At 64.5% G+C, this 111,202-nt stretch carries 110 protein-coding genes and 1 tRNA gene (2 of these 111 only partly in view); 54 read left to right on the top strand and 57 right to left on the bottom strand.

Translation table 11 applies throughout. From position 1 onward, the window contains the following. The 5 genes from NOF55_RS18270 to alr form a co-directional block, all read right to left on the bottom strand. Positions 1-693, bottom strand: the 5' portion of a protein-coding gene (locus NOF55_RS18270) for an SDR family NAD(P)-dependent oxidoreductase (RefSeq protein ID WP_306412550.1). 54 nt of this gene lie to the left of the window's left edge; only the first 693 of its 747 coding nucleotides appear in the window; it begins with the start codon at positions 691-693; its stop codon lies off the left edge, out of view. A gap of 24 nt (positions 694-717) precedes the next feature. Beyond that, positions 718-2,208 (bottom strand): amidophosphoribosyltransferase, encoded by a 1,491-nt coding sequence (purF, locus tag NOF55_RS18265; RefSeq protein WP_306412549.1) that lies wholly within the window; start codon positions 2,206-2,208, stop codon positions 718-720. 163 nt (positions 2,209-2,371) lie between these two features. Beyond that, positions 2,372-2,956, bottom strand: coding sequence for a CvpA family protein (locus NOF55_RS18260; RefSeq protein WP_306412548.1), 585 nt, complete (start codon positions 2,954-2,956; stop codon positions 2,372-2,374). A gap of 91 nt (positions 2,957-3,047) precedes the next feature. Continuing rightward, positions 3,048-4,451: a DNA repair protein RadA gene (radA, locus tag NOF55_RS18255; RefSeq protein WP_306412547.1), complete on the bottom strand. Its 1,404-nt coding sequence runs from the start codon at positions 4,449-4,451 to the stop codon at positions 3,048-3,050. Between the two features lie 81 nt (positions 4,452-4,532). After that, entirely contained in the window at positions 4,533-5,711 is a 1,179-nt protein-coding gene (gene alr / locus NOF55_RS18250; RefSeq protein WP_306412546.1) for an alanine racemase, read from the bottom strand. Between the two features lie 86 nt (positions 5,712-5,797). Here alr and NOF55_RS18245 point away from each other — a divergent pair, with 86 nt between their 5' ends. The 3 genes from NOF55_RS18245 (at position 5,798) to NOF55_RS18235 (ending at position 7,755) form a co-directional block, all read left to right on the top strand. Further along, positions 5,798-6,652, top strand: coding sequence for an AraC family transcriptional regulator (locus NOF55_RS18245; protein ID WP_306412673.1), 855 nt, complete (start codon positions 5,798-5,800; stop codon positions 6,650-6,652). 90 nt (positions 6,653-6,742) lie between these two features. Further along, complete coding sequence (locus tag NOF55_RS18240) at positions 6,743-7,456, top strand: AzlC family ABC transporter permease (protein ID WP_306412545.1); 714 nt, start codon at positions 6,743-6,745, stop codon at positions 7,454-7,456. Continuing rightward, complete coding sequence (locus tag NOF55_RS18235; RefSeq protein WP_306412544.1) at positions 7,453-7,755, top strand: AzlD family protein; 303 nt, start codon at positions 7,453-7,455, stop codon at positions 7,753-7,755. Before NOF55_RS18240 ends, NOF55_RS18235 begins: the two co-directional genes overlap by 4 nt. Positions 7,756-7,807: 52 nt before the next feature. Here NOF55_RS18235 and NOF55_RS18230 read toward each other — a convergent pair whose 3' ends face one another. Both NOF55_RS18230 and ftrA read right to left on the bottom strand, forming a co-directional pair. Then, a complete protein-coding gene (locus tag NOF55_RS18230) occupies positions 7,808-8,857 on the bottom strand; it encodes a type I restriction endonuclease (RefSeq protein ID WP_306412543.1) in 1,050 nt (349 codons plus the stop codon). A gap of 94 nt (positions 8,858-8,951) precedes the next feature. Continuing rightward, positions 8,952-9,956, bottom strand: coding sequence for a transcriptional regulator FtrA (gene ftrA / locus NOF55_RS18225; RefSeq protein WP_370868999.1), 1,005 nt, complete (start codon positions 9,954-9,956; stop codon positions 8,952-8,954). A gap of 66 nt (positions 9,957-10,022) precedes the next feature. On the opposite strand from ftrA, the gene NOF55_RS18220 reads away from it, so the two are divergent. Further along, a complete protein-coding gene (locus NOF55_RS18220; RefSeq protein ID WP_306412541.1) occupies positions 10,023-10,424 on the top strand; it encodes a rhodanese-like domain-containing protein in 402 nt (133 codons plus the stop codon). Between the two features lie 23 nt (positions 10,425-10,447). Here the strand turns inward: NOF55_RS18220 and NOF55_RS18215 are convergent, their stop codons facing one another. The 8 genes from NOF55_RS18215 to NOF55_RS18180 form a co-directional block, all read right to left on the bottom strand. Next, complete coding sequence (locus NOF55_RS18215) at positions 10,448-10,945, bottom strand: 2-thiouracil desulfurase family protein (RefSeq protein WP_306412540.1); 498 nt, start codon at positions 10,943-10,945, stop codon at positions 10,448-10,450. Positions 10,946-10,976: 31 nt separating this feature from the next. Then, complete coding sequence (locus NOF55_RS18210; protein WP_306412539.1) at positions 10,977-12,473, bottom strand: replicative DNA helicase; 1,497 nt, start codon at positions 12,471-12,473, stop codon at positions 10,977-10,979. 262 nt (positions 12,474-12,735) lie between these two features. After that, positions 12,736-13,317, bottom strand: a complete 582-nt coding sequence (gene rplI, locus NOF55_RS18205; protein ID WP_306412538.1) for a 50S ribosomal protein L9 — start codon at positions 13,315-13,317, stop codon at positions 12,736-12,738. A gap of 28 nt (positions 13,318-13,345) precedes the next feature. Next, positions 13,346-14,311 (bottom strand): DUF2232 domain-containing protein, encoded by a 966-nt coding sequence (locus NOF55_RS18200; protein ID WP_306412537.1) that lies wholly within the window; start codon positions 14,309-14,311, stop codon positions 13,346-13,348. A gap of 289 nt (positions 14,312-14,600) precedes the next feature. Continuing rightward, positions 14,601-14,849, bottom strand: a complete 249-nt coding sequence (gene rpsR, locus NOF55_RS18195) for a 30S ribosomal protein S18 (protein ID WP_306412536.1) — start codon at positions 14,847-14,849, stop codon at positions 14,601-14,603. Positions 14,850-14,874: 25 nt separating this feature from the next. Beyond that, positions 14,875-15,306, bottom strand: coding sequence for a 30S ribosomal protein S6 (rpsF, locus tag NOF55_RS18190; protein WP_306412535.1), 432 nt, complete (start codon positions 15,304-15,306; stop codon positions 14,875-14,877). A gap of 314 nt (positions 15,307-15,620) precedes the next feature. Further along, complete coding sequence (locus NOF55_RS18185; RefSeq protein WP_306412534.1) at positions 15,621-16,757, bottom strand: acyltransferase family protein; 1,137 nt, start codon at positions 16,755-16,757, stop codon at positions 15,621-15,623. Positions 16,758-16,958: 201 nt separating this feature from the next. After that, complete coding sequence (locus tag NOF55_RS18180; protein WP_306412533.1) at positions 16,959-18,002, bottom strand: aldo/keto reductase; 1,044 nt, start codon at positions 18,000-18,002, stop codon at positions 16,959-16,961. A gap of 209 nt (positions 18,003-18,211) precedes the next feature. Here NOF55_RS18180 and fabD point away from each other — a divergent pair, with 209 nt between their 5' ends. The 8 genes from fabD to NOF55_RS18140 all read left to right on the top strand — a co-directional run bounded on the left by fabD (position 18,212) and on the right by NOF55_RS18140 (position 25,762). Then, complete coding sequence (gene fabD / locus NOF55_RS18175; protein ID WP_306412532.1) at positions 18,212-19,156, top strand: ACP S-malonyltransferase; 945 nt, start codon at positions 18,212-18,214, stop codon at positions 19,154-19,156. A gap of 29 nt (positions 19,157-19,185) precedes the next feature. Then, entirely contained in the window at positions 19,186-19,923 is a 738-nt protein-coding gene (gene fabG, locus NOF55_RS18170; RefSeq protein ID WP_306412531.1) for a 3-oxoacyl-[acyl-carrier-protein] reductase, read from the top strand. A gap of 285 nt (positions 19,924-20,208) precedes the next feature. Further along, entirely contained in the window at positions 20,209-20,445 is a 237-nt protein-coding gene (locus NOF55_RS18165; protein ID WP_003502080.1) for an acyl carrier protein, read from the top strand. Positions 20,446-20,651: 206 nt separating this feature from the next. Then, positions 20,652-21,914 (top strand): beta-ketoacyl-ACP synthase II, encoded by a 1,263-nt coding sequence (gene fabF / locus NOF55_RS18160; RefSeq protein ID WP_306412530.1) that lies wholly within the window; start codon positions 20,652-20,654, stop codon positions 21,912-21,914. 243 nt (positions 21,915-22,157) lie between these two features. Then, positions 22,158-23,342: an endolytic transglycosylase MltG gene (gene mltG, locus NOF55_RS18155; protein ID WP_306412529.1), complete on the top strand. Its 1,185-nt coding sequence runs from the start codon at positions 22,158-22,160 to the stop codon at positions 23,340-23,342. A 70-nt stretch (positions 23,343-23,412) separates the two neighbouring features. Next, positions 23,413-24,300 (top strand): YicC/YloC family endoribonuclease, encoded by an 888-nt coding sequence (locus NOF55_RS18150; protein ID WP_306412528.1) that lies wholly within the window; start codon positions 23,413-23,415, stop codon positions 24,298-24,300. A gap of 3 nt (positions 24,301-24,303) precedes the next feature. Beyond that, positions 24,304-24,966, top strand: a complete 663-nt coding sequence (gene gmk, locus NOF55_RS18145) for a guanylate kinase (protein ID WP_370868998.1) — start codon at positions 24,304-24,306, stop codon at positions 24,964-24,966. 25 nt (positions 24,967-24,991) lie between these two features. Then, complete coding sequence (locus NOF55_RS18140; RefSeq protein WP_306412671.1) at positions 24,992-25,762, top strand: aminoglycoside adenylyltransferase family protein; 771 nt, start codon at positions 24,992-24,994, stop codon at positions 25,760-25,762. A gap of 14 nt (positions 25,763-25,776) precedes the next feature. Here the strand turns inward: NOF55_RS18140 and rsmA are convergent, their stop codons facing one another. The 6 genes from rsmA to lptF form a co-directional block, all read right to left on the bottom strand. Continuing rightward, a complete protein-coding gene (rsmA, locus tag NOF55_RS18135; RefSeq protein ID WP_306412527.1) occupies positions 25,777-26,610 on the bottom strand; it encodes a 16S rRNA (adenine(1518)-N(6)/adenine(1519)-N(6))-dimethyltransferase RsmA in 834 nt (277 codons plus the stop codon). Then, complete coding sequence (pdxA, locus tag NOF55_RS18130; protein WP_306412526.1) at positions 26,610-27,644, bottom strand: 4-hydroxythreonine-4-phosphate dehydrogenase PdxA; 1,035 nt, start codon at positions 27,642-27,644, stop codon at positions 26,610-26,612. The genes rsmA and pdxA overlap by 1 nt, the downstream gene beginning before the upstream one ends. A 21-nt stretch (positions 27,645-27,665) precedes the next feature. Next, positions 27,666-28,616, bottom strand: coding sequence for a SurA N-terminal domain-containing protein (locus tag NOF55_RS18125; protein ID WP_306412525.1), 951 nt, complete (start codon positions 28,614-28,616; stop codon positions 27,666-27,668). Positions 28,617-28,853: 237 nt separating this feature from the next. Then, positions 28,854-31,163 carry an LPS-assembly protein LptD gene (locus NOF55_RS18120; RefSeq protein ID WP_370868997.1) on the bottom strand — a complete coding sequence of 770 codons (2,310 nt, stop codon included), beginning with the start codon at positions 31,161-31,163 and terminating at the stop codon, positions 28,854-28,856. Then, the gene (gene lptG, locus NOF55_RS18115; RefSeq protein ID WP_306412523.1) at positions 31,163-32,245 is read right to left on the bottom strand and encodes an LPS export ABC transporter permease LptG; all 1,083 of its coding nucleotides are present in this window, start codon (positions 32,243-32,245) and stop codon (positions 31,163-31,165) included. Before lptG ends, NOF55_RS18120 begins: the two co-directional genes overlap by 1 nt. Beyond that, positions 32,242-33,417, bottom strand: coding sequence for an LPS export ABC transporter permease LptF (gene lptF, locus NOF55_RS18110; protein ID WP_306412522.1), 1,176 nt, complete (start codon positions 33,415-33,417; stop codon positions 32,242-32,244). The genes lptG and lptF overlap by 4 nt, the downstream gene beginning before the upstream one ends. A gap of 265 nt (positions 33,418-33,682) precedes the next feature. Here lptF and NOF55_RS18105 point away from each other — a divergent pair, with 265 nt between their 5' ends. Both NOF55_RS18105 and NOF55_RS18100 read left to right on the top strand, forming a co-directional pair. Beyond that, complete coding sequence (locus tag NOF55_RS18105) at positions 33,683-35,203, top strand: leucyl aminopeptidase (protein ID WP_306412521.1); 1,521 nt, start codon at positions 33,683-33,685, stop codon at positions 35,201-35,203. Between the two features lie 7 nt (positions 35,204-35,210). Further along, the gene (locus NOF55_RS18100; RefSeq protein WP_306412520.1) at positions 35,211-35,660 is read left to right on the top strand and encodes a DNA polymerase III subunit chi; all 450 of its coding nucleotides are present in this window, start codon (positions 35,211-35,213) and stop codon (positions 35,658-35,660) included. Between the two features lie 209 nt (positions 35,661-35,869). Here the strand turns inward: NOF55_RS18100 and NOF55_RS18095 are convergent, their stop codons facing one another. The 3 genes from NOF55_RS18095 to NOF55_RS18085 form a co-directional block, all read right to left on the bottom strand. Then, positions 35,870-37,951, bottom strand: coding sequence for an FIST N-terminal domain-containing protein (locus NOF55_RS18095; protein WP_306412519.1), 2,082 nt, complete (start codon positions 37,949-37,951; stop codon positions 35,870-35,872). 129 nt (positions 37,952-38,080) lie between these two features. Next, entirely contained in the window at positions 38,081-39,967 is a 1,887-nt protein-coding gene (locus NOF55_RS18090) for an ABC-F family ATP-binding cassette domain-containing protein (RefSeq protein WP_306412518.1), read from the bottom strand. A gap of 49 nt (positions 39,968-40,016) precedes the next feature. Next, positions 40,017-40,526, bottom strand: a complete 510-nt coding sequence (locus NOF55_RS18085; protein ID WP_306412517.1) for a DinB family protein — start codon at positions 40,524-40,526, stop codon at positions 40,017-40,019. Between the two features lie 152 nt (positions 40,527-40,678). Between NOF55_RS18085 and NOF55_RS18080 the strand changes: the two genes are divergently transcribed. The 3 genes from NOF55_RS18080 to NOF55_RS18070 all read left to right on the top strand — a co-directional run bounded on the left by NOF55_RS18080 (position 40,679) and on the right by NOF55_RS18070 (position 43,204). Next, the gene (locus NOF55_RS18080; RefSeq protein ID WP_306412516.1) at positions 40,679-41,368 is read left to right on the top strand and encodes a glutathione S-transferase family protein; all 690 of its coding nucleotides are present in this window, start codon (positions 40,679-40,681) and stop codon (positions 41,366-41,368) included. A gap of 78 nt (positions 41,369-41,446) precedes the next feature. Beyond that, positions 41,447-41,869, top strand: a complete 423-nt coding sequence (gene ndk, locus NOF55_RS18075; protein WP_306412515.1) for a nucleoside-diphosphate kinase — start codon at positions 41,447-41,449, stop codon at positions 41,867-41,869. Positions 41,870-42,064: 195 nt separating this feature from the next. Further along, positions 42,065-43,204: a glycosyltransferase gene (locus NOF55_RS18070; RefSeq protein ID WP_306412670.1), complete on the top strand. Its 1,140-nt coding sequence runs from the start codon at positions 42,065-42,067 to the stop codon at positions 43,202-43,204. Positions 43,205-43,379: 175 nt separating this feature from the next. Here the strand turns inward: NOF55_RS18070 and NOF55_RS18065 are convergent, their stop codons facing one another. The 5 genes from NOF55_RS18065 to NOF55_RS18045 form a co-directional block, all read right to left on the bottom strand. Next, positions 43,380-43,847, bottom strand: a complete 468-nt coding sequence (locus NOF55_RS18065; RefSeq protein WP_306412514.1) for a molybdenum cofactor biosynthesis protein MoaE — start codon at positions 43,845-43,847, stop codon at positions 43,380-43,382. A 131-nt stretch (positions 43,848-43,978) separates the two neighbouring features. After that, on the bottom strand, positions 43,979-44,236 hold the full coding sequence (gene moaD, locus NOF55_RS18060) for a molybdopterin converting factor subunit 1 (protein ID WP_306412513.1): 258 nt from the start codon (positions 44,234-44,236) through the stop codon (positions 43,979-43,981). Then, on the bottom strand, positions 44,236-44,823 hold the full coding sequence (gene pgsA, locus NOF55_RS18055; RefSeq protein WP_306412512.1) for a CDP-diacylglycerol--glycerol-3-phosphate 3-phosphatidyltransferase: 588 nt from the start codon (positions 44,821-44,823) through the stop codon (positions 44,236-44,238). The genes moaD and pgsA overlap by 1 nt, the downstream gene beginning before the upstream one ends. Positions 44,824-44,916: 93 nt before the next feature. After that, complete coding sequence (uvrC, locus tag NOF55_RS18050) at positions 44,917-46,944, bottom strand: excinuclease ABC subunit UvrC (protein ID WP_306412511.1); 2,028 nt, start codon at positions 46,942-46,944, stop codon at positions 44,917-44,919. Beyond that, complete coding sequence (locus tag NOF55_RS18045) at positions 46,941-47,708, bottom strand: SDR family oxidoreductase (RefSeq protein ID WP_306412510.1); 768 nt, start codon at positions 47,706-47,708, stop codon at positions 46,941-46,943. The genes uvrC and NOF55_RS18045 overlap by 4 nt, the downstream gene beginning before the upstream one ends. Positions 47,709-48,077: 369 nt before the next feature. On the opposite strand from NOF55_RS18045, the gene NOF55_RS18040 reads away from it, so the two are divergent. Further along, positions 48,078-48,722, top strand: coding sequence for an outer membrane protein (locus NOF55_RS18040; protein WP_306412509.1), 645 nt, complete (start codon positions 48,078-48,080; stop codon positions 48,720-48,722). A gap of 70 nt (positions 48,723-48,792) precedes the next feature. Here NOF55_RS18040 and NOF55_RS18035 read toward each other — a convergent pair whose 3' ends face one another. Both NOF55_RS18035 and NOF55_RS18030 read right to left on the bottom strand, forming a co-directional pair. After that, on the bottom strand, positions 48,793-49,392 hold the full coding sequence (locus tag NOF55_RS18035) for a glutathione S-transferase family protein (RefSeq protein ID WP_306412508.1): 600 nt from the start codon (positions 49,390-49,392) through the stop codon (positions 48,793-48,795). A 10-nt stretch (positions 49,393-49,402) separates the two neighbouring features. Next, entirely contained in the window at positions 49,403-50,140 is a 738-nt protein-coding gene (locus NOF55_RS18030) for a ribonuclease T2 family protein (RefSeq protein WP_306412507.1), read from the bottom strand. A 320-nt stretch (positions 50,141-50,460) separates the two neighbouring features. On the opposite strand from NOF55_RS18030, the gene NOF55_RS18025 reads away from it, so the two are divergent. Next, positions 50,461-51,438, top strand: a complete 978-nt coding sequence (locus NOF55_RS18025; RefSeq protein WP_306412506.1) for a putative bifunctional lysylphosphatidylglycerol flippase/synthetase — start codon at positions 50,461-50,463, stop codon at positions 51,436-51,438. Here NOF55_RS18025 and NOF55_RS18020 read toward each other — a convergent pair. Then, on the bottom strand, positions 51,422-52,273 hold the full coding sequence (locus NOF55_RS18020; protein WP_306412505.1) for a 23S rRNA (adenine(2030)-N(6))-methyltransferase RlmJ: 852 nt from the start codon (positions 52,271-52,273) through the stop codon (positions 51,422-51,424). The genes NOF55_RS18025 and NOF55_RS18020 overlap by 17 nt on opposite strands. Positions 52,274-52,355: 82 nt before the next feature. On the opposite strand from NOF55_RS18020, the gene NOF55_RS18015 reads away from it, so the two are divergent. The 3 genes from NOF55_RS18015 (at position 52,356) to NOF55_RS18005 (ending at position 55,778) form a co-directional block, all read left to right on the top strand. Further along, positions 52,356-54,473 carry a molybdopterin-containing oxidoreductase family protein gene (locus tag NOF55_RS18015; RefSeq protein ID WP_306412504.1) on the top strand — a complete coding sequence of 706 codons (2,118 nt, stop codon included), beginning with the start codon at positions 52,356-52,358 and terminating at the stop codon, positions 54,471-54,473. Position 54,474: 1 nt separating this feature from the next. Further along, positions 54,475-55,083: an NUDIX domain-containing protein gene (locus NOF55_RS18010; protein ID WP_306412503.1), complete on the top strand. Its 609-nt coding sequence runs from the start codon at positions 54,475-54,477 to the stop codon at positions 55,081-55,083. Between the two features lie 152 nt (positions 55,084-55,235). Beyond that, positions 55,236-55,778: a glyoxalase superfamily protein gene (locus NOF55_RS18005; protein WP_306412502.1), complete on the top strand. Its 543-nt coding sequence runs from the start codon at positions 55,236-55,238 to the stop codon at positions 55,776-55,778. Between the two features lie 158 nt (positions 55,779-55,936). On the opposite strand, the gene purN is transcribed toward NOF55_RS18005, so the two are convergent. Continuing rightward, complete coding sequence (gene purN / locus NOF55_RS18000) at positions 55,937-56,596, bottom strand: phosphoribosylglycinamide formyltransferase (RefSeq protein ID WP_306412501.1); 660 nt, start codon at positions 56,594-56,596, stop codon at positions 55,937-55,939. Next, positions 56,593-57,666 carry a phosphoribosylformylglycinamidine cyclo-ligase gene (gene purM, locus NOF55_RS17995; RefSeq protein WP_306412500.1) on the bottom strand — a complete coding sequence of 358 codons (1,074 nt, stop codon included), beginning with the start codon at positions 57,664-57,666 and terminating at the stop codon, positions 56,593-56,595. Before purM ends, purN begins: the two co-directional genes overlap by 4 nt. Positions 57,667-57,862: 196 nt before the next feature. On the opposite strand from purM, the gene NOF55_RS17990 reads away from it, so the two are divergent. The 4 genes from NOF55_RS17990 (at position 57,863) to ppx (ending at position 63,511) form a co-directional block, all read left to right on the top strand. After that, complete coding sequence (locus NOF55_RS17990; RefSeq protein ID WP_306412499.1) at positions 57,863-58,981, top strand: AI-2E family transporter; 1,119 nt, start codon at positions 57,863-57,865, stop codon at positions 58,979-58,981. A gap of 36 nt (positions 58,982-59,017) precedes the next feature. Next, complete coding sequence (gene hdaA / locus NOF55_RS17985) at positions 59,018-59,713, top strand: DnaA regulatory inactivator HdaA (RefSeq protein WP_370868996.1); 696 nt, start codon at positions 59,018-59,020, stop codon at positions 59,711-59,713. 61 nt (positions 59,714-59,774) lie between these two features. Beyond that, the gene (locus NOF55_RS17980; RefSeq protein WP_306412497.1) at positions 59,775-61,979 is read left to right on the top strand and encodes an RNA degradosome polyphosphate kinase; all 2,205 of its coding nucleotides are present in this window, start codon (positions 59,775-59,777) and stop codon (positions 61,977-61,979) included. Positions 61,980-61,990: 11 nt separating this feature from the next. Then, complete coding sequence (gene ppx, locus NOF55_RS17975; protein ID WP_306412496.1) at positions 61,991-63,511, top strand: exopolyphosphatase; 1,521 nt, start codon at positions 61,991-61,993, stop codon at positions 63,509-63,511. A 42-nt stretch (positions 63,512-63,553) separates the two neighbouring features. Here ppx and NOF55_RS17970 read toward each other — a convergent pair whose 3' ends face one another. The 4 genes from NOF55_RS17970 to NOF55_RS17955 form a co-directional block, all read right to left on the bottom strand. Further along, complete coding sequence (locus NOF55_RS17970; RefSeq protein ID WP_306412495.1) at positions 63,554-64,936, bottom strand: GGDEF domain-containing protein; 1,383 nt, start codon at positions 64,934-64,936, stop codon at positions 63,554-63,556. A 207-nt stretch (positions 64,937-65,143) separates the two neighbouring features. Further along, a complete protein-coding gene (locus NOF55_RS17965) occupies positions 65,144-66,157 on the bottom strand; it encodes a DUF2891 domain-containing protein (protein ID WP_306412494.1) in 1,014 nt (337 codons plus the stop codon). A gap of 6 nt (positions 66,158-66,163) precedes the next feature. Then, on the bottom strand, positions 66,164-67,309 hold the full coding sequence (gene rnd / locus NOF55_RS17960) for a ribonuclease D (RefSeq protein ID WP_306412493.1): 1,146 nt from the start codon (positions 67,307-67,309) through the stop codon (positions 66,164-66,166). 93 nt (positions 67,310-67,402) lie between these two features. After that, positions 67,403-68,644 carry an MFS transporter gene (locus NOF55_RS17955; protein ID WP_306412492.1) on the bottom strand — a complete coding sequence of 414 codons (1,242 nt, stop codon included), beginning with the start codon at positions 68,642-68,644 and terminating at the stop codon, positions 67,403-67,405. Positions 68,645-68,687: 43 nt separating this feature from the next. Here NOF55_RS17955 and NOF55_RS17950 point away from each other — a divergent pair, with 43 nt between their 5' ends. Genes NOF55_RS17950 through NOF55_RS17940 form a run of 3 tightly spaced genes read left to right on the top strand, consistent with a single transcriptional unit; the run spans position 68,688 to position 71,143 of the window. Continuing rightward, on the top strand, positions 68,688-68,867 hold the full coding sequence (locus NOF55_RS17950) for a hypothetical protein (RefSeq protein WP_306412491.1): 180 nt from the start codon (positions 68,688-68,690) through the stop codon (positions 68,865-68,867). Between the two features lies 1 nt (position 68,868). Continuing rightward, positions 68,869-70,662: an aspartate--tRNA ligase gene (gene aspS / locus NOF55_RS17945; RefSeq protein WP_306412490.1), complete on the top strand. Its 1,794-nt coding sequence runs from the start codon at positions 68,869-68,871 to the stop codon at positions 70,660-70,662. 7 nt (positions 70,663-70,669) lie between these two features. Then, positions 70,670-71,143, top strand: a complete 474-nt coding sequence (locus tag NOF55_RS17940) for an FUSC family protein (protein ID WP_306412489.1) — start codon at positions 70,670-70,672, stop codon at positions 71,141-71,143. 245 nt (positions 71,144-71,388) lie between these two features. Here the strand turns inward: NOF55_RS17940 and NOF55_RS17935 are convergent, their stop codons facing one another. After that, a complete protein-coding gene (locus NOF55_RS17935) occupies positions 71,389-72,597 on the bottom strand; it encodes an aq_1923 C-terminal domain (RefSeq protein ID WP_306412488.1) in 1,209 nt (402 codons plus the stop codon). Between the two features lie 157 nt (positions 72,598-72,754). On the opposite strand from NOF55_RS17935, the gene parC reads away from it, so the two are divergent. Next, positions 72,755-75,022, top strand: a complete 2,268-nt coding sequence (parC, locus tag NOF55_RS17930; protein WP_306412487.1) for a DNA topoisomerase IV subunit A — start codon at positions 72,755-72,757, stop codon at positions 75,020-75,022. A gap of 54 nt (positions 75,023-75,076) precedes the next feature. On the opposite strand, the gene NOF55_RS17925 is transcribed toward parC, so the two are convergent. The 5 genes from NOF55_RS17925 to hemB form a co-directional block, all read right to left on the bottom strand. Continuing rightward, on the bottom strand, positions 75,077-75,466 hold the full coding sequence (locus NOF55_RS17925) for a type II toxin-antitoxin system death-on-curing family toxin (protein ID WP_306412486.1): 390 nt from the start codon (positions 75,464-75,466) through the stop codon (positions 75,077-75,079). Continuing rightward, on the bottom strand, positions 75,463-75,684 hold the full coding sequence (locus NOF55_RS17920; protein ID WP_306412485.1) for an AbrB/MazE/SpoVT family DNA-binding domain-containing protein: 222 nt from the start codon (positions 75,682-75,684) through the stop codon (positions 75,463-75,465). The genes NOF55_RS17925 and NOF55_RS17920 overlap by 4 nt, the downstream gene beginning before the upstream one ends. 69 nt (positions 75,685-75,753) lie before the next feature. Further along, positions 75,754-76,515: an arginyltransferase gene (locus tag NOF55_RS17915; RefSeq protein ID WP_306412484.1), complete on the bottom strand. Its 762-nt coding sequence runs from the start codon at positions 76,513-76,515 to the stop codon at positions 75,754-75,756. A gap of 145 nt (positions 76,516-76,660) precedes the next feature. Then, entirely contained in the window at positions 76,661-77,119 is a 459-nt protein-coding gene (locus NOF55_RS17910; protein WP_306412483.1) for an RDD family protein, read from the bottom strand. 137 nt (positions 77,120-77,256) lie between these two features. Beyond that, entirely contained in the window at positions 77,257-78,273 is a 1,017-nt protein-coding gene (gene hemB / locus NOF55_RS17905; RefSeq protein WP_306412482.1) for a porphobilinogen synthase, read from the bottom strand. Between the two features lie 201 nt (positions 78,274-78,474). Here hemB and NOF55_RS17900 point away from each other — a divergent pair, with 201 nt between their 5' ends. From NOF55_RS17900 to NOF55_RS17850, 11 genes are all read left to right on the top strand, one after another. After that, positions 78,475-78,876, top strand: a complete 402-nt coding sequence (locus tag NOF55_RS17900) for a DUF6163 family protein (protein ID WP_503128513.1) — start codon at positions 78,475-78,477, stop codon at positions 78,874-78,876. 125 nt (positions 78,877-79,001) lie between these two features. Next, a complete protein-coding gene (ldtR, locus tag NOF55_RS17895) occupies positions 79,002-79,517 on the top strand; it encodes a transcriptional regulator LdtR (RefSeq protein WP_306412480.1) in 516 nt (171 codons plus the stop codon). 333 nt (positions 79,518-79,850) lie between these two features. Then, on the top strand, positions 79,851-81,176 hold the full coding sequence (locus NOF55_RS17890; RefSeq protein ID WP_306412479.1) for a L,D-transpeptidase family protein: 1,326 nt from the start codon (positions 79,851-79,853) through the stop codon (positions 81,174-81,176). Positions 81,177-81,351: 175 nt separating this feature from the next. Then, positions 81,352-82,644, top strand: coding sequence for a serine hydroxymethyltransferase (gene glyA / locus NOF55_RS17885; protein ID WP_306412478.1), 1,293 nt, complete (start codon positions 81,352-81,354; stop codon positions 82,642-82,644). Positions 82,645-82,652: 8 nt separating this feature from the next. After that, positions 82,653-83,132: a transcriptional regulator NrdR gene (nrdR, locus tag NOF55_RS17880; protein WP_306412477.1), complete on the top strand. Its 480-nt coding sequence runs from the start codon at positions 82,653-82,655 to the stop codon at positions 83,130-83,132. Between the two features lies 1 nt (position 83,133). Next, positions 83,134-84,222 carry a bifunctional diaminohydroxyphosphoribosylaminopyrimidine deaminase/5-amino-6-(5-phosphoribosylamino)uracil reductase RibD gene (ribD, locus tag NOF55_RS17875; protein WP_306412476.1) on the top strand — a complete coding sequence of 363 codons (1,089 nt, stop codon included), beginning with the start codon at positions 83,134-83,136 and terminating at the stop codon, positions 84,220-84,222. 2 nt (positions 84,223-84,224) lie between these two features. After that, a complete protein-coding gene (locus NOF55_RS17870; RefSeq protein ID WP_306412475.1) occupies positions 84,225-84,830 on the top strand; it encodes a riboflavin synthase in 606 nt (201 codons plus the stop codon). Positions 84,831-85,045: 215 nt separating this feature from the next. After that, positions 85,046-85,498, top strand: coding sequence for a 6,7-dimethyl-8-ribityllumazine synthase (gene ribH, locus NOF55_RS17865; RefSeq protein ID WP_306412474.1), 453 nt, complete (start codon positions 85,046-85,048; stop codon positions 85,496-85,498). A 2-nt stretch (positions 85,499-85,500) separates the two neighbouring features. Continuing rightward, on the top strand, positions 85,501-85,983 hold the full coding sequence (gene nusB, locus NOF55_RS17860; RefSeq protein ID WP_306412473.1) for a transcription antitermination factor NusB: 483 nt from the start codon (positions 85,501-85,503) through the stop codon (positions 85,981-85,983). A gap of 20 nt (positions 85,984-86,003) precedes the next feature. Then, a complete protein-coding gene (locus NOF55_RS17855) occupies positions 86,004-87,248 on the top strand; it encodes an MFS transporter (protein WP_306412472.1) in 1,245 nt (414 codons plus the stop codon). A 266-nt stretch (positions 87,249-87,514) separates the two neighbouring features. Next, positions 87,515-89,653 carry a sodium-translocating pyrophosphatase gene (locus NOF55_RS17850; RefSeq protein ID WP_306412471.1) on the top strand — a complete coding sequence of 713 codons (2,139 nt, stop codon included), beginning with the start codon at positions 87,515-87,517 and terminating at the stop codon, positions 89,651-89,653. A 186-nt stretch (positions 89,654-89,839) separates the two neighbouring features. Here NOF55_RS17850 and NOF55_RS17845 read toward each other — a convergent pair whose 3' ends face one another. After that, the gene (locus NOF55_RS17845) at positions 89,840-90,352 is read right to left on the bottom strand and encodes an outer membrane protein assembly factor BamE (protein WP_306412470.1); all 513 of its coding nucleotides are present in this window, start codon (positions 90,350-90,352) and stop codon (positions 89,840-89,842) included. A 264-nt stretch (positions 90,353-90,616) separates the two neighbouring features. Here NOF55_RS17845 and NOF55_RS17840 point away from each other — a divergent pair, with 264 nt between their 5' ends. The 8 genes from NOF55_RS17840 to NOF55_RS17805 all read left to right on the top strand — a co-directional run bounded on the left by NOF55_RS17840 (position 90,617) and on the right by NOF55_RS17805 (position 95,807). Continuing rightward, entirely contained in the window at positions 90,617-91,171 is a 555-nt protein-coding gene (locus NOF55_RS17840) for a ubiquinol-cytochrome C chaperone family protein (RefSeq protein WP_306412469.1), read from the top strand. A gap of 1 nt (position 91,172) precedes the next feature. Beyond that, on the top strand, positions 91,173-91,733 hold the full coding sequence (locus tag NOF55_RS17835) for a YceD family protein (protein ID WP_306412468.1): 561 nt from the start codon (positions 91,173-91,175) through the stop codon (positions 91,731-91,733). Between the two features lie 99 nt (positions 91,734-91,832). After that, positions 91,833-92,879, top strand: a complete 1,047-nt coding sequence (plsX, locus tag NOF55_RS17830; RefSeq protein WP_306412467.1) for a phosphate acyltransferase PlsX — start codon at positions 91,833-91,835, stop codon at positions 92,877-92,879. Between the two features lie 20 nt (positions 92,880-92,899). Beyond that, positions 92,900-93,871 (top strand): beta-ketoacyl-ACP synthase III, encoded by a 972-nt coding sequence (locus NOF55_RS17825; RefSeq protein WP_306412466.1) that lies wholly within the window; start codon positions 92,900-92,902, stop codon positions 93,869-93,871. Between the two features lie 206 nt (positions 93,872-94,077). Further along, positions 94,078-94,419 (top strand): integration host factor subunit alpha, encoded by a 342-nt coding sequence (locus NOF55_RS17820; RefSeq protein ID WP_306412465.1) that lies wholly within the window; start codon positions 94,078-94,080, stop codon positions 94,417-94,419. A gap of 172 nt (positions 94,420-94,591) precedes the next feature. After that, positions 94,592-95,137, top strand: a complete 546-nt coding sequence (locus tag NOF55_RS17815) for a MerR family transcriptional regulator (RefSeq protein ID WP_306412464.1) — start codon at positions 94,592-94,594, stop codon at positions 95,135-95,137. A 136-nt stretch (positions 95,138-95,273) separates the two neighbouring features. Continuing rightward, entirely contained in the window at positions 95,274-95,423 is a 150-nt protein-coding gene (locus NOF55_RS17810) for a hypothetical protein (RefSeq protein WP_306412463.1), read from the top strand. Positions 95,424-95,730: 307 nt separating this feature from the next. Further along, positions 95,731-95,807: transfer RNA gene (locus tag NOF55_RS17805), tRNA-Pro, on the top strand. A gap of 106 nt (positions 95,808-95,913) precedes the next feature. Here NOF55_RS17805 and NOF55_RS17800 read toward each other — a convergent pair. From NOF55_RS17800 to NOF55_RS17785, 4 genes are read right to left on the bottom strand one after another with little or no spacing between them, the layout of a single operon-like run. Beyond that, positions 95,914-97,170, bottom strand: coding sequence for an O-antigen ligase family protein (locus tag NOF55_RS17800; RefSeq protein ID WP_370868995.1), 1,257 nt, complete (start codon positions 97,168-97,170; stop codon positions 95,914-95,916). Next, a complete protein-coding gene (locus tag NOF55_RS17795; protein ID WP_306412462.1) occupies positions 97,167-98,729 on the bottom strand; it encodes an undecaprenyl-phosphate glucose phosphotransferase in 1,563 nt (520 codons plus the stop codon). Before NOF55_RS17795 ends, NOF55_RS17800 begins: the two co-directional genes overlap by 4 nt. A gap of 56 nt (positions 98,730-98,785) precedes the next feature. Next, complete coding sequence (locus NOF55_RS17790) at positions 98,786-99,937, bottom strand: glycosyltransferase family 4 protein (RefSeq protein WP_306412461.1); 1,152 nt, start codon at positions 99,935-99,937, stop codon at positions 98,786-98,788. Positions 99,938-99,940: 3 nt separating this feature from the next. After that, the gene (locus NOF55_RS17785) at positions 99,941-100,531 is read right to left on the bottom strand and encodes a polysaccharide biosynthesis/export family protein (protein ID WP_306412668.1); all 591 of its coding nucleotides are present in this window, start codon (positions 100,529-100,531) and stop codon (positions 99,941-99,943) included. 198 nt (positions 100,532-100,729) lie between these two features. Here NOF55_RS17785 and NOF55_RS17780 point away from each other — a divergent pair, with 198 nt between their 5' ends. Then, on the top strand, positions 100,730-102,871 hold the full coding sequence (locus NOF55_RS17780; protein ID WP_306412460.1) for a GumC family protein: 2,142 nt from the start codon (positions 100,730-100,732) through the stop codon (positions 102,869-102,871). Here NOF55_RS17780 and NOF55_RS17775 read toward each other — a convergent pair. The 6 genes from NOF55_RS17775 to rplM form a co-directional block, all read right to left on the bottom strand. Continuing rightward, positions 102,859-104,133 (bottom strand): GNAT family N-acetyltransferase, encoded by a 1,275-nt coding sequence (locus NOF55_RS17775; protein ID WP_306412459.1) that lies wholly within the window; start codon positions 104,131-104,133, stop codon positions 102,859-102,861. The genes NOF55_RS17780 and NOF55_RS17775 overlap by 13 nt on opposite strands. A 140-nt stretch (positions 104,134-104,273) precedes the next feature. Then, on the bottom strand, positions 104,274-104,492 hold the full coding sequence (locus tag NOF55_RS17770) for a DUF2842 domain-containing protein (protein WP_306412458.1): 219 nt from the start codon (positions 104,490-104,492) through the stop codon (positions 104,274-104,276). A gap of 20 nt (positions 104,493-104,512) precedes the next feature. After that, positions 104,513-105,445: an N-acetyl-gamma-glutamyl-phosphate reductase gene (gene argC, locus NOF55_RS17765; RefSeq protein ID WP_306412457.1), complete on the bottom strand. Its 933-nt coding sequence runs from the start codon at positions 105,443-105,445 to the stop codon at positions 104,513-104,515. 70 nt (positions 105,446-105,515) lie between these two features. Beyond that, positions 105,516-106,469, bottom strand: a complete 954-nt coding sequence (gene speB / locus NOF55_RS17760; RefSeq protein WP_306412456.1) for an agmatinase — start codon at positions 106,467-106,469, stop codon at positions 105,516-105,518. 128 nt (positions 106,470-106,597) lie between these two features. Next, positions 106,598-107,065: a 30S ribosomal protein S9 gene (rpsI, locus tag NOF55_RS17755; protein ID WP_306412455.1), complete on the bottom strand. Its 468-nt coding sequence runs from the start codon at positions 107,063-107,065 to the stop codon at positions 106,598-106,600. Positions 107,066-107,067: 2 nt separating this feature from the next. Then, positions 107,068-107,532, bottom strand: a complete 465-nt coding sequence (gene rplM / locus NOF55_RS17750; protein WP_306412454.1) for a 50S ribosomal protein L13 — start codon at positions 107,530-107,532, stop codon at positions 107,068-107,070. 345 nt (positions 107,533-107,877) lie between these two features. Here rplM and NOF55_RS17745 point away from each other — a divergent pair, with 345 nt between their 5' ends. After that, the gene (locus tag NOF55_RS17745; protein WP_306412453.1) at positions 107,878-108,705 is read left to right on the top strand and encodes an enoyl-CoA hydratase; all 828 of its coding nucleotides are present in this window, start codon (positions 107,878-107,880) and stop codon (positions 108,703-108,705) included. Between the two features lies 1 nt (position 108,706). Continuing rightward, complete coding sequence (locus NOF55_RS17740; protein WP_306412452.1) at positions 108,707-109,138, top strand: VOC family protein; 432 nt, start codon at positions 108,707-108,709, stop codon at positions 109,136-109,138. Positions 109,139-109,186: 48 nt separating this feature from the next. Here NOF55_RS17740 and NOF55_RS17735 read toward each other — a convergent pair whose 3' ends face one another. Beyond that, positions 109,187-109,528 (bottom strand): hypothetical protein, encoded by a 342-nt coding sequence (locus tag NOF55_RS17735; RefSeq protein WP_306412451.1) that lies wholly within the window; start codon positions 109,526-109,528, stop codon positions 109,187-109,189. Between the two features lie 70 nt (positions 109,529-109,598). Between NOF55_RS17735 and NOF55_RS17730 the strand changes: the two genes are divergently transcribed. Then, entirely contained in the window at positions 109,599-110,039 is a 441-nt protein-coding gene (locus tag NOF55_RS17730) for a CoA-binding protein (protein ID WP_306412450.1), read from the top strand. Here NOF55_RS17730 and NOF55_RS17725 read toward each other — a convergent pair whose 3' ends face one another. Further along, positions 110,040-110,465 (bottom strand): DUF6455 family protein, encoded by a 426-nt coding sequence (locus NOF55_RS17725; protein ID WP_306412449.1) that lies wholly within the window; start codon positions 110,463-110,465, stop codon positions 110,040-110,042. Positions 110,466-110,703: 238 nt separating this feature from the next. On the opposite strand from NOF55_RS17725, the gene NOF55_RS17720 reads away from it, so the two are divergent. After that, positions 110,704-111,202, top strand: partial view of an O-acetylhomoserine aminocarboxypropyltransferase gene (locus NOF55_RS17720; protein WP_306412448.1) — the 5' portion only. Its footprint extends 785 nt past the window's final position; only the first 499 of its 1,284 coding nucleotides appear in the window; it begins with the start codon at positions 110,704-110,706; its stop codon lies beyond the right edge, outside the window.

The following is a 111,202-nucleotide window of genomic DNA, read 5'->3' as shown; positions in this document are numbered from 1 at the left end:
GCCGGTCTCGGTCTGGGACGGCGCGGTCAGCGGCGCGATGACGGCGGCGACCTCGGACGGGTGCGGAATGGAGTTCGGATCTTCGCCGGGAGCGGCCTTGGCGCGCATCTGCGTGCGCGTCACGCCCGGATCGACCGCGAGCACCCTGACGTTCGAGATGTTCTCGATTTCGGCCGCCCAGGTGCGCACCAGCGCCTCGACGGCGGCCTTGGAGGCGGAATAGGCGCCCCAGAACGGCCGGCAGCGATGCGCGGCGCCGGACGAGAGGACGACCGCGCGTCCGGCGTCAGAGGCTTTCAGCAGCGGCTCGACCGAGCCGATCAGCCGCCATGTCGAGACGACGTTGATGCGCATCACCCTCTCGAAATCCTTGGGGTCGATATGGCCGATGGGCGAGATGGTGCCGAGAATGCCGGCATTGGCGACGAGAATGTCGAGCCTGCCCCAGCGCTCGTGGATCGAGGCGCCCAGCCGGTCGATGGCGTCCATGTCGTCGAGATCGAAGGGCACCAGCGTCGCGGGCTGGCCGCCCGCCGCCTTAATGGCATCGTCCAGATCCTCGAGGCCGCCGACGGTGCGGGCGCAGGCGATCACGTGCGCCCCGGCTTTTGCCAGTTCCAGCGCGGTGAAATAGCCGATGCCGCGTGAGGCGCCGGTGACGAGGGCGATGCGGCCCGAAAGATCGAGGCTCATGAAATCCTCCCGGATATCGTGTTGTCAGCCGTTCGAGGCCAGCAGCGACAGCTTCGAGCCCATCTTCTCGCTCTCCTTGTCGAGAAGGCGGGTCGGGTAGTCGCCGGTGAAATAGTGGTCGGTGAACTGCGGCGCCTTGGGGTTGCGGTCCTCGCCGCCGACGGCGCGGTAAAGGCCGTCGATCGACAGGAATTGCAGCGAATCAGCGCCAATATAGCGGCCCATCGCCTCCAGCGTCGAATACTGGTTGGCGAGCAGCTTGTGGGCGTCGGGCGTGTCGATGCCGTAGAAGTCCGGATAGAAGATCATCGGGCTGGCGACGCGGATATGCACTTCCCGGGCGCCGGCGTCGCGAATCATTTGCACGATCTTTAGCGAGGTCGTACCGCGCACGATGGAATCGTCGACCAGCACCACGCGCTTGCCTTCGATCACCGCGCGGTTGGCCGAGTGCTTCAGCTTGACGCCGAAGGCACGAATCTGCTGCGTCGGCTCGATGAAGGTGCGGCCGACATAATGGTTGCGGATGATGCCGTATTCGAAGGGAATGCCGCTCTGCTGCGCATAGCCGAGCGCGGCCGGCGTGCCGCCGTCCGGCACCGGCACCACGACATCGGCCTCGACCGGCGTTTCCCTGGCGAGGTTGATGCCCATGTTCTTACGGGCGAGATAGACGCTGCGGCCGCCGACCATCGAATCCGGGCGGGCGAAATAGACATATTCGAACAGGCAGAGCCGCTCCGGCTTCTGGTTGCCCGGCTTGCGGGCATCGATGGAGATCGAGCCGTCCGGCTGGATCTCGCAGATGATGACCTCGCCGTTCTCGACGTCGCGGACGAATTTCGCGCCGATGATGTCGAGCGCGCAGGTCTCGGAGGCGAAGATCGGCTTGCCGTCCAGCTCGCCCATGACCAGCGGTCGGATGCCCGTGGGGTCGCGGGCGGCGATCAGCTTGGTGCGGGTGATGGCCAGCATCGAATAGCCGCCCTCCATCTGCCGGATCGCGTCGATGAAGCGGTCGGCGGTCGAGGTGTAGCGCGAGCGGGCGATGAGATGCAGGACGACCTCGGTGTCGGAGGTCGACTGACAGATCGCGCCGCCGGCGATGAGCTGCCGGCGCAGCGTCAGGCCGTTGGTGAAATTGCCGTTGTGGGCAATCGCGATGCCGCCGACTTCGAGTTCCGCGAACAGCGGCTGCACGTTGCGCAGCGCCACTTCCCCGGTGGTGGAATAGCGCACGTGGCCGATGGCGATGTTGCCCGGCAGCTTCGCCAGCGTGGCCGGGTCGGTATAGTGGTCGCCGACGAGGCCCATGCGGCGCTCCGAATGGAAGCGCTGGCCGTCGAACGAAACCATGCCCGCCGCTTCCTGGCCGCGATGCTGGAGGGCGTGCAGGCCGAGCGCCGTCAGCGTCGCCGCATCCGGGTGCCCGAGAATGCCGAAGACGCCGCATTCCTCATGCAGCGTGTCGCCGTCGATATCGAAATCGTGATCGAGCGATGAAAACTGGTTCATGGCAGGGGCCTTCGTTCGCTTTCGTTTCGGTGCGGTTCCGGGCGGGAAACGGCTTCACGTTCGTCCGGGGTTGCTCCAGGCAGCCGGGTTCGGGTTAAAATCTCGAAGCCCGGAATGGCTTCCGGGCTTCTCGGGTCTCAGATCGTATGTTTCATGGGCCTTTTCAAGGCCGGGGCACGTTGCCGGAGGGCGCCTCGTCGGCAGGCGCGCCCTGCGGTTCGGTGCCTTCCACGGCGCTGCCGTGCATGCGTTCGCTCACCCAGGGCTCGATGTCGGTGGGCAGCACGGCCTCGAGGCGGGCGACCAGCGTATCGAGGAAGGGTTTCGCCTTCGCCTCCTGGATCCATTCCGGGCTCTGGTCGGCGCCGACGAGCCAGTTCCAGAAGGCGACGGCCACGACCAGGAGCAGCACGCCGCGCGCCACGCCGAACAGGAAGCCCAGCGTGCGGTCCAGCGCGCCGATACGGCTGTCGATGATGAAATCGGCGATCCGGGAGGTGATGAAGGAGATGACGATCAGCGCGATCAGGAACACGATGCCGATGGAGCCGGCAAGCGCGATCTTGGCGTCGCTCGTATATTGCGACACGAAGGGCTGGACCAGCGGATGCAGATACCAGGCCGCCGCGACCGATCCGACCCAGCTTGCGATCGACAGGACTTCGCGCGAGAAGCCGCGCACCATCGCCAGAATGGCGGAGAAGAGCACGACAGCGAGGACGATACCGTCGAAAATCGTAATGGGCATATTATCGCAACTCCGTGACTCGCGGCGGTTCCGGCTGCCGTCGGCGGCAATTCGCGATCCTCTTACACCAGCGTTTCGCCGGGGGAAAGGATCAACTCTCGTCTTCTGCCGCGCTTAAACGGTTTTTCGATCCCGCAATCATCGCGACAAGGTCCGGCAGGCTGCCGATTTCCCTCAGCCGGGTCGGCAGACCCTTCGGTCTGTCGGCGGAAGCCTCGGGCAGCACGGCCGCGGAGAAGCCGAGCTTGTCGGCCTCCTTGAGCCTCTGGGCGCTGTGGGCGACGGGCCGCACGGCGCCGGACAGGCTGATTTCGCCGAAATAGACGCAATCGGCGGGTAGGGCAAGACCGGCGAGCGAGGAAACCAGCGCTGACGCGACCGCAAGGTCCGCCGCCGGTTCGGAAATGCGGTATCCGCCGGCGATGTTGAGATAGACGTCGTGTTGCCCGAGGCGCACGCCGCAATGGGCCTCCAGCACGGCGAGGATCATGGCCAGCCGCGAACTGTCCCAGCCGACCACGGCGCGGCGCGGCGTGCCGAGCGAGGTGGGTGCGACCAGCGCCTGCACCTCGACCAGCACGGGGCGCGTGCCCTCGATCCCGGCGAAGACGGCCGCCCCCGGCGATTTTTCGTTGCGTTCGGAGAGGAACAGCGCCGAGGGATTGTTGACCTCGCGCAGGCCCGAGCCGCCCATCTCGAACACGCCGATCTCGTCGGTTGGCCCGAAGCGGTTCTTCACCGTGCGCAGGATGCGGTAATGGTGGCCCCGGTCGCCCTCGAAATAGAGCACGGCGTCGACCATGTGCTCGACGACGCGCGGCCCGGCGATCTGCCCGTCCTTGGTCACATGGCCGACCAGCACCATCGCCGTGCCGGTCTGCTTGGCGAAACGGATCAGCGCCTGCACGCCGGCGCGCACCTGCGTCACCGTTCCCGGCGCCGATTCGGCCATGTCGCTCCACAGCGTCTGGATGGAATCGATGATGACGAGATCGGGCCGCTTGTCCTCGGCGATGGTCGCCAGAATGTCCTCGACATGGGTTTCGGCGGCAAGCTGCACCGCGGTGTCGGCGGCGCCGAGCCTCTGGGCGCGCAGCCTGACCTGCGCCACGGCCTCTTCGCCCGAAACGTAGATGATCCGGTGGCCGCGCCGGGAAAGCGCCGCTGCGGCCTGCATCAGAAGGGTGGACTTGCCGATGCCCGGATCGCCGCCGATCAGCACCGCCGAGCCGCGCACGAAACCGCCGCCGGTCGCCCGGTCCAGTTCGGAAATGCCGGTCTCGATGCGCGGCGCTTCCTCGATCTCGCCGGAAAGCGAGGTGAGCGCCACGGGCCGGCCCTTCTTCGGCACACGGCCCGGGCCGCCGCCGATCCCGCCGGTCGGGTCTTCCTCGACGATGGTGTTCCACTCGCCGCAGCCCTCGCACTTGCCCATCCAGCGGTTATGCACCGCGCCGCAGTTCTGGCAGATGAATTGGGTGCGGGTCTTGGCCATGCGTCTCGCTCTTTCGTTTCCCATTCGCACATAGATGAGAACAAAACGAGAATCAAGCTATGCCGTGGAAAGTTTCGGCGTCTATTCCGCCTCCAGCGCCAGCCGCTCGTAGCGCAGGCCCGTCGAGGTGAGGATTTCATAGCCGATGGTGCCGGCGGCGCGCGCCACCTCGTCCAGCGGCACGTTGGGGCCGAACAGCTCGATATAGTCGCCGGCCCGGACGGCATTCGCCGGAACGTCGGTCACGTCGAAGATGGTCATGTCCATCGTCACCCGCCCGGCGACGGGGACCTGATAGCCGTTGACGAAGCCGTAGGCGCCGCCATAGCCCATCTCGCGCAAGGGGATGCCGGACCCCGACAGCGAGCGCTGGTAGCCGTCGGCATAGCCCACTGCGGCGATGGCGAGCCGGCTTGCGCGTTGCAGCCGGTATGTGCCGCCATAGCTCACCGTCTGGCCTTCGCCGGCCTCGCGGATCATCACGATCCGGGCCTCGGCGGTCGCGACGGGACGCATCGGGTTCGCCATCCCGTTCACCGCCTCGCCGCCGTAAAGGGCGATGCCGGGGCGGGTGAGGTCGAAGTGGTAGTCCGGCCCGAGGAAGATGCCGGCCGATGCGGACAGCGATGAATCGATACCTTCATAGGCGGCCGCAACCTGTTGAAACGATTCGCGCTGGACCGTGTTCATCGTGGAGGACGGCGTGTCGCCGCAGGCCAGGTGCGACAGCACGAGCACGGGGGAGAAGCTGGCCGGACGGCACGGATCGCCGGCCAGCGACAGCGCGTCTTCCGCCGTCAGGCCCAGCCGGTTGAAGCCGGTGTCGACCTGAAGCGCGCACGGGTGGTCGCCGGCCTGCGCCGCCACCGCCGTCCAGTGCGAAAGCTGCTCTTCCGAGGCGAGAACCGGCACGAGGTCGGAGCCGAGAATATCCGCCTCCTGCCCGGGCCAGACGCCGGAAAGGACGAAAATGCGCGCTTGCGGCGCATAGGGGCGGAGCGTCACGCCTTCGGCAACGGTGGCGACGAAGAAGTCGCGGGCGCCGGCGCGATAGAAGGTCTGGCCGGCATCCTCGATGCCGAGACCGTAGGCATCGGCCTTGACCACGGCGGCGGCGCGGGCCTTGCCCGAGCGCTTCGCCATGTCGCGCCAGTTGTCGGCCATCGCGCCGAGATCGACCGTCAGCCGCAACGGCGCATGCTCGAAGGCCGAGGCGAGCGGAAAATCGTCGTCGGGGGAAAAATCGTCGATATCGGGCATGGCAGGGACCGGGACAGGTGGGAGATGCACCGAGCCTATCACTTTTGTTCAAGACCGTGCGTGAAATCTGTTTTATCTTTTCCGCCATGCACAGCGTATCGCAATGGCAGGCACTGGAAGAAATGCCGCTGGAAGGGCAGGAGGAGAGCCGCTTCTGGCGCGACGAGCGATTCGGCGGCATGGAATGCCTGAGCGCGACCTTCTTCACCCATGAATATGCGCCCCATTCCCACGACACGTTTTCCATCGGCGCGATCGAGGTCGGGAGCCAGGTTTGCAGCATCAAGGGTTGCCGCGCCTATTCGCAGCCGGGCGATCTCTACCTGATCAACCCCGGCGTCATGCATGACGGCGCATCGGCCGAGGGCGGTTATCGCTATCGCATGATCTATCCCGACGCGCGGCTTTACCGCGACATCATCGAGGACATGACGGGACGTGCCTTCAACGGGCTTCCCTCGTTTCCCGACCAGCACCTTTCCGATGCCGGCCTTTCGCGGGCTTTCTTCGCCGCGCACAGGGCTTTGGAGTACGGCACGACGCTGGAAGCGGAGGAAAGCATGTTCACCGTGCTGGCCGCGATCTTCCGCCGCCACGGTGAATGGTCGGCCCCGCCGGTCGACACGCCGGAGCGCAGCGCCGTGCGCCGGGCGCGCGACTATCTGGCGGAGCGTTATGCCGACGAGGTGGGGCTGGAGGAACTGGCGACGGTCGCCGGCCTCAGCCGCGCCCATCTCATCCGCGCCTTCCGCCGCGAATATTTCATCACGCCGCACGCCTTCCAGACGCATCTGCGCATCCGTGCCGCCTGCGGCATGCTGCGGCGGGGCGACAGCCCCACCGATGTGGCGCTCGCCTGCGGTTTCGCCGATCAGGCGCATTTCACCCGCCATTTCAAGGCGCGCATCGGCACCACGCCCGGCCGGTTCCGCGCGGCATGATCACTTTCCTTCAAGACGGCCCCCGCTCCATGCTCTAAACCCCGCCTCTCACGGCGCAGCGGGCGCCGGTTTCGATGTGCGGAGCTGGAAATGACGGTGAATGAAAGCGCGGTGCGGGGCGCGGAGGATTTCGTTGCGGGCATGCGCGCCATCCTGCCGCTGATCGCCGCCGTGGTGCCGGTCGGGCTGGTGTTCGGCGCGGTGTCCGCCACCAAGGGCCTTTCGGCGCTGGAGGCGACGCTGATGAGCGCGCTGGTCTTCGCCGGCGGCTCGCAATTCGTGGCGATGGATATCTGGACGCATCCGGCGAGCTGGACGGGCCTCGGCTTCGCGGCCCTGCTGGTCAATGTGCGCCATGTGCTGCTCTCCGCCTCCATCGGCCAGAAGATGCAGGCCTTTTCCACGCAGCAGAAATATGCCGCCATGCTGTTTCTCGCCGACGAGCTCTGGGCGATGGCGGAGATGAAGGCGCGCGACGCGCGGCTGACGCCGGCGTGGTTCGCCGGCATCGTCGCGCCCTTCTATCTGGCCTGGGTGGTGTCCTCGCTGGCCGGGGCCATCGGCGGCGCGTTTCTGGGCGATCCGGCGCTGATCGGGCTGGATTTCGCCTTTCCGGCCGTGTTCATCGTGCTCATCATGAATTTCTGGCAAGGCAGGCGCACCGGCGCCGTGCTGTTCGCCAGCGCCATCGCCGCCATTTCTGTGAAATCGATGGCGGACGGCGCCTGGTATATCGCCGCCGGCGCGCTGGCGGGCCTCGCCGTTGCAGCGGTTTCGGGCGCGAAGAAGGAGGAAGCGTCGTGACGCTGGAATTTTCGACACTTCTCGCCATCCTCGCTATGGCGGTGGCCACCGTGCTCACCCGCGTCAGCGGCCTCGTCCTGATCCGGCATGTGAAGCTTTCGGCCCGGGCCCGGCAGGCGCTGGAAGCCATTCCGCCCGCCGTGCTGATGGCCGTCGTCGCGCCCACCGCGCTGATGACCGGGGCGGCCGAAACGCTGGCCTGCGCCGTCACCGCACTCGCCGCACTTCGCCTGCCGCTTCTGGCGGCGACGGCCGCGGGCGTGGTGTGCGTGGCGGCGCTGAGGGCTGTCGGCTTATAAGCTATTGCGAAGCCGGTTTCATCAATCTTACAGCTCTTCGGGAAAAGCCCTGCTAAACATACTTTGCGGCGGCGGAGCGCAACCGGTCGGAATAATCGTAGATCTGGTCGAGGGTGTCGATGATCATCCGCTCTTCCGCATCGCCGTCGAAAAGACCGATGTATTTTACCGATCGATTGAAGTGGAGGCGAGCAAGTGGCTTGCGATTGTTATTGTCCACAAGCACGGCGCAATAGGACTTCGCATCGCGCATGACGACACGCTTCGCGGCAATCGTATCACGTACGATGGCCCTTACGATCATGAAGCCCTCTGTCTCTTCGGGAGTGGTCACGATGTCCGTCTCTTCTATGACGGGCTCTTCGATCTTGTCCACCACGTCCTGGGTTTCTGCCAAGGCACTGGTCAACCGGTTTTTCACGGTATCCATGATTACGTCGCGGAAGGCGACTTTCACAACGCCGGTCAGCATTTCTTTGACCTGCGCAGTTAACCGTCCTTCGTAGACGTCCGAAGAAACAATCCTGACAAAATCTTCAGTTGGCTCCTCGATGAGCTGTGCGATGACCTGCTTGATGCCGGATGTGTATTTAAGTCTTTCGGCCGTTGCCAGTATGGCGTCGACGTTGAATGCCGATTTTTCAAACTTCCTGAGTTCCGAGACGGTTGCCGGCTGAATGTCGGAAATGTCGAAGATCAGGAAGGGACGGGTATCGAGTTTGTTCGGCTCTTCGAGGTCTGTGTAGAAATTGAATGTACGCCCGTTCGTGAGTATGGCGAACTTGGCTTTTGTAACCGTGAAGTAGCGGAACAATTGATTCAGATGCCGCTTTTCAAGCACGGTGGAAATTGGCTTGCATTCGATGAGGATGCGAATATCGCCCTCGATCTTTATTGCGTAATCGACCTTCTCGCCTTTCTTGCCGACCGCATCCGCTGTAAATTCGGGGATCACCTCATGCGGGTCGAACACGTCGTAACCCAGCGCGCGTAAAAAGGGCAAGACGACGGCGGTCTTCACGGCTTCTTCGGTTGCCATTGTGCTCGAATGCGATTTGACCCGGTCCGAAAGGATACGGAGGCTTTCTTCCAATGTGCTCATAGGGTTGTGTTCCGGTGCGGCCATAAATTGTATTTTAAGGCGTAAGAGGAAACTATCGGTAATGCAACCGTAAATATGGTGGACTTTAGCCGACCTATATCATCGGTCGTTGAGTTTCCTCGTCCATGAAGCGCGCCCGGAATGCGCTTGGGCTGATGCCCAGTCGGCGGCGGAAATGGTGGCGCAGCGTGTGGGCCGAGCCGAAGCCGGTGGTGGCGGCGATGGAGTCCATCGATGCCGCGCCCTGGCACAGCAGCCGCTTTGCCGTCGAAACGCGCTCCTCCGCCAGCCATTCGCCGGGCGTGGTGCCCGTCGCCTCGCTGAACCGGCGCAGGAAGGTGCGGTCGCTCATGCGTGCCAGCCGGGCCATCGCGGCGATGGTCCAGTTGCGGGCGAGGTCCGCGCGGATCGTGTCGAGCAGCGGCGCGATCTCCGCGCCCTCGCGCAAGGCGACGGGACGTTCCAGAAACTGGGCCTGCCCGCCGGCGCGATGCGCGGGCATGACCAGCCGTCGCGCCACCGAATTGGCGGCGGCGGCGCCGAAATCCAGCCGCACGATCTCGATCAGCAGGTCGATGCCGGCCGCACTTCCTGCCGCGGTGAAGATGCCGTCATGGCCGCGATAGAGGGAGGCCTCGTCGACCGTCAGGCCGGGATGGCGGGCGCGCAGCGCGTCCGCATAGCGCCAGTGGGTGGTCGCCGTCGCGTTTTCCAGAAGCCCGGTCGCCGCCAGCACGAAGGCGCCGGAACACAGCGAAACGAGCCGCGCCCCGCGGCTGTGGGCGGCCCGCAGCCTGTCGGTGAGCGCTTCCGGTACGGGCGCGTCGACGCTCCTCCAGCCCGGAACGACGACGATGTCGGCCTCGTCCAGCAGGTCCGGCCCGCCATCGGCGCGGATGGTGAGGCCGCCCGCCGCCCGCAGCGGGCCGTCATCGATGGCCGCACTGGCGAAGCGATACCAGCCCGTTCCCATTTCCGGGCGTGGCAGCGCGAAGACTTCGGTCGCGATGCCGAATTCGAAGGTGCAGAGCCCGTCATAGACGAGGGCGACGACGAGGGGGCCGGTGGGTTTTGTCATGATGTTTACGGTTATTGTCAATCGCGCCAATTGGCAAGCGCTGGCGGTGCGGCGATGATCCGGCCAACCGCAAAAGGAGACCGTTCCATGCCCACCGCCGTCACCGCCATTCCCGCCGCCGAAAGTCACGTCGCCCGCGCGCATTTCGCCGCCCAGTTCGCCTTCGAGACCGATTGCTGGGACGTCCACGATTCCCTCGCGCGTGGGGCGGATTTCGTGCTGCTCGACGTGCGCGGGCCCGCCCTTTACGCGAAGGGGCACGTTGCGGGTGCCATCAGCCTGCCGCACGGCAAGATCACCCGCAATCGCATGTCGGAATGGCCGGAGGATACCCTGTTCGTTACCTATTGCGCCGGCCCGCATTGCAACGGTGCGGCAAGTGGGGCGCTGCGACTGGCCGAACTCGGCCGTCCGGTGAAGATCATGGCCGGCGGCGTCACCGGCTGGCTGGACGAGGGCTTCGAACTCAGGACAGGCGATGAACCGTAAGGGCGCGACGGGCCGGCCTTGCGTCAGGTCTCCCCCAGCCGCGTCTCCAGCGCCCCGATCTCCCGGTCGGAGAACACTTCGACGCCGTTTTCCCTGAGAAGGGCGGCGGTGACGCCGGCGCCGGGATGTTTTTGACCGGAAAAGGAGCCGTCATAGATGAAGCCGCTGCCACAGGACGGACTGCCGTCGATGAGCAGGGCGAAGCGGCAGCCGTGCGCGCGGGCGAGATCGAGCGCGATCCGCGCCCCGTCGACGAACCGGCGGGTGACGTCGGCTCCCGTCGCGTCGACGACATTGGCCGCGCCGTCCAGAACCGCGGCACCGCTCCCGCTTCCGGCGATTTCGGCGGGCGGGCGCGGAATGCTGAAGCCGGCCATCACTTCCGGACAGATGGAAACGACCCGGCCTTCCGCCTGCCAGCGCTCGAGCGCGGGATGGGCCAGAGGCTTGGCCGCACCGTTGTAGCGCACGGGCCGCCCCATGAGGCAGGCGCTGACCAGTATCTTGTCCGTGGTCGTCATGGTGTCTCCGGCAGGGGAAAGCCCCCCTGCCTCAATGCTCCTCGTATTGCGTGAACGAGGGATCGGCGAGGTCGGCGAAGCGGGTGAACTCCGCCTGGAAGGCCAGCTTCACCGTGCCGGTCGGTCCGTGGCGCTGCTTGGCGATGATCACGTCCGCCGTGCCCTTCACCTTGTCCATCTGCGCTTCCCATTCGGCATATTTCGGATCGTCGGGATCGCGCGGCTCGGCGTTCTTCACGTAATATTCCTCGCGGAACACGAAGAGCACGACGTCGGCGTCCTGCTCGATCGAACCCGATTCGCGCAGGTCGGAGAGCTGCGGGCGCTTGTCTTCGCGGCTTTCCACCTGACGCGAGAGCTGGGACAGCGCGACGATCGGCACGTTCAGTTCCTTGCCGAGCGCCTTGAGGCCGGTGGTGATTTCGGTCACTTCCTGCACGCGGTTGTCGCCGGCCTTCTTGGAGCCGGTCATGAGCTGCACGTAGTCGACCACCAGAACGTCGAGGCCGCGCTGGCGCTTGAGGCGACGGGCGCGGGCGGCGAGCTGGGCGATGGAAATGCCGCCGGTCTGGTCGATGAACAGCGGCACCTTCTGCATCATCTGCGAGCAGGCGACGAGTTTTTCGAAATCGGCCTCGGTGATGTCGCCGCGACGGATCTTCGAGGAGGAGACTTCCGTCTGTTCGGAGATGATACGGGTGGCGAGCTGTTCGGACGACATTTCCAGCGAGTAGAAGCCGACGACGCCGCCGTTCTTCGCCTTCACCGAACCGTCGGGCAGGTATTCCGGCTCGTAGGAGGCGGCGATGTTGTAGGCAATGTTGGTGGCGAGCGAGGTCTTGCCCATGCCGGGGCGCCCGGCGAGGATGATAAGGTCCGAGCGCTGCAACCCGCCCATCTTGCCGTCGAGCGACTGGATGCCGGTGGAAATGCCGGAAAGGTGGCCGTCGCGCTCGAAGGCCGCGCCGGCCATGTCGATGGCCAGCGCCACCGCATCGTTGAACGACTGGAAGCCGCCGTCATAACGGCCGGTTTCGGCAAGCTCGAACAGGCGTCGCTCGGTATCCTCGATCTGCGTCTGCGGCGGCATGTCGAGCGGCGCGTCGTAGGCGATGTTCACCATGTCCTCGCCGATGGTGATCAGCGCCCGGCGCAGCGCCAGATCGTAGATCGCCCGGCCGAAATCCTCGGCATTGATGATGGTGACTGCCTGCGCGGCGAGCCGCGCCAGATATTGCGCGACGGTGAGGTCGCCCACCTTCTGGTCGGCCGGCAGGAAGGTCTTGAGCGTGATCGTGTTGGCGATCTTGCCCATGCGGATGATGTCGCCTGCCACCTCGAAGATCTTCCGGTGCAGCGGCTCGTAGAAATGGACCGGCTTCAGGAAGTCGGAAACGCGGTAGAAGGCGTCGTTGTTGACCAGCATGGCGCCGAGAAGCGCCTGTTCGGCCTCGATATTGTTCGGTGCCTCGCGCTGGAATGCCTCGCCCTTGGCGGGGTCGGTGAGTTTGCGTGCCGCGTCGTTCATGATCCCGTCCCGTTATGATCGCCGGATACTAACCCCTGTGGCGGCGCCGACCTATTGGCCGGCGCACCATTCCACAGCGATTCACAGGCAGCGGAAAAATAAATCTCCTGCCTGTTGACGGCGAATCGCCTGACTTTCCATTCTACCAAAAAGAAAACGCCCGGCGGACCGGGCGTTTTGCATATGTGGCGACCACCCTCTTTTGTCACCCTCGGGTCAAGCCCGGGCACGACGGAAGAGCTGATGGCTAAGGGAGCCTTTCTCAGGCTTCTTCCTCTTCGTCCTCGTCCTGGGCGTCCGGGTCGAAGAAGTTTTCCGGCTTCAGGGCGTCTTCGTCGACGCCGTAGATGGCTTCGGCGGAGGTGAGGTCCTCGCCCTTCAGCTGGCGCTCGGCTTCCTCGGCCGAACGGGCGACGTTCAGCTCGACGGTGATTTCGACTTCGGCATGCAGGTGGATCGTCACCTGGTGGATGCCGATGGTCTTGATCGGCTGGTTCAGCTCGACCTGGTTGCGGGCGATGGTGAAGCCTTCGGCAGCGAGGATCTCGGCGACGTCGCGGGCGGCGACCGAACCGTACATCTGGCCGGTTTCGCCGGCGGCGCGGACGACGATGAACGACTTGCCGTCGAGCTTCTCGGCAACCGTCTGGGCTTCCGACTTGCGCTCGAGGTTACGGGCTTCGAGAACGGCGCGGTCGGCTTCGAAGCGCTTCTTGTTGCCTTCGTTGGCGCGCAGCGCCTTGCCGAGCGGCAGCAGGTAGTTGCGGGCGTAGCCGTCGCGAACCTTCACGGTTTCGCCCATCTGGCCGAGCTTGGCGATGCGTTCGAGGAGAATGACTTCCACGGGATTGTCCTTTCGTTGTTCGGATGTCTCAGGATTCGTTGGTATTTTCGGCCCCGGCGGGTGTCAGGGCAAAGGCGCGCCGCGTATCGGCAAGGCCGATCGCGAGAATGATGAAGGCCGGCAGCACCATGACCGACGACAGGTAGGCGAGCACCAGCAGCGGTGTGCGGAAATCCTTGCCGCGGGTGCGATAGTGCAGCGATGCGAAACCGGCGAGCAGGAAACCGGCGCCGAAGGCCCCGGCGACCGTCGCGCCGAGCATGGCGGGCACGCCGCCGAAGAAGGTCAGGCCCACGCCGGCCAGCATGATGAAGACGGCGTTGCGGTGCATGCGCAGCGACGAGGGCATGTCCTCGCGCGGGCGCACGCCCTGGCCGGAGCGGGAAACGATGCGGGTGGCGAAATAATAGGCGGCGAACAGCATGATCAGCCACATGCCGGCCTGCATCATCGGCAACAGCACCAGCATCGATTTCTGCGTGCTGGCCACGACCTCCGCGTCGAAGGCCACACCGTTCGGCTGCTCGGCGAAGGACGTGATCATCGCCTCGACGAGCCTGTTCACGAATTCCGGCCCGAAGCCGATCATGATGCCGAGAATGATCACGGCGGCGCTGACAAGGCCGCACAGGTGCAGCAGGATGTCCGGCAGGGGATACCAGGCGATCCGGTCGTCGGGACCGCCGACTTCCGATGCGGGCCGCGCCAGATTGGCGAGATGGCTGATCCAGGCCGCGGGCACGGTGGTGAACATCGCCATCGTCAGCGCGAACATCGGCGAGACCAGGAGGCTGCCGGCGACCGCCGCGGAAACGACGGCGACGATGGCCGCGCGCACGCCCCAGCCGAGGCCGGCAATCAGGACGGGCAGGGCGGAGGCGGCATAAAGGACGAAGGACAGCGACGAGCGCGCGCCCGCGCCGAACCCCAGAAGGGCGGCGACGACGCCGGCGAGCAAGCCGGTCAGTAGCACTGTCTTGTCAAGTCCGTTCACGTTCGCTGTCCTGCGTCTTCGGCAGTTAGAGGCATGGTCCGGCGATCCGCGCGGTGCCCCAACATGGGTTTTCTGGCTGTTCCGATCCGCGCCCGACGCGGAAGGGAAGGAAGGTCGCCTGCAAAGGCGACCGTTCAATGTATTGGCAAACTCTCTTCTCCGTCACCCTCAGGCCTGACCCGAGAGTCCAAGCAGCGGGTGCGGATGGATGCCCGGGATCAAGCCCGGGCATGACGAAAGAATGCGGTCGAACTTCAAGGCCGCCCGAAGACGGCGCCCGGCATTCGAATCAGGCGACGACGTAGGGCAGCAGGCCGAGGAAGCGGGCGCGCTTGATGGCTCTCGCCAGTTCGCGCTGCTTCTTCTGGGAAACGGCCGTGATGCGGGACGGAACGATCTTGCCGCGCTCGGAAATGTAGCGCTGCAACAGACGGACGTCCTTGTAGTCGATCTTCGGAGCGTTCGCGCCGGAGAAGGGGCAGGTCTTGCGGCGGCGGTGGAACGGGCGGCGAACCGGTGCGGAGGAAACTTCAGCCATTGTCTTAAACTCCTCTTGTCAGGGCTCAGGCGCGGTCTTCGCGCGGACGGCGCGGGCGGTCTTCACGCGGGCCGCGATCTTCGCGGGGGCCACGGTCGGGGCGGTCGCCATCGCGGCGCGGGCGGTCGTCGCGGTCACGCTTCTGGAGCATGGCGGACTGGCCTTCCTCGTGCGCTTCGACGGAAACCGTCAGGTAGCGCAGGATGTCTTCGTTGATGCGCTGCTGGCGCTCGAGTTCCTGGATGGCGGCTGCCGGAGCGTCGAGGTCGAGCAGGGCGTAGTGAGCCTTGCGGTTCTTCTTGATGCGGTAGGTGAGGGACTTCAGGCCCCAGTTCTCGATGCGGCCGACCTTGCCGCCGAAGGATTCGACGACGCCCTTGTACTGCTCGATGAGCGCATCGACCTGCTGGGCGGACATGTCCTGCCGCGCCAGGAATACGTGTTCGTAGAGAGCCATTACAGCTGTGCCTTTCTTGCTTCTGGAAACGCCGGATGTCCGGCATCTGTTCGTAACGGCCCGATTGCGGCGCCAAGCCTCAACGACTGCTCTTGAGGGCCGCAAGGGCCGGGCAAGAAAAGCGTTTTGTCCGAGACGGTCGAGAGCGGAGACACGGGAGGCCGGACCCTTGTGGTCCTGCGGTTCCTCTTTCCGAGAAAAGAAAAACCGGCCCTCCGTTCAGCCACCAGCCGGAAGACCGGGCGTTGCGAACAGCGCGCTTATACGGATTTCTGGCCGAAAGGCAAGGCTTTCCTTGCGATTGCCGGCGTCCCTTACATATTTCGGGCGGGGCTGTCCGCAAGGAGAGGATTGCCGAGCATCCTGCGCATCTGCTTGTCGTCCGGAATGCGTCCGCCCATGAGCAGTTCCAGCAATTTGGGACTGATCTTCCTGAGAACGTAGACCGAAACAATGCCGGTGGCGAGCGACGTCAGCGGTGCGGTAATGAAGAAAATCATATAAACGGGGTCGCCAATCTCGCTTCCGAGCTGGCGCAGGACTTCCCAGACCAGCCCCATCAGGACAAGGTGGGAGCAGAAAACGAAAAAGATGACCGGCTCGTAGCGGAGTACATAGGGCGCCAGGGCTTTCCGGTAGATCACGAGGGAAAGATACCAGAAGCAAAGCGAACCGCCAATGCGCGACACGAGAACCAGGAAATTGAGCATGAGGCTGCCGTTCTGGCTTCGCCACCAGCCGGGGTCGACGATGGCAAAGGCGATCAGCAGGGGGAAAAGCGCGAGAAACGCGATGGGAAAAAGCGTGCCCATATTGTTGTCGATCGCGCGGATCGACAGCGGAGTCTGGGGCAGGGCAAATGCACAGCCTGCCGCGAAGAACAGGGGAATCTGGCTGTTTATGAACAGTACGCTGTCAAAATTCGCGATACTGTTTGAAGTGAGGATGAGCAGCGTTATCCAGACATTGGCTCTCAGCATGAACAGAATGACGGGAAAAAACAGCCCACAGACAAAGATGTCGCGCAAAAAGTAGAGCTGCGACGATGCAGGATAACGGGTCAGCGCCAGAAAACTGTTGAGATAGTAGAGAGCGTCAGCATCCTGAGGAAGTCCGGAATTCGCAACCGTTAGAACAAATTTGATCAGACTCCACAAGACGAGCGGCAATATGAGTGTCTTGAATTTGCCGCGCATCTGCTGCGTCCAGTTCTTTCTCGCGAGCAACGTGACCATCAGATAGCCTGATACGATACTCAGAAGCGGAACACTGGTGCGTCCAATAAAATATCTGATTTCCTGAATGAAAAACTCGAAGCTGAAGATGTTGTTCGTCATTATGTTCGTATTGGGTGGAATATGAACATATATTACAGCAAGAATACAGATGACGCGCGCGATCTTTATTCGCTCTGAAACGTCTTTTTCTATCAGGATCTGATTTGAATTCATATAGTCGGACTCATCCAAGCCGCTCGCAGTTCATGCAACACTATTATGATGCGCTCATGGATGCAACACACGAAAACGCAAGCGTATTATCCCTCTTTTGCCGATGTGTGCGTCTTGCTTGCGGCAAACCCATGCAAGCCTCGGGACTCGCAGCATTTCCGTTTCTCGAGGGAAACGGAAATGCCATCGGTCGATGCCGGGTCAGATCGTCATCGGGTATTCGCGGTGGATTTTGGCGATGCCTTCGAAAATCTCGGGCGACAGGGCGACGTCGGCGGCGGCGATGTTGGTCTTCAACTGCTCCATCGATGTCGCGCCGATGATGGTGGAGGTGTTGAAGGGGCGCGAGAGCACGAAGGCGAGGGAGAGTTGTGCGAGGTCGAGGCCGTGCTGCCGGGCCAGGTCGGAATAGGCTTCGACCGCCGGTTCCTGAAGCGGTTGCAGGCGTCCGCCGAGGTCGCCGTTGATGGCGCCGCGCGAGCCGGCGGGCTTTGCGCCGCCGAGATACTTGCCGGTCAGGAGGCCGGCGGCGAGCGGCGAATAGGGCAGGAGGCCGACATCCTCGTGCCGAGCCACTTCGGCAAGATCGAGGTCGAATGTCCGGTAGAGAAGATTGTATTCGTTCTGGATCGAGGCGACGCGCGGCAGGCCCTTCTCCTCGGCCAGCCGTATATATTGCAGCGTGCCCCAGGCGGTTTCGTTGGAAAGGCCGATATGGCGGATCTTGCCCACCTTCACCGCCTCGCCGAGCGTGGTCAGGGTGATCTCGATATCGAGCCTGGCGCTCTCCTTGTCCTGCTGGTAGGCATCGAAGCTCCAGGCATTGCGGAAATGGTAGTGCGGACGGTTCGGCCAGTGGATCTGGTAGAGGTCGATATAGTCCGTGCGCAGGCGCTTCAGGCTGGCATCGAGCGCCTCGCGGATGCTCGCGGGGTCGAGCGGGCGGCCGCCGCGGATATAGGCGCGGCCCGGACCGGCGACCTTGCTCGCCAGAATGACCTCGCCGCGTTTGCCGCTCTTGCCGAACCAGTTGCCGATGATCGTTTCCGTATCGCCGTAGGTTTCCGGCGAAGCCGGCGTCGTCGGGTAAAGCTCGGCGGTATCGAAGAAGTTCACGCCGTTGGCGACGGCATAGTCCATCTGCCCGAAGGCTTCCGCCTCGCTGTTCTGGCTGCCCCAGGTCATGGTGCCGAGGCAGATTTCGGACACGGAAAGGCCGGTGCGGCCGAGCGGATTGTGCTTCATGGGAAAATGGCTCCGGGAATGCGGATATTTTGCGGTGCCGCAAATTTAATGCGGAATCGCGTTTGTGCAAGGATATCTGCACCAATTTCGCCCGGCAGCGGAAAATGCCTCTTTCGCGGGCTTGTAGATCTTGTCGCGGGCCTTTCTATTGACTTGCACCTCCAGAATGTGAATGGAAAGGAAAAATCAAAGGGAAGGGACGAACCTCGATGAGCGTTGCATTTACATTTCCCGGCCAGGGCAGCCAGGCTGTCGGCATGGGACGTGAGCTGGCCGAAACCTTTGTGGAGGCCCGCGCCGTGTTCGCGGAAGTCGACGAGGCCCTCGGCGAAAAGCTTTCCGATACGATGTGGAACGGCCCGGAGGACAGACTGACCCTGACCGCCAATGCCCAGCCCGCGCTGATGGCCGTATCCATCGCGACGATCCGTGTGCTCGAGGCGCGCGGCCTCGACCTCAAGGCCAAGGTCGCCTTCGTCGCCGGCCACTCGCTCGGCGAATATTCCGCCCTCTGTGCCGCCGGCACCTTTTCCCTGGCCGATACCGCCCGCCTGCTGCGCATTCGCGGCAACGCCATGCAGGCCGCCGTTCCGGTCGGCGAGGGGGCGATGGCCGCGATCATCGGCCTGGAGGCCGATGCGGTCGAGGCCATCTGCGCGGAAGCCTCCGTCCTCGGCGTCGCCCAGATTGCCAATGACAACGGCGGCGGCCAGCTCGTCATTTCCGGCGGCAAGGCTGCCATCGAGAAGGCAGCGGCGCTGGCCTCGGAGAAGGGCGCGAGGCGCGCCCTGATGCTGCCGGTTTCCGCGCCGTTCCATTCGGCCCTGATGGGACCGGCCGCCGAGGCGATGGCCGAAGCGCTTGCCGGGGTCCCGGCCAAGGATCCGGCCGTGCCGCTGGTCGCCAATGTCCGCGCCGCGCCGGTGAGCGACGCCGAGACGATCCTTTCCCTGCTGGTCGAGCAGGTGACGGGCCGCGTGCGCTGGCGCGAGACGGTGGAATGGTTCGGCGAAAACGGCGTGACGACACTTTATGAAATCGGCACCGGCAAGGTGCTGACCGGCCTTGCCAGACGGATCGACAAGCGGGTTTCCGGCGTCGCCGTGAACGCCCCCGCCGATATCGACACAACGATTGCCGCTCTTGCCGGCTGATCTCGGGTTTACAAGGAAGGATTCCACACATGTTCGATTTGACCGGCCGCAAGGCCCTGGTGACGGGCGCAACCGGCGGCATCGGCGAGGAAATCGCCCGCACGCTTCATGCCCGCGGCGCGACCGTCGGCCTGCACGGCACGCGCAGGGAAAAGCTTGAGGCGCTGGCTGCCGAACTCGGCGAGCGCGCGACGATCTTCCCGGCGAACCTGTCGGACCGCGGCGAAGTGAAGGCGCTCGGCCAGACGGCCGAAGCCGAACTCGGCGGCGTCGACATTCTCGTCAACAATGCGGGCATCACGAAGGACGGCCTGTTCGTGCGCATGAGCGACGAGGACTGGGACGCGGTTCTGGAAGTGAACCTGACGGCCGTGTTCCGCCTGACGCGCGAACTGACGCAAGGCATGATGAAGCGCCGCTACGGCCGCATCGTCAACATCACCTCCGTCGTCGGCGTCACCGGCAATCCGGGCCAGGCCAACTACTGCGCCTCCAAGGCCGGCATGATCGGCTTTTCCAAGTCGCTGGCGCAGGAAATCGCCAGCCGCAACGTCACCGTCAACTGCATTGCCCCCGGCTTCATCGAATCGGCGATGACCGGCAAGCTGAACGAAAAGCAGAAGGAAGGCATCCTCGGTTCCATCCCCATGAAGCGGATGGGAACCGGCGCCGAGATCGCCTCCGCGGTTCTCTACCTCGCCTCGCAGGAGGCGAGCTACGTGACGGGCCAGACCCTGCACGTCAACGGCGGCATGGCGATGATCTGATATGAGGTGCGGCTGGGCGGTCGACACCTGTGTCCAACCGCCTTCCGCCTGTGTTCAGGGCGATTTTCAGGCTTTGCGGCGCGCTTAAACCGTGTTAAGCGGGCCAAGACTGAGATCAGTCGCCCCTGATGAAGAGGGAGGGTACGCCCCGATGCTGGCCCTGTTCTTGAAACAGGGTTGAACGGGGAGTACCTGCGAAAAGGACGACTGTTCTTTTCTCGGTTCAACCAGGTTCCGGGTGCGACTGTCATCCGGGGAATGAAGTCAACGGTCGAGGAAACCGACATGAGCGATATCGCAGAACGCGTTAAGAAAATTGTTATTGACCATCTTGGTGTAGACGCCGACAAGGTCGTTGAGGGCGCAAGCTTCATCGACGACCTGGGCGCAGACTCGCTCGACACCGTCGAACTGGTCATGGCCTTCGAAGAAGAGTTCGGCGTTGAAATCCCGGACGATGCCGCGGACTCGATCCTCACGGTCGGTGACGCCGTGAAGTTTATCGAAAAAGCCCAGGCCTGATCCCTTTCAGGCTTGTTTTCGAGTGCGAACCGGCGGGCGGCTCCCGCTTCGCCGTGTTCCTCGAAAAATGCTCCAATCCGTAAAATACGGTCCGCAGGAACGCCCGGCAGGGTGTTTTCCGGACATGAGTGGAAACTGTTTCGCGCGGTGCGCGCCGCAGGGCAAAGCAAGAATAAAGCAGGAATACTGTCGGGAGGTCGCGGACGATGAGACGTGTCGTTATCACCGGTATCGGCATGGTGTCCCCCCTGGGAACCGGCGCTGAGATCACCTGGTCCCGTTTGCTGGCGGGGGTCAATGCGGCCCGTCTCGTCACCGAGTTCGAAGTGGATGATCTGCCGGCGAAGATCGCCTGTCGCATTCCCGTCGGCGACGGCACGGACGGCACGTTCAATGCCGACCAGTGGATGGACCCCAAGGAACAGCGCAAGGTCGATCCCTTCATCCTTTACGGCATGGCCGCCGCCGACATGGCGCTGGACGACGCCGGCTGGCACCCGAAGACGGACGAGGACCAGGTCGCCACGGGCGTGCTGATCGGTTCCGGCATCGGCGGCCTCGAGGGCATTGTCGAGGCGGGCTACACGCTGCGCGACAAGGGCCCCCGGCGCATTTCGCCGTTTTTCATTCCCGGACGCCTGATCAACCTCGTGTCCGGCCACGTTTCCATTCGCCACAAGCTGCGCGGCCCGAACCATTCGGTCGTCACCGCCTGCTCGACGGGCGCGCACGCCATCGGCGATGCCAGCCGCCTGATCGCGTTCGGCGATGCCGACGTCATGGTGGCCGGCGGGGCCGAAAGCCCGGTGTGCCGCATCGCGCTGGCGGGCTTCGCCGCCTGCAAGGCCTTGTCCACGCGGCATAACGACGATCCGCAAAAGGCTTCGCGCCCCTATGACCGCGACCGCGACGGTTTCGTCATGGGCGAGGGCGCCGGCATCGTCGTTCTCGAGGAGCTGGAACATGCGAAGGCCCGTGGCGCGAAGATCTATGCCGAGGTCGTCGGCTACGGCCTCTCGGGCGACGCGTATCACATCACCGCGCCCAGCGAGGACGGCGAGGGCGCCTATCGCTGCATGAGCATGGCGCTGAAGCGCGCCGGCATCACGCCGGCCGATATCGATTACGTCAACGCGCATGGCACCTCCACGATGGCCGACACGATCGAGCTGGGCGCTGTCGAGCGCCTGGTCGGCGATGCGGCTCCGGGCGTGTCCATGTCGTCCACCAAGTCGGCGATCGGCCATCTGCTGGGCGCAGCCGGTGCGGTGGAGGCGATTTTCGCGACGCTGGCGATCCGCGACAATGTCGTGCCGCCGACGCTCAATCTCGACAATCCCGATGTCGAGACAAGGATCGACCTCGTGCCGCATGTCGCGCGCAAGCGCGAGGTCAACATCGCCGTGTCGAATTCCTTCGGCTTCGGCGGCACCAACGCTTCGGTGGTCCTGAGGCGTTACGAAGGCTGACAGCAGGAAGCCGGCGGGTTTTCCCGTCCCGGCTTCCGCATGCCCGGCCGTTCCGCAGGACGGCCGACGTTGTAGCCGGATCGGGCCGCCATTCGACCGGCCGGCCGGGAATCCGGCCCCGCGGGGTCTGCCGTGCAAACCGTTCCGAAGCGGTCTTCTTCGGGATGACGGTTTCGTCCTCGACTAGTTTTCGCCGCATTACTCCATCATCCGTGGAGCGTGCCTAAAAGAAAAGATTCGCCGGTGAACGAAACAAACGACCTGAACAATGACGAGCCGTTCCGGGAGGCGCAGAACGCGCCCAAGGGACCGATCATTCCGAAGTCGCCCAAGGAGGCGCTTCGTCCCGAGCGCGTGCCCGAACCGCCCCGGCGTTCGCGCAAGGCCCGCAGCCAGTTCGTCATTTTCCTGAATTTCGTCATGACGATGATCGTGCTGGGCGCGGCGGTGGCCGTCGGCCTGTTCGTCTATGTCAACAATGCCTTCCGCGAGCCGGGTCCGCTGGCGGTCAATACCCATGTCATCGTCCGGGCCGGTTCCGGCACGACGGAGATCGCCGCCAATCTGGAGCGCAACGGCGTCATCACGGATGCCCGCATCTTCCAGTACATGTCGAAAATCTATCTCGGCAACCGCACCCTGAAGGCGGGCGAATACGAGGTGAAGGCCGGCGCCTCGATGCAGGAGGTCGTGGACCTTCTGGAATCGGGCCGCTCCATCCTCTATTCGATCACCTTTCCCGAAGGCCTGACCGTCGCGCAGATTTTCCGCCGCCTTGCGGACGATCCGATACTCGAAGGCAACCTGCCGGCGGAAACGCCGGCGGAGGGCTCGCTTCGCCCGGATACGTACAAGTTTTCCCGCGGCACGCGGCGCGAGGAGATCGTCAGCCAGATGCTGGCGCAGCAGGCGCGGATCGTGGACCAGATATGGGAGCGCCGCGATCCCGAACTGCCGCTGAAGTCCAAGGAGGAACTGGTCGTTCTCGCCTCCATCGTCGAGAAGGAGACGGGCAAGGCCGACGAGCGTGCCCATGTCGCCTCGGTCTTCTATAACCGTCTGGCCCGGGGCATGCGCCTGCAATCGGACCCGACCGTGCTTTACGGCATTTTCGGCGGCGAGGGCCGTCCGTCCGACCGTCCGATCTATCAGTCGGACCTCGACCGGGAGACGCCCTACAACACCTACAGGATTTCCGCCCTGCCGCCGGGCCCGATCGCCAATCCCGGGCGCGATGCCCTGGAAGCGACCGCCCTGCCGTGGAAGACGAAGGATCTTTACTTCGTTGCCGACGGCACCGGCGGCCATGCCTTCGCCGAGACGCTCGAGGAACACAACGCCAATGTCCGCCGCTGGCGCAGGATCCAGGCAGAGCAGGCCGCCGGCAACACGCCGCCTGCCGCCACGGCTCCGGCGACCTCGCCGTAAAACATAGCGGAATCGGTCGTACCGGGGCGGTGGCCGGCCATCGCCCCGGTCTTTTCATGGAGGGATAGCAATGGCCTTGCGTTCGATGACCGGATTTGCGCGCAGCGAGGGGGAGAGCGGCCGCTACCGTTTCGCCTGGGAACTGCGGGCGGTCAACGGCAAGGGCCTCGACCTGCGCCTTCGCCTGCCGCCGGGCCTCGAACGTCTGGAAGCCGGGCTTCGCCGTCTTGCCGGTGCGGCGCTCGCCCGCGGCAACGTTCAGGCCGGACTGACGGTCGGTGTCGCCGAGAACCGCATCGAGGCGGTCGTCAATCGCGATGCGCTCGATGCCGTTCTGGCGCTGAAGGCCGAGCTCGGCGCCAGCGTCGACCCGGCGCCACTGCGGTTCGACAGCCTGCTCGGCATTCGCGGCCTCATCGACTTCCGTGAGGCCGAGGACGAGCCGGAGATGCTGGCGGACCGCGACGCCGCCATGCTCGACGCGTTTCAGGCCGCTCTCGACGGGCTGAACGGAATGCGCGAGCGGGAAGGGACCGCGCTCGCAACGGTACTCGCCGGCCAGCTCGACCAGATCGCCGCTCTTGCCGACCGTATCGAGGCTGATCCGTCGCGCCAGCCGGCGGAGATCGTCAGGCGGATCGCGGGTCAGGTCGCCCAGCTCATGGAAGCCAATTCCGCGCTCGACCAGGAACGACTGCATGCCGAGGCGGCCCTGCTGGCCACGCGCGCCGACATCCGCGAGGAACTGGACCGGCTCAGGGCCCATTGCGCCGCCGCGCGCGAATTGCTGGCCGCCGGCGGCCCCGTCGGGCGCAAGCTCGATTTTCTTGCACAGGAATTTAACCGGGAATCGAATACGATCTGTTCGAAGTCGAATGCGGTCGCCGTCACGTCGGCCGGAATCGAGTTGAAGGTCGTGATCGACCAGTTCCGGGAACAGGTTCAGAATCTGGAGTAACCGATGAATATGCCGGCCAAGAAGACGACCGAGATCGCCCGCCGCGGTCTCATGCTGGTCATTTCCTCGCCCTCCGGCGCGGGCAAGTCGACGATTTCCCGCGCCCTGATGGAGGCCGATCCGTCGCTCGGCATGTCCGTCAGCGTCACGACGCGGCAGCGCCGCCCGAGCGAGATCGCCGGCCGCCACTATCACTTCATCTCGGTGCGCGAGTTCGAACGCCTGCGCGACAGCGACGCCCTTCTGGAGTGGGCCGAGGTTCACGGCAATTTCTACGGCACGCCGCGCGAGCCCGTCGAGGTCGCTATGGCCGCGGGCCGCGATATGCTGTTCGATATCGACTGGCAGGGCGCTCATCAGCTTCAGGAGAAGATGGCCGCCGACGTCGTCTCGATCTTCGTGCTGCCGCCGACCATGACCGAGCTGCAATCGCGCCTGCACCGCCGTGCCGAGGACACGGAAGAGGTGATCCGCACCCGTCTCATCAATTCCCGTTCGGAAATCGGCCACTGGCGCGAATACGACTACGTCATCGTCAACGAGGACCTCGACACGGCCTTCGACGCCGTCCATTCCGTCGTGAAGGCCGAGCGCCTGCGCCGCGACCGCCGCCACGGCCTGTTCGATTTCGTGCGGCACCTGCTGGAGGAAGAGCCGGAGTTGTGAGGGGGCGACGCCCGGGGTGGAGAGCATGGAGCAATCGGGAATACCCGTCGAGGCGGAGCGGGCGCTGGAGATCCTTCGACGGGTTTTCACGGATTCGCTGCTTGGCGTCTATCTTCACGGCTCCGCTGTCGCTGGTGGCCTGCGTCCGGACAGCGATGTGGACGTTTTGGCGATCATCGGCCGTTCGGCAACCCCTGACGAGCGTGACCGCTTGCTCGGCGCCTTGATGACGGTTTCGGGCCGTCCGGGAAAGGATGCCGGCATGCGTCCTCTGGAAATGCTCGTTTTCCGTCGTGCCGATCTCTTTCCCGTTTCTTATCCGGCGCGGAGTGAATTCCTATACGGAGAGTGGCGCCGGGAAGCTTATGAGGCGGTGGAGGTGCCGGCGCCCGAAACAGACCCGGAATTCACCCTGATACTGGCGCAGGCCCGTCAGAAAGCCCGGTCTCTGCTGGGACCCGATGTCGGTGAAACCCTTCCGGTCATCCCCGAAGCGGATATACGCCGGGCCATCGGCGATGCACTTCCCGCTCTGCTGGCAACGCTGGAGGGCGACGAGCGGAATGTCCTGTTGACCCTTGCGCGCATGTGGCGAACCCTGGAAACGGGAACATTCGTTCCCAAGGATATCGCGGCGGAATGGGCGGAAGCGCGTTTGCCCGCCGAAGCTGCGACGGTCATGGCCGATGCCCGCGCCGCCTATCTGGGGCTGGCGGGCGACGACTGGCGGAAGCGCCGCCAGGTGGTTTTACACGTAGCAGAGGAACTGCGCCGGCGTGTGAAGGACCTTTTATAAGTTCGGCGCCGGCCTCAAACGCAATTTGTCAGCCGCACGAACTCCTCCACCGACAGCGTTTCCGCCCGTCGGGTCGGGTCGATGCCGGCCTTTTCCAGCAAGGTCTCGCCGCCGAGGGATTTGACGCTCTGGCGCAGCATCTTGCGGCGCTGGCCGAAGGCGGCTTCCGTCACCTTTTCGAGTTTCTTCACGTCGCAGGGCAAGGGGTTGTCGCGCGGGGTGAGATGCACCACCGTCGACGTCACCTTGGGCGGCGGGGTGAAGGCCTGCGGCGGCACGTCGAAGGCCATGTGCGCCTCGGTGCGCCAGCCGGCCAGCACGCCGAGGCGGCCGTAGTGGTCGTCCTCTTCGTCCGCGACGATGCGCAGGCCGACTTCCTTCTGGAACATCAGCGTCAGCGACTCCCAGTAGGGCGGCCAGGCGGGAGGCAGCAGCCAGTTAACGAGAAGCTGCGTGCCGACATTGTAGGGCAGGTTGGCAATGATCTTCACCCTGCCGCCGACGCCCTCGGCCAGCGCCGCGAAATCTGCCTTCAGCGCGTCGCCCTCGATCACCTCCAGCCGGCCCGGATAATGCGCGGCGATTTCGGCAAGCGCGGGCAGGCAGCGACTGTCGCGTTCGATGGCGATGAGCTTCTTCGCACCGAGCGAGAGAATGGCGCGCGTCAGCCCGCCGGGGCCGGGGCCGACCTCGATGACGGTGCAGTCTTCGAGCGGCCCCGCGGTGCGGGCGATCTTCTGCGTCAGGTTGAGATCGAGCAGGAAATTCTGGCCGAGCGCCTTGCGGGCGTCGAGCCCGTGGGCGGCAATGACGTCGCGCAGCGGTGGAAGGCCGTCGATGGCGGCCATCAGACGGGAGCCACCCTCGCATGCCCCGCAAGCTGGCTGGCGAGCTTGAGGGCCGTGACGAGGCTCGTCTCGCGGGCGACGCCCTGCCCGGCGATGCCGAAAGCCGTCCCGTGGTCGGGCGAGGTGCGGATGAAGGGCAGGCCGAGCGTGACGTTCACGGTATCGTCGAAGCCGAGCGCCTTTGCCGGGATCAGCGCCTGGTCGTGATACATGCAGACCGCCACATCGTAGCGGGCGCGGGCTTCGTCGTGGAACATGGTGTCGGCGGGCAGGGGGCCGAAGGCGTCGATGCCTTCCGCGCGCAGGCGGCTGATGGCCGGATGGATGATGTCCTGATCCTCCCTGCCGATGGCGCCGCCTTCGCCCGCATGCGGGTTGAGGCCGGACACGGCAAGGCGCGGCGAGGCGATGCCGAAACGCTCGCGCAGATCCTTCGCGGCGATGCGGCAGGTGTCGAAGATCAGTTCTTCGGACAGCTTGTCTGCGACATCCCTGAGCGGAATATGGATCGTCACCGGAACCGCGCGCAGCTTCGGACCGGCCAGCATCATGACCGGCATGACACGCTCGCCGGTGGCGCGGGCGGCGAGATCGGCCAGAAATTCGGTATGGCCGGGAAACTGGAAACCCGCTTCGTAGAGAACGGCCTTGGCGATCGGGCTGGTGACGACGGCGCTTGCCTTGCCGGAGACCGCAAGCTCCACCGCGGTTTCGATCGAGGCGATCGTGCTGCGCGCGGTGCCGATATGGGGCTGGCCGGCGACGACATCGATGCCGGCGGGGAGGGAAAGGACGGGCAAGGCTTCGGCGAAAGCGCCCGTTGCGGCTTCGGCGCCTGTCTCGGCCAGCGGAACCTCAAGGTCGAGAAGCCGTGCGCGGATCGTCAGGACATCCGGATCGCCGACATAGACGAACGGCGGCAGGCCGTATTCCTTCCGCTTGGTCCAAGCCACCAGCGCGAGATCCGGCCCGATGCCGGCGGGGTCTCCCTGGGTCAAGGCGAGCGGGAGAGGGCGCGGGGCGGAACTCGGCATGAAGGTGTCCTTGGGGCGTTCTCAGCGATAGACAATGTGCGCCTTGGAGCGCAGTTCATCGAGGAATTTCTTCTCGTTCGGGCTGGCGTCGGACGAATTGCCGGCATTGGCCAGATCCTCGGCGCGGAACACGATTTCCGCCGCAAGGTCGTCGTTGACCTGACGCTGGCTACAGATCGCGAGGAATTCGGCGCCCCGTTCCGTCACGCGAACACCGGTCGTCTGCCCCTTGGCGTTTTCCACCAGCGGCTTCCACTCCTCAGGAATCTGCTGGAGCATCATGCGGCCGAGTTCGCGCACGGCCACGTCGTGATAGCCCTTGGCGAACTGCTTGGCCTGCTCGCAGGTCGGGAATTTGGAACGCGCGGCCTCTGCCTCGGCCTTACGCTTGGCGGTGATCGCATTGCGCTTGGATTCCGGCACCACGAAGATGATCTGCTGGAGGATGTATTCCGTCGTGACCGGCTTTTCCTTGGATTCCGCCATGCGCTTGACGATTTCCTGGTTCGAGAGCCTGCCGGAATTGCCGTATTTGGCGTTCACGAGGCGCGGCCAACTCATCTGCACGGCGATGAATGCCTTGAAATGCTCGGTGCCGACGCCGGCCTGATTGAGAATCTGCGTCAGTTGCTGCGGCGTCAGCTTGTTGCCCGCGGCAAAGCGGGCGAAGGAGGCATCGACGTCGGCGGTGCTGACGGAGGCGCCGACCCGGGCGATTTCCTGCCGTTTCAGCGTTTCCTCGACCATCTGCTCGCGAGCTATCTTGCGCAGGTCGCCACGCTGGTTCTGCAACCGCAGAAACGCGGCGCGGCGGGAAATGTCGTTGTTGGTGATCGCGGTGCGGCCGACGACGATCTCGACGGCAGAACTGGTTTGCGCACGGGCCGGTGCGGCGGCGAGAGCCGCAGCGCAGAGCGAAGATGCGACAGCACCCGCCATCAGGGCGCGCAAAGCCTTTTTCCCAACAGCCATCGGCATTTCCTTTCCCTCGCGGGGCTCATGCCCCGAACCCTTCGTTCGTCTTCAGAGTGTCGATAAAACAGTCGTGGACCGGCAGGTTCGCCCGCCCGATCCGTTCATACCGTTCCGGCCTTCGGTATTGCGAAGGCCTTTTCTGTATAAATACGCCGGATCAGTTTCACAATCCTTGCGGCGAAACAATGGCCCGCCGCCGGGATTGCGTTCGATGCCCGTTGTTCGGTGCCATTATTATTCAATGAACGTATCGAACGTGTCCGCGCCCAGATCGACATCGCCCAGCGTGCGGAAGCTCAGGCGGGCGCCAACGGTCCAGTCGTTCGCCTTCTCGTTGCTGGCATCGCGCGTCTCGGAAAACGCCATCGAGAAGATCATGCACTCGTCGGTGTAGCTGAAACCGAGACCGCGGCGGGTCAGCACGTCGGAATTGATGTCCCACGTCACCGCCCCGAACAGAGACCAGTTGTCGTTCAGCCGCAGCGACGTGGTGTTCTGGATGACGTCGTTGTCTTTCTTGTCGCCATATTCGGGCTGCGAGTTGATCCGCGTATAGGTCAGGCTGGCCTGCACCGCGCGCGACGTATAGGCGATGGACGTATCGGTGCGGTTCAGGTCGAGATCGTCCTTGTCGAGACGCACGCTGCTGCTGAGCGATATCCCGTTCGGCATGTCGACGCCTGCCATCGCGACATAATCCGAAACGCTGTTTTCCAGGCCGGAATTGGCGCCGGCGTTCACGAGGTCGTCGGTCGCGAACGAGTTCTGGCCGGCAAGCTGGTAGGACTGCCCGGCGATGGCCTTCAGCGTGAAGCCGTTGTCCAGGGAGCCGGTGTAGCGGAAGCCGATATTGGCGCGCGTTCCGCCCTCGATGCGGTCGTAGCCGGAGAACTTGTCGCGTTCGAACAGGTTGGTCGCGTCGAAGACGAAGCTCTGCGCGTCCTCGTTGGGAAGCCCGCCGGCATGGCTTTCGTTCGGGCGCACGAAGACCTGCGCGATCGGCTCGAAGATGTGGCTGCCGTAGCTGCTGGACACGAGAAGCGGATAGCGCGCCTCGAGCCCCGCCGTCAGCATGGTGCGCGCCGTAAAGCCGTCACCCTCGAAATTGCCCGTGTAGCCGGTGGGCGTGTTGACGTCGAGGCCGTGCAGGTCGCCGCGGGCCGCCAGGATCGGCGTCAGCAACAGTCCCTGCGGCGTGGTGTAGGTGCGCTGCCACTCGATCTCGCCGGTCATGCGGGTGTTGACGCCGGACAGCCCGCGATAGCCGTTCTTGCTCAGGGCGGCGTTGATGTCGGCATTGGTGCGCGAGATGTTGGTGAAGTTGAAGTTCGCGGAAAGCTCGCCGCCTGCGACGGCCTCCGGCGCGATATAGCGATAGTCGATGACCGGGGAGACGATCGCCTGGCGCTTTTCCGCATCGTTGTTCGTGTCGGCGTCCTGAACGTCGAAGTAATAGGCGCGGGCGTCGAAGTAGTTGCGGTCGCCCTTGCCGGTCAGATAGGCCTGATTGGTGTGAAAGGTGTCGTTCAGGCCTTCGATGTCATAGGTGCGCGCGAAATTGTTGTCGCTTTGCAGCATGGCGTTCCAGCCGAACGCCCAGCGCGGGTTGAAGTGGAACTCGCCCTTGCTGGCGACGAGGCCGCGCAGATCCTTCTCGGCGTCGCTGGTGTTGCTGGTGAACATCTCGCTGCGCATCTGGTTGATGCCCGCCACGCGCAACGTGTGTTCGCCGTTTTCGAAACGCTGGCGGAACTCGCCTTCCAGCAGCACGCCCTGCGAGGTGTAGCCGGTCGCCGTGAACGTCGCGTCGGCGTGGTTCGAAAACGCCCAGTAATAGGGGACGGAGGCGCCGAAGCCGAGGTTTTCGGTCAGGCTCATGCGCGGGAAGAGGAAGCCGGACTTCCGCTTCACGGTATGGTCGGGCACTTCCATCGCCGGCACGAAGGCGATCGGAACGCCGAAGGCTTCCACGCGCGCCTTTTCGAGACGGATCGTCCGGGTCTTGCCGTTCTGGACCACGCGCTCGGCCTTCACCTGCCACAGCGGCGCGCGTTGCGGATCGGAGGCGCAGGGCAGACAGGCGGTGTAGACGCCGTTGTTCAGCACCATCGTGTCTTCGTCGATGCGCTCGCCGCTTTCGGCGGCCAGACGGGTATTGTCGATGGTTTCCACGCGCAGGCCGTTGAGGAAGCCGCTGGCGAAATTGTCGGTGATGTCGAGGTTGTCGGCATAGATGCGGTTGCCGTCCGGCTCGATCAGTTCGATATGGCCCCTGGCCGACATGCGGCCGGTGCGCTGGTCGTAATCGACGCGCTGGGCCACCATGCTGTAGCCGTTGTAGTGAATCTGGACCGCGCCGGTCGCGGTCACGACCTCCGAATCGCGGTTATAGACGAGTTCGTCGGATGAAAGCTGGAGCTTCTCGTCGGACGACGCATCCTGGGCGAGCGCTGCGCCTGCCGTCAGAAAGCAGGCACACAGGGCAACTCCCGTCATGAGGCGCGCCATACGCGTTCTGATACTCTCGCGGTTACTGACCGCCACTAGCCGTCCTCCTGATGAAGCAGAATCGTCGCGCCGAGGGCCATCGCCACGATGACGGGAATCCAGACCGCGACAACCGGGGGTACGACACCGCTGCTCCCGAATGCTTTGACAAGCACCGTCACGACATAAAGCACGAAGCCGGACAGGATTCCACCCAGAATCACGGAGCGGGATTGGTTCATCCGACTGAATTTCAAGGATACTGTTGCCGCGATCATCGTCATGGCAACCAGAAGGAAAGGAAGGGACAACAAGGAGTGGAACTGGGTCTCCAGCGCGCGCGTGGGGATGCCGTAGCTTCGGGCGATTTCGATTTTTCTCGAAATCTCATAAAAAGCAACGCTTTCCGGCTGCGTCAGCCGCTCCTGTATGTATTCCGGCTTCAGATTCGTTGGCAGCCTGACCTCGTCGAGATGGCGCGGGATCTCGCCCGGGCTCGTTTCGTTGACGTCGTTAAGCAGCCAGTAACCATTTTCCAACTTTGCCGAGGCGGCATCCTGTCTCAGAATGATGCTTCCCGACGGGGAGAAATGGAAAAGCGCGACGTCGATCAGCATCGTTCCCTCTTCGAGGGCCGTCTTGGCACCGATGATGACGTCGCTGTCGCTGGTCATCTGGTGGATCCACGGCAGGAAGGCCGCGCGGCTCGAATCGGTCTTGCGCCAGCCGTTCTCCAGCGTCAGCGACTGATGCTGTCCCCACGAGGACAGGGGATTGAGCACGAGGACCGTCATCAGCCCGACCAGGAACGCGCCGGTCGCGAACGGCGCCATGAATTGCCAGACGGAGATGCCCGCCGCCCGGGTGACGACCAGTTCGTACCGCCGGTTGAGGGCGATCAGTACCGTCATGCCGACGAACAGAACGATGAAGGGGATGGTCTGGATCAGGATCTGCGGCAGGCGCAGCAGCGTCAACACCATCGCGCCGACCGCCGTATAACCTTCCAGGTCGGAGAAGCGGCGGGCCGTCTCGCTGAAGTCGGCAAGAAAGATGATGCCGCTGACGCCGAGAAGGAACCACATGGTGGTCATGGCATAGCGGCGGAAGAAATAGCGTCCGAGAATCGAGAAGATCACGCCGCGCCTCCATTCGGATCGCGGCGGAAGGGCAGGCGCGCCTGAACGGCCTGCCAGAGCGCCGGAAGGCGGTTGCGCAGGAAGGCCGGCAGGCGCGGCTTTCTGCCGCTGGCGATGACGATGGCCGCCGCAAGCCCGCTCAGAAGCGGCACGGCATAGACGGCGGGAATGAACAGCGGCTGCGTTTCCGCCGCATTCGAGGCCGAGAAGGACAGCCAGCGCAGGAAGAAAGCCGCGATGAGCGAGGAGATGAGCGGGTGCAGCCGCGCCTCGCGGTGCGAGCGCGCGTCGCCGGCGATGGCGAAGGCGATCAGCCCGTAGACGAAGGGAAACAGCCAGTCCGTCAGGCGCGAGTGCAACTCGGCCCGATAGGCGCCCGGATTGGCGGCATAGCCCTTGTCGTCGGGATCGGGAGACAGAAGGAACGACAGGGTCTGCTGGCCCGGCGCCTTGACCTGGGGCCCCTCCGACCGCGTCATGTCGGACAGGTCGAAGCCGTAGGAATCGAAGCGGATGATGGAGATCTTGCCGTCGGGCGTTTTGCGGTGAACCTCGCCGTCCTGCATCGTCAGCGACGTGCCGTTGGCGTCGATCGCGCCTTCGCGGGCGTAATAGACGAGGTCGAAATTGGGGTCGCGCTGGTCGACGATGAAGATCCCGCGTAGCACCTTGCCGGAATGACGCTCGGAAATCTGCACGTAGAGGCCGTCCTGGATGGAGCGGAAGTTCTTTTCCTCGATCATCGAGGAGAGAAGATCGGCATAGGCGGCGGCGATCATCTGCCGGGCCGAGGCGCGCGCCTGCGGCTCCACGAAGTTCGACACCGAGAACGAGAACAGGCTGAGCAGCGCGACGAAGACCAGCACCGGCTTCAGGAGCGTGCTGCGCGGCGCCGCCGCGGCGTCGATGACGGCCAGTTCCGAATCGTTGTTCATCGTCGTCAGCGTCTGGGCGATGCCGATGACGGCGGCGAACGGCAGCACGATCGGGATGATCGTCGGCAGGATGAGCGTCGCCAGCGTCATGAAGGAGCCGATCGACTGGCCGGAATCGGTCACGAGGTTGATGCGGCCCAGAACCTGGATCGTCCAGAGAATCGCCAGCACCGGCAGCAGCGCTGCCAGCGTCATCTGGGTGATCCTTTTGAGGATATAGGTTTCGATGAGCTTCATCAGGTACCTGGTGAACGTTCCGTAAAATTCGTGACTATCTAAGCGGTTCGAGCGCGATTGGCGACTCCGCCTATGTTAAAAAATGTGTCCGGCTTCATTTTTCGCCGTCCCGGGCCTGCGCATTTTTCCGATGACGCTTTCGTGCAGGCGCCTCTGTGGCCTTGAAAAATGGCGGGGAAGGGCCGACAAGAAGGAAAGATGCGGGCGGCGGAACGGCCCGTCCTCCCACGCCGGACGTTTCCGGCTTTTCCGATCTGGAGTAACCATGTCCCTGATTTTCGATATTTCATTCGTCCCCTCGGCGGACATTTCCGGCGGTGCCGCCGTTCTGTTGAAGGCGGCGGGCGATGGCCTGCCCGCCGGCGCGGATGCCGCCGATCCGGACGGCGTGGTCGCCCGGGCCGCGTCCGTGGCCTCCTTCAAGGCGAAGGCGAGCGCCACGCTGGATATCCTCGCGCCGAAGGGCTCCGCCGCCGACAGGCTCGTCGTGGTCGGTCTCGGGCCGGTCGCCGGAATCGGGCCGGAAACCTTCCTCAATGCCGGGGGTGCTGCGGTCGCCGCCGTCAAGGGCGCAACCGCCGTGACCGTTTTCCTCGATGCGCCGGGCGTCGAGACGGGGGGCGATGCCGCTGCCGACTTCGCGCTGGGCATGCTGCTGCGCGCCTACAGGTTCGACAGCTTCAAGACCAAGGCGGGCAAGAGCGTGAAGAGTGCGGCCCGCGACGAGGCGGCGGAGGACAAGGAAGCGGACAGCGTGCGCGTGACGATCGTCACCGCCGCCGCCGAAGCCGCGAAGGCCGCCTTTGCCGAACGGCAGGCGATTGCGGGCGGCGTGGTTCTGGCCCGCGATCTCGTCAACCTGCCGCCGAACGTGCTCGGTCCCGTCGAATTTGCGGAAAAGGCCAAAGCGCTCGAGGCGCTCGGCGCCGAGGTCGAGATCCTCACCGAAAAGGAACTCGGCGAGATCGGCATGCGGGCACTGCTCGGCGTCGCGCAGGGGTCGGCGCGCCCGGCCCGCGTCGCCGTCATCCGCTGGAACGGCGGGCAGAAGGATTCGCAGCCGCTTGCCTTCATCGGCAAGGGCGTCGTTTTCGACACCGGCGGCATTTCGCTGAAGCCGGGCCTCAACATGGAGGACATGAAGGGCGACATGGGCGGGGCCGCTGCCGTCGTCGGCCTCCTGCACGTTCTCGCCGCGCGGCAAGCGAAGGTGAATGCCGTCGGTGTGATCGGCCTTGTCGAGAACATGCCCGACGGCAATGCCCAGCGCCCGGGCGACATCGTCACCTCGCTTTCCGGCCAGACCATCGAGATCGTCAACACCGATGCGGAAGGCCGGCTCGTGCTGTGCGATATCCTCTGGTACGCGAAGGACCGCTTCGCGCCGAAGCTGATGGTCGACCTCGCGACGCTGACGGGCGCCATCGGCGTGGCGCTCGGCAGGCATCACGCGGGCCTGTTCTCCAACGACGACGCCCTGTCCGGTGAACTGACGGCGGCCGGCCTTGCCACCGGCGAAAAGCTGTGGCGCCTGCCGATGGGTCCGGAATACGACCGCATCATCGACAGCCGGTTCGCCGACATGAAGAACAGCGGCGGCCGCCATGCCGGCTCTATCACCGCCGCGCAGTTCCTGCGGCGCTTCGTCGGGGATACGCCCTGGGCGCATCTCGACATCGCCATGACGGCGATGGATTCGCTCAAGACCGACATCAGCCAGGGCTGGGCCTCCGGGTTCGGCGTCCGCCTGCTCGACGAGTTCGTCCGCGCCCATCACGAGGCATGAGCATAGCGTGACCGAGGTTCTCTTCTACCACCTGACGGAATCGAAGCTGGACGAGGCCCTGCCGGCGCTGATCGAGAAAAGCCTCGAACGCGACTGGCGCGTCGCCGTGGAGTTCACCGACCCCGAACGCCGCGACGAACTCGACGTGCATCTGTGGACGTATCGTGACGACAGCTTCCTGCCGCACGGCACGGATGACGGCGAGGAGCCGGAACGCCAGCCCGTGCTGCTGACCGTGCTGGCGGACAACATCAACAAGGCCAACATCCGCTTCTTCGTGAACGGCGCGACGCCGAAGGCGCTCGACGGCTACGACCGGGCGATCCTGATGTTCGACGGCTACAACAACGAGGAAGTGGAAGCCGCCCGCAGCGAGTGGAAGCGGCTGAAGGCCGAAGGCCACGCCCTGACCTACTGGCAGCAGACGCCCGAACGCCGCTGGGTGAAGAAGGCCTGAGGAACGGGGCCCTGAAGGTGGCCGGAGAGGGCTGGTACAGGCGCTCGTCAGTCTTTGTATTGCAACCCTCTCCTTCGTCACTCTCGGCCTTGAGCCGAGGGTCCACGCCGCAGGCGGCGCGGTGGATGGTCGGGTCAGGTCCGACCATGACGAAAGAGAGCGATGAGCCGTTTGTCGGCAGTCCGGGGGGACTCTTTCCGCGAGGGCCCTTATCCCTCGATGCGTTTCAGCCGGGTGATGTCCTGCTCGACCTGGCTCATCATCATGGTTTGCTGGCGTGACATTTCCTCCACGGCTCCCATCACCTCGTTGATGCGCGAAAACGACGTGAAGAGATTGCCGAGCTGGTCGGAAATGGCGTTGTAGCCCTGCTGGGCGCTCTGGATCTTGTTTTCGGAATGGGCGATGTGCTGGCCGAGAACCTTCATGGAGTCCTCGACCTTCGCCAGCGATTCCCGGCTCTTGTCCAGCGTCGACTTGGTGTCGGTGGCGAGGCTTCGCACCTCGTTGGCGACGATGGCGAAGGCCTTTCCGGCCTCGCCGGCGCGGGCCGCTTCGATGGTGGCGTTGAGCGAAAGCAGATTGGTCTGCATGGTGATCTTGTCGATCACGCCGACGATGTCGTTCAGCCGCTTCATCATGGTGGCGACGTTCTGGAACTCCGTTTCGAGAACGCCCTTCCGGTCGTCCGTCGAGACGGCCTTGATCCGCTCTTCCATGTCGCCGCGCACGCTTTCGACGCCGGCCCGGACCTCCTCGGTCTGGCTGACCATCTGGTCGAGTTCGGCGGTGAGGTTCGAGGTGCGCTCGATGAAGTCCGTCAGCCGGCCGATGAGCTTCTTGCGCATGCTGTTCATGAGCTGCTGCTGGCTCAGCCGGGTTTCGGTGAAATAGCCTGCGAAGCGCGCATAGTGGATCGGAAACAGGTCGACGAACGGGTCGTGGAAGGCCTGTCCTTCCTCCACCCGGAAGAACACGGCCGCCGTCAGCGTCTGGTTGACGTTGATGCCGAGCAGTTCGCCGAAGGTCGAGAAGCCGGCTGTCGGCACGGTCCACAGCCCGTCGAGTTCGCGCAGTTGCGGTCCGTTGCTCAGGCGCCGCAGGATGCAGTCGCTGAGGAAGGCGCCAACCGGCTGCGGCTTGCCGCGCAGGAAGGCTTCGAGATCGCGCCGGGTCTGGATGTTGAAATCCGTGGCCTTGACCAGATGCAGCTCGTCGCCCGGATTGACGTCGCAGTAGAAGTTGACCGTGCCCGTTTCGGGATCGATGCCCGAGATCGAGCGGACGAAGAGCTGGCCGTTCATCTTCAGCGCGAAGGTGTAGCCTTCGAGGCGCTTCTGGAGGTCGTGGGGCTGGCAGTTCATCATCCGGCAGAGCGCGTCGATCACCGGAACGATTTCGATGGTGTCGACATTGACGACGGATCTGACTTGCCTGATTTCCGCCGTGGCCTCCATGATCACCAGCGATTTGCCGGTTTCGCTGAAGTTCTGGGTCTTGAAAATGCCGAAACGCATGTCCGGCCGCATCTTCACGAAAATGAGGATGGCGTGGTTTTCGAGAATCCGGCCGTTGTCGAACAGGTAGCTTTCGCGGAAATCGAGCTTGCCGCCCGATGAGCCGCCGATGACGATGCAGGGAAACTGCGCCGCCTCGTAGATGGCTTCCATGAAATAGTTCTCGGACGAGGAAAGACCGTCGACGAGCGCGAAGGCCAGCGTGTCGTCCGACCGGATTTCGAAGGGCGGGCGCACGCCCGACAGGTTGCGGGCGATTTCCGCCACCCGCCGCGCCTGCGGCTTCGACGGCCGGCCGGCGCGGATGTCCTCGTTCGCCAGCGGCACGGTGTGAAAGGAAACCGCGTCGAACAGATCGGGGCCGAACACTTGCAGGACGATATTGTCCCAGCTTCCGTCCGCCCGGCAATAAAGCGGGCCGTCGGACGCCGTCCCGGTGGCGCAAAGCTCGCCCGCCGTCGTCGTGGCGATCAGCGGCGCGGAGCCGCACAGGCGCTTTAGCTGTTCCATCGCCCGGCGGAAATCCACATGCGGCGAAACATAGGCGAAGACGAGCCGGGCCGGGCCGGTTTCGAAGAGGAAATCCTCCGCCGCGACGTTCGCCAGCGCGGAATCGGTGCGGATCACCCGCAAGGCGGCATCCGGCGCCGACGCGATGTCCGCGGGTGTTTCATCTGCGTGCGGCGCGAGCGGAACGGCCGCCGCCTCATCGGAAACGGGAAATTCGGCAGCGGCTTGCAGCGGCTGAACGGATGATGTGCGCAAGGAGAGCAAGGGAGGGGACTCCGGTCGGTAGGAATGCCCCGGATAATCCCGCCGTCTGGTTAATGAAGTGGAAAAATGGCCCGGATCGGGGCGAAATTCGACGAATTTAACGACGCGCGGTTGTGGACTTGCCGGGCGTCAATTCGCCATCGCCGCGTCGTATTCGGCCGAAAGTTCCAGCCACTGTTCCTCCGCATCGGCCAGCTTCGCCGCGGCCTCGCCGCGCTGCCTTGCCTTTTCGGCCGCCCTGGCGGGGTTCTTCTCGTAGAGCTTCGGGTCGGCAAGCTCCGCATCCAGCGCCTGAATCGAACTCTCCAGTTTCTTCGTCAGGGCCTCGATTTCGTTGATCTTTTTCCTGAGCGGCGCCAGGCTTGCGCGCTTGTCGGCGGCGGCCTTGCGCTGTTCGGCCTTCGAGACCGCCTCCTCGCCGGAGGGCTTCGACGCATTGTCCTTCGACTTGCCGCTCTGCACGATCAATGCGCGATAGTCTTCCAGATCGCCGTCGAAATTCGTCACCGTGCCGTCGTTGACGAGCCAGAGCCGGTCCACCGTCGCCTCGATGAGGTGACGGTCGTGCGAGATCAGGATGACCGCGCCGGAATAATCGTTGAGCGCGGTGATCAGCGCCTTGCGGCTGTCGATGTCGAGGTGGTTGGTCGGCTCGTCGAGGATGAGCAGGTTCGGATTGTCGAATACGGCAAGCCCCATCAGCAGGCGGGCCTTCTCGCCGCCGGAAAGGTCCTTCGCCGGCGTGTCCATCTTTTCCGTGGCGAGGCCCATCTGGGCGACGCGGGCGCGTACTTTCGCCTCCGGTTGCTCGGGCATCAGCCGGCGGACATGCTCGACGGCGGATTGCTCCGGCACCAGATCGTCCATCTGGTGCTGGGCGAAGAAGCCGGTCTTGAGGTGAGGGGCGAGCTTCACCGTGCCCGCTTCGGCCTGAAGCCGCCCGGCGAGGAACTTGGCGAAGGTGGACTTGCCGTTGCCGTTCGAGCCGAGCAACGCGATGCGGTCATCGGTGTCGATGCGCAGGTTGAGCCGTTTCAGGATGGGGTGGCCCGGCGTGTAGCCCACCGCGCCGCCCTCGATGGCGATGATCGGCGAGGCGGCCTTGCGCTCCGGCTCCGGGAAGACGATGGGGGCGACATGATCCTCGATGACCGCCGCCACCGTGCCCATGCGTTCCAGCGCCTTGATGCGGCTTTGCGCCTGCCGCGCCTTGGTCGCCTTGGCACGGAAGCGGTCAATGAAGCTTTCCAGGTGTTTGCGGGCGGCGTCGTTCTTCGCCTTGGCCTTCATCTGAAGCTCGTCGGCCTCGGCCTTCTGGCGCTCGAACTGGTCGTAGGGGCCGCGATAGAAGGTGAGCTTCTTCTGGTCGAGATGGACGATCGAGTTGACGGCCTCGTTCAGGAGATCGCGGTCGTGGCTGATGATGATGACGGTGTGCGGGTAGCGCCGCACATAGTCTTCCAGCCACAGCGTGCCTTCGAGGTCGAGATAGTTGGTCGGCTCGTCGAGCAGCAGAAGATCGGGCTCGGAAAACAGCACGGCGGCCAGCGCCACGCGCATGCGCCAGCCGCCGGAAAAGGACGAGGCCGGGCGCTTCTGCGCCGCATGATCGAAGCCGAGGCCGGAGAGGATGGAGGCCACGCGCGCTTCCGCCGAATGCGCGCCGATATCGGCAAGCCGCGTCTGGATGTCGGCGATGCGGTGCGGATCGGTGGCGGTTTCCGCCTCCTTCATCAGCGCGGCGCGCTCCTTGTCGGCGGCCAGAACGATGTCGATCAGCGGGTCTTCCGTGCCCGGCGCTTCCTGTGCGACCTGTCCGATGCGGGCGTTCTTCGGGATGGAGATCGTGCCGGCCTCGGGCGAAAGCTCGCCGGTGATCGCCTTGAACAGCGTCGACTTGCCCGCGCCGTTGCGGCCGACGAAGCCGGCCTTCGCGCCTTCGGGCAGCGAAAGCGAGGCGTTTTCGATAAGAAGGCGTCCTGCGATGCGGACGGTGAGGCCGGAAATCGTGATCATGCCAGCCTTTTGGCCGAACTTGGCGCCGGTGGCAAGACGGTGCAGTGGCTTACTGCCAGTGCCGGCCGTCCGTGCGCAGGAAAGCGAGGAGATCGAGTACGAGGGACGGCTTGCCGAGCGCCGTCAGGATGACGTGCGCCTGACCGCGGTGATGGGTCTGGTGGTTGAAGATATGGGTGAGGACGGGGGCGACAGGCTGGGTGAAATGTGCGGTGCCGGCAACGTTCGAATAGGTCAACGGTTTGGCGAGATCGTCTTGCGTCAGGCCGTCCAGCCAGGCGGCGATTCGCGCGTCTTCCACCTGCCGCGCCGCCTCGAGCGCATCGAAATCCTCGAAGAGAACCGTATCCAGCGCCTCGGGCGCCTCGCCCGTTCCGGTGAGGCGTTTCATCCAGATGCGGTCGGCGACGAGAATGTGGTTGAGCGTGCGCTGAGCGGAACTGAAGAAGGCGCCCTTGTCCGCCCGGAACTCGTCTTCCGACAGCTCGGCGCAGGCGGCGTAGACGCGCTCGTTGGCCCAGCGGTTATAGTCTGCGAACATGCGGAAGTGCCGGAGCATGGAGGCCTCTGGTCGTGCGATGATGGGTCTTGCCGGCAAGCGTAGCAAAACCATGCCTCAACAGGTCTGATATCAGACATGAAATTTCCTGATTTGATTTTGCCGGAGACGTGCCGTTCAATCCGGATGAAACGAAAAAAACGGGAGCCGGTATGACACGCATTCTCTACACCCTTTGCGGCAGCGACGCGGACCGCCCCTTCTCGCCGCATTGCTGGAAGGTGGCGATGGCGCTGGCCCACAAGGGGCTGGAATTCACCGAAAGGCCCGTGCCCTTCACCGCCATTCCGCAGCTGGAGGACGGGTTTTCGAAGACGGTGCCGATCCTGCGCGACGGCGAGCGGCTCGTGTCCGACAGTTTCGCCATCGCCCGCTATCTCGAGGAGGTCTATCCCGACCGCCCGTCGCTGTTCGAGGGGCCGGGCGGCGAGGCCACGGCCCGCTTCGTCGAGGGCTGGTCGCAGACGCAGATCCATCCGGCGGTGACGGCGATTGCGCTGCTGCGCATCCACGACATGCTGGACGACAGGGACCGCGCCTATTTCCGCGCGAGCCGCGAGGCGCTGCTCGGCCGGACGCTGGAAGAGATCGATGCGGAAGCGGCGGACGCGGCGGCGGCTTTTGCCGCACGCCTCCAGCCGCTTCGCCACATGCTGCGCTTCCAGCCTTTCCTGGGCGGGGAAGGGCCGCTTTTCGCCGATTACATCCTTTTCGGTGCGTTGCAATGGCTGCGGATCACGGCCGGAAGTGTGCCCTTCCTGCCGGATGATCCCGCTTCCGACTGGTTCGAACGGATGCTCGACCTCCACGGCGGGCTCGGGCGAAGTGTGACGCCGGCGTGAAATTGCCGCAAGGCCCTTGTTTTCCGGCGGGATGGCGGGTAATTACCGCCCGAATTCCCACCGAGAGGACTGACTGACATGGCGATTGAACGCACCTTTTCGATGATCAAGCCGGATGCCACCAAGCGCAACCTGACCGGCGCCATCACCAAGATTTTTGAAGAAAACGGCCTGCGCGTCGTCGCTTCCAAGCGCGTCTGGATGAGCAAGCGCGAAGCCGAAGGCTTCTACGCCGTTCACAAGGAACGCCCCTTCTTCGGCGAACTGGTCGACTCCATGACTGCCGGCCCGACCATCGTTCAGGTTCTGGAAGGTGAAAACGCCATCCTCAAGAATCGCGAGATCATGGGCGCCACCAACCCGGCCCAGGCTGCCGAAGGCACGATCCGCAAGCTGTTCGCCCTGTCCATCGGCGAAAACTCCGTTCACGGTTCCGATGCCCCGGAAACCGCTGCCGAGGAAATCGCCTACTGGTTCTCCCAGACGGAAATCGTCGGCTGAACCTGTAATATTTCCGCGGAATTCCTTGGAAAAGCCGGGCTCGTCCCGGCTTTTTTGCGTTTATTCGCAAGCCGTTGGCCGCCTGCTAAATTTCTGTAAAACAAGCGTCGCATTCTCGGGGCCAACAAGACAGGAGATATCGATGCGATTCTGTGGCAATATGCGTTCCGTGCTTTCTGGAGCAGGTGCGTGACGATGATGATTCTGGCCCTGTCAGCCTTCCTGGGGCTTGCCCTGTTTGCCCAGATGACCAGCATCGGCCTGGTTCTCGCCCGCCGGCGGCGCCCGGGGCCGGTTCCATTGCCCGGTGACGGGGAGGGCACGACCATCCTGCGTCCGTGCTGCGGCATCGAGAACCATCTCGACGCGACCGTGCGTTCGGTGCTGATGCTGGACCATCCGCGCTACGAGGTTCTGTTCTGCGTTGCCCGGGCGGACGACCCGGTGATCCCTTTCCTGCGCGGCATCCTCGCCGACTATCCGGATCGCGATGCGCGCATTCTGGTCGGGGACGAGCGCATCAGCACCAATCCCAAGCTCAACAATGTCGTCAAGGGATGGAACGCGGCCCGATACGACCGTATCGTCATGTCCGACAGCAACCTTCTCGTGCCGCCCTCCTATCTCGACGAGATAGAGCATGTCCGCGACGCGCGCACGGCTTTCGTCTGCTCGCCGCCTGTCGGAACGCATGTGGAAGGCTTTTCCGCCGAGCTGGAGGCGGCTTTCCTCAATACGTATCAGGCGCGCTGGCAGTTGCTCGCCGATGAACTCGGCATCGCTTTCGCGCAGGGAAAGACGATTGCCATGCGGCGTAGCGACATGGAGGACATGGGCGGTCTGGCCGCGCTTGCGGCGGAAGCGGCGGAGGATGCAGCGGCGACGAAGGCGGCTCACCGTTTCGGCCGCAGGGTCAGGCTTGTGCGCCGGCCTTTCGCGCAGCCGCTGGGCTACCGGCGCTTCGCCGATGTCTGGCGCCGGCAGGTGCGCTGGGCGCGGTTGCGCCGGTCGTCGTTTCCGCTGGCGTTCTTCGCGGAAATTTTCACCGGCTTCGTGCCTGCGGCGGCCGCCGCCATTGCGCTTGTGGCGATGGGGGAACTGGATTTCTGGACCCTGCCGCTGCTGGCCTTCGTCTGGTATGCGGCCGAATATCTTCTCGCCCGCGCCTACCGCTGGCCGGCCGGCCCGTCCATGCTGTTGGCGGCGGTTGTCCGCGACCTGCTTCTGCCCTGCGTATGGGTGGAAGGCTGGGTCGGATATACGTTCGAATGGCGAGGCAACGCCATGAGCACCAACGACGACAAGGAACTGCTTCCGAAGACGACGACGCTTTGAAACGGACGGTATTATTCCTGTGGGATTCGGAAAGTCATCGCATATGGAACGCAGACGGTGCGGCTTCTCCTTCTCCCCCGCGGGGAGAAGGGGAAAGAGCCGCAAGCTTTGCATCATATACAATGATCCGAACGAAACGGCGCCGTCCACCCCGTTTCAAGCGTCGGGATCCGGCTTACGAGCCCGCGTCGTTCCACTGGTCGCGCTCGGCATCGTCGCTCCTGCGCGCCTCCACCCATGCGCCTTCGCCCTCTGCCCCGTGCTCCTTCTTCCAGAACGGCGCGTCGGTCTTCAGGTGGTCCATCACGAAGCTTGCAGCCTCGAAGGCGGCCTTGCGGTGGCCGGCGGCGGCGATGACCAGCACGATGTTGCCGCCTGCGGGAATGACGCCGTGGCGATGGACGACGGCGAGGCCGAGGAGGCCAAAGCGTGCTGCCGCGGCGCGGGCGATGCGTTCGAGCGCCTTTTCCGCCATGCCGGGATAGTGTTCCAGTTCCAGCGCTGAAAGCCGCCCGCCTTCGTCGCGGCAAAGGCCGGTGAAGGACACGAGCGCGCCGGCGCCGGGCGTTCCGGCCCGAAGCGCCTCATATTCGGCGGCGGCGTCGAAATCCTGGGACTGAACGCGGGTGGTGATGATCGCCATTATCCTTTTCCTGCGGTCTCTTCGCCAAGGCTGAGGGCGTTTGTTGCCTGCCGGCCCTTCGCTCGGCTCAGGGCGTTCGTCGCTGCAATCGATTCTCGGGATCGATGGCTTCGGCTTCGCCGAATCGCTCCTCACCCACCCGTCATCGGCGGAAACAGCCCGATCTCGCGTGCGCCGGCGATCGGCTCGTCATGCTCCACCAGTTCCTCGTCGATGGCGGCGCGGATCACCTTCGGCACCTCGAAGGCTGCGGCATAGTCCTCGCCGAGCGTGGCCAGATGCGCAATCAGGTCGCCGACGGTGACGACCGAGGCGGGCAGGGCGAGTTCCTCGTCCCGCTTGCCGATGCGTTCACGAATCCAGGCGAAATAGACGAGCCGCACCGGCATCATTCTTCCACGATGATGTGTTTCAGGCCGGCGCGGAAATAGTCGTAACCGGTATACATGGTCAGCAGTGCTGCGATCCACAGCAGCAGAATGCCCAGTTCGACCGTGTAGGGAAGAACGGTCTCGCCCGCCGGGCCAGCCAGAAGGAAGGCAATGGCCACCATCTGGATCGTCGTCTTCCATTTGGCGATGCGCGTGACCGGCACGGAAACCTTGAGCGCGGCGAGATATTCGCGCAGGCCCGAGACAAGGATTTCGCGGCACAGGATGATGATCGCCGCCCAGACCGACCAGCCTGCGATCGTGCCGTCCGCAGCCATCAGGAGCAGTACGGAGGCGACGAGAAGCTTGTCGGCGATCGGATCGAGCATCCGCCCGATATTCGAGGTCTGGTTCCAGATGCGCGCCAGGTAGCCGTCGAGGAAATCGGTGATCGAGGCAAGCACGAAGATGCCGAGCGCCGTCCACCGGGCGAAGTCGGAACTGGCCAGTCTGCCCTCGATGAAGAAACAGAGAACGATGAAGGGGACAGCCAGAATCCGGCCGTAGGTGAGCAGGTTGGGGATGCTGTAAGCGCGGGATGCCATTATGTGCTCTCTGTCAGCCGGAAGGATGCGTTGCGCGGCCGGGGTCGGTCAACGACTCTCATGTTCCGCAAATATGCAGTGAATACGAATTTTTCAAACTCTGTCTGCACCATTCTCGTTGAAGTGATTGTAAATCTGCCGGGCCACCGTTTCCGAAATGCCTTCGACCGTCATCAGGTCGGTGAGGGCCGCGCGCGAAACCGCCTTCGCCGTGCCGAAATGCTGGAGCAGCGCGCGCTTGCGCGACGGGCCGATGCCGGCGATCTCGTCGAGCGGGTTGCGGACCATCTCCTTCTTGCGGCGAGCGCGGTGCGAGCCGATGGCGAAGCGGTGCGCCTCGTCGCGCAGGCGCTGGATGAAATAGAGAACCGGGTCGCGCGGCGGCAGCGAGAAATCCGGCCGGCCGGCGGCGAAGAACCGCTCGCGCCCGGCTTCGCGGTCGGCCCCCTTGGCGACGCCGATGGCCGTCACGGCGTCGGCGATGCCCAGATCGGTGAGAATCGCCCGCACCGCCGTCATCTGGCCCTGACCGCCATCGATCAGGATCACGTCCGGCCAGGCGGGAAAGGCTTCGTCTTCCGCCGGCGGCTGTGTCCGGTCGGGAATGCCTTCCTCCTTGATGAGCCGCTGGAAGCGCCGCGTCATAACTTCGCGCATCATGCCGAAGTCGTCGCCCGGCGTGATGTCGGTCGAGCGGATGTTGAACTTGCGGTACTGGTTCTTCACGAAGCCCTCCGGCCCGGCGACCACCATGCCGCCCACCGCGTTCGTGCCCATGATATGCGAGTTGTCGTAGATCTCGATGCGGCGCGGGGTGTAGGGCAGGGCGAAGGTTTCGGCAAAGCCCTTCAGCAGCCGTTCCTGCGAGGCGGTCTCGGCCAGCCGGCGTCCGTGCGCCTCGCGGGCATTCGCCTCGACGTGACTGACGATATCCTTCTTCTCGCCCCGCTGCGGCACGAGGATCGAAACCTTGTGGCCGCTCTTTTCCGAAAGGGCGAGCGCGAGCAGTTCGCGCTCCTCGATCTCGCCGGGCAGCAGGATCTGGCGCGGCACCGGCTTGTCGTCGTAGAATTGCGCGAGGAAGGCGCCGAGCACTTCCGCACTCGAAAGCGACGGGTCGGCCTTCGGGAAATAGGCCCTGTTGCCCCAGTTCTGGCCGGTGCGGAAGAAGAAGACCTGGATGCAGGAAAGCCCGCCCTCGTGGTGGATGCCGAAGACGTCCGCCTCCTCGATGCCCGCCGGGTTGATGCCCTGATGGCTCTGGACATGGGAGAGCGCGGCCAGACGGTCGCGGAACACCGCCGCGCGCTCGAAATCGAGGTCTTCGGCCGCCGCGTTCATCGATCTGGCCATTTCCTCCTTCACCCTCTGGCTCTTGCCGGAAAGGAAGTCCTTCGCCTCGCGCACCAGCACCGCATAGTCCTCCTTCGAGATTTCGCCGGTGCAGGGGGCGGAACAGCGCTTGATCTGGTGCAGAAGACAGGGACGGGTGCGGGTCTCGTAGACCGAATCGGTGCAGGTGCGGATCAGGAAGGCGCGTTGCAGGGAATTGATGGTGCGGCCGACCGCGCCGGCCGAGGCGAACGGCCCGAAATAGTCGCCCTTGCGCGCGCGCGCGCCGCGATGCTTGTAGATGGCCGGCGCTTCGTCGTGGCTGGTGATGAGGATGTAGGGAAACGACTTGTCGTCGCGCAGAAGCACGTTGAAGCGGGGCCTGAGGCGCTTGATCAGGTTCGCTTCCAGCAGAAGCGCTTCCGTCTCGGTGCGGGTGGTGACGAACTCCATGTTCGCCGTTTCGCGCACCATGCGGGCGATCCGGTTGGAATGAACGCGGCCCTGCGCATAATTGCCGACGCGCTTTTTCAGCGAGCGCGCCTTGCCGACGTAGAGCACGTCGCCCGCTGCGTTCACCATGCGGTAGACGCCCGGCGCATTCGGCAGGTGCTTGACGAATTCGGCGATGAGGTCGGCGCCGGTCAGGCCGGTCTCGTTCTTCCAGCCCTCGGCCCAGTCCACGGCAGGCGCGGACGCGGGCGTAAGCGATTCGGCCACGCCGGAATCGTCGTCGTCGTCCTTCTCGTCGTAGAGAATGCCCCCGTCCGGGACCTTGCCTGCCGTCATTCCGAAATTCCTGCCACGTCGGGCGTTTCCCAGGCCAGATGCTGGCCGCCGTCAAGCGCGATCATCTGCCCGGTGATCGAAGGCGTTTCATAAAGAAAACGGATCGTCCGTGCAAATTCATCCGGCGCCGGCCCGCGCTTCAGGATGACGCCGTCGACCTGCGCCTGGAAATCGGTCTCCGCCTGCCGCTCGCCCCTCATGCTCGGTCCAGGCCCGATGGCATTGACGCGGATGCGTGGCGCCAGGGCCTGGGCCAGCGTCTGCGTTGCCGTCCAGAGCGCGGCCTTGGACAGCGTATAGGTATAGAAGCGCGGAGTGAGCGCCCAGACCCGCTGGTCGATGACGTTGACGATCAGGCCGTGTCGATCGCCGGGCAGGGCGCGGGCGAAGGCGGCGGCCAGAATGGACGGTGCGCGGACATGCACGGCGAAATGGGCGTCGAAGGTCCGTGCATCGAACGTCGTGGCCTCGTCGTTGCGAAAGGTCGAGGCGTTGTTGACGAGGAGGTCGACCGGCCCCAGCGCCGCGGCGGCGCGGGCGATCAACGTGCCGGTGGCGCCGGTGTCCTCCAGATCGGCGGCGAGGGCGACCGTGCGCCCGCCGGCCCGGTTGAGCGTACCGGACAGTTCTTGCGCTTCGTCAATCGACCTGTTGGCATGGATCGCCACCGCAAAGCCTTGTTCGGCCAATCCTTCGACGATTGCCCGGCCGATCCGCCTTGCGCCGCCCGTTACCAGTGCAGTCGGCTGTCTTACATTCTGCAAAGTCTTGGCCCTCCGCGTCGTTTTACATCGTTAAACGCATATAATTGCTGGAACCTTGGATTGAATAGCGCGTTATCCAGTTGCGTGGAAATTTTATACAGAAAGTCGAGGTGGGGTTGTTGTAGAATAAATTGAGGATCACGAAATATTGCTGTGTTTACACTTTGTTATGGTTAATAAAAAACCTGTTGCGACACAGCAACATCCATTTATGAACATGGATATGCCACAATGATTTCACATTTTGGCTCTTTCAAATCCTCAATTTGATTCAAAATACATCCTCGGACAGACGGGATGATCCGTTAGAGATACCGTAGTTGCCAATGTGATGTGTTCAGAGCGATGCGGTCCGAAAAGGAGAAGACAATGCGTACCATTATTGCAACCCTGCTGGCTTCCACCGTGGCCGCTGCCGCGTTCACCAGCGCCCATGCCGCCGATGCCATCTATGAGGTTCCGGAAGCTCCGGTTGCCAACGAGCCGGTCGCCGCACCGGTCGGTAACTGGGCCGGCGCTTACGGCGGTGTGACGCTTCAGCACGACTGGGGCCGTTTCGGCGGTCAGAAGGACTATGACGCCAAGGCGTTCGGCGGTTCCGTCTATGGCGGTTACAACCTCCAGGACGGTCAGGTCGTCTACGGTGGTGAAGCCGACATCGGCTACAACGGCGAAGACGCTCTTGCCGCTCCGGGCATCGAAGGCAAGCAGGGCGTCAACGGCTCTCTGCGTGGCCGCATCGGTTACGACCTGAACCCCGTCCTCGTGTACGGCACGGCCGGTCTCGCCGTTTCGAACAACAAGCTGAAGAGCGCTGCCGGTTCCGACGACCGCACGGCGGTCGGCTACACGGTCGGCGCCGGTGTCGAAGGCTTCGTCACCGACAAGATCACGGCCCGCGTCGAGTATCGCTACTCGGACTACCAGGCCAAGAACTTCAACCTCGGCGGTACCCGCCACAAGGTCGACTTCGACGATCATTCGGTCAAGGTCGGTCTCGGCATGAAGTTCTGATCCTGATCTGTCATCAGGTACGCAGGAGCCGGGCGCAAGCCCGGCTTTTGTGTTTTCGGCAGGCGGTGTTTCAGGATGCCAGAGGCTTCAGTTCGGTCCAGGCCGGGAAGCGCTTCTCGAATTCGGCGATCCAGTTCAGAAGGTTTGCGCGGCCTTCCTCCCACGGGCCGGGAAAGCGCAGGGCGAGATAGCCGAGCGTGGCGGCGAGGGCGAAATCGCCGGCGGTCAGCGTTTCGCCGAAGGCGGGCGGATTGGCGTTCAGCGCGTCGAGCGCCCGGCCGGCCTTGGTCCATTGCTTGTCGATCCAGCCCTGATAGACCTTCTCGGGCGGACGCATGCGGTGTTCGTACTGGATGGCGAGAAGGCAATCGGCGATCCCGTCGCCCAGCGCTTCCAGCACATCGGCGCGAAGACCTGCCTCGGCGTCGGCGGGATAGAGCTTGCCGCCCGACAGGCGGTCGAGGTGGCGGTTGATCGCCACGCTGTCGTAGACGGACTGGCCGTTGCCGATCACCAGCGTCGGGATCTTGCCGAGCGGATTGTTGTCGATCAGCAGGGCGGGATCGTCACTGGTCACGACCTTCTCGGATTCGATGGCGATCCCCGCATGATGGGCGGCCATGCGAACCTTGGAGGAATAGGGCGACGCGGACGAATAGAGCAGCTTCATGGCGGTTTCCTTATCTGGCGGTTGGAATTGTGACGGTGTCGATCCGGCAGGCCCGCTGGTCAACCTCCCGGCAGTCGCGAAACCGCAGGTCGCGGGTCATGCAGATGCGGATCTCCTCCAGGCGGCGGCCGTCGCAGGTCACGGCGATGCCGCCCGGCGAAAGCCCGGGATTGGCATCGATGAAGGCCTGTTCGAGAGCACCTGGCGAAACAGTCCCCGCCGTTCTGCCGTCCGAATACGGCTTGGGAATTTCGAGCCGTCCGAAGGCGGCGGCCAGCACGGAGAAATATTCGCGCTGCGACAGTCCGCTACAGGTGCCGTGCTTGCGCCACTGATGGCCGATCAGCCCCATCGACGGCATGAAGGTCGACAGTTCGCGGCCGATGGCGGCGGGCACCCGTTGCGGCTCGCTACTGGGGCAGAACTCGGGATATCCGCGCTCGTTCTGGGGCCAGAGCCCGTGTACCACGAAGCCACGCGCCCTGCCCGGGTCGCATTGCGGGTCGCCGTCCCGCGCCTGGCCGCTTTGGCAGAAGGTCGGCGACCACGACAGGGAAAGCACGTAGAAATCGAAACCGGAACCGGCCGGAACCTGTGCGGGCGCCCGGTCCGGCGTCGGGGCGGTGTCGCCGTCGGCAGCCGGCGCATCCGCTGTCCGGTCGGTGCCCGCGCGATCCTGAAGATAGGCGCCGAGCGCGAAGACGGCGGCAAGAACCAGCGGCAGCGCCTTTCTGAGCGTTACGGGCAATGCAGGGCGTCCTTTCCCGTCCGGCTTTCCTGGCGTGGCCGGTTCGGCATTCGATTCCGTACAGGCGCTTCCGGAGAATTTCTGCTTTTCCCGGAAACGCGAGAACGCTCCACTTCTTTGTTTGTACGCATTTCCCGACGCAAAACCGTTTCACATTTTTGCTGGAAATGCTCCTAACATCCTGTTGCCGTGATTTGAAGCGATCGTTGACGTGTTCGTGCTGAGATGGGCAGTTGAAATCCCGATGCGCCGCCGCATACACTGATTCCGAAGCACGATAACGGATTCTCAAGCCCGGAAGGGAACGAAAGCGCAGGATAATGGCAGTGAAGAAATACCTCTGGCCCGTGGTGGGCCTGGCGACGATCGGTTTTTCCGTCTGGCTCCTCTATCATGAATTGAGGGGAATATCCTTTGCCGATCTCAAGGAGGGATTTGCGGCCATTCCGTTGTCCGGCTGGCTTCTGTCCGGGGCCAGCACGCTTCTCGCCTATGCAGCACTCGCAGGCTACGATCATATCGCGCTGCTGCACCTGAAGCGGAAGGTGCACTGGCTTTTCATCACGCTCTGCTCCTTCACCACCTATGCGCTGTCGCACAATGTCGGCGCCTCGGTCGTCTCCGGCGCCGTGGTGCGATACCGGGCTTATGTGTCGCGCGGCCTTTCGGCGGCGGAGATCGGCGTTCTGGTCGCGCTCTGCTCCGGCACGTTCGCGCTTGGAGTGATCTTCCTCGCCGGCCTGATCCTCGTCTTCGAACCGGATATTCTCGCCCGCTTCAGCGAGGTGCTGCCGATGGAGTTCTCGACGGTGACGGGCGTCGCGTTGCTGACCATCGTCGCGCTCTACGTCGCCGGCAGCTTTCTCAAGCTGCGCCCGCTGAAGATCGGGCCTCTGTCGATCGTCTATCCGTCGCCGCCGATCGTCGCCCGGCAACTGGTCATCGGGCCGCTGGAACTGATCGGCGCGGCGGGAATCATCTATTTCGCCCTGCCGGAAGCCGGCAACCCCGGTTTCGTCGTCGTCCTCGGCATCTTCCTGGTGTCGTTCTCGGCGGCGCTGATCTCGCACGCGCCGGGCGGGCTGGGCGTGCTGGAACTGGTCTTCGTCATGGGATTGCCTGACATGGACCCCGCCGACGTCGTCGTCGCGCTTCTGGTCTTCCGGCTGTTCTACCTGATCATCCCGTTCATCGGCGCGCTCTTCGTCATCCTGTTCTTCGAGCGGTCGCAGTTCACGGCAAAGCCGACGGCCGCCGCGGGAATCGTGAAAACGGGCAGGCCTATTCCTCGCCCCTGAGCCAGAAGGCGCGCTGCGACGCGAAGCGGTCGAGCGCCAGCCTGTCCTTGAGGACGGGAAGCAGCGCGTGCAGCTCGTCCTTCAGCGTGTAGGGCGGGTTGACGATGACGAGGCCGGAGCCGGTGAGGCCGGTCGTTTCCCGGTCGGAGCGCACCAGCAGTTCGGCGCACAGCATCTTGGGAATGTCGAGCGCCTTGAGCGCCTCGTGGAACTCCCGGACCGGCGCGCCCTTCTTGACCGGATACCACAGGCAATAGGTGCCGCTGGCAAAGCGCCGGTATGCCCGGGCCAGGCCGTCCGCCAGCCGTTCGTATTCCCCCTCGGCCTCGAAGGGCGGGTCGACCAGGACGATGCCGCGCTTTTCCTTGGGCGGCAGATGCGCGCCGAGCGACAGCCAGCCGTCGAGTTCGGTCACGCGCACCTGAAAATCGCCTTCGAACAGGCGGGCAAGGCGGCGGCAGTCGTCGGGGTGCAGCTCAATGGCCGAAAGCCGGTCCTGCGGGCGCATCAGGATGCGGGCGAGTTTCGGTGATCCGGGATAGTAGCGCACGCCGCCGTCCGGATTGAGGCTCCGCACGGCGTCGAGATAGGGTGCAAGCAGTCCGGCAGCCTTTTCGGGCAGTTCGGCGTCCAGAAGCCGGCCGATCCCGTCGCGCCATTCGCCGGTCTTCTGCGCCTCTTCCGAGGTCAAGTCGTAAAGCCCGATGCCCGCATGGGTGTCGATGATGCGGAAGGCCTTGTCCTTGTTCTGCATGTAGCGGACCAGCAGTGCGAAGACCGAATGCTTCAGCACGTCGGCGAAATTGCCCGCGTGATAGATGTGCCGGTAATTCATGTCGCTGCCCGCCTTGCCGATTTTTCCGGGCCGTGCGCAAATCGCTCTTCTGGCCCGCCTTCGTTTGACTTATACAAAAGCCATGACACTTGCGACCCCGCTTATCCCCAAATCGACCGTCGCCCATACGGTTTGTCCGCACGACTGTCCTTCCGCCTGCGCGCTGGAGGTCGATCTGGACGGGCAGGGCCGCGCCGGGCGCTTCCGCGGCTCCAATGCCAATACGTATACGGCAGGCGTCATCTGCGCCAAGGTGGCCCGCTACGCGGAGCGGCTCTACAGCCCGGACCGGCTGATGACGCCGAAGCGCCGCAAGGGCGGCAAGGGCGAGGGCGGCTGGCAGGAGATTTCCTGGGAGGCGGCGCTGGACGAGGTGGCCGAAGCCTTCGTGAAGGCCGAGGCCGCGCATGGTCCCGAAGCCGTCTGGCCCTATTTCTATGCCGGCACGATGGGGCAGGTGCAGCGCGATTCCATCGAGCGGCTGCGCCACGCCAAACGCTATTCCGGCTTCATGGGCACGATCTGCACCAACATGGCCTGGTCGGGCTACGTCCTCGGCACCGGGAGTTTGCGCGGCCCCGACCCGCGCGAGATCGCCAAGTCGGATTGCGTGGTGCTGTGGGGCACGAATGCGGTCGCCACGCAGGTCAACGTCATGACCCATGCGGTGAAGGCGCGCAAGGAGCGCGGTGCGAAGATCGTCGTCATCGACATCTACGACAACCCGACGATGAAACAGGCCGACCTGAAGCTGGTGCTCAGGCCCGGCACGGATGCGGCCCTTGCCTGCGCCGCCATGCATATTGCCTTCCGCGACGGCCATGCCGATCGCGATTACATGGCGAAATTCGCCGACGATCCCGCCGGGCTGGAGGCGCATCTGAAGACGAAGACGCCGGAATGGGCCGCGGCCATTACCGGCCTCTCCGTCGAGGAGATCGAGGCTTTCGCCCGGCTGGTCGGGCAGACGAGGAAGACCTTCTTCCGTCTCGGCTACGGCTTCACCCGCCAGCGCAACGGCACGGTTGCCATGCATGCGGCGCTGTCGCTCGCCACGGTCCTCGGCTCTTGGCAGCACGAGGGCGGCGGCGCCTTCCACAACAACGGCGAGATCTTCCGCTTCGACAAGGCTATGCTAATGGGCACGGCCTATGCCGATCCCGATATCCGCATGCTCGACCAGTCGCAGATCGGCCGCGTTTTGACCGGCGACCCGGAGGCGCTGCGCCATCGCGGGCCCGTGACGGCGCTGCTCATCCAGAACACGAACCCGATGAACATCGCGCCGGAACAGCGGCTGGTGAAGCGCGGCTTCGCCCGCGGCGACCTGTTCGTCGCCGTGCATGAGCAGTTCATGACCGAGACGGCGGAGATGGCGGATATCGTGCTGCCGGCCACCATGTTCGTGGAGCATGACGACATCTATCGCGGCGGCGGCCATAGTCACATCCTGCTGGGGCCGAAGATCGTCGAGCCGCCGCCAACCGTGCGCACCAATCTCTTCGTCATCGAGGAACTGGCCAGCCGCCTCGGCGTCGCGCACATACCGGGCTTCGGGCTGACGGAGCGTGAGCATATCGCGCAGCTTCTCGGGCCCTCCGGCACGACATTCGAACGGCTGACGGAGGAGCACTGGCTCGACTGCCAGCCCTCCTTCGAGGAGGCGCATTACCTGAACGGCTTCGGCCATGCCGACGGCCGCTTCCGCTTCCGTCCGGACTGGTTGAACGGCCGCGCGCCGAACCGTCCGCCGGCCAATGTTGGCCTGCTCGGGCCGCTGGAAGCCTTGCCGGTCTTTCCCGACCATGTGGAGACCATCGAGAGTGCCGACGAGGAGCATCCGTTCCGGCTGGCGACCTCGCCGGCCCGCAATTTCCTCAATTCCACCTTTGCCGAGACGAAGACCTCGCGGCAGAAGGAAGGGCGTCCGGAAGTGATGGTGAACCCGCAGGATGCCGAGCGGCTGGGCATCGCAAGCGGCGATCTGGTGCGCATCGGCAACCGGCGCGGCGACTTGCGCATCCATGCGAGCGTCACCGAAAGCGTCCGCCCCGGCGTTCTCGTCGCCGAGGGGCTGTGGCCCAACAAGGCGCATGTCGATGGCGAGGGCATCAACGTGCTGACCGGGGCGGACCCGGTGGCGCCGCATGGCGGCGCGGCCATTCATGACAACAAGGTCTGGCTTGAAAGGGCGGAATGACATGAGCGATCGGGCTGGCGGCATTCGTGTGACGGAACGCGAAACCCTTTACCGGGGCTTTCTCCACGTCGAGAAGCTGAAGATCGACCAGACGCTGCCGGACGGCCGCGTCGCGCATCTGGTGCGCGAGGTTCACGATCACGGTCATGGCGCTGCCATCCTGCTTTACGATGCGGCACGCGGCGTGGTCGTTCTGGTCCGCCAGTTCCGCACCGGTCCCTATGTCGCGGGCGACGATCCCTTCCTTCTCGAAGTGCCGGCGGGGCTGCTGGACGGCGAGGCGCCGGGCGAGGCGATCTGCCGCGAGGCCATCGAGGAGACGGGCTTTTTCGTCGCTGAGGCCCATCGCCTGTTCGACGTTTTCGCAAGCCCCGGCACGCTGACGGAGAAGATCACGCTTTTCGCCGCCTTCGTCAGCCCCACCGACCGTGTCACCAATGGCGGCGGGCTCGACGCGGAGAGCGAACATATCGAGTTCGTCGAACTGCCCCTTGATGAGGCCTTCGCGAAGATCGGCAGCGGAGAAATCCGCGACGCCAAGACCGTGATCCTGCTGCAATGGGCAATGATGAACCGCGCTGCGCTGGACGAATGCCGATTTCCGGGCTAGCTTTCCGTCACGGTCGGAGGCGACCGGCAGTCCGCGCCCGCAAGGGCATGGCGAACGCCTCCCCATGATATTCCTTACCCGTTTCAAGGTCGGGCGAAGGCGTCGGCAATGCGGATACTGACGAAGACTTCGCCGTGACGGAGGGAACGGATATGCGCGATTATCGCGATGCAAAAGTCATGGCCAGAACGCTGCGGGAGGAACTGGCCGCCAAGGGCCTGACGGTTGCCCATAGCGAGACGCTGGAGATCGTCGCCCGCCAGTTCGGGCTGGCGAACTGGAACATTTTTTCGGCTCGCATCGAGCGGGACGTCGCGCCGCCGGAAGCGGCGGCGTTCGAACCGGCCGTGCCCATCGTCCGGATTTTCGACGTCGCCAAGGCGCACGAATTCTATCTCGGCTTTCTCGGCTTCAAGGTGGATTGGGAGCATCGCTACGGCGAGAATTTCCCGCTCTACACGCAGGTTTCACGCGGGGGCCTGCGGCTTCACCTGTCCGAACATGCCGGCGACGCAACCCCCGGCGGCACGGTGGTCGTCTACATGAAGGGTATCCACGCGCTTCACCGCGAGCTTTCCGCCCGCGACTACCGCTACATGAAGCCGGGGCTGGAGGACGAGGGAACACGGCTGGAGGTGACGGTCATCGACCCCTTCGGCAACCGCATTCGCTTCATGGAACTGAAGGACGGGTAGGAGGTTGCCGCGGCGCTTGCCGGCGAAAGGTAAAGCAGGGCAATCGCGTGGAGAATGGGAGACATCGAGGCTTCTCCCTTCTCCCCGCCCGGGAGAAGAGGCAAGAGTCGCAAACCTCATGTGCGATTGTTCTGCCCGTAGGAAGGGACAAACGCCGGTCAGGCGCTGACGATCGCCTGCGTTTCGTCGCCCACGAGACCTTCCGTAAACACGGCCTTGCCGCCTTCCATCTTCACCTTACCCTCGGCGAACAGCTTCAGCGCCGCCGGATAGATCCGGTGTTCGACGGTCAGCACGCGGGCGGCAAGCGTGTCGGCATCGTCGCCCGGCAGGACAGGAACGGCGGCCTGCGCGACGATGGGACCCTCGTCCATGCCCTCGGTGACGAAGTGAACCGTGCAGCCGGCGATCCGCATGCCGGCGTCCAGCGCCCGCTGGTGGGTGTGAAGGCCGGGAAACAGCGGCAGCAGGGCAGGGTGGATGTTGACGATCCGGCCCTCGTAGGCGCGGATGAAATCGCCGCTCAGGAGGCGCATGTAGCCGGCAAGGCAGAGGATGTCGGGCGACAGTTTTTCGAGTTCGGCGCGGATGGCCGCCTCGTGCGCGGCCTTGCCGGCGTAATCCTTGCGGGCGAAGGCGGCGGTCGGAATGCCGAGCGCGGCAGCCTTCGCCAGACCGCCGGCGTCCGGCCTGTCGGAGATTACGCCGACGATGTCCGCCGGGTAATCCACCGCCGAGGCGGCTTTCGCCAGTGCCAGCATGTTCGAGCCGCTGCCGGAAATGAGAACGGCGACCTTCTTGCGCGCCGCCCCGCTCATAGGCCGAGCGTGCCCTTGTAGACGACGCCGGGCGCGTCTTCCGCGCGGGCAGTCATGCGGCCGAGCGACACGACCTTTTCGCCGCTCGCTTCCAGCGCGGCGGTCACGGCGCGCTCGTCCCCGGCGGACACGACGGCGATCATGCCGATGCCGCAATTGAAGGTGCGCAGCATTTCGGTCGCCTCCACGCCGCCTGTCTTTGCCAGCCAGGAAAAGACCGGCGGAACCGAAATCGCCGCAAGGTCGATCTCGGCGGCGAGGTGCTTCGGCAGCACGCGCGGAATGTTTTCGGGAAAGCCGCCGCCGGTGATGTGGGCGAGCGCCTTGATGCCGCCCGTCTCGCGGATGGCCTTGAGGATCGGCTTCACATAGATGCGGGTCGGCGTCAGCAGCGCCTCGCCCAGCGTCCTGCCTTCGATGAACGGAGCGGGAGCGGTCCAGTCGAGGCCGGACATCTCCACGATCTTGCGCACCAGCGAATAGCCGTTGGAATGGACGCCCGACGAGGTGAGGCCGATGATGACGTCGCCCTCGGCGATATCGCCCGCCGGCAGGAGGTGGCCGCGCTCGGCCGCGCCGACGGCGAAGCCGGCGAGGTCGTAATCGCCGCCGGCATACATGCCGGGCATTTCCGCCGTCTCGCCACCGATCAGCGCGCAGCCCGCCTCGCGGCAGCCGGCGGCGATGCCGGAGACGATATCGGCGCCCTGGTCCGGGTCGAGCTTGCCGGTGGCGAAGTAATCGAGGAAGAACAGCGGTTCGGCGCCCTGCACCACGAGGTCGTTGACGCACATGGCCACCAGATCAATGCCGACGGTTGAATGGAAGTCGGCGTCGATGGCGATCTTTAGCTTGGTGCCCACCCCGTCATTGGCGGCCACCAGAACCGGATCGGTGAAGCCGGCGGCCTTGAGGTCGAACAGGCCGCCGAAACCGCCGATCTCGCCGTCCGCGCCGGGACGCCGGGTGGAGCGCACGGCAGGCTTGATCTTCTCGACGAGAAGATTGCCGGCGTCGATATCCACGCCTGCGTCGCTGTAGGTGAGGCCGTTCCTGCCCGGCTTGCTCATGGGGCTCTCCGCTCTGAAATAGGGGTCCACGGGGCTTTTCCGTGGCAATTCGCATGAGCGGGGTCTAGATGCAAGGGCCATGCGCCGAAAGCGCCGGTTTTTTCACGGTCCGGAGAGGCCGGGCGGCACGGGCGCTTGACCCGCTTCGGCCTGTCGCCATATCTCATGCAGATGAACCCGCGATGAAGGACAGAAGATGGCGAGATTGATCGACAGCACCAGCCTGAAGCGTCAGGCTCTGTTCTGGGGCATCGCCCTGATCCTCTTCATCGCCTTTCTCATGGTGTTCCGCGCCATTCTCCTGCCCTTCGTGGCGGGCATGGCACTTGCCTATTTTCTCGATCCGGTCGCCGACCGCCTGGAGCGGCTCGGCCTCTCGCGCCTGATGGCGACGGTGCTCATCCTCATCGCCTTCGTCGTGGTGTTCGTGCTGGCGCTCATCATCATCATTCCGGTGCTGGCCGGGCAGGCGTCGGAATTCATAGCGCGGATGCCGGGCTATATCGCGCAGTTGCAGGCGATCATCGCCACGTCGAGCGACACCATCCTGCCGGACTGGATCGGCGATCAGGTCGCCGCGATCAAGGAGAACTTCTCGAATTATCTCGCCGAAGGCGCGGGGTTTCTTGCCACGCTGTTCGGCCAGATCTGGAATTCCGGCAAGGCGCTGGTCGATATCCTGTCGCTCTTCGTGCTGACGCCGGTCGTCGCCTTCTACCTTCTGCTCGACTGGGACCGGATGATCGCCAAGGTCGACAGCTGGATCCCCCGCGATCATCTGGCGACGGTGCGCCGCCTCGCCGCGGAAATGGATGCGGCGATTTCCGGCTTCGTGCGCGGGCAGGGGTCGCTCTGCATCATCCTCGGTCTCTATTACGGCATCGGTCTTTCGCTGGCGGGGCTGAACTTCGGGCTGCTGATCGGCCTTTTCTCCGGCGCGGTCAGCTTCATTCCCTATATCGGCTCCATTCTGGGGCTCGTCCTCGCGCTCGGCGTGGCTCTTGTGCAGTTCTGGCCCGATTACGCGATGATCGCGCTGATTCTGGTCATCTTCTTTTCCGGCCAGTTCATCGAAGGCAACATCCTCCAGCCGAAGCTCGTGGGCAACAGCGTCGGCCTCCATCCGGTCTGGCTCATGTTCTCGCTGTTTGCGTTCGGCGCGCTGTTCGGTTTCGTCGGACTCATGGTCGCCGTGCCGGCGGCGGCGGCGGTCGCCGTCCTTGTGCGCTTCGCGATCGGGCGGTATCTTGACAGCGATCTCTATCACGGCCATTCCGCCATCCCTCCGCAATCGGGCGGCGAAGCGGATCAATAAGGTCTTTCTGTTCCTGTGACGAGCGACGATATCAAAGTGCGAACGAAGCAGCATGCGGCCCAGCAATTGCCGCTTGCCTTCGCCCACGATCCGGCGACGGGCCGCGACGACCTGCTGGTGGCCGATCCGCTGGCGGCGGCGGTGTCGGTCGTCGACGCCTGGCCGCACTGGCCGGCGCCGGTGGTGATCCTGACCGGGCCGGTCGGCTGCGGCAAGTCGCACCTCGCGTCGATCTGGCGCGAGAGGAGCGGCGCGCGCGTCATCCACCCGCTGGCCGGCAGCGATGCGGCGCGCATGGCCGCCGAAGGGCCGGTCCTGTTCGAGGACGCCGACCGCGCGGCCTTCGACGACACCGAGCTTTTCCACGTCATCAACAGCGTGCGCCAGCACGGCACCAGCCTGCTGATGACGGCGCGGCTGTGGCCGATGGGCTGGAACGTCGCCCTGGCCGACCTGAAATCGCGCCTGAAGGCGGCAACGGTTGTGGAAATCGGGGAACCGGATGAGGATCTGCTCGGCCAGATCATCGTCAAGCTGTTCGCCGACCGCCAGCTTTCCATCGACGAGAAGCTGGTGTCCTACATCGTGCGGCGGATGGAGCGCTCGCTGGCGGCAGCCAACGATATCGTCGACCGTCTCGACCGGCTGGCCTGGGCGCGCGGCACGCGCATCACCCGCGCGCTGGCGGCGGAAGTGCTGGCGGAAGCCGTTCCCGGTTCCGTGACCGATTGATTGTCATGTTTCTATCGTAAACCTGCTATACTTGCGCTCAGGCATAGCATGGAGGTTTGTGATGGATTCGGGGCAGCAGAACGTGGAAACGGCGGACGCGGGAGCGCAACCCGTGGATATTCCGGCGGTGGAGGATCTGCTGAACAGCCCGGAGCGCTTCATCAACCGGGAGTTTTCCTGGCTCCAGTTCAATCGCCGCGTGCTTGAGGAGACGCTGAACACGGCGCATCCGCTGCTGGAGCGCGTGCGGTTCCTGTCGATCTCCGCCACCAATCTCGACGAGTTCTTCATGGTGCGTGTCGCCGGTCTCGAAGGGCAGGTGCGCCAGGGTGTGACCATGCGAAGCCCGGACGGCAAGACGCCGGCCGAGCAGCTCGACGACATCCTCAAGGAAATCGACAATCTCCAGATGGAGCAGCAGGCATCCTTCGCGGTGCTCCAGCAGTATATGTCGCGGGAAGGCATCCTGATCGTGCGTCCGGCCGCGCTGTCCCAGGAAGACCGCACCTGGCTCGAGAACGAGTTCGAGGAGTCGATCTTCCCGGTCCTGACGCCGCTGTCCATCGATCCGGCCCATCCGTTCCCGTTCATCCCGAACCTCGGCTTCTCGATGGGGCTGCAACTGCGAAGCCGCAAGACGCAGGAGCCCATGACAGCGCTTCTGCGCCTGCCGACGACGCTCGCCCGCTTCGTCCGCCTGCCGGATCAGGACGGCACGATCCGCTACATCACGCTGGAGGATGTGGTGGGGCTGTTCATCCACCGGCTCTATCCGGGTTATGAAGTGACGGGCTTCGGCACGTTCCGCATCATCCGCGACAGCGATATCGAAGTGGAGGAAGAGGCCGAGGACCTGGTGCGCGTGTTCGAGACGGCGCTGAAGCGCCGCCGCCGCGGTTCGGTGATCCGCATCGAGGCGGATTCGGAAATGCCGCATACGCTGCGCCAGTTCGTGGTGCATGAACTCGGCGTGCCGGAAAACCGCGTGGCGGTCCTGCCGGGGCTCCTGGCGCTCAACACGCTGTCGGAAATCACCAAGGCACCGCGCGACGACCTGAAGTTCGAACCTTACAATGCCCGATTTCCCGAACGCGTCCGCGAGCATGCCGGAGATTGCTTCGCTGCCATCCGCGAAAAGGACATGGTGGTCCACCATCCTTACGAAAGCTTCGACATCGTGGTGCAGTTTCTGCTCCAGGCTGCGCGCGATCCTGACGTTCTGGCGATAAAGCAGACGCTCTACCGCACCTCCAACGACAGCCCGATCGTCCGCGCGCTGATCGACGCGGCCGACGCCGGAAAGTCGGTGACGGCGCTGGTGGAGCTGAAGGCCCGCTTCGACGAGGAGGCCAACATCCGCTGGGCCCGCGATCTCGAGCGCGCCGGCGTGCAGGTCGTGTTCGGCTTCATCGAGCTGAAGACGCACGCCAAGATGTCGATGGTGGTGCGCCGCGAGGACGGCAAGCTGCGCACCTATTGCCACCTCGGCACCGGCAACTACCATCCGGTGACGGCCAAGATCTACACCGACCTGTCCTTCTTCACCTGCAACGCCAAGATCGGCCACGACATGGCCAATGTCTTCAACTTCATCACCGGCTATTCCGAGCCGGCGGAAAGCATGAAGCTCGCCGTTTCGCCCTACACGCTGCGTCCGCGCATCCTTCGCCACATCGAGGAGGAGATCGTCCACGCGGAGGCGGGCCGCCCGGCGGCGATCTGGATGAAGATGAACTCGCTGGTCGATCCGGAGATCATCGACGCGCTCTACCGCGCCTCGATCGCCGGGGTGGACGTCGATCTCGTGGTGCGCGGCATCTGCTGCCTGCGCCCGCAGGTTCCCGGCCTTTCCGAACGAATCCGGGTCAAGTCCATCGTCGGGCGCTTCCTCGAACATTCCCGCATCTTCTGCTTCGGCAACGGCCAGGGCCTACCGTCCGACAAGGCGCTCGTCTATATCGGCTCCGCCGACATGATGCCGCGCAACCTCGACCGGCGCGTCGAAACGCTGGTTCCACTTCTCAACCCGACGGTGCATGAGCAGGTGCTGTCGCAGATCATGCTCGGCAATCTCATTGACAACCAGCAGAGCTACGAGATACTTGCCGACGGAACGTCCAGGCGCATCGAGGTGCGGCAGGGCGAGGAACCGTTCAATGCGCAGCACTATTTCATGACCAATCCGAGTCTCTCGGGACGCGGAGAGGCGCTGAAATCGAGTGCGCCGAAGTTGATCGCCGGCGTCTTGTCCGGCCGCAAGAACTGAACTGGATCGGCATGGTCTTGAGTGAAGCACAGGGGCGGCTGCCCGGCGTGGCCCCTGTTTCCGTCATCGACATCGGATCGAACTCGGTCCGTCTGGTCATCTACGAAGGTCTGACGCGCGCTCCCGTCGTGCTTTTCAACGAGAAGGTCATGTGCGGCCTCGGCAAGGGGCTGGCGTTGACCGGCAGCATGGAAGCCGAAGCCGTCAATCGTGCCCTGTCGGCGCTGGTGCGTTTCCGCGCGCTGTCGTCGCAGGCCAAGGCCGGCTCGCTCTACGTGCTTGCGACCGCTGCCGCCCGCGAGGCGAAGAACGGTCCCGATTTCGTCCGCAAGGCGGAAGAGATACTGGATGCCCCGATCCAGCTTCTGTCCGGCGAGGAAGAGGCGCGCTATTCCGCCTTCGGCATTCTCAGCGGCTTCCATGCGCCCGACGGCATCGCCGGCGACCTCGGCGGTGGCTCGCTCGAACTGATCGACATTCGCGGCCGCGACTTTTCCACGGGCGTGACCCTGCCGCTCGGCGGCATCCGGCTGTCCGAGCAGAGCGAGGGGTCGCTGACCAAGGCGCGCAATTTCGCCCGCAAGCAGATCCGCGCCCACAAGTTCCTCGAGGAAGGGCAGGGCCGCATCTTCTACGCCGTCGGCGGCACCTGGCGAAACATCGCCAAGCTGCACATGGAAACCACCAAATATCCGCTGCACATGATGCAGGGCTACGAACTGCCTCTCGACACGATCCGGTCCTTCCTCGAAGACATCGTCGGCAACCGTGGCGGCAAGGATGCGTCCTGGGCCTCGGTGTCCAAGAGCCGCCGCCAGCTTCTGCCCTTCGGCGCCATCGCGATGGCGGAAGTGCTGGATGCGATGCGCCCGGCGCGGGTGGCCTTTTCGGCGCAGGGCGTGCGCGAAGGCTATCTCTATACCCGGCTGACGGACGCGGAGCAGGAAAGCGATCCGCTGATCGCCGCCGCCGACGAACTGGCCATCCTGCGCGCCCGCTCGCCGGAGCATGCCCGCGAACTGGCCGACTGGACCGGCCGCATGCTGCCCTTCTTCGATATCCGCGAGACCGGGGAAGAGGAGCGCTACCGCCATGCCGCATGCCTGCTGGCCGACATAAGCTGGCGCGCGCATCCCGATTACCGCGGCCTCCAGGCGCTGAACATCATCGCCCACTCGTCCTTCGTCGGCATCACCCATCCGGGTCGCGCCTTCATCGCGCTCGCCAATTACTATCGCTACGAAGGCCTCGCCGACGACAGCGCCACCGGCCCGCTGGCGGCGATCGCCTCGCCCCGCTTCGTCGACCGCGCCAAGCTGCTCGGCGGCCTGCTGCGCGTCCTCTATCTCTTCTCGGCCTCGATGCCGGGGGTGATCGATTCGCTCACGTTCCGCCGGTCGTCGTCGCCGGACGTCGATCTGGAATTCGTCGTGCCGCCGGCCTGCCGCGTCTTTGCCGGCGAGCGTCTCGAAGGACGGCTCCAGCAGCTTGCCAAGCTGACAGGCAAGCGGCTCGCCTTCCGTTACGAATAGCCCCGCACCCTCGCGGCGAGCCCGCGTGCCGGTTCCGATGCCTCAGGCCTGCGCGCTGGCCTGCGGAAGCGTCGCGTAGTCCACGGTCCGGTTCCGGCCCGTGGCCTTGGCGTGATAGAGCGCCTGGTCGGCATGCTGGATCAGCCGGTGATAATCGGGATGCCCGTCATAGGTCGACAGGCCGACGCTGAGCGTCACCCGTATCCGGGTCTGGTCGGGCAGTTCGATGGGCCGGTTCTCGATTTCGCGGCGTATCCGCTCGGCCACGATATGGGCCCGGGCGGCGTCGCATTCGGCGCAGACGATCAGGAATTCCTCGCCGCCGTAGCGGAACAGGAAATCGCCGCTGCCGGTCAGGCGGCTCAGCGTCTGCGCGATCTGCTGAAGGGTCCGGTCGCCGGTTTCGTGGCCGTACTGGTCGTTGATCGTCTTGAAATGGTCTATGTCGAGCAGGAGCAGCGAGAAAACGATGCCTTTCGATCGCGCAAGGCCGATTTCACGGCCGAGGATGGTCGGCAGGAAGCGGCGGTTGAGCAGGTGCGTCAGCGCATCGCTGCCCGATTCCATGCGCACCAGATGGTCGAAAAGCGTGTCGAGCAGATGCCGCACCTGTTCCACCTCGCCGATGGCGAGCCGCGTGAGACGCCGCACGGCCGGCATGTCCTCGCGCGCGATCGCCGCCTCCAGTTCCAGCAGGTGCCGCTCGTCGATCGTGTCCATGCTGGCGCGGATCGTCTCGAGTTCCCGTGGGCCGATGAAGATGGCCGGCGCCTTGTGGCGGATCCACAGGCCGAAGGGCGAGTGACCGATGCGCGAGAGTGGAATGTCGCTGCCGCCGATCATCACGTCCTGAAGCAGCCGGTTCGACCAGTCGGAAAGCGCCGTGCGCTGGCATTCGCGCTCCAGCGACATGTTCATCGTCGCCGCGTAATTGCGATAGGCCTCGTCGGTGCGTGTGACCGAATCGTGCGAATCCGCGTACTGCGCCGACATGATTTCCATCGCCACGTCGGTCAGCCCCATCGCCAGGATCGCCGCCTCCAGGCGCGCCTTGTAGCGCCCCGGATGGCTCAGGATCGCCTCCAGAACGACCTCCTTCATGCGGCGGCTGGCGCGCAGCACGAGTTCGATCGGAATGTTGAGACGCGCATGGATGATGCCGATCTGCTGCTGATCGGCGATGAGGGCGGGGACGTCCTCGATGGAAAGGCGTGTCAGAAGACTGGTGATCCAGCGCTGGAAGGAGGCGTGCAGGCGTGTATCGACCGCCTCATGCGTGACGAACACGCTCGCCCTGGGGTCGGCCAGCAGCGTCTGGTAGAATTTGCGGGAAAATTCCGTTGCGTGTTGTTCGGCCAGCGTTGCCAGCAATGCCGCCACATCCGGCGATACGCCCCCGAGAAGCTGTTTCCACTGTTGTTCCATGTTCCACCGATCTGCACAGGTGACGATCCCGGGCGCCCAGGCGCGTTCGGCCCGATCATGGCATCGTCCCGATGCTTCCTCGTGAACTCTTTCGTCGAGGAAACATGAAGGAGAGCTGAATATTTCGGCGTGACCTCGATACGCCCAAAAATACGATGTTCACCGTGGCCGCCAGTCCCGGATTTGGGAAGCGTTTGCGCCGCACGATTACCGTGCATCCAGCGCCAGGGTTGCGAAGCTGGCCAGCCAGTGCTCGCCCATGTAGTCCCCGGCGACATGCGGAAGGCTCGCGGCCAGATGGCGGTCGGCAGCCTTGAGCATCGCGGCGATGCGGTCGTCGCCGGCGGGCAGGGCGGACGCCAGAGCGCGCCAGCACCAGGCGCGGCTGAGGTTCAGGCCGTCGAGATGGGCGATCTTGCCGTCGCTGCGGTCGGAAACGCGGGCCGGTTCGAAAAGCGCCGGGGGGTGAGTGCGGGAAAGCCCGGGCAGGAACGCCTCGAACCATGCCGGAAAATCGTCGGCTGGCAGCAGGCGGCGCATGCATTCGGCCTCAATGAGGGCCGGGGAGAGGAAGTCGTCGCCGGAAGGCTCGCCCCAGGCCGGACAGGCCGCGTCCGCACCGTACCAACGCAGCGCCGTGTCGCGCAGCAGATTGAGGAGGGCGTCGTCATCTGCCGTTTCCGCGTAGTCGGCCGCCATGCGCAGCGAGAAGGCCGTGTTGAAATGGGTGCCGACCCGAACGGGATAGGTGGCGAGCGGCAGGAAGTCGCGGTAGCGGTCGGCGAAGATGCCGGCCAGCGGCCGGAGGGTGTCGGACCAGCGCCTTTCGGGCAGGCCGGCAAGTTCGGCGGCGAGTTTCAGCAGCCAGCCCCAGCCGTAGGGGCGCTTGAAGCCGCGCGCCGATGGCGCGGCGAGATAGGCGCATTCGGCGGCGATCTTCTCCGGCACGAGCTGGGCGTCGAACAGGGCGCGAATATCACCGGCTGTCTCGATTGCCGGGAAGCGGCGCAGCAGGTAGGCCAGCATCCAGTAGGAATGGACGCAGGAATGCCAGTCGTAGCTTCCGTAGAACACGGGATGCAGCTCGGACGGCGTGCGCGCATCCGCCGGCCCGTCGAGGACATGATCGGGCTTGTTCGGATATTCGCGCCGGATATGGCCGAGCGCGATCCGGGAGAAGCGGATGGCGATGTGCTCGTCGAGGACCGGCCCGCCGCTCATGACGCGTCAGAACTCCACGGCTTCGACCTTGCGGCCGACGAAGCGGAGGCCGATCTCGCCGGAAATCAGCTTGAGGGCCTTGTCGCCGAAAAGCTCCCTGCGCCAGCCGTTCAGGGCGGCGACATCGGCTTCGGCGCCCTGCGCGGCGATCTTGTCGAGATCGTCGCTGTTGGCGATGACTTTGGCGGCCACCCCCTCTTTTTCGGCAATCAGGCGCAGCAGGACCTTGAGCAGTTCGGTTGCGGCCTGCGCGCCTTCCGGGGCGTGGCTGTGCCTGACCGGCTGCGGCATTTCGGTCTTGGGCATGGCCAGCGCGGCGTTGACGGCGCCGACGATGGCCGCGCCGGAGGAGGAGCGTTCCCATCCCTTGGGGATGGTGCGCAGCCGGGAGAGGGCTTCCGCGTCGCGCGGCTGCTGCTGCGCGATCTCGAACAGGGCGTCGTCCTTCAACACCCGCGAGCGCGGAACGTTGCGGGCGCGGGCCTCGCGCTCGCGCCAGGCGGCGATCGCCCGCAGGATGGCGAGCTCCGCCGGCTTGCGCAGGCGGGACTTCAGGCGGATCCACGCATCGTCGGGATGAAGGTCGTAGGTCTCCCGCGCCTCGAGGACCGCCATCTCCTCGGTCAGCCACAGGGCCCGGCCGTCGCGCTCCAGCTTGGCCTTCAGGGTGTGGTAGACGTCGCGCAGATGAGTGACGTCCGCCAGCGCGTAGTCGAGCTGCTTGTCGGACAGCGGTCGGCGGCTCCAGTCGGTGAAGCGCGAGGACTTGTCGAGCTGGACGCCGGTGATCTTCGAGACGAGTTGGTCGTAGGAGACCGAATCGCCGAAGCCGCAGACCATCGCCGCCACCTGGGTGTCGAAGATCGGATGCGGAATGAGGCCGCCGAGATGGAAGATGATCTCGATATCCTGCCGGGCGGCATGGAAGACCTTTACGATCCTGTCGTCGGCCATCAGGTCGAAGAAGGGTTTCAGGCTGATGCCGGGCGCCAGCGGATCGATGAGGACCTCGAGATCGGGGCTGGCGATCTGGATGAGGCAGAGTTCCGGCCAGAAGGTCGTCTCGCGCAGGAACTCCGTATCCACGGTGACGAATTCGGATTTGGCAAGCGTTTGGCACGCTTCTTCAAGCTGGGCAGTCGTTTCGATCATTTCGCGGAACAAGCTTCTGATGCGGAAAATGGGATCGTTCTTCCTTCTCTTTTGACGCGAGGATGTCAACTGTCCGGGCGTCAAAAATGCCGTTCAACGCGATTCCTTGTCTTCTCCGGGCGGTGCGGCGAGCCGGTTGAACCATATGGATGTGCGCAACAGCGCCCGGAAGCGCCTGCGCCGCTGGCCGGCGGGTATGCCGGGCCGGGCCGCCATGCGCCGCACGGTGTAGGCCGTGAAGGCGATCTGGATGACGGCCGTATAGATGAAGAAGGAACGGGGCCCGAAGAGGTCGAGCAGCACCGAGGCGAGGAACGGCCCGGCGGTGGCGCCGATCGACCAGTAGAACAGCAGGCCGGCCGAAACCAGCGCGTGCTGGCCGTCCCTGGCGAAATCGTTGCCGTGGGCGGAACAGAGCGAATAGAGCGGCAGGGCGAAGGCGCCGAACAGGAACACGCCGACGATGTTCATCCACGCGTCGCCGCCCGCGAAGAAGGCGAGGAAAAGGCTCGCCGCCGCCGCCCCGATGGTGGTGAGCAGGATGACGATGCGCCGGTCCAGCCTGTCGGAATAAAGCCCGAGCGGATATTGCAGCACCACGCCGCCGACGATGCCGGCGCTCATGAAATTGGCGATGCCGGTGATCGACATGCCGATTTCGCTGGCATAGATCGGCCCGATATTGCGGAAGGCGGCCATCGACAGGCCGACGGCGACGACACCGACCACGGCAAGCGGCGAGATGGTCCAGACCGTCTTCAGCTCGAAGCGTATCGCCTCCGGCACGGCGGGTGATGACCGGTCGGCCATCGCGATGGGCACGATGGACAGGGTGATCGCGATGCAGATGAGGCTGAAGATCGTCGGGCCCTCGACCCCGAAGGCCGGCACGAGATATTGCACGGCGGTGACGGAGAAGAGGTCGACCAGCCGGTAGACCGACAGCGTGCGGGCGCGGTTGGCGTTCGTCACCCTGGCATTGATCCAGCTCTCGATGGTGGCGAACAGGCTGGCGACGCAGATGCCGATGACGAAGCGCATCGCGAACCAGAAGGGCGGTTCGATGATCATCGACATGGCCAGCGATGCCGCCGCCGTGATCGCCGCCATCGCCGCGAAGGTGCGGATGTGCCCTATGGAGCGCAGGATGCGCGCCACATAGATGCACCCGACGGCGAAGCCGATCGAGTAGCCGGCGCCGATCACGCCGATCACCGACGGGCCGAAGCCCTCTGCGCCGCCGCGCAGCGCGATGTAGGTGCCCTGGAGGCCATTGCCGCCGATGAGCATGCCGGCGGTTGCGAGAAGCGGAACAAGCGGTCTGATCGAACTCATGCCGGCGGGCTTTCGGGGGTGCGGGGGGAATCGGGCGTGGAAAATGGTCTGTACCGATTTTGATAGCCAAGCGCTGCCGGCAAAGACAGTCCAAAAAGCGTGCGGGACGTCATCCGGCTTGACAAAGCAGCGCGACCGTGCGCTTTTCCGCGCGGTTTTACTGCTGCGCCGCCGGCCTTTCGGCCTGGCCCGCGCGCTCCTCGTCAAGTCCGGGATTGATTGAAATGCACCGTTACCGCAGCCACACCTGTGCCGCCCTGAGCAAGTCCGATGTGGGCGCCACCGTCCGCCTTTCGGGCTGGGTCCATCGCGTTCGCGACCACGGCGGCGTCCTGTTCATCGACCTGCGCGACCATTACGGCATCACGCAGGTCGTGGCCGATCCGGACAGCCCGGCGTTCAAGACGGCGGAAACCGTTCGCGGCGAATGGGTCATCCGCATCGACGGCGTCGTCAAGGCGCGTGCGCCGGAAACGATCAACGCCAACATGGCGACCGGCGAGGTGGAGCTTTACGCTCACGAGATCGAGGTGCTCTCCGCCGCGAAGGAACTGCCGCTACCGGTGTTCGGCGAGCCGGACTATCCCGAGGACGTGCGCCTCAAGTACCGCTTCCTCGACCTGCGCCGCGAGACGCTGCACCGCAACATCGTCCGCCGCACGCAGATCATTTCCGCCATGCGCAGGGGCATGGACGAGGCCGGTTTCGCCGAATACACCACGCCGATCCTGACGGCCTCCTCGCCGGAGGGCGCGCGCGACTTCCTCGTTCCCTCCCGCATCCATCAGGGCAAGTTCTTCGCCCTGCCGCAGGCGCCGCAGCAGTACAAGCAGCTGCTGATGGTCGCCGGCTTCGACCGTTATTTCCAGATCGCGCCGTGCTTCCGCGACGAGGACCCGCGCGCCGACCGCCTGCCGGGCGAGTTCTACCAGCTCGACGTCGAGATGAGCTTCGTCACCCAGGAGGATGTCTGGGAAACGATGGAGCCGATGATGACGGAGGTCTTCGAGCAATTCGCCGAGGGCAAGCCGGTAACGCGCAACTGGCCGCGCATTCCCTATGAAGAGGCCGTCCGCAAATACGGCTCCGACAAGCCGGACCTGCGCAACCCCATCATCATGGAAGCCGTGACCGAGCATTTTGCCGGCTCTGGCTTCAAGGTGTTCGCGGGCATGATCGCGTCGAACCCGAAGGTCGAGGTCTGGGCCATTCCGGCGAAGACCGGCGGTTCCCGCGCCTTCTGCGACCGCATGAACGCCTGGGCGCAGTCGCAGGGCCAGCCCGGCCTCGGCTACATCTTCTGGCGCAAGGAAGGCGAGACGCTCGACGGCGCCGGCCCGCTTGCCAAGAACATCGGCCCGGAACGCACCGAGGCGATCCGCACCCAGCTCGGTCTCGGTGAAGGCGACGCCTGCTTCTTCGTCGCGGGCGAGCCGTCGAAGTTCTACAAGTTCGCGGGCGAGGCGCGCAATCGCGCCGCCGACGAACTGAACCTGATCGACCGCGACCGCTACGAATTCTGCTGGATCGTCGATTTCCCGTTCTACGAATGGAACGAGGACGAGAAGAAGATCGACTTCGCCCACAACCCCTTCTCCATGCCGCAAGGCGGTCTGGACGCGCTGAAGGGCGAGGACCCGCTGGCCATCAAGGCCTACCAGTACGACGCGGTGTGCAACGGCTTCGAGATCGCCTCGGGCTCGATCCGTAACCAGTCGCCGGAAACGATGGTCGCCGCCTTCGAGAAGGTCGGTCTGTCGCAGCAGGATGTGGAGGATCGCTTCGGCGGCCTCTACCGCGCCTTCCAGTACGGCGCGCCGCCGCATGGCGGCTGCGCCTTCGGCATCGACCGCATCGTCATGCTGCTCGTCGGCGCGAAGAACCTGCGCGAAATCTCGCTGTTCCCGATGAACCAGCAGGCGCAGGACCTGCTGATGAACGCACCGGCCCCGGCTACCCCGGCGCAGCTTCGCGAACTGGCGCTGCGCGTCGTGCCGGACCCGAAGAAGAAGGACTGACGGCCCCGTGAAACCGCTGGAAGCCATGAAGGCCGCTTTCGGTCATTGCCTGGCTTCGGCGGTGGCCGCCGCGCTGGCCTACTGGCTGGCACGGGAACTGCTCGGCCATCCGCAACCGGTGTTCGCCGCCATCGCCGCCATCATCTGCCTGGCGCCGGGCGTTGCGGATCATGTGAAGCAGGGGCTTTCCATGATGGCGGGCGTCGCCATCGGCGTTGCCGTCGGAGAGCTTGCCCTCATGATTCCCGATGCGCTGTGGGATGTGCGGCTGGCGCTCGCCGCCTTCGTGGCGATGATGATCGCCTCGTCTTTCGTGGCCACGCCGGTCGCGGCGATCCAGGCCGGCGCTTCTGCTCTGCTCGTTCTGCTGCTCGGCCCGAAGGAGGCCGGATTCGCGCGCCTGCTGGACGTCAGCATCGGCGCGGCGATCGGATTGATTCTGGCATTTCTGTTTTTCACGGTCCGCAGGCGCGGGGCCTGAAGGCCCTTTCCGCACCTATCGCGGCAAATGAAAAGGCCGGAAAGAGCCCGCTTTCCGGCATCCCTGTGTTGACCAAGGGCGTATCGCTTTCTTTCGTCATGGTCGGGCCTGACCCGACCATCCACCGCGCCGCTTGGCGGCGTGGACCCTCGGGTCAAACCCGAGGGTGACGGAGGAGAGGGGTCGTCATCGGCCCGAGGCCGGAAGGGCCTGTTTTCCGGCCTTTTGCCGTTGCGTGACGAGGATCAGTCCTGATCCTCGTTGGCGCTGATCGTCATGTCGGGACCGTTGAGGAGTGTCAGCGGTGCGGAGATGAGTTGCAGCGCCGGCACCGGCTTTTCCGGCGTATACTGGATGGTCAGGTTCTGCGGATCGGCGAGGAAAGTCTGAAGCGCGCTGCTGATCCTGTTCTCCGGGTCCCGGATGCCGTTTTGGGCGAGAACCATCGGCACCACGGCCCTGACGGCCTCGCCGACCTGATCCTCGGAAACGCCCTGATGCTTTGCGGCGGAGGAGAGCGCCCGCCCGGTCAGGCCGTCGTCCTTGAAGGAGAGGGTGATGTCGCCGACATTGATCTGCTGGGCGATGCCGAAGAGCGCCAGCTGGCTGGCCTGCGCCTTTGCGACGCTGTCGCCGCCGGCTGCCTTGAGCTGTGCCGTCGTCTGCTGCATGCCGGCATAGAGCTGCTCGGTCATGCCGGTCAGGCCGAGATCGAGGGTGAGCGTGCCGAGACCGGCGGCGGTCAGAACCGCGTCGTCGACGGTGATCGTGCCTTCCCGGGCGAGCCAGGAGCCGGCCATCGTCACGTCGCCTTTCAGCGTCTCGAGGCCGAGGTTGGTCAGCCATGCAGCATCCGCCGGTTCCGGCGTGACGGTGATGCCGAGGGCGCGGGTCTCGAAGGCGACACCCGGCTCGTCCGGCGTCGGCGTCATGGAGGCTTCGATGCCGCCGATGGTCAGATAGGGCCTGCCGTTCGCCGAGATCGTGATCGGGCCGAAGGTGGCCTTGTCGTAGTAGGAAAGCGAGGCGAGGCCCGGCGCCTTCGGATCGGCGGGGATGACGAGGCCAGTCAAGCCGATCGCGCCCACGGTGAATTCCGTGCCGTCGCCGGCCGTGCGGATCGGCGGAATGGCGACCGTACCGATCACATAGCCGCCGTCGCCCCGCTCCTCGACATCCGTCAGCGTGATGTCGCCGGGGCTGATCGACTGGTCCGGCTGGCCGTCGACGCCGGCCACGCTCAGCGTCGCATTCTTCAGAACGACATCGTTGCCGCTGACATCGATTTCCGAAGCACGGACCTGCACGCCGCCGTTTTCGGCCTGCACGGCGTTGATCTTCGCCAGCAGCGCCTGGCCGTCGAGGGCGAAGGCCGGCAGCGGCAGAAGGGTGGTGGAAACCATGCCGGCGATCCACAGCAGGCGGATCGGGCGGAAGGAGGTGGTCGAAGCCATGCAAGTTCCTCGGGTGTTGGATGATACGCGGCGATCTTTACGAGAGAAGAGGTAATATTCGATTGCGGCGAATCTTAAGCTTGAACCTATCTGCTCGTCCACAGACCATTTCCGGTGCTTCCTTGCCGGAATCACCATTTCCGGCTAGTCAAGTCGCATGGGCAAAAATCTCGTGCCGCCCGGCGGCGGCTCCGAAAATGGCGGTGGCGGACACATCCAGGCAGTCGATCTCAAGGGGGCGCTGGAAGAGCGCTACCTTGCCTATGCGCTGTCGACCATCATGCACCGCGCCCTGCCGGACGTTCGCGACGGGCTGAAGCCGGTTCACCGCCGCATCGTCTACGCCATGAGCGAGATGGGGCTGCGCTCCAATTCGTCCTTCCGCAAATGCGCCAAGATCGTCGGCGAGGTGATGGGTAACTACCATCCGCACGGCGACCAGTCGATCTATGACGCGCTGGTGCGCCTGGCGCAGGATTTCGCCGTGCGCTACCCGTTGGTCAACGGGCAGGGCAATTTCGGCAATATCGATGGCGACAGCGCCGCGGCCATGCGCTACACCGAATCGAAGATGACGCCGGTGGCCGAACTGCTGCTCGACGGCATCGGCGAGGATGCCGTCGATTTCCGCGACACCTACGATGAATCAAATTCCGAGCCGATCGTCCTGCCGGGCGCCTTTCCCAATCTGCTGGCGAACGGTTCCTCCGGCATCGCGGTTGGCATGGCGACCTCCATTCCGCCGCACAACGCCCATGAACTGTGCGACGCGGCGCTCCACCTGATCAAGCACCCGGATGCGTCGGTTGAAAAGCTGGTCGATTTCGTGCCCGGCCCGGATTTCCCGACCGGCGGCATCATCATCGACGGCCGCGAGCAGATCGTCGAGGCCTACAGGACCGGCCGCGGCGGTTTCCGCGTTCGCGCCCGCTGGGAGGTCGAGGATCTGGGCCGCGGCGGCTACCAGATCGTGGTCACGGAAATTCCCTATCAGGTGCAGAAGTCGCGGCTGATCGAGAAGATCGCCGAACTGCTGATCGCCCGCAAACTGCCGCTTCTCGAAGACATTCGCGACGAATCCGCCGAGGACGTGCGCGTCGTTCTGGTGCCGAAGAGCCGGACGGTCGATGCGACGCTGCTGATGGAATCGCTGTTTAAGCTCACCGAGCTTGAAAGCCGCATTCCGCTCAACATGAACGTGCTTTCGGGCGGTCGCGTCCCCAAGGTGATGGCGCTCAACGAAGTGCTGCTGGAATGGCTGGATCACCGCAAGCAGGTGCTGGTCCGCCGCTCGCAGTTCCGCCTTGCTGCCATCGAGCGGCGTCTGGAAATCCTCGGCGGCCTGCTGATCGCCTATCTCAACCTCGACGAGGTGATCCGCATCATCCGCGAGGAGGACGAGCCGAAGCCGGTGTTGATGAAGCGCTTCACGCTGACCGACAATCAGGCCGAGGCGATCCTCAACATGCGGCTGCGCAGCTTGCGCAAGCTGGAAGAATTCGAGATCCGTACCGAGTTCGACAACCTGACCAAGGAAAAGGCCGATATCGAGGCGCTGCTGGCGTCTCCGGAAACACAGTGGAAGACGGTTGCCTGGCAGATCGGCGAAGTGCGCAAGACCTATGCCAAGGCGACCGAACTCGGCCGCCGCCGCAGCCAGTTCGCCGAAGCGCCGCAAGCCGACGACGAGGCCATCCATCAGGCGATGATCGAGAAAGAACCGATCACCGTCGTGATTTCCGAAAAGGGGTGGATTCGTGCCCTGAAGGGCCACATCGCCGACGTGTCGGGCTTGGTCTTCAAGGAAGGCGACGGGCTGAAGCTGGCTTTCCCGGCCCAGACGACCGACAGGCTCATTCTCTTCACCACCGGCGGCAAGGCCTACACGCTCGGCGCCGACAAGCTGCCCGGTGGCCGCGGCCACGGCGAGCCTATCCGCATCATGGTCGACATGGAGAACGATCAGGACATCCTGACGGCCTTCGTTCACGATGCCTCGCGCAAGCTGATCGTCGCCTCCACGGCGGGCAACGGCTTCGTCGTCGCCGAAAGCGACATGGCCGCCAACACCCGCAAGGGCAAGCAGGTGATGAACGTGTCGATGCCGGACGAGGCGCGGCTGGTGGTGCCGGTCTCCGGCGATCATGTCGCCGTGGTCGGCGAGAACCGCAAGATGCTCGTCTTCCCGCTCGTCCAGATCCCCGAGATGGCGCGCGGCAAGGGCGTTCGCCTCCAGCGCTACAAGGACGGCGGCATTTCGGATCTGAAATGCTTCGCCATCGCCGAGGGCCTGAGCTGGGAAGACACTGCCGGCCGCAAGTTCGTGAAGAACAGGGATGAACTGATCGAGTGGCTGGGCGACCGCGCCGCCGCCGGCCGCGTCGTTCCGAAGGGCTTCCCGCGTTCGGGCAAGTTCTCCGGTTGAATCGGTTTTTGAGCGGACACGCATAAGCGCCGGAAATGACCCGGTCTTTTCGCCTCAGCCGAGCGGCACGCAGAAATCCCGGAAGAAGCGCGCCGCGCCGTCCTCGTCGATTTCGCCTGCGGCAACGGCGAGCACGAAGGCGATGACTTCGGCTTGCCCGACCTCCAGCATGAAGCCGTTGAGCAGCAGAAAGGTGAAGGCGGCGAGAAAGGCTGTCCGCTTGTTTCCGTCCGAGAAAGGATGATTGCGCGCGATTCCATAAAGATAGGCCGCCGCGAGGGCGAAAACGTTCTCTTCGCCATAGGCCGCCTTGTTTAACGGCCTGGCCAATGCGGCTTCGAGCGCGTTCTCGTCCTTCAAGCCTGGAAGGCCTCCATGTTCGAGCAATTGCTCATGGTGCATGACCTCTATGGCTTCCCGGGACAGCCACTTGAATTCGCTCACTTCGCCAGCTCCCGAAGGGCGACGCGGTACTTCTCCATGCCGAGCCGGGCCGCTTTCAGTTGCTCGGCAAGGTCGGCCTGCTCGACACGCAATTCAAAACCCTTACCGCTTTCCGTCAGCTCAAGCGTGTCGCCCGCCTTCAGGCCGAGCCGGTTCAGCACGTCCTTGGGAATGATGATGCCTTCGGAATTGCCGATCTTGCGGATGATGACGTTCATGGCCGTGCCTCGCTGGATGTTGCAACGAAGTTATAACATGCCGGGTCAAGCCATGTAAATATCGGCGGGTCAGCCGTCGGTTTCGGGGTCGTAGAGCCCCCAGCCTTCCGGCTTCAGGTGCTCCTGTGGCTGGAAGCGGGTTTTGTAGTGCATCTTCTGCGAGCCCTTGACCCAGTAGCCGAGATAGACGTGCGGCAGGCCGAGGGCGACGGAGCGGCGAATGTGCTCCAGGATCATGAAGGTGCCGAAGGAGCGCTTCGGCAGGTCCGGGTCGTAGAAGGAATAGACCATCGAAAGCCCGTCGCTCATGAAATCGGTGAGCGCCACACCGATGAGCTGGCCGCTGGGACGCTTCTCGATGCCAGCGCCTTCCTGCCTCAGTCGGTATTCGATGAGATGCGTATCGACATGGGTGTCCTCGACCATGACAGCATAGTCGAGCGCCGTCATGTCCGACATTCCGCCGTTCTGGTGGCGGTGATCGAGATAGCGGCGAAACAGCGAGAACTGTTCGGTGGAAGGCGTCGCAGGCGTCACGGTGGCGATGATGTCGCTATTGGCGGCGAGGACGCGCTGGAACGAGGCGTTGGGCCGGAACTGCTCGGCGAGGATGCGCACCGAAACGCAGGCGCGGCAGCTTTCGCAGGCAGGACGGTAGGCGATGTTCTGCGAGCGGCGGAAACCGCCCTGCGTCAGAAGATCGTTCATCTCGTTGGCCCGCGGCCCGGAAAGGTGGGTGAAGACCTTCCGCTCCACTTCGCCGGGCAGGTAGGGGCATGCCGCCGGCGCGGTCAGGTAGAATTGCGGTGAACGGGTGGTCTGTGTGTTCATCCTGGCCGGGCTTGCCCCTGGTGCGGTCGATCCATGTGGAAAGCATGGATGAAGAATAGAAAACGTCAAGTCACACTTCGGCGTGACTTGACGTTGTGAAGCATTATCGGTGGTTTCACGGCCTGTATTCGAAAGGCCGCCGGTTTCAGTCGACGCGAATGGCGGCGGTGCCGACCAGAAGGTCGTGAATCAGGCGCGAGCGGTCGGTGAACAGGCCCGCCAGCAGGATCAGCGGCGTCAGCACCGAGTTCAGCACCCAGAACAGGATGAGGTGGACCATTGCGGTGAAGAAATCGATCTTGCGTCCGTCGATCCGCACCAGCATGACGCCCATCATCCGCATGCCGGGGCTGGCCTGCGACTTTCCGCCGAGGCTGAAGCCGAAGTAGAGCGCCGCGACGATGAGCCCGAGCCCTGGGAAGAGATACCAGGCGAGGCCGAGCGTCGGAATGCCGAGCAGAAACAGCACGAAGGCTGCCGGAATGATCAGAATGGCGATCAGCACGTAATCCACGCAGAATGCGATCGCCCGGCGCGTCAACGTGCCGGAATAGGCGCGCCAGTCATCGGGTGCGGCGTAACGGGAAACGGTATCGAGCGACATTTGACCCTCCGGTGAAAACATGCCTTCGATATGGGACGTTTTGCCGGAAAAACAATGGTGGACGGGGAACGGCACCGCTCGGGGAGACTTTTGAACCCTGACGCCGCCGTCAGGGTTTACCGCGTGGCTCCGTCGCCTTATGTCTTGCCGGCGAGCTTGCGGGCCGCGTCGACGGCGAAGTAGGTGAGGATGCCGTCGCAGCCGGCCCGCTTGAAACAGAGAAGCGTCTCCATCATCAGCCGATCGCCGTCGATCCAGCCGTTCAGCGCGCCGGCCTTGATCATCGAATACTCGCCCGACACCTGATAGGCGAAGGTCGGCAGGCCGAACGCCTCCTTGAGCCGCCAACAGATGTCGAGATAGGGCAGGCCGGGCTTCACCATCAGCATGTCGGCTCCCTCCTCGACGTCGTGGGCCGCGTCGCGCACCGCCTCGGTGCCGTTGGCCGGGTCGATATAGTAGCTCTTCTTGTCGCCCTTCAGCAGGCCGTCGGTCGAGATCGCCTCGCGATAGGGGCCGTAGCAGGCCGAGGAGAACTTGGTGGCATAGGCCATCAGGCCGACATTCTGGAAGCCGGCCGCGTCGAGCCCCTTGCGGATCGCGCCGATGCGCCCGTCCATCATTTCGGACGGCGCGATGATGTCGGAGCCGGCCTCCGCCTGGAGGATCGCCGCCTGCACGACCTGCTCGACCGTTTCGTCGTTGACGATCTCCTCGCCGCGCAGGATGCCGTCATGGCCGTGGCTGGTGAACGGGTCGAGCGCGACGTCGGTGATGACGCCGATATTCGGCACGGCTTTCTTGAAGGCCCGCGTGGCCGCGTTGATGAGATTGTCGGTCTCCAGCGCGTGCGAGCCGGTCTCGTCGCGCAGTTCCATGCTGATGTTCGGGAAGGTGGCGACGGCCGGGATGCCGAGATCGGCGGCCTCGCGCACCGCCTCCACGGCGACGTCGACGCTCATGCGGTCGACGCCCGGCATGGCGGGAATGGGATCGCGGACATTGGTGCCGGGCACGATGAAGATCGGCCAGATCAGGTCGTCCACCGTCAGTCGGCTTTCCTGCACCAGCCGGCGCGTCCAGTCCGCCTTGCGGTTGCGCCGCATGCGGCGGTGCCCGGTGATCTCGTCGACCAGATGTGTCTTGTCCTGCATGATGATGCGCCCCCTTGCCGAAGTGGAAATATTTTTGCTGATTATCACGCGAAAAACCTCCCGGAAACCGCTTAATCGGCCGCGGGGTGGGGTGTTTGCGCGCAGGGGACGACGAAGGCCGTCCACCATCTGGCGGGGAAGGGCGCTTGGTTCTATCTTTCGCGCATGGAAACCGATTCGAACGGCCCGCCGAAAAACACGATGACCGAAACCCTGTTCGTGGTCTTCCTGCGAATGGTGGCGATCTCGTGCTTCTGGTTCGGCATGCAATACTGGGCGTTGCTCGTCGGCTATTCGGGCGGCGGCGGAGCCCGCTTCGACATGCTCGATCCGGCATGGCGGGCCGCCTGCGTATCCTTGGCGGTGGTCTTTCCCATCGCGGCGCTCGGCCTCTGGCTGGTGGTGTCATGGGGGCCGGTCATCTGGGCCTGTGCAGCCCTGGTACAGGTGCTGATGTATACGGTGTGGCGCGACATTTTCGGCAACAACCTCACCGTGCCGATCATGCACGCGGTGATCCTTTGTGTTTACGCGCTTTTCCGCATCGCACTCTTCCTCGAACGGCGCGAAAAGGCAGGGCGGGTAAGCTCCGGTTTACCCTGATTGACGTGCCTGTTCAGGTAAGGGGCTGTTAAGGCTGCGTTTTAAGTAGAATTTTATGGGTATTCGATAGGGTCTCACTCAAGGCGGGAGCAAAACAATAGCCGCCATCAAACAGTGAGGCAGTCATGATCAACACGAAAACCAAGCCGCAGCCGCAGCCCGTTCGCGACGAGCAGGATGAAGCCCTGCGTTCGCTCTACCTCGAGTCGCTGCATCTGGTGGAACGTCTTCACCGTCGTCTTCTCGATGTCATCAAGGACGAGTTCGACCGTCAGGGCCGCTCCGACGTCAACGCCGTCCAGGCTCTTCTTCTCTTCAATATCGGCAATTCCGAGCTGACCGCCGGCGAGCTGCGCTCGCGCGGCTTCTATCTCGGCTCGAACGTGTCCTATAACGTGAAGAAGCTGGTCGATCTCGGTCTCATCAACCACAAGCGCTCGCGCATCGACCGCCGCTCCGTGCGGATCAGCCTGACCGAAAAGGGCCAGGAAATCGCCGAGACGGTCGCCCGGCTGTACGAGCGTCACGTCGGATCGATCCAGAAGGTCGGCGGCATCGGCGAGAACGAGTTCTCCGAGATGAACAAGCTGCTCCAGCGCCTCGACCGCTTCTGGAACGACACGATCGCCTACCGCATGTGACGCGCAGCCCTGAAGCCGGCCTGACCGAAAACCGGATGCGCCCGCGGCGCGTCCGGTTTCGGGCGTTCGCGCAACACCCGCGCGCCGTTCACGGGCGGTTGAAACCGGCCCGGCCCATGCGACACGAATTGGCCATATTGATATGTGACCGCAGAAGGAGAGGAAGGGCCGCTGGCTCCGCCGGGCGGATGGGTTCCGGGCGCTTGTCGCTCACCGACGCGAAGCGCGGATCTTTCCGGATAAGGGGCGGCTCTGTTTGCCGTTTTGTTAACGATAATCGTTCATGATGCCTGGCGCCGCAAGGTGTCTGGAATCATCAAGATGGTGCGATAGATGTCAGAAAAAACCGGAATGGATCGTTTTTCCCGCCGTGCGATATTGCGCTCGGCCTTGTCCGCGGGGGCGGCGGCTCTGGCCGCGCCGGCCTTTGCCCAGTCTGCGATGGACGATGTCATCAACGCGCCGCGCAGGGGCAACTGGGACGATCAGTTCGACGCCAGGGCGTCGCGCGGGGCGGTTTCCGTCACGTCGAACAATCCGGTTCTCGGTCCCGGTTCCGTCCAGAACATGCAGCAGGCCGTCGCCCAGTACCAGATGATCGTCGCCAACGGCGGCTGGCCGAACGTTCTGCCCACGTCGAAGCCGCTTCAGATCGGTGCCGTCGACTCCACGGTGCAGGCCCTGCGCCAGCGTCTCATCGTGTCCGGCGATCTTTCGCGTGACGCTGGCGTTTCGAACTCGTTCGATTCCTATGTCGATGGCGCCGTGAAGCGCTTCCAGGCCCGTCACGGCCTGCCGACCGACGGCGTCATGGGCGAGTATTCCATGAAGGCGATCAACGTGCCGGCGGATACCCGCCTTCACCAGTTGCAGACCAACCTCGTGCGCGTGCAGGCCATGTCGGGCGATCTCGGCCGCCGCTACGTGATGGTCAACATTCCGGCAGCCTATGTGGAGGCCGTGGAAGACGGCCGCGTGGTTCTGCGCAACACCGCCGTCGTCGGCCAGATCACGCGCCAGTCGCCGATCCTCAATTCCAAGATCTATCAGGTCATCCTCAATCCGTACTGGACCGCGCCGCGCTCGATCATCCAGAAGGATATCATGCCGCTGATGCGCAAGGACCCGACCTATCTCGAAAAGAACAACATCCGCCTGATCGACGGCCGCGGCAACGAGGTGAGCCCCTCGACCATCGACTGGAACGCCGAAAAGGCGCCGAACCTGATGTTCCGCCAGGACCCGGGCCGGATCAACGCGATGTCGTCCACCAAGATCGACTTCCACAACGAGCACGCCGTCTACATGCACGACACACCGCAGCAGGGCGTGTTCAACAAGCTGATGCGCTTCGAATCCTCGGGCTGCGTGCGCGTGCAGAATGTGCGCGACCTCGTGGTCTGGCTGCTCAAGGAAACGCCCGGCTGGGACCGCCAGCAGATCGAGCGCGTCATCGCCGGCCGCCAGAACAATCCGGTGAAGCTGTCGCAGGAAGTTCCGGTCTATTTCGTCTATATCACCGCCTGGTCGGCCAAGGACGGCGTGGTCCAGTTCCGCGACGACATCTACCAGAAGGACGGCGCGCAGGAGCTTGCCTTGCAGACCACGACCGGCATCGAGCGCGGCTCGCCGGACGACGATCTGCTGCCCATGCAATAAGCCGCCCCGGGGCCTTTTCGCATCGCCGGCCGCGATCCGTTCGCGGCCGGTTTTGTTTTGAGGCGATAATTGTCCGGCAGGCCCTGAAACGCGGGTAAATTGCGTCACGCGTATTGCCCTTGGACGTGGGGGCGGATAATACCCGATCGCATCCGTTTGTCGCAGGAGCCTTGCCATGTCGAACCTCGAAGCCTTCTTCAATCGCCCGCTGTCGGACGCCGATCCGGATATCTTCGGCGCCATCGGCAAGGAACTCGGTCGCCAGCGCCACGAAATCGAGCTGATCGCCTCGGAAAACATCGTTTCCCGCGCCGTTCTCGAGGCGCAGGGCTCGATCATGACGAACAAGTATGCCGAGGGCTATCCGGGCAAGCGCTATTACGGCGGCTGCCAGTTCGTCGATATCGCCGAAGAACTCGCCATCGAGCGGGCGAAGAAGCTGTTCGGCGTCAATTTCGCCAACGTCCAGCCGAATTCCGGCTCGCAGATGAACCAGGCCGTGTTCCTCGCGCTGCTCCAGCCGGGCGACACGTTCATGGGGCTGGACCTGAACTCCGGCGGACACCTGACGCACGGTTCGCCGGTCAACATGTCCGGCAAGTGGTTCAACGTCGTCTCCTACGGCGTCCGCGAGGACGACCACCTGCTCGACATGGACGACATTGCCGAGAAGGCCCGCAAGCACAAGCCGAAGCTCATCCTCGCCGGCGGCACGGCCTATTCCCGCATCTGGGACTGGAAGCGCTTCCGCGAGATCGCCGATGAAGTCGGCGCCTGGCTGATGGTCGACATGGCGCACATCGCCGGTCTCGTGGCCGGAGGCCAGCATCCGTCGCCGTTCCCGCATTGCCATGTCGCCACGACGACGACGCACAAGTCCCTGCGCGGTCCGCGTGGCGGCATGATCCTGACCGACGACGAGGATCTGGCGAAGAAGTTCAATTCCGCCGTGTTCCCCGGCCTCCAGGGCGGCCCGCTGATGCACGTCATCGCCGCCAAGGCCGTGGCCTTCGGCGAGGCGCTCCAGCCGGAGTTCAAGGACTACGCCGCCCGGGTCGTCAAGAATGCCAGGACGCTTGCCGAGACGCTGAAGGATGGCGGCCTCGATATCGTCTCCGGCGGCACCGACAACCACCTGATGCTGGTCGACCTGCGCAAGAAGAACGCCACGGGCAAGCGCGCCGAGGCGGCGCTGGGCCGTGCCTGGATCACCTGCAACAAGAACGGCATTCCCTTCGATCCGGAAAAGCCCTTCGTTACCTCGGGCGTCCGTCTCGGAACGCCGGCTGGCACGACGCGCGGCTTCGGCGAAGAGGAGTTCCGCGAGATCGGCCGGCTGATCGTCGAGGTTCTCGACGGCCTGAAGGCCGCCAATTCCGACGAGGGCAACGCTGCCGTCGAAGCGGCGGTCCGCGCCAAGGTGGAGGTGCTCACGAGCCGCTTCCCGATGTACGGCTATCAGGGCTAAGGCCTGCCATGCGCTGCCCCTTCTGCGGTTCGGAAGACACCCAGGTCAAGGACTCGCGTCCGGCGGAGGATGGAACCTCCATCCGCCGCCGCCGCATCTGCCCGGATTGCGGTGGCCGGTTCACGACCTTCGAGCGGGTTCAGCTTCGCGAACTCATGGTCGTGAAGAAGACCGGCCGCAAGGCGCCCTTCGACCGCAACAAGCTGGTGCGGTCGTTCCAGATCGCGCTGCGCAAGCGGCCCGTGGACGCCGACCGCATCGAGCGTGCCGTTTCCGGCATCGTCCGTCGCCTGGAAAGCTCCGGCGAAACGGAGATCAGTTCGGAGGAGATCGGCCTTCAGGTGCTGGAAGCGCTCAAGAGCCTCGATGATGTCGGCTTCGTCCGCTACGCTTCGGTCTACCGGGATTTCTCCCATGCCGAGGATTTCGAGAAGGTGATCGAGGAGATCAACGCCAAGATTGCCCGCGATCCGGGCATAGGCGGCTGAGATGAGCGCCGCGGACGACCGGCGCTTCATGGCGGTGGCGATCCGCCTGTCGCGCTGGCACGCGGGCCGCACCACCTCCAATCCCTCCGTCGGATGCGTCGTCGTCAAGGACGGTATCATTGTCGGGCGCGGCGTGACGGCGCGTTCCGGCCGCCCCCATGCCGAGCCGCAGGCGCTTGCCGATGCGGGCGAACGGGCGAGGGGAGCGACCGCCTATGTCACGCTCGAACCCTGTTCCCACCACGGCCGGACGCCACCCTGTTCCGATGCACTGATCGCCGTCGGCGTGGCGCGCGTCGTCGTGGCGCTGACCGACCCGGACCCGCGCGTCTCGGGCCGCGGCCTTCGCCTTCTGGCCGAGGCGGGGATCGAGGTCGAAAGCGGCGTGATGGAGGAAGAAGCGCGGCGCGCGCTTGCGCCCTATCTGACGCGCCAGACGAAGAAGCGCGCGCATGTGACTCTGAAACTTGCCGTTTCCGCCGATGGCATGATCGGTTTGAGTGGCGCGGGGCAGGTGGCGATCACCGGCCCTGCGGCGCGCGCGCAGGTCCATATGCTGCGGGCCGAAAGCGACGCCATCCTCGTCGGCATCGGCACCGCGATTGCCGACGACCCGGAACTGACCTGCCGACTACCGGGTCTTGAAAAGGACTCGCCGGCCCGCATCGTGCTCGACCGCGACCTGCGCCTGCCGCTGGCCTCGAAGCTGGTGAGGACGGCGGCCGAGGTGCCGGTCATCGCCGTCGCATCTTCCGCCCGGCTTGCACTGGATGCCGGTTTTTCCGAGCGCCGCGCGGCATTGGAATTGGCGGGCGTCCAGACCGTCGAGGCCGGTTCCATCGCCGCGTTCCTGGCCATGCTGGCGGACTGGGGCGTGAGCGGCCTGATCGTCGAAGGCGGTGCGACCGTCGCTGCCGCCTTCCTCGAAGCGGATCTGGTCGACCGGATCCAGCTTTATGAAGGGGCGGTGACGATCGGCCCGCAGGGCATTGCATCGCCGCTGACCCGCGCCCATATCGGAAGCGGTTTCGCGTTTCTCGGCGAGAGCCGCTTCGGCCCGGACCGCCGTTTCGATTACGAAAGGATTTGAGGATGTTCACCGGAATTGTCACGGATATCGGCACCGTCGAGGACGTCACGCCCCTGAATGAAGGGGTGCGCCTGCGCGTGGCGACGGACTACGATCCGGCCACCATCGACATCGGCGCGTCCATCGCCCATGCCGGCACCTGCCTGACCGTCACGGCGCTGCCGGCGGAAGGCGACAATTCCCGCTGGTACGAGGTCGAGGCGTGGGAGGAAGCGCTGCGCCTGACGACGCTCGGAGACTGGCGGACGGGAACGCGCATCAATCTGGAGCGGGCGCTGAAGGTCGGTGACGAACTCGGCGGCCACATCGTCTCCGGCCATGTCGACGGCACGGCGGAAATCCTGTCGGTCGCGCCGGAAGGCGACGCCGTGCGGTTCCGGCTGCGGGCGCCGGAGCATCTGGCGAAATTCGTCGCGCCGAAAGGGTCGGTGGCGCTCGACGGCACCTCGCTGACGGTAAATGCCGTCGACGGTGCCGATTTCGACGTTCTCATCATCCGCCACACGCTGGAGGTGACGACCTGGGGCGAGCGGCAGGCGGGCGACAGGATGAATTTCGAGATCGACACGATGGCCCGCTACGCCGCAAGGCTGGCGGAGTTCGGCTGAGGCGTTGCCTCACGCCGGAATGTGGGCGTCGGCCCGCCGTCTCTCCTTCGTCAAGCCCGAGCATGACGAGAAGGCGGGCAGCGCATCGTGGCGACGGCCCGAAAGCGTGAATTTGCTTGCCAGCGGCGCCAAGCCGTGGTTAGACCGCGTGAAAACCCCGTAATCACCGTCGATTGGCTTGGCCCCGTGGCCGCCAGATCCATTGGAAACAGCCCATGTCCGCTTCCGCTTCGCATCTCCTCATCGTCGAGGCCCGCTTCTACGACGATCTTTCCAATGCCCTGCTCGACGGGGCGAAGGCCGCGCTCGATGCCGCCGGCGCGACCTATGACGTCGTCACCGTTCCGGGCGCGCTCGAAATCCCCGCGGTCATCGCGATGGCGCTGGACGGCATGGATGCCGGCACCGTCGCCTATGACGGCTTCGTCGCGCTCGGCATGGTCATCCGCGGCGAGACCTATCATTTCGATATCGTCTCGAACGAATCGGCCCGCGCCTTGATGGATCTTTCCGTCAGCGAATCGCTGCCCATCGGCAACGGCATCCTGACCGTCGAGAACGAGGCGCAGGCCTGGGCCCGCGCCCGCAAGTCGGATCTGGACAAGGGCGGTTTCGCCGCCCGCGCTGCGCTTGCCATGATCGAACTCAAAGAGAAGCTGGGCGGCTGACCATGACGCAGGAAGGCACCGCACACCCGGTCAAACCGGCCAACCAGCGCGGCGCGGCGCGTCTTGCCGCCGTGCAGGCCCTTTACCAGATGGATATCGGCGGCACCGGCGTTCTGGAAGTCGTGGCTGAATACGAATCCTTCCGGCTCGGCCAGGAACTCGACGGCGACACCTATCTGAAGGCGGACGCCTCCTGGTTCCGCTCCATCGTCGCCGGCGTCGTGCGCGACCAGACGAAGATCGATCCGCTCGTGAAGGCCGCCTTGCAGGACGACTGGGCCCTCTCGCGTCTGGACAGCACGGTCCGCGCCATCCTGCGCGCCGGCACCTTCGAGATTCTGGAGCGCAAGGACGTGCCGGTGCCGGTGATCGTCACGGAATATGTCGAGATCGCCCGTGCCTTCTTCGAGGACGACGAGCCGAAGCTGGTGAACGCCGTTCTCGACCGGATCGCCAAACAGGTGCGCGGCGAGGACCGCAAGTAATCCCCGGGGAGTGATGGCGCATGGACGCGGTGCAGGGCGGAACGGTTCCGGGACTTGAGGGACAGTTGCGCTCGGCGAAGCGCAACGTCGCGCTGCTGACCGCCGCGCAGGCGATTCTGGGCTCGGCGGGGCCGCTGTCTTTCTCCGTCGGCGCCCTGGCCGGCTATGAACTCCTCGGCACGGACAAGTCCCTTGCGACGGCGCCGATGACGGGTTTCAACGTCGGCGTCGCGCTCGGCGCGGTCGTCGTCGCCGTTGCGGCCCGCGTCCTCGGCCGCAAGGCCTCCTTCATGGTCGGCGCGGTGACGGTGGGGCTCGGCGGCCTCGTCGCCGCGCTCGCGCTCTTCCGTTCCGATTTCTGGCTGTTCGCCCTCGGCCTTCTGCTGATCGGCCTGTCGGCCGGCTTCACGCAGAAAATCCGGTTTGCCGCCGCCGATGCGTCGCCTTCCTTCTACAAGGGCAAGGCGATCTCGTGGATTCTGGCGGGCGGCATCGTCTCGGCCATTCTCGGCCCGCAACTGGCGATATGGGCGAAGGACTATTTCGCGCCGGTACTTTTTGCCGGCACGTTCATGGCGCTGGTGCCGCTGTCGCTTGCGGCGCTCGCCATTCTTGTCTTCCTGCGCCTGCCCGAAAAGCCGGTCGGTTCCGGTTCCGCCGACGAGCCGGCCCGCCCGCTTGCGGAAATCGTCCTGACGCGGCGGTTCCTCACCGGCCTCGTCTGCGGCATAGGCTCCTATGCGCTCATGACTTTCATGATGATCGGCGCGCCGCTGGCGATGGTCATCGGCTGTGGCCTGCCGACCGAGATGGCGACGCTCGGCATCCAGTGGCATGTGATCGCCATGTTCTGCCCGAGCTTCTTCACCGGCATGCTGATCGCCCGCCACGGCGCGGAAAAGGTCGTGGCGCTCGGGCTCGTCATTCTGATGGCCTGCGCCGTCGTCGCCCATATGGGTGTCGAACTCTGGAACTTCTGGGGCGCGCTGGTCCTGCTCGGCATCGGCTGGAATTTCGGCTTCATCGGCTCGACGGCCATCGTCGCGGCCAGCTACCGGCCGCAGGAAGCCGACAAGGTGCAGGGCTTCAACGACATCGTGCTCTTCGGCACCGTCGCGCTTTCGTCCTTCTCCTCCGGGCGCGTCTTCACCGCCTATGGCTGGGACGTGATGAACCTCGTCATCTGGCCGGTCACGATCGTCTGCCTGGCACTGATTCTCGCGGAAATGCGCGCGGCCCGTTTGCGCAGCGCAGCATCGCGGTGAGCGTTCCGGCCTTTCCGTCTTGATTTTCCTCATCCCGCGCTGCGGCGGAATGTCCGGATGTCGATGCCGTTCCGGACGGGGCTTGACGCCCCGTGTCAACGGGACGCACTCTCGCCCTGTCTAGAGCTTTTTCCCGCAATTCCGAACGCAAAACCGCTTCGCACTTTTGCTGGAATTGCTCTAAGGGAGCGGGCGCCTGAACGGCCGGCGCGTTGCCGGTCGGTCTCCCGCTTCCCCAACGAGGAAATCATGGGGAGGGAATGCGTATGAGTGGTGTTGTTTACGGCGTCATCCTGTGCGGCCTGCTTTCGATCGCCTACGCGGTCTGGGCGACACGGTCGGTCCTCGCCGCGGATCAGGGCAATGCGCGGATGCAGGAGATCGCGGGGTTCATCCGCGAAGGCGCGACGGCCTATCTGACGCGGCAGTATCTGAGCATTGCCGTGGTGGGGGCGGTGGTGTTCGCCGGCACCTGGTGGCTTCTGTCCGCCGCGGCGGCCTTCGGCTTTCTGGTCGGCGCCGTCCTGTCGGGTGCAGCGGGCTTCATCGGCATGCACGTTTCGGTGCGCGCCAACGTCCGCACGGCGCAGGCCGCGTCCGTCAGCCTCGCCTCCGGCCTCGACATCGCGTTCAAGGCCGGCGCGATCACCGGCCTGCTGGTGGCCGGCCTCGCCCTTCTCGGCGTTGCCGGCTATTATCTCGTCCTCACGCTCGGCCTCGGTCATGCGGGTGGCTCCCGCGCGGTGATCGACGCGCTGGTGTCGCTCGGCTTCGGCGCGTCGCTGATCTCGATCTTCGCCCGCCTCGGCGGCGGCATCTTCACCAAGGGTGCGGATGTCGGCGGCGATCTGGTCGGCAAGGTCGAGGCGGGCATTCCCGAGGACGATCCGCGCAACCCGGCCACCATCGCCGACAATGTCGGCGACAATGTCGGCGACTGCGCCGGCATGGCCGCCGACCTCTTCGAAACCTATGCGGTCTCCGTCGTCGCGACGATGGTCCTGGCGGCGATCTTCTTCGCCGGCTCTTCCGTGCTCGATGCGGCGATGGTTTATCCGCTGGCGATCTGCGGGGCCTGCGTCATCACTTCGATCATCGGCACCTTCTTCGTGAAACTCGGTGTCAATGGCTCGATCATGGGCGCGCTTTATCGCGGGCTGGTGGTCACGGGCCTGCTGTCCGTCCTCGGCCTTGCGGTCGCGACCACCGTCACGGTCGGCTGGGGTTCCATCGGCATGGTGGCGGGGCAGGACGTCACCGGCGGAAATCTGTTCATCTGCGGTCTTGTCGGCCTTGTCGTCACCGCGCTGATCGTGGTCATCACCGAATACTACACGGGCACGAACAAGCGGCCGGTCAACTCCATCGCCCAGGCCTCGGTGACGGGGCACGGCACCAACGTCATCCAGGGGCTTGCCGTTTCGCTGGAATCGACGGCGCTGCCGGCCATCGTCATCGTCGGCGGCATCATCGCCACCTACCAGCTCGGCGGGCTTTTCGGCACGGGCATCGCGGTCACGGCCATGCTGGGACTGGCAGGCATGATCGTCGCGCTCGACGCCTTCGGCCCCGTGACCGACAATGCCGGCGGCATCGCCGAAATGGCGGGCATGCCGCCGGAGGTCCGCAAGTCCACCGATGCGCTCGACGCCGTGGGCAACACGACCAAGGCTGTCACCAAGGGCTATGCCATCGGCTCCGCCGGCCTCGGCGCGCTGGTCCTGTTCGCGGCCTACACCAACGACCTGGATTACTTCATCGGCCACGCCGAAACCTACCCGTATTTCGCCGGGATCGGCGAGGTCTCCTTCAGCCTGTCCAACCCTTATGTCGTCGCGGGCCTGATCTTCGGCGGGCTCATCCCCTACCTGTTCGGCGGCATCGCCATGACGGCGGTCGGACGGGCCGGCGGCGCGGTGGTCGAGGAAGTGCGCCGCCAGTTCCGGGAAAAGCCCGGTATCATGACGGGAGCGGACCGCCCGGATTACAGCCGTGCCGTCGACATGCTGACCAGGGCGGCGATCCGGGAAATGGTGGTGCCGTCGCTGCTGCCGGTGCTCGCGCCGCTGGCGGTCTATTTCGGCGTGCTGCTGATTTCCGGATCGAAGGCCTCGGCCTTTGCCGCGCTCGGCGCATCGCTTCTCGGCGTGATCGTCAACGGCCTGTTCGTCGCCATCTCGATGACCTCCGGCGGCGGCGCCTGGGACAACGCCAAGAAGAGCTTCGAGGACGGCTTCGTCGACAAGGACGGCGTGCGCCATGTGAAGGGCTCGGAGGCGCACAAGGCGTCGGTGACGGGCGACACCGTCGGCGATCCCTACAAGGACACAGCGGGCCCGGCGGTCAACCCGGCGATCAAGATCACCAATATCGTGGCGCTGCTGCTGCTGGCCGTCCTGGCCTGAGCCGCAATAAAAAACCCCGCTCCGACGGTTCGGGGCGGGGTCGGACTGTGGACAAAGGGGGATCGCTTTCTTTCGTCATGGTCGGGCTCGACCCGACCATCCACCGCGGCGCTTGCGGCGTGGACCCTCGGGTCGAGCCCGAGGGTGACGAAGGAGAGGGGCATATGCGGATTAATGAAGCCGCCGTCAGTTCGAATTCAGCAGCTGGCGGGCCAGGAAGTTGGCGTTGCCGGCACCGCTGGCGCCCGACAGGATCTGTTGCAGGAAGGTGAGGTCCCTGCCGCCCGTCGGCGTCGTGCGCGATATCGTATCGAACACCCGGCCGTCCTGGAGCGAATAGTTGGCGCGGCGTTCGACGACGCCATCCTTGTTGAAGTAGATGGCCAGCACGTTCTGCTCCACCAGCTTCGGCTTCATGAAGGCGACGGCGCGGGTTCGCTTCTGGGAAATGTAGTAGAACACCTCGTTGTCGAAGGTGGCGGTGGTGGAAGGCGTGCCGAGTGTCAGCAGCGCCTGCTCGCGGCTGGCGCCGACCGGCACGAGATCGAGCGATTCCTGATCGACCACATAGCCGTTGTGCATCACTTCGGCCGTCGTGCAGCTCGAAAGCGCGGCGACGGAGGAGAGGGCTGCGATGAGAAGGGCAGCCTTGCCGCCGAATTTCCTGTCACGCTTCGAATACCGCATTTCCAACGACATCTCTCCAACAATTAAGAACGCACCTTGCAGCGCGCCTTTGCCATGCGCATATCATTATGGCCTTTCCGGGGAAAGCCGCCGGAAATGGCGCAGCCTCACATCCTCGTGCGGACGGAAGCCTTGCTTTCAACCGGGCCGGCAGGGCCGAAACGGCCCAGAACGGCATTGCAATTCGCGCATGCTTCGGTAAACCAGCTTTCGCGATCATGCAACACGGGTGAAGCCGGGCGGCACTATATTCCCGGCCGCTTTTCGGAAATTTAGATGATCTTCGGGCTGTTTTCCAAGCGAAACGACAACAGGGAAATCCTCGACAGGCAGTACGGGGCGCTGACCGCTGCGGCGCGCCAGCCGTATTTCTATACCGATCTCGGCGTGCCGGATACGGTCATGGGCCGGCTGGAAATGATCTCACTGGTCATGATTCTGTTCTTCCGCCGCACCCGTTTTTCGGGCGTGAGCGGCCAGGAACTGGCGCAGGAAATCATCGACGCCTTCTTTCAGGATATCGATCATTCGATCCGCGAACTGGGCGTCGGCGATCCTTCCGTGCCGAAGCGCATGAAAAAGCTGGCTGGGCGTTTCTACGGGCGCCTGGAGGCCTATGCGGCGGCGCTGGACGCCGGCGACGCGCCGGCGCTTGCGGCCGCCTTGCAGCGGAATATTCATCCCGAGGTTGACAATCCGCCCTCCATGACCGCATTGGCCGGCTGGGCGATGCACGCCGAGCGCCATCTGGCTGCCGCGACCGAGGACGCGGTGGCGGCGGGCCGCGTCACGCTGCCGGCTGCGGATGCCGGGGAAAAGGAGAAGGATTGACATGACCAGACCCAGCCGCAATGAAGACATTCCCTTTTCCTATCCGGTCAAGGTCGGCCATATTTCCGCCAATCCGGTGGATGTTCATGTCGAGGCCGATGCGGAGGAGCGTGCCGGCCTGGCGCGCCTGTGGAATATTCCCGAGGTCAGGTCGCTGAAGGCCGTGATGTCCATTGCCCGATGGAAGAAGGACGGCGTGCGCGTGAAGGGGCAGGTGACGGCCGAGATCGTCCAGTCCTGCATCGTCACGCTCGAGCCGGTGGACGCACTCATCTCCGAAAGCTTCGAGCAGATCTACGTGCCGGAAGGGTCCAGGCTGGCGCGCCTGACCACCGGGGAGGAGGGAGAAATGGTTCTCGACCCGGAAGGTCCGGACCTGCCGGAAGCCTTCACCGGCGATTCGGTCGATGCCGGCGTCACCGTCGCGGAGTGCGTCGCGCTGGCCATCGATCCCTATCCGCGCAAGCCGGGGGCCGCATTTGCGACCCATATCGAGGATGATGGGGAAAATGATCGCAAACCGTCTCCTTTCGCGGTGTTGAAGGATTGGAAAAAGGATTAAGAGGGCGGTGCCGCGGCACAATCGAGTTGTCAGTTGCGTCGAACGCGGTATTTTGTGCCTAAAAATCCGTCATTGGAGCGGTTGGGAAGGATCGTTGGAGTGATCAGAATTTCTCTCGATGTGATGGGAGGCGATTTCGGGCCGGAAGTGGTTATCCCCGGTGCCGCGATAGCGCTGGAGCGTCATCCGGGGATCGTTTTCGTTCTCTACGGGCAGAGGGAGAAGTGCGAGCCGTTTCTGGAGCGCTTTCCGAAGCTGAAGGAGCGCAGCGAGTTTCACCATTGCGATGTCGCCATCGGCATGGAGGAGAAGCCGAGCCAGGCCCTGCGCCGCGGCCGCAACGTATCCTCCATGTGGCAGGCGATCGACGCGGTGAAGGAAGGCAAGGCCGATGTCGCCGTCTCCGCCGGCAATACCGGCGCGCTGATGGCGATGGCCATGTTCTGTTTGCGGATGATGCCCGGCATCGAGCGCCCCGCCATCGCCGGCATATGGCCGACGGCGCGCGGCGAGAGCGTCGTTCTCGATATCGGCGCGACCATCGGCGCGGATGCCAACCAGCTTCTCGATTTCGCGCTGATGGGCGGCGCGATGGCCCGCGCCCTGTTCGATATCGAAGCGCCGACCGTCGGCCTCCTGAACGTCGGCGCGGAGGAAGTGAAGGGCAACGAGGACGTGAAGGAGGCTGGCCGTCTCCTGCGCGAGGCCCATCTTCCGACGCTCAGCTATCATGGCTTCGTCGAGGGCGACGATCTCGGCAAGGGCACGGTCGATGTCGTCGTCACCGAGGGCTTCACCGGCAACATCGCCCTGAAGGCCGCCGAAGGCACGGCCCGGCAGATGGCCAGTTTCCTGAAAATGGCGATGTCGCGTACCCTGATGGCGCGGATCGGCTATCTGTTCGCCCGCGGCGCGTTCCGCATGCTCCGGGAAAAGCTCGATCCGCGCAAGTCGAACGGTGGCGTGTTCCTCGGCCTCAACGGCATCGTCATCAAGAGTCACGGCGGAACCGATGCCGAGGGCTATGCCGCCGCCATCGACGTTGCCTATGACATGGTGAAGAACGGTCTGACCAAGAAGATCGAAAACGATTTGAAAAACTATCATGCAGGGCAACAGCCCCCGGCCGGTCCGGAAGCCGCATGAATAAAGGGGCAGGAAAACCTATGATTCGTTCCGTCGTGCGCGGTTTCGGAGCCGCTCTTCCGAAACGTGTCGTGACCAATCGCGAGCTAGAGCAGACGGTCGACACGACGGACGAGTGGATCGTCCAGCGGACGGGCATCACCCAGCGCTATGTCGCCGGTCCCGACGAGACGTCGGCATCGCTCGGCACCGATGCGGCCCGCGCCGCGCTCGACAACGCCGGCCTGACGCCCGACGATATCGACATGATCGTGGTCGCGACCTCGACCCCGGACAATACGTTTCCGGCAACCGCCGTGAACATCCAGAACCGGCTCGGCATGACGCATGGCTATGCCTTCGACATGCAGGCCGTCTGCACCGGTTTCGTCTACGCCGTCACCACCGCCGACAGCTTCATCCGCTCCGGGCAGGCGAAGCGGGTTCTGGTGATCGGCACCGAAACCTTTTCCCGCATTCTCGACTGGAGCGACCGCACCACCTGCGTGCTGTTCGGCGACGGCGCGGGCGCCATCGTTCTCGAAGGCGAAGAAGGGGAGGGTACCGTCGCCGACCGCGGCGTCCTGGCCGCGAGCCTGCGCTCCGACGGATCGCACAAGGACAAGCTCTATGTCGATGGCGGGCCTTCGACGACCGGCACCGTCGGCCATCTCCGCATGGAGGGACGCGAGGTCTTCAAGCATGCCGTCGGCATGATCACCGATGTCATCGTCGATGCGTTCGACAAGACCGGCCTGACGGCGGAAGAACTCGACTGGCTGGTGCCGCATCAGGCGAACCGCCGCATCATCGAGGCATCGGCGAAAAAGCTCGGCATCCCCCTCGAAAAGGTGGTGATCACCGTCGACCTGCACGGAAACACCTCCGCTGCATCGATTCCGCTGGCGCTCGCCGTCGCTGCCTCCGACGGCCGCATCCGCAAGGGCGATCTGGTGATGCTCGAGGCGATGGGCGGCGGTTTCACCTGGGGCGCCGTCCTGTTGCGCTGGTAGAGATGCGGTTACACGGTCCCAAGTGCTTGTAAACGCTTGACCGATTTCGGGAAGGGCAATAGTCTCTCAACGCTTCGCCCATTGAGCGCCACAGGCGGATGGCGCTTTGGCGGAGCGTTTGCATGCGCGCGCCCCGAAATATTCCGGGTAGAGGTGGCCGGTTCGGCGGCGTGACTGTTCAGAGGTTTCAAACGGGGCGGAAAATCATGGCCGGCAAGACCGTAACACGCGCAGATCTCGCAGAATCCGTTTTCCGTAAGGTCGGATTGTCGCGAACGGAATCGGCGGAGCTGGTTGAAACCGTGATCGACGAGATTTGCAACGCCATCGTTCGCGGTGAAACGGTCAAGCTGTCCTCCTTCGCCACCTTCCAGGTGCGCAGCAAGAACGAGCGCATCGGCCGCAATCCGAAGACGGGCGAGGAAGTGCCGATCTCTCCACGCCGCGTCATGACCTTCAAGGCATCCAACGTCCTCAAGCAGCGCATTTTGAAATCGCATCTGGCCCGCAAGGCGAAGCAGAAGACCGCAGCCTCGGTGGCGTCCTGATCCGTCCGCAGATCAAGCCTTTGGGATAACCGCAGGCCAGCCTTGAATTCCTCCTCCCGATCCATTGGAATGATGACGATTCGCCCGGTTCGAGCCGGCGGATTGAAAAAGCGATCGGCAGACTGGAACACCAGCCTGCCGGCGATGAAAACGAAGCTGGAGCCGCAGGGAAATGGACGCCGACAAGAGCCCTGATGCTTTTCGCACGATCAGCGAGGTCGCCGACGACCTCGACCTGCCGCAGCATGTGCTGCGTTTCTGGGAAACCCGCTTTCCCCAGATCAAGCCGATGAAGCGTGGCGGTGGCCGGCGATACTACCGGCCCGACGATGTGGAACTGCTCAAGGGCATCCGCCATCTGCTTTACGATCACGGCTACACCATCAAGGGCGTCCAGAAGCTGCTCAAGACGAACGGGAACCGTTTCGTGGTGGCTATCGCCAATGGCGACGTGGCCGCGATGGATGCGCTCGTCGCCTCCGCGCAGACCGAGAAGAGCGCCGAGCCGCGCGTTTCCCATCCTGACGAGGACCAGATCGTCGGCCGCCCGAAGGCGAGGCCCAGCGGCCGTTTCTTCGGCTTCGGCGGCGGCGACGGGGAGGACATGCCGGAAGTGTCGATCGGCACCGGTTCGGTCGGCAAGGAGGACAGGGCCCTGCTTCAGGAGGCGCTCTACGATCTTCTCGAATGCAAGCGCCTGCTCGATCAGGTGCGCTGACCGCCTTCTGCGTTCGGTCCTGACCTGGATGTCCCGTTCCGCCCGGAAGGAACGCTGCCGTTCCCACGCCGGCGGAACCGAATGCGCGCATAAAGCGTTATCCCTCCGATTACTGAAATTCGAGAGGGAGTTATCCTTGAAAAGCAAGAGTGGACTTTACGTCATCGTCGGCATTCTGATCGCGGCCGTCGTCGGCCTCGGCATCTACGTCTACCGCGAGGAGACGAAGCCGGAGGGAATCGAGATGCAAATCGGCCCGGATGGTGTTAGAATAGAACAGAACTGAGTTTCCGGCCGGCATGCGGCAGAGGTTCCTCCCGCTGCCGCATGCTGGCCCGCAGGGGGCTTCAGGCCGAACCTGTCCGGGGGCGGTTTGCCTGACGGGGCAAGGCATCCAATCGTGGTTTCGCCACCGCTCACCCGCCCGGTCCGCCTTCAACGGAAAAGTGAATATCGGAGGAATGCCCCGGCGGGAATCATGCTCCGTCAGAAACGCCTGGTGTCCTTTCGTTCCGTTTTTTCTGGTGACACGCATTTTTCCGCTTGCGCTCCAAAGGCCGAAAGTCTAAGTGGTGCTTGCCTTTACGGCGGGTCGGAGCGTAGCGCAGCCCGGTAGCGCACTTGACTGGGGGTCAAGGGGTCGTGGGTTCGAATCCCGCCGCTCCGACCATTTAATCAATCACTTAGCCCCCATATGGGTGATTGATGGTTTGCGCCGTTCATTGCGGCTTGCGGCAATTTTTCCTTTTCCAGTTCCGTATCGAATCCGGCGATTATTATCGAAGGATGCGCCCGGCGCGTTCGTGCCGCCATTCGAGCGCGATGCAGCCCCATATGATTCCGATCAGGATGTAGAAATGGCGCCAGTGGTCGGTGTCGATGACGTTCCCGATCAGCGCATGGCCGAGATAGGTGATCCAGGCGATCATCAGGAATGGTTGCCACGGACGGTCGCGCAGGAGGATGCGCAGGCCGCCGTAGATGGTGGAAATCGTCATGGCGATGAAGGCGGCAAAGCCCAGCCATCCGTAGGTCGTCAGCGCTTTCAGCCAGGTATTGTGCTCGTCTTCCGGAAAGATGGTGGCGAACACCAGAGGGCCGATGCCGAGCGGCTTTTCCAGCGCCATCAGGAAGCCGATCTTGTGGCGGGCGAAGCGGCCGAGGTGGCCGCCGTCATAGTCCTGGACGAGTTTCGTGCGGCTGGACAGAAGCTGCGCCACCTGATCGGACTGGATGGCGATGACGAGCGCCGCGACCATCGCCACAAGAGCCGCGAGCGACAGCAGCAGGATCTTGACGCGGAAGGCGCCGCTGCGCTCCTTGAGCAGCATGACGACGACCAGCGCCACGGCGGCGAAGGCGAACAGGCCCCAGGCCGCGCGCGAGAACGACAGGAAGATTCCGAGGACCAGGATCAGTAGCCCCGCGACCCTCAGCTGCGCGGTCGAAAGCCGCTGCGTCAGAAGCCCGTGCATGAGATAGAGGGCAGGGGCGACGAGGAACGGGCCGAAGACGTTCGAATCCTGAAAGGCCCCCTTGGCGCGGTCGAAGCGCGTGAAGGCCTCGGCGCCGGGGAAGGCATGGAAATATCCCAGGATGCCGAGGAGCGCCGTGATGACGCCCGCGCCCACCCAGGCTTGGAACATCAACCTCAGCCGCGTATGCGAGTCCTCGATGGCCGCGGCATAGAAGACGGATGACAGTGCCAGAAACAGCGAAACGGCGATGTAGATGAAGCCGTCGCCGAAATTGGCCTTCATGACGGTGAGCGACAGGAAGCCGCCGACATTGAAGACGAGCAGCAGGGCGAGCAGCAGGCCGACCGGGCGGCTGATCTTCAGGCCGAGCAGGAACCAGACGGCGATCTGCGCCACCATCAGCAGTTCGTAAGGGGCCGGTTCCGACATCACGAAACCGGAGAGGAACACACCGAATGCCATGACGCCCGCGCCGATCAGCCTCAGGGCTGCGACGGGGGCGTTGAAACCCGCGCGCCGGACGGTGCCGGCGCTATGGGCGGCACTGGCGCTCAATAGGCGTTTTCCGTTTTCAGAAGCCGGATCGGCGTCAGGAAGAGAATTTTCAGGTCGAACAGCAGCGACCAGTTTTCGATGTAGTAGAGGTCGAAGGCCGTGCGGAAGCGGATCTTGTCGCTGTTGTCCACCTCGCCGCGCCAGCCGTTGATCTGCGCCCAGCCGGTCACGCCGGGCTTGACGCGGTGGCGGGCGAAATAGCCCTCTGCGACATCGGCGAACTTCACCTCGCCGGCCTGTGCGGAGATGGCGTGCGGGCGCGGGCCGACCAGCGACAGGTCACCCTTCAGCACGTTGAAAAGCTGGGGTAGTTCGTCGATCGAGGTCTTGCGGATGATGCGGCCGACAGGCGTCACGCGCGGGTCGTTCCTCGTCACGGCCTGTTTGGCGGTGGGGTCGCAGCGGTCGGTATACATCGACCGGAACTTCAGCACGTTGATGACCTCGTTGTTGAAGCCGTGGCGCTTCTGCACGAAGAACACGGGTCCCTTCGAATTGAGCTTCACGGCGATGGCGGTGCCGATCAGCACCGGCCACAGGAGCGTCAGGGCGATCACGCTGAAGATGATGTCGAAGGCACGCTTGGCCACCGAATCCCAGTCGCGGATCGGCTTGTCGAAAATGTCGAGCATGGGCACCGCGCCGACATGGGAATAGGAGCGCGGGCGGAAACGCAGTCGGTTGGCATGGGCGGCCAGGCGGATATCGACGGGCAGCACCCACAGCTTGCGGATCAGGTCCATGATGCGCGCTTCCGCCGAAAGCGGCAGGGCGATGATCAGCATGTCGATCCGTGTCAGGCGGGCGAACTCCACCAGCTCCGAAACCGTGCCGAGCTTCGGATAGCCGGCGACGACGTTCGGCGAGCGGTCGGCGCCGCGGTCGTCGAAGATGCCGCAGATGCGGATATCGTTGTCAGGCTGCTGTTCGAGGGCGCGGATGAGGTCCTTGGCGGCCTGCCCGCCGCCGACGATCACGGCGCGGCGTTCCATCAGGCCGTTGCGGCCCCAGTGGCGCACGCCGATGGCGAAGAGAAAGCGCACCGCCAGCAGGAAGAGCGCCGCGCCGCCGAACCAGACGGCGAGAATCTGCCGGTCGAAGTCCGCGAGCGCGCCGGTGAGGAACAGCAGGCCGGCCAGCGCGGCATAGCCGCCCGCCCAGGCCGCGACGATGCGTTTCAGGTTGAGGCTCGGCGCGCGCAAGGCGGAAATCTGGTAGAGGTCGAGGATCTGCATGGCAAGGACGGTCAGCCCCGCGCCAAATGCCACCAGTGCCGTGCGGGCGGCGAAATCGAGCAGGCCGTCGTAGCCGGCGATGGCGCCCGCGACGAGGCCGATGGCGAGAAGGGCGGTGAACTCGAACAGGCGGAACTGGCCAATCACGATGTTGGGCGTGCGGCTGTGTTCGCTGAATTGCCGGGCGATGCTGCGCGCCAGCGGATTGAGCACGGCCGGCTCGTCGGCCGGGTTGCCGGCATTGCCGGGCGGGCTGCTTCCCTCGCTCAGTTTCCGCTTCAGGCCTTCGACATCGAACTGTTCGTTCTGTTCCAGGTTGTTCATGGCTTTTTCCCGTTCTCCCTTGGAAAAAGTCCTACCCGAAAGATGCTAAGAAACGTTTATCCGGCGGCCTGTTCCGCAAGCGCTTCACGGTAAAGCTCGAGCATCGCGTCGGCCATGACGGGTGTGGAGAAGCTGGCGCGCAGGGTGTCCGCCGAAGGCATGGCCGCGCTCTTCCAGCCCGGTTCGCCCAGCGCCCGCGCCATGACGGCGGCCAGCGCATCGGCATCGCCGGGCGGAACCAGCGCCGGGCTTGCGGCGCCGAGGATTTCGGCAATGCCGCCGACCCGGGAGGCGATCACCGCCTTGTCCGCCGCTAGCGCCTCCAGCACGATATAGGGCAGGCTTTCGTTGCGCGAGGGAACGACCACGATGTCGGTGAGGGCGAATGCGTCGCGGGCCGGCATGGCCGGCTGCACGCCGAGGCGTCCGCCGAGGCCGAGAAGGCCGATCTTGCGGGCATAATCTTCGCGCTGCGGTCCGTTGCCGACGATGAGGCCGGAAAGCGGTCGCCCGACGATGCGCTCGGCACGCAGGAAGGCGTCGATGAAGACGTCCGGCCCCTTGAGGTCGCGAAGATTGCCGATGAAGAGCAGGTCCACGCCCTCGGCTGTCTTGGCGACGGGGGTGAATTCGCTCTCGCTGACGCCGTTATGGATGCGGTGCCAGGGCACCTCGGGTTCGCCGACGCGGGCGGCATAGGTTTCCTTCTCGTAATCGCAGACGAAGACGAGGGAATCGGTGAAGCGCTCCATGAAGCGTTCGGCCCGCAGGATGACCTGTCCCTTGAGGCTGGCGCGGCGAAAATGGAGACTGCCGCCATGCGGCGAATAGAGGCGGGCGACGCGATACCTGTTAACCCGCAGGAATGAGCCGATGATGCGGGCGATGGCGCCGCCCTTGGCGCCGTGGCCGTGCAGGACATCCGGCTGCAAGCTCTTGATGTGGTCGTATGCCTTCTTCAGCGCGGTGATGTCCGAAGGCTTGATCGAGCGTTCGATCGGCATGCGGATGAGGCCGAGCGCAAGTTTCGGTTCCAGCGCGTCGAGCAGGGCCTTCTCGTGCTCGCCGTCCGTGGCGGTGTCGCATAGGACCCCGACCTGATGGCCCGCCGCCGTGTGCGCGTCGACAAGATCGCGAACGTGGCGGAAGACGCCCCCGGCCGGGGCGCGAAAGCAATGCACGATGCGCAGCGGCGTTTGCTCGGTCATGGATCAGAACAGGCGCTCGCGGACATAAAGGGTGTCGCCGGCGAGAATCGGGTCCGAGATGGTGACGCGCCCGGTCATGATTTCGCCGTTGATCTTGCGGGTGACGTCGACGTCGCGCTGGTTGGCGCGCGGAGAAAAGCCGCCGGCGATGGCGATGGCGTTCTGGACCGTCATGCCCGCTACGTAGGAATATTGTCCGGGTTGGCCGACTTCGCCCATGACGAAGATGGAACGGTAGCGGTCGATCTCGATGGTGACGTCGGGGTCGCGCAGATAGCCCTGCTGAAGCTTCTGGGCGATGGCCTTTTCCAGCTCGGGCAGGGTGCGTCCGCGTGCGGGCACCTGGCCGATCAGCGGGAAGGAGATGTAGCCGGCCTGGTCGACGCTGTAGCTGTTGGTCAGGCCGGTCTGTTCGAAGACGGTGATGCGCAGCCGGTCGCCGCTGTCGAGGCGGTAGGGCTGGATGGTCGCTTCCTGAAAGGCCTGTGGCGCCGGCTGGTAATGCGTGCATCCGGCCAGCCCCGCCGGCACGAGCGCGAGCCCGAGCATGAGGACATGTTTCGGCAGGGCGAAACGTGACAGGGCGGAGGACATACGCAATCATGCTCCAAGGGTGAAGATTTGTATGGAATTGTTATCAATCCGTTAGGGTTAACGCGTAGTAAACATCGCCGTAAATAATGCGCACCGATGTGGGTGACGTAGTAACCGGCTGCCGGAAGGCCGCCATTAACGCTTGAGTTACCATGATCCTTTACGCTCCGGCGATGTTGCGGTGTTTGGGAGTCTGGGATGTACGGCGTAGCCAGAAACAGTCAGGATGTGGACATCGACCTCATCCAGCTCTTTCGCGCGATATGGGAGCGCAGGAAGACCGTCCTGGCGGTAACGGTGCTTGCCGCCGGTGTCGCCTTCGCCGGCGCTAGTTCCCTCGACAGGCAGTACAAGGCGGAAACCCGGCTGCTGATCGAGCCCCGCGTTCTCGCCGCGGAGAGCGCCGCCGGCGGCGCAGGCCTTCCCGACGAACTGGCCATATCGAGCCAGGTGCAGCTTCTGCAATCGACCGACCTGATCAAGCAGGTGGCGCGCGACCTGAAGCTGTTCGATATCGACGAATTCGACGGCGGCGGCTCGGGCGGCATTCTGTCGCTGATCGGGCTCGGGGGAGGTGACGGCGAACTGGCGCCCGAGGAGCGCTCCATCAAGGCCTTCCGCGAACGGCTGACCGTTTATCAGGCCCCGGGCTCGCGCGTGGTCGCCATCGAATTCTCCTCGAAGGACCCGAAGCTTTCCGCCGAGGTCGCCAACAAGATGGCGGAAGTCTACCTCGCCCTGCAAAGCGGCGCGAAGCTGGACACGAGTTCCGACACCGCCCGCTGGCTCGAGCCCGAGATCGCCAATCTGCGCGACAAGGTGCGCGAGGCGGAAAAGAAGGTGGCCGATTATCGCGCCTCTTTCGATCTGTTGCAGACCAGCGAGACCTCGACGGTCGCGACCCAGCAGCTCAACGACATCTCCGCCGAACTGACCCGCGTGCGCGGCGAACGCGCATCCGCCGAGGCCCGCGCGGAGCATGTCCGCACCACGCTAGCCGCTGGCGGCGATACGGAATCGCTCGGTGAGATCGTTGCCGCGCCGGTCATCCAGCGGCTCAAGGAGCAGGAGGCGACCATCCAGTCGCAGATCGCCGATCTGTCCACCTCGCTGCTGGAAGGGCACCCGCGCCTGAAGGGGCTGCGCGGCCAGCTTTCCGGCGTGCGTGAGCAGATCCGCGCCGAAACGCGCCGCGTTCTCGCCAGCCTCGACAACGAGGCGACCGTCACGCGCCTGCGCGAGCAGCAACTGACCGCACAGCTCAACCGGATGAAGGCCGAATCGGCCCGGGCCGGCGAGAGCGAGGTGGAACTCAAGGCGCTCGAGCGCGAAGCGGCGGCCCAGCGCCAGCTTCTCGAAACCTATCTCGCCCGTTACCGCGAAGCCGCCTCACGCATGGACCCGAACGCGGCGCCCGCCGATGCGCGCGTCATCTCGCGGGCCGTCGAGCCGCGCGAAGCGGCCTTTCCCAAGGTCGTTCCGATCACCATCGTCGCGGCTCTGGCCGGCTTCATTCTGGCCGCCGTCTTCGTGATGCTGGCGGAACTGTTCAGCGGCCGCGCCCTGCGGCCCCTCATCGAGGCCGAGGAGGAAGCCGGCGACGCGGTGGAGGCGGAGCCCGTACCGCAGCCCGTCGCGCCGGAAAGCGCCGCCCGCACGGGGGCGATGGCGCGCCTCCCGGTCGTCGAGGAGGCCCCGTCCGCATCGGTGATTCCCGAGACAGAGACCGGGCCGGTCGACAACGAATTCTCGCTGAACGGCGTCGCCGCCGCGATCGCCAGGGGCGATTATGACGGCGTGCCCGTCGTCGCCGTGTCGCCCGAAGGGGACGAAGGCTCGGCGCTGACCGTCGAGATGGCCCGCCGTCTGGCCGCAGGCGGCCTGCGCGTTCTCGTCATGGACCTGACGGGAACCGGCACGCCGACGGTTCTGGCGACCGAGCGCCTGGACCTGCCGGGCCTGACCGATCTTTTGACGGGTGAGGCCGCCTTCAGCGACATCATCCATCCCGACCTGCATTCGCGCGCCCACATCGTTCCGCAGGGCACCGCCGATCTGCACGACGCCCTGCGTTCCATCGAACGCCTGCCGATGATCCTGTCGGCGCTGACGGAAGCCTATGAGCGGGTGATCGTCGAATGCGGCTCCGTCAGCGGCGAGGATGTCGGCAAGCTCCTGAGAGGACGCAAGGCCCTCGTGCTGATCACGATGCGCACGCCCGACGAGGCGCGGCTGGAGGATCTGGTCGGCGAGTTCGCCCGCGCGGGCTTCGGCGACGTCCTGCTTCTGGCAGGCCCGCTGCCGGACGGAAGCGACCGGGGCGACCGTCAGGCCGCCTGATCGTCCGGCGTTTTCTCGCCGGCGGCGCTCCGTCCGGCCCGAAGGCGCTGGATCGTCGCGTAAAGCCGGCGATGGCGCTTGACGAAGGCCTTGGCATGGATGAGGCCGAACGCCACCGCGCGCCCGGCCCGGCCGAGCGTGCTGATCGGCAGCAGCACATCGTGCAGGGTGGTGGAGGCCGAGCACCAGCTTCGCTTGTAAGGCTGGTCGCCTATGCCGAAATCGAACAGCGCATAGCCCTCGTTCACGCATTGCTCGATCATCAGCCAGAACAGGAACTCGCCCGGGCTGGTATCGGCGGCCAGGCTGTCATCGATGGAGCCGAACTGGCACAGGACGTGATCCCCCTTGAGCGACAGCCCGGCAATGGCGGCGATATGCCCTTCGTTTTCGCCCGTCAGCCGCAGCGCGTGCAGGCGTAGCGCCGCATCGCGCCCGCCGTCGTCCGCTTTCGCCAGTGCATGGAAGAACGCCTTCGTTTCGGCCGCACCGAACGCGTCCGGCAGGCCGAGAGCGGCAAAACGCGCGGCTTTCTGGCGAAAGAACAGGTCGAGGATCGCAGCCTTCTCGCCGGGTGTTGCGGCGATCACATGCTCGTAGCCGCCCAGCGCCTCCAGCCGCCGCTGCTGGTGGCGGAACTTCTTGCGCCGCCGCTTGGCGTTGACCTGTCTCAGCGTCGTGTCCATGTCGCCCGCCAGCGGCAGGTGGAAGCTGCGGTTGTGGTTGTCGATGGCGTTAAGGACTGCGAAGGGATTGACGGTTCCGCGCCAGGAAAGCGGCATGGACCGCAGCGCCACGAGGTCGGCCCGCCCGGTGAGAAGCTGCGCGACGGATGCCGCGAAGCCGGCCGGGTCGGCAATGGCATCGCCGCGCCGGAAGCAGGGGGACACCAGCCCCGTATTGAGATTGCTGAAATCGCCGGCGATGAAGCCTGCCACCCGCACCCCGCGCCGCTTCCTGATTTCGAGCGGCAGCAGGAAAAGCGTCCGCCCGGCGCGTTCGCCGCGCAGGATGACGACCGGCGCGTCGTGGGTCGCAACCCAGTGCCTGCACCAGTCCCAGGAGTGGTGCAACGAGTTGAGCGCGTCGCGGTCCAGCCGGCGCCACTCGGTTTCCAGCGGCTCCATCGCGTCGTAGAGTTCCAGCGTCAGGCGGTTGGCGGCGTCGCCGACCCGCGCGAGTGGAAGCGGCAGGTTCGCGACGGGCGCGACGACGCGTGTCTGTGTGCAGGTCTGCTCGACGGGTTCCTTGAGAGCAAGCACGCCTTTTCTCCCCATGAAAGGTTGTGCGGCAACGCTAATGCGCAAGCGGTAACGGGAGGTTTATTGCGGCGGCGTGCCGGCGCGCGATTGGGAACAGGGTGAATGCCCGTTTGCCGGAAAGGCTTGCATTTTAACGGATATCAGCGCCCCGGCTTCGGCCCGGCCATCCATTTGATGATCAGCATGGCCGGCAGTACCCACAGGATGCCCGTGAACAGGAAATAGAGGAGATGCACCCACGCGGCGGACTGGGCGAGGAGGGCGGACGCGACGGTCACGGCAAGGATCGCATAGACGATCACCAGCACGATGATGAGGATCGTGCCGATGAAGGAGCGAAGCCGTTGCGGAAGCGCCATTGCCGACCCTCCTTGCGCTTTCAGGCCGAAAGCATCAGGCCGAGGTTCTGCACCGCCGCACCGGACGCCCCCTTGCCGAGATTGTCGAGCAGGGCGACGAGATTGACATGCGGGCCGCGCTTCTGTCCGAAGACGAAGAGCTTCATCGTGTCCTTGCCGGCGAGTTCCTCCGCATCGATGCGGGGAAGGGCGATGCCTTCCTCCAGCGGAACGACATTCACGATCGACTGCCCGGCATAATGCTCGACGAGCGCCGCATGGATGCTTTCCAGCGTCGTGCCTTCGGCAAGAGCGGCGAGATGCAGCGGAACCTGCACGATCATGCCCTGCGGGAAGCGGCCGACCGAAGGCGCGAAGAGCGGCGGGCTGGCCAGTTTCCCGTAGGTGGTGATTTCCGGCACATGCTTGTGCCGGAGCGTCAGCCCGTAGAGGAAATGGCTGGCGGAAATGGCGTCGTCGCGGCCCGGGTCCTCCATCTGGGCGATGAGCTGCTTGCCGCCGCCGGTATAGCCCGACACGGCGTTGACCGTGACCGGATAGCTGTCCAGCACGATGCCCGCCGCGCGCAGCGGCCGGATGAGCGCGATGGCCCCGGTGGGATAGCAGCCGGGATTGGCGACGAAGCGGGCCGAACGGATCTTGTCCGCCTGGGCCTTGTCCATTTCGGCAAAGCCATAGGCCCAGTCCGGGTCGATGCGGAAGGCCGTCGAGGTGTCGATCACCCGCACCCGGTTGTTGCCCTCGACCATCTTCACCGCCTCGCGGGACGCATCGTCCGGCAGGCAGAGAATGGCGACGTCGGCCGAATTCAGCAGGTCTTCGCGAAGCTGCGCATTGCGGCGCTCGGCTTCCGGGATCGACAGCAGCTCGACATCGCGGCGGTCGGCCATGCGGGTGCGGATCTGCAACCCCGTCGTGCCGTGTTCGCCATCGATGAAGATTTTCGGTGCCATTGTCTTCCTGCCTTTTCAAAGGGTTGGAACGGTTTTCGGATTCGGTTCGGAATGAGCCTGAATCAGTTTCTCAACGCGCGCGCGGCAAGCGCCCGGAGCGCAGGCCAAGCATATACATCGCAACCGTCGCCCCGGCAATGGCGGTCATATCGGCATGGTCGTAGGCGGGCGCCACCTCGACCACGTCCGAGCCGCGCACGTCGAGCGCGGAGAGGCCGGCCAGCACGGAGAGAAGCTTGGCGCTGGAGGGGCCGCCGGCGACCGGCGTGCCGGTGCCCGGCGCATGGGCGGGATCCAGGCAGTCGATGTCGAAGGTGAGATAGGCGGCCGCGCCGCCGACATGGTCGAGGATGGCGGCGGCGATCTCCGCCGCGCTCATCGCCTCCACGTCGTAACCGTAGAGGATGCGGATGCCGAAATCCTGCGGCGCATGGGTGCGGATGCCGATCTGGATCGAGCGGGCCGGATCGATCACGCCGTCGCGCACCGCCCGGCCGACGAAGGAGCCGTGGTCGATCCGCCGGCCGTCGTCGTCCCAGGTGTCCTGATGGGCGTCGAACTGCACCAGCGCCAGTGGCCCATGCTTTGCGGCGTGGGCCTTCAGAAGCGGCCAGGTCACGAAATGATCGCCGCCCATCGTCATCAGGTAGGAGGCGCTTTTGAGAATTTTCGCTGCCTCCCGCTCGATCGTCGCCGGCGTCTTCTGATGGTTGCCGTAATCCAGCAGGCAGTCGCCGTAGTCGATTGTCGCCATGTTCGCGAAGATATCGCGATGGAACGGGTATTGCGGATCGTTGTCGAAGATCGCCGAGGCGCGGCGGATCGCCTGCGGCCCGAAACGGGCGCCGGGCCGGTTGGACGTCGCCGCGTCGAAGGGAATGCCCCAGACCACGGTGTCCACGCCCTTCAGCGACTTGGTGAAGCGCCGGCGCATGAAGGACAGCACGCCGGCATGGGTCGGATCGGAAGCGGCCGACGTCAGCGAGGCGGCGGTGATGGCATGGTCGATGGTCTTGTTGGCCATGAGATTTACCCGGATAGGACTGTCGGGAGGGTGGACGGAAGCCGCCGCGAAGGCAATTCGAAAAAAGTCCGGAAACGAAAAAGGCGGAGCCGAAGCCCCGCCTTTCCATCGATCCCGAAGGGAAGCGATCAGCGCTTCGAGAACTGGAAGCTGCGGCGGGCCTTGGCCTTGCCGTACTTCTTACGCTCGACGACGCGGCTGTCGCGGGTCAGGAAGCCACCCTTCTTCAGAACGGGGCGCAGGCCCGGCTCGAAGTAGGTGAGGGCCTTCGACAGGCCGTGACGGACGGCACCGGCCTGGCCGGAGAGACCGCCGCCGGCAACGGTGGCGATGATGTCGAACTGGCCCGTGCGGGCAGCGGCGACGATCGGCTGCTGGAGGATCATCTGGAGGACCGGACGGGCGAAGTAGGCCGAGAAGTCCTTGCCGTTGACGACGATCTTGCCGGAGCCGGCCTTGAGCCAGACGCGGGCGACGGCGTTCTTGCGCTTGCCGGTCGCGTAGGAGCGGCCGAGGGAATCGACCTTGCGGACGTGGGCCGGTGCGGCTTCGGTCTGGGCGGGCGCGATGTCCTTGAGGGAGGAGAGGTCAGCCATGATCAGGCGCTCCTTACGTTCTTCTTGTTCAGCGAGGCGACGTCGAGAGCGACCGGCTGCTGGGCTTCATGGGGATGGTTCGAGCCGGCGTAGACGCGCAGGTTCTTGAGCTGGCGGCGTCCGAGCGGGCCGCGCGGGATCATGCGTTCGACGGCCTTTTCGATGACGCGCTCCGGGAAGCGGCCTTCGATGATCTGGCGAGCCGTGCGCTCCTTGATGCCACCCGGATAGCCGGTATGCCAGTAGTACTTCTTGTCGGCATACTTGCGGCCGGTGAAAGTGACCTTTTCCGCGTTGATGATGATGACGTTGTCGCCATCGTCGACGTGGGGGGTGTAGGTGGCCTTATGCTTGCCGCGAAGGATCGTGGCGACGATGGTGGCGAGACGGCCTACGACCAGCCCTTCGGCGTCGATGATGACCCACTTTTTCTCCACCTCGGCGGGCTTCTGAACGAAGGTACCCATAGTGTTCAACTCTCTTTAGTTGGGACCCGTGTACCCAAGGCACCGGGCGTTTCTTCATAGCTTGGTACAGGCGCTTCCGCCCGACATGACGACGGATTGATCCAATCCGCACATTCGCGGCGACCTATAACCGTGCTCGCGCCGGCGGTCAAGCGCGCCTGTTCGGCGCCGTTTGAAAATAGAAAAGCAAAAACAATACTTTATGTATGTGGTTTTTCAATACCACAAAAAATTCCTTGCGCAACCGGTCGCCGATCCGGGCGGAAGGGCCTTTTCAGGGCCATGCCTCTGGCGGTAGGAGGCGGAAATATGACACATTGCCCGAAAAGCCCGGAGGAGATCGTCATGGCTGAAATCGTATCGCTGCGCAAGGACGCCGAGGGACCGGCCGGCCTCGTCCTGTCGACGCTGGAGGCCGGCGTCCTGCGCCTGACGCTGAACAACCCGCCGGCCAATGCGCTGTCCGTCGGGCTCATGCAGGCGCTGGCGGCGGAACTTGAGCGCGCCGGCACCGACGGTTCGGTCCGCGTCGTGGTCATCGCGGCGGCGGGCAAGCTTTTTTCCGCCGGCCACGACCTCAAGGAAATGACGCTGCACCGTGCCGACGAGGACGGCGGCAGGGCCTTTTTCGAGGCGACGGTGCGGCTCTGCGCCGATCTGATGCTGTCGATCGCCCGCCTGCCAAAGCCGGTGATCGCCGAAATCGACGGGCTGGCGACGGCTGCCGGCTGCCAGCTCGTGGCAAGCTGCGATCTGGCGATCTGCACCGACACCTCGACCTTCTGCACGCCGGGCGTCAATATCGGCCTGTTCTGCTCGACGCCGATGGTGGCCTTGACCCGCGCCGCCCATCGCAAGCAGGCGATGGAGATGCTCCTGACCGGCGAAACCATCGATGCGTCAACGGCCAAGGATTTCGGTCTGGTGAATCGCATCGTGCCGAAGGAATACCTGACGCAGGTGGTGACGAAATATGCCGCCGCCATCGCCGCGAAGTCGCCGCTGACGCTGAAGATCGGCAAGGAGGCCTTCTATCGCCAGATCGACATGCCGCTTCAGGAAGCCTACGACTATGCCGCCCGCGTCATGGTCGAGAACATGCTGAACGCCGACGCCGAGGAGGGGATCAGCGCCCTTCTCCAGAAACGGCATCCGGAATGGAAGGGAGAATGACATGACGTTCGACCGACGCGTCTCGCTCATTACCCTCGGCGTCGCCGATGTCGAGCGCAGCGCGGCCTTTTACGAGAAGCTCGGCTGGACGCGGTCGTCCGCGTCGCAGGAGAAGATCGTCTTCATCAGGCTGAAAGGTCTGGCGCTGGCGCTCTTTCCGCGCCACGAACTGGCGAAGGATGCCGGTGTTGCCGATACGCCGTCCGGCTTTTCCGGCGTCACGCTCGCCCATAATCTGGAGAGTCCCGAAGCCGTGGATGACGCCTTCGCGCTGGCGCTTTCGGCGGGCGCGACGCGCGTCAAGACGCCCGAAAAGGTGTTCTGGGGCGGCTATTCCGGCTATTTCGCCGACCCGGACGGGCATTTGTGGGAACTCGCCCACAATCCGTTCTCGCCGCTCGACAAGGACGGCCACATGATCCTGCCCGACTGAGAGTGGCCAGCCGATCCCGCTAGGCTTTGTCAGGCGCTCTAGACGGCCTCACAGCCGCAGGTTGGGTGGCACCAGCCGCATCGGCCAGGGATTTTCGGGATCGGGCAGGGGCTTGCATTGCAGCACGGGGCAGCGCGGATTGTCCTTCGCGGGCACATAGGCCCGGTCGGCGAACTGATCGACGGAGCATTGGCTGGAACTGCGGACATAGCGGTCGTAGAGCGTCAGGTCCGGCTTGCGGGCCGAGGGATAGCGCAGAACCGCGGCACCCTCGCTGCGAAGCGCATTGCGGATGCTTTCACAGGTCATGCCCGGCGTGTTGTAGCGGGAAATCGCCGCGGCCGGAGAGGCGGTGCCCAAGGCGACGAGTGCGATCAGGACTTTTTTCATCACGTCCTCCCTTTCATGCCGATATTCTGGAGATATGTAAAACCTATGGAATGGCAAGGAGGACGAGTCCATGAATCATGATCGCTACGACGACGATTATATCGTCGATATCCTGAAATCGGTGAAGGTGATCGCCTTGGTCGGCGCCTCGCCTGATCCCTCGCGTCCTTCCAATGCAGTCATGCGCTATCTTCAGGAACACGGATACCGGGTGAATCCGGTCAATCCGGGACAGGCCGGCAAGACGATCAACGGCGCCGTCGTGGCCGCCTCCCTGGCGGATGTCGACGGGCCGGTGGACATGGTCGACGTGTTCCGCGCCTCGCAATATCTGCCGAAGGTGGTGGAGGATGCGCTCGCCATGCCGCAGCCGCCCAAGGTGATCTGGTCGCAGCTCGGCGTGCGCGACGACGCGGCGGCGGCCCTCGCCGAGCGGGCCGGCGTCAAGGTCGTCATGAACCGTTGCCCGGCCATCGAGATACCGCGCCTTCTCGGCGAACACGCCCGCTGATTACACGCGGTCGAGAAGATGCGGCGTGGCGCGCATGGCGTTGAGGGCATCGGCATTGACGCAGAACGCATCGAGATGGGCAGCGGCGGTGCCCGCCGCCAGATGCTTGCGGCAGCGGCCCTTGTCGGGACATCCTGCGCAGTTGCGGGCCATTTCGGCGAATTCGGGTTCGTCCGCCGCCTCGACCGGATCGATGTTCAGCGCGTGCATCATGCGGATCATCTCGCTGCACGACGAGGGGTCGCGTTCGGCGATCTCGATCAGGCCGGCGCGCGAGAGGCCGTGCCGGCCGGCGATGGCATCGAGCGAAACGATATCGAGGATGGCGAGGACTTCGGCGTCCCAGCTTTCCTGGCAGCGGTCGCTCCACCATTCGTGGATATGGGGCATGATGGCACAGGCAGACGGTTGGGGGAAAACGGTCATGGCGGCTCTCCAGCAGTGTCGTGCGACGATGAGTGGACCCTTTCGCGCCGCGCCGCATTGATTCCGATCAAAAGAGCCTTGTACGGCGCGACTGGTGCGACAGATCGGCGGTTAACATTTCCTGCCCCCGCGTTATGATTGCAGCGGAAACCGGCGGTTGCCGGCAACCGCGGACGTTCAATGCACGGCGGCCCGGCTGAGAGGCGGGGCATGCCGCTGCGAGGGAGGAAGAAAGATAATGACCGAGCACAAGCCGGGTTTCGCCACGTTGTCCATTCATGCCGGCGCGGCGCCGGACCCGACGACCGGCGCGCGCGTGACGCCGATCTACCAGACCACGTCCTACGTCTTCAGCGACGCCGATCACGCCGCCGCCCTTTTCGGTCTGCGCCAGTTCGGCAACATCTATACGCGCATCATGAACCCGACGCAGGCCGTGCTGGAAGAGCGGGTCGCCGCGCTCGAGGGCGGCACGGCGGGACTGGCTGTGGCGTCCGGCCACGCGGCGCAGATGCTGGTCTTCCACACGCTGATGCAGCCGGGCGACAATTTCGTCGCCGCCACGCGGCTTTACGGCGGCTCGATCAACCAGTTCGGCCACGCCTTCCGCAACTTCGGCTGGGAGGCGAGGTTCGCCGATACCGACGACCTCGACACCTTCGAGGCGGCCATCGACGACAGGACCCGGGCCGTCTTCATCGAGAGCCTCGCCAATCCCGGCGGCACCTTCATCGATA

Source organism: Ectorhizobium quercum (genome assembly GCF_026552795.1).
GTDB lineage: Bacteria > Pseudomonadota > Alphaproteobacteria > Rhizobiales > Rhizobiaceae > Ectorhizobium > Ectorhizobium quercum.
This window is presented reverse-complemented; position numbering and strand designations above follow the sequence as displayed.

What these genes read in the sequence shown, in the direction of transcription:
- purF (WP_306412549.1), bottom strand. Translation starts at nt 2,208, where the DNA reads ATGAACCAGTTTTCATCGCTCGATCACGATTTCGATATCGACGGCGAC.
- NOF55_RS18260 (WP_306412548.1), bottom strand. Translation starts at nt 2,956, where the DNA reads ATGCCCATTACGATTTTCGACGGTATCGTCCTCGCTGTCGTGCTCTTC.
- radA (WP_306412547.1), bottom strand. Translation starts at nt 4,451, where the DNA reads ATGGCCAAGACCCGCACCCAATTCATCTGCCAGAACTGCGGCGCGGTG.
- alr (WP_306412546.1), bottom strand. Translation starts at nt 5,711, where the DNA reads ATGCCCGATATCGACGATTTTTCCCCCGACGACGATTTTCCGCTCGCC.
- NOF55_RS18245 (WP_306412673.1), top strand. Translation starts at nt 5,798, where the DNA reads ATGCACAGCGTATCGCAATGGCAGGCACTGGAAGAAATGCCGCTGGAA.
- NOF55_RS18240 (WP_306412545.1), top strand. Translation starts at nt 6,743, where the DNA reads ATGACGGTGAATGAAAGCGCGGTGCGGGGCGCGGAGGATTTCGTTGCG.
- NOF55_RS18230 (WP_306412543.1), bottom strand. Translation starts at nt 8,857, where the DNA reads ATGAGCACATTGGAAGAAAGCCTCCGTATCCTTTCGGACCGGGTCAAA.
- NOF55_RS18220 (WP_306412541.1), top strand. Translation starts at nt 10,023, where the DNA reads ATGCCCACCGCCGTCACCGCCATTCCCGCCGCCGAAAGTCACGTCGCC.
- NOF55_RS18215 (WP_306412540.1), bottom strand. Translation starts at nt 10,945, where the DNA reads ATGACGACCACGGACAAGATACTGGTCAGCGCCTGCCTCATGGGGCGG.
- NOF55_RS18210 (WP_306412539.1), bottom strand. Translation starts at nt 12,473, where the DNA reads ATGAACGACGCGGCACGCAAACTCACCGACCCCGCCAAGGGCGAGGCA.
- rpsR (WP_306412536.1), bottom strand. Translation starts at nt 14,849, where the DNA reads ATGGCTGAAGTTTCCTCCGCACCGGTTCGCCGCCCGTTCCACCGCCGC.
- rpsF (WP_306412535.1), bottom strand. Translation starts at nt 15,306, where the DNA reads ATGGCTCTCTACGAACACGTATTCCTGGCGCGGCAGGACATGTCCGCC.
- NOF55_RS18185 (WP_306412534.1), bottom strand. Translation starts at nt 16,757, where the DNA reads ATGAATTCAAATCAGATCCTGATAGAAAAAGACGTTTCAGAGCGAATA.
- NOF55_RS18180 (WP_306412533.1), bottom strand. Translation starts at nt 18,002, where the DNA reads ATGAAGCACAATCCGCTCGGCCGCACCGGCCTTTCCGTGTCCGAAATC.
- fabD (WP_306412532.1), top strand. Translation starts at nt 18,212, where the DNA reads ATGAGCGTTGCATTTACATTTCCCGGCCAGGGCAGCCAGGCTGTCGGC.
- fabG (WP_306412531.1), top strand. Translation starts at nt 19,186, where the DNA reads ATGTTCGATTTGACCGGCCGCAAGGCCCTGGTGACGGGCGCAACCGGC.
- NOF55_RS18165 (WP_003502080.1), top strand. Translation starts at nt 20,209, where the DNA reads ATGAGCGATATCGCAGAACGCGTTAAGAAAATTGTTATTGACCATCTT.
- fabF (WP_306412530.1), top strand. Translation starts at nt 20,652, where the DNA reads ATGAGACGTGTCGTTATCACCGGTATCGGCATGGTGTCCCCCCTGGGA.
- NOF55_RS18150 (WP_306412528.1), top strand. Translation starts at nt 23,413, where the DNA reads ATGGCCTTGCGTTCGATGACCGGATTTGCGCGCAGCGAGGGGGAGAGC.
- gmk (WP_370868998.1), top strand. Translation starts at nt 24,304, where the DNA reads ATGAATATGCCGGCCAAGAAGACGACCGAGATCGCCCGCCGCGGTCTC.
- NOF55_RS18140 (WP_306412671.1), top strand. Translation starts at nt 24,992, where the DNA reads ATGGAGCAATCGGGAATACCCGTCGAGGCGGAGCGGGCGCTGGAGATC.
- rsmA (WP_306412527.1), bottom strand. Translation starts at nt 26,610, where the DNA reads ATGGCCGCCATCGACGGCCTTCCACCGCTGCGCGACGTCATTGCCGCC.
- pdxA (WP_306412526.1), bottom strand. Translation starts at nt 27,644, where the DNA reads ATGCCGAGTTCCGCCCCGCGCCCTCTCCCGCTCGCCTTGACCCAGGGA.
- NOF55_RS18125 (WP_306412525.1), bottom strand. Translation starts at nt 28,616, where the DNA reads ATGGCTGTTGGGAAAAAGGCTTTGCGCGCCCTGATGGCGGGTGCTGTC.
- lptF (WP_306412522.1), bottom strand. Translation starts at nt 33,417, where the DNA reads ATGAAGCTCATCGAAACCTATATCCTCAAAAGGATCACCCAGATGACG.
- NOF55_RS18105 (WP_306412521.1), top strand. Translation starts at nt 33,683, where the DNA reads ATGTCCCTGATTTTCGATATTTCATTCGTCCCCTCGGCGGACATTTCC.
- NOF55_RS18090 (WP_306412518.1), bottom strand. Translation starts at nt 39,967, where the DNA reads ATGATCACGATTTCCGGCCTCACCGTCCGCATCGCAGGACGCCTTCTT.
- NOF55_RS18085 (WP_306412517.1), bottom strand. Translation starts at nt 40,526, where the DNA reads ATGCTCCGGCACTTCCGCATGTTCGCAGACTATAACCGCTGGGCCAAC.
- NOF55_RS18080 (WP_306412516.1), top strand. Translation starts at nt 40,679, where the DNA reads ATGACACGCATTCTCTACACCCTTTGCGGCAGCGACGCGGACCGCCCC.
- ndk (WP_306412515.1), top strand. Translation starts at nt 41,447, where the DNA reads ATGGCGATTGAACGCACCTTTTCGATGATCAAGCCGGATGCCACCAAG.
- NOF55_RS18070 (WP_306412670.1), top strand. Translation starts at nt 42,065, where the DNA reads ATGATGATTCTGGCCCTGTCAGCCTTCCTGGGGCTTGCCCTGTTTGCC.
- NOF55_RS18065 (WP_306412514.1), bottom strand. Translation starts at nt 43,847, where the DNA reads ATGGCGATCATCACCACCCGCGTTCAGTCCCAGGATTTCGACGCCGCC.
- moaD (WP_306412513.1), bottom strand. Translation starts at nt 44,236, where the DNA reads ATGCCGGTGCGGCTCGTCTATTTCGCCTGGATTCGTGAACGCATCGGC.
- pgsA (WP_306412512.1), bottom strand. Translation starts at nt 44,823, where the DNA reads ATGGCATCCCGCGCTTACAGCATCCCCAACCTGCTCACCTACGGCCGG.
- uvrC (WP_306412511.1), bottom strand. Translation starts at nt 46,944, where the DNA reads ATGACGGCAGGCAAGGTCCCGGACGGGGGCATTCTCTACGACGAGAAG.
- NOF55_RS18040 (WP_306412509.1), top strand. Translation starts at nt 48,078, where the DNA reads ATGCGTACCATTATTGCAACCCTGCTGGCTTCCACCGTGGCCGCTGCC.
- NOF55_RS18035 (WP_306412508.1), bottom strand. Translation starts at nt 49,392, where the DNA reads ATGAAGCTGCTCTATTCGTCCGCGTCGCCCTATTCCTCCAAGGTTCGC.
- NOF55_RS18025 (WP_306412506.1), top strand. Translation starts at nt 50,461, where the DNA reads ATGGCAGTGAAGAAATACCTCTGGCCCGTGGTGGGCCTGGCGACGATC.
- NOF55_RS18020 (WP_306412505.1), bottom strand. Translation starts at nt 52,273, where the DNA reads ATGAATTACCGGCACATCTATCACGCGGGCAATTTCGCCGACGTGCTG.
- NOF55_RS18015 (WP_306412504.1), top strand. Translation starts at nt 52,356, where the DNA reads ATGACACTTGCGACCCCGCTTATCCCCAAATCGACCGTCGCCCATACG.
- NOF55_RS18010 (WP_306412503.1), top strand. Translation starts at nt 54,475, where the DNA reads ATGAGCGATCGGGCTGGCGGCATTCGTGTGACGGAACGCGAAACCCTT.
- NOF55_RS18005 (WP_306412502.1), top strand. Translation starts at nt 55,236, where the DNA reads ATGCGCGATTATCGCGATGCAAAAGTCATGGCCAGAACGCTGCGGGAG.
- purN (WP_306412501.1), bottom strand. Translation starts at nt 56,596, where the DNA reads ATGAGCGGGGCGGCGCGCAAGAAGGTCGCCGTTCTCATTTCCGGCAGC.
- purM (WP_306412500.1), bottom strand. Translation starts at nt 57,666, where the DNA reads ATGAGCAAGCCGGGCAGGAACGGCCTCACCTACAGCGACGCAGGCGTG.
- NOF55_RS17990 (WP_306412499.1), top strand. Translation starts at nt 57,863, where the DNA reads ATGGCGAGATTGATCGACAGCACCAGCCTGAAGCGTCAGGCTCTGTTC.
- NOF55_RS17980 (WP_306412497.1), top strand. Translation starts at nt 59,775, where the DNA reads ATGGATTCGGGGCAGCAGAACGTGGAAACGGCGGACGCGGGAGCGCAA.
- ppx (WP_306412496.1), top strand. Translation starts at nt 61,991, where the DNA reads ATGGTCTTGAGTGAAGCACAGGGGCGGCTGCCCGGCGTGGCCCCTGTT.
- NOF55_RS17970 (WP_306412495.1), bottom strand. Translation starts at nt 64,936, where the DNA reads ATGGAACAACAGTGGAAACAGCTTCTCGGGGGCGTATCGCCGGATGTG.
- NOF55_RS17965 (WP_306412494.1), bottom strand. Translation starts at nt 66,157, where the DNA reads ATGAGCGGCGGGCCGGTCCTCGACGAGCACATCGCCATCCGCTTCTCC.
- rnd (WP_306412493.1), bottom strand. Translation starts at nt 67,309, where the DNA reads ATGATCGAAACGACTGCCCAGCTTGAAGAAGCGTGCCAAACGCTTGCC.
- NOF55_RS17955 (WP_306412492.1), bottom strand. Translation starts at nt 68,644, where the DNA reads ATGAGTTCGATCAGACCGCTTGTTCCGCTTCTCGCAACCGCCGGCATG.
- NOF55_RS17950 (WP_306412491.1), top strand. Translation starts at nt 68,688, where the DNA reads ATGGTCTGTACCGATTTTGATAGCCAAGCGCTGCCGGCAAAGACAGTC.
- aspS (WP_306412490.1), top strand. Translation starts at nt 68,869, where the DNA reads ATGCACCGTTACCGCAGCCACACCTGTGCCGCCCTGAGCAAGTCCGAT.
- NOF55_RS17935 (WP_306412488.1), bottom strand. Translation starts at nt 72,597, where the DNA reads ATGGCTTCGACCACCTCCTTCCGCCCGATCCGCCTGCTGTGGATCGCC.
- parC (WP_306412487.1), top strand. Translation starts at nt 72,755, where the DNA reads ATGGGCAAAAATCTCGTGCCGCCCGGCGGCGGCTCCGAAAATGGCGGT.
- NOF55_RS17920 (WP_306412485.1), bottom strand. Translation starts at nt 75,684, where the DNA reads ATGAACGTCATCATCCGCAAGATCGGCAATTCCGAAGGCATCATCATT.
- NOF55_RS17915 (WP_306412484.1), bottom strand. Translation starts at nt 76,515, where the DNA reads ATGAACACACAGACCACCCGTTCACCGCAATTCTACCTGACCGCGCCG.
- NOF55_RS17910 (WP_306412483.1), bottom strand. Translation starts at nt 77,119, where the DNA reads ATGTCGCTCGATACCGTTTCCCGTTACGCCGCACCCGATGACTGGCGC.
- hemB (WP_306412482.1), bottom strand. Translation starts at nt 78,273, where the DNA reads ATGCAGGACAAGACACATCTGGTCGACGAGATCACCGGGCACCGCCGC.
- NOF55_RS17900 (WP_503128513.1), top strand. Translation starts at nt 78,475, where the DNA reads ATGACCGAAACCCTGTTCGTGGTCTTCCTGCGAATGGTGGCGATCTCG.
- ldtR (WP_306412480.1), top strand. Translation starts at nt 79,002, where the DNA reads ATGATCAACACGAAAACCAAGCCGCAGCCGCAGCCCGTTCGCGACGAG.
- NOF55_RS17890 (WP_306412479.1), top strand. Translation starts at nt 79,851, where the DNA reads ATGTCAGAAAAAACCGGAATGGATCGTTTTTCCCGCCGTGCGATATTG.
- glyA (WP_306412478.1), top strand. Translation starts at nt 81,352, where the DNA reads ATGTCGAACCTCGAAGCCTTCTTCAATCGCCCGCTGTCGGACGCCGAT.
- nrdR (WP_306412477.1), top strand. Translation starts at nt 82,653, where the DNA reads ATGCGCTGCCCCTTCTGCGGTTCGGAAGACACCCAGGTCAAGGACTCG.
- ribD (WP_306412476.1), top strand. Translation starts at nt 83,134, where the DNA reads ATGAGCGCCGCGGACGACCGGCGCTTCATGGCGGTGGCGATCCGCCTG.
- NOF55_RS17870 (WP_306412475.1), top strand. Translation starts at nt 84,225, where the DNA reads ATGTTCACCGGAATTGTCACGGATATCGGCACCGTCGAGGACGTCACG.
- ribH (WP_306412474.1), top strand. Translation starts at nt 85,046, where the DNA reads ATGTCCGCTTCCGCTTCGCATCTCCTCATCGTCGAGGCCCGCTTCTAC.
- nusB (WP_306412473.1), top strand. Translation starts at nt 85,501, where the DNA reads ATGACGCAGGAAGGCACCGCACACCCGGTCAAACCGGCCAACCAGCGC.
- NOF55_RS17855 (WP_306412472.1), top strand. Translation starts at nt 86,004, where the DNA reads ATGGACGCGGTGCAGGGCGGAACGGTTCCGGGACTTGAGGGACAGTTG.
- NOF55_RS17850 (WP_306412471.1), top strand. Translation starts at nt 87,515, where the DNA reads ATGAGTGGTGTTGTTTACGGCGTCATCCTGTGCGGCCTGCTTTCGATC.
- NOF55_RS17845 (WP_306412470.1), bottom strand. Translation starts at nt 90,352, where the DNA reads ATGTCGTTGGAAATGCGGTATTCGAAGCGTGACAGGAAATTCGGCGGC.
- NOF55_RS17840 (WP_306412469.1), top strand. Translation starts at nt 90,617, where the DNA reads ATGATCTTCGGGCTGTTTTCCAAGCGAAACGACAACAGGGAAATCCTC.
- NOF55_RS17835 (WP_306412468.1), top strand. Translation starts at nt 91,173, where the DNA reads ATGACCAGACCCAGCCGCAATGAAGACATTCCCTTTTCCTATCCGGTC.
- NOF55_RS17825 (WP_306412466.1), top strand. Translation starts at nt 92,900, where the DNA reads ATGATTCGTTCCGTCGTGCGCGGTTTCGGAGCCGCTCTTCCGAAACGT.
- NOF55_RS17820 (WP_306412465.1), top strand. Translation starts at nt 94,078, where the DNA reads ATGGCCGGCAAGACCGTAACACGCGCAGATCTCGCAGAATCCGTTTTC.
- NOF55_RS17815 (WP_306412464.1), top strand. Translation starts at nt 94,592, where the DNA reads ATGGACGCCGACAAGAGCCCTGATGCTTTTCGCACGATCAGCGAGGTC.
- NOF55_RS17795 (WP_306412462.1), bottom strand. Translation starts at nt 98,729, where the DNA reads ATGAACAACCTGGAACAGAACGAACAGTTCGATGTCGAAGGCCTGAAG.
- NOF55_RS17790 (WP_306412461.1), bottom strand. Translation starts at nt 99,937, where the DNA reads ATGACCGAGCAAACGCCGCTGCGCATCGTGCATTGCTTTCGCGCCCCG.
- NOF55_RS17785 (WP_306412668.1), bottom strand. Translation starts at nt 100,531, where the DNA reads ATGTCCTCCGCCCTGTCACGTTTCGCCCTGCCGAAACATGTCCTCATG.
- NOF55_RS17780 (WP_306412460.1), top strand. Translation starts at nt 100,730, where the DNA reads ATGTACGGCGTAGCCAGAAACAGTCAGGATGTGGACATCGACCTCATC.
- NOF55_RS17770 (WP_306412458.1), bottom strand. Translation starts at nt 104,492, where the DNA reads ATGGCGCTTCCGCAACGGCTTCGCTCCTTCATCGGCACGATCCTCATC.
- argC (WP_306412457.1), bottom strand. Translation starts at nt 105,445, where the DNA reads ATGGCACCGAAAATCTTCATCGATGGCGAACACGGCACGACGGGGTTG.
- speB (WP_306412456.1), bottom strand. Translation starts at nt 106,469, where the DNA reads ATGGCCAACAAGACCATCGACCATGCCATCACCGCCGCCTCGCTGACG.
- rpsI (WP_306412455.1), bottom strand. Translation starts at nt 107,065, where the DNA reads ATGGCTGACCTCTCCTCCCTCAAGGACATCGCGCCCGCCCAGACCGAA.
- rplM (WP_306412454.1), bottom strand. Translation starts at nt 107,532, where the DNA reads ATGGGTACCTTCGTTCAGAAGCCCGCCGAGGTGGAGAAAAAGTGGGTC.
- NOF55_RS17745 (WP_306412453.1), top strand. Translation starts at nt 107,878, where the DNA reads ATGGCTGAAATCGTATCGCTGCGCAAGGACGCCGAGGGACCGGCCGGC.
- NOF55_RS17740 (WP_306412452.1), top strand. Translation starts at nt 108,707, where the DNA reads ATGACGTTCGACCGACGCGTCTCGCTCATTACCCTCGGCGTCGCCGAT.
- NOF55_RS17735 (WP_306412451.1), bottom strand. Translation starts at nt 109,528, where the DNA reads ATGAAAAAAGTCCTGATCGCACTCGTCGCCTTGGGCACCGCCTCTCCG.
- NOF55_RS17730 (WP_306412450.1), top strand. Translation starts at nt 109,599, where the DNA reads ATGAATCATGATCGCTACGACGACGATTATATCGTCGATATCCTGAAA.
- NOF55_RS17725 (WP_306412449.1), bottom strand. Translation starts at nt 110,465, where the DNA reads ATGACCGTTTTCCCCCAACCGTCTGCCTGTGCCATCATGCCCCATATC.